General features: G+C 71.9%; 137 protein-coding genes, 2 tRNA genes and 2 pseudogenes (1 of these 141 only partly in view). 119 read left to right on the forward strand and 22 right to left on the reverse strand.

Annotation, left to right across the window (positions count from 1 at the left end):
• Positions 1-114: pseudogene (locus tag HHL19_RS16125) on the forward strand (IS5/IS1182 family transposase); the annotation flags it as partial.
• Positions 115-771: 657 nt separating this feature from the next.
• On the opposite strand, the gene HHL19_RS16130 reads toward HHL19_RS16125, so the two are convergent.
• Complete coding sequence (locus tag HHL19_RS16130) at positions 772-1,242, reverse strand: helix-turn-helix transcriptional regulator (protein WP_169090143.1); 471 nt, start codon at positions 1,240-1,242, stop codon at positions 772-774.
• A 202-nt stretch (positions 1,243-1,444) separates the two neighbouring features.
• Between HHL19_RS16130 and HHL19_RS16135 the strand changes: the two genes are divergently transcribed.
• The 22 genes from HHL19_RS16135 (at position 1,445) to HHL19_RS16235 (ending at position 12,013) form a co-directional block, all read left to right on the forward strand.
• The gene (locus HHL19_RS16135) at positions 1,445-1,690 is read left to right on the forward strand and encodes a helix-turn-helix transcriptional regulator (protein WP_169090145.1); all 246 of its coding nucleotides are present in this window, start codon (positions 1,445-1,447) and stop codon (positions 1,688-1,690) included.
• Entirely contained in the window at positions 1,687-1,869 is a 183-nt protein-coding gene (locus HHL19_RS16140) for a hypothetical protein (protein WP_169090147.1), read from the forward strand. The genes HHL19_RS16135 and HHL19_RS16140 overlap by 4 nt, the downstream gene beginning before the upstream one ends.
• A gap of 450 nt (positions 1,870-2,319) precedes the next feature.
• Positions 2,320-2,523: a hypothetical protein gene (locus HHL19_RS16145; RefSeq protein ID WP_169090149.1), complete on the forward strand. Its 204-nt coding sequence runs from the start codon at positions 2,320-2,322 to the stop codon at positions 2,521-2,523.
• The gene (locus HHL19_RS16150) at positions 2,520-2,912 is read left to right on the forward strand and encodes a response regulator transcription factor (protein WP_169090151.1); all 393 of its coding nucleotides are present in this window, start codon (positions 2,520-2,522) and stop codon (positions 2,910-2,912) included. The genes HHL19_RS16145 and HHL19_RS16150 overlap by 4 nt, the downstream gene beginning before the upstream one ends.
• Positions 2,913-2,916: 4 nt before the next feature.
• Positions 2,917-3,243 (forward strand): hypothetical protein, encoded by a 327-nt coding sequence (locus HHL19_RS16155; protein ID WP_169090153.1) that lies wholly within the window; start codon positions 2,917-2,919, stop codon positions 3,241-3,243.
• Positions 3,240-3,464, forward strand: a complete 225-nt coding sequence (locus HHL19_RS16160) for a hypothetical protein (protein WP_169090155.1) — start codon at positions 3,240-3,242, stop codon at positions 3,462-3,464. Before HHL19_RS16155 ends, HHL19_RS16160 begins: the two co-directional genes overlap by 4 nt.
• 143 nt (positions 3,465-3,607) lie before the next feature.
• Entirely contained in the window at positions 3,608-4,123 is a 516-nt protein-coding gene (locus tag HHL19_RS16165) for a RusA family crossover junction endodeoxyribonuclease (protein ID WP_169090157.1), read from the forward strand.
• Positions 4,120-4,632, forward strand: a complete 513-nt coding sequence (locus HHL19_RS16170; protein ID WP_169090159.1) for a hypothetical protein — start codon at positions 4,120-4,122, stop codon at positions 4,630-4,632. The genes HHL19_RS16165 and HHL19_RS16170 overlap by 4 nt, the downstream gene beginning before the upstream one ends.
• A 42-nt stretch (positions 4,633-4,674) precedes the next feature.
• Positions 4,675-5,973 (forward strand): hypothetical protein, encoded by a 1,299-nt coding sequence (locus tag HHL19_RS16175; protein WP_169090161.1) that lies wholly within the window; start codon positions 4,675-4,677, stop codon positions 5,971-5,973.
• Positions 5,970-6,305 carry a hypothetical protein gene (locus tag HHL19_RS16180; protein ID WP_169090163.1) on the forward strand — a complete coding sequence of 112 codons (336 nt, stop codon included), beginning with the start codon at positions 5,970-5,972 and terminating at the stop codon, positions 6,303-6,305. Before HHL19_RS16175 ends, HHL19_RS16180 begins: the two co-directional genes overlap by 4 nt.
• Before the next feature lie 15 nt (positions 6,306-6,320).
• Positions 6,321-6,812, forward strand: a complete 492-nt coding sequence (locus HHL19_RS16185) for a hypothetical protein (protein WP_169090165.1) — start codon at positions 6,321-6,323, stop codon at positions 6,810-6,812.
• The gene (locus tag HHL19_RS16190; protein WP_169090167.1) at positions 6,809-7,543 is read left to right on the forward strand and encodes a hypothetical protein; all 735 of its coding nucleotides are present in this window, start codon (positions 6,809-6,811) and stop codon (positions 7,541-7,543) included. The genes HHL19_RS16185 and HHL19_RS16190 overlap by 4 nt, the downstream gene beginning before the upstream one ends.
• Positions 7,540-7,971: a hypothetical protein gene (locus HHL19_RS16195; RefSeq protein ID WP_169090169.1), complete on the forward strand. Its 432-nt coding sequence runs from the start codon at positions 7,540-7,542 to the stop codon at positions 7,969-7,971. Before HHL19_RS16190 ends, HHL19_RS16195 begins: the two co-directional genes overlap by 4 nt.
• The gene (locus HHL19_RS16200; RefSeq protein ID WP_169090171.1) at positions 7,968-8,267 is read left to right on the forward strand and encodes a hypothetical protein; all 300 of its coding nucleotides are present in this window, start codon (positions 7,968-7,970) and stop codon (positions 8,265-8,267) included. The genes HHL19_RS16195 and HHL19_RS16200 overlap by 4 nt, the downstream gene beginning before the upstream one ends.
• Positions 8,264-8,389, forward strand: a complete 126-nt coding sequence (locus tag HHL19_RS38115; protein ID WP_277349269.1) for a hypothetical protein — start codon at positions 8,264-8,266, stop codon at positions 8,387-8,389. Before HHL19_RS16200 ends, HHL19_RS38115 begins: the two co-directional genes overlap by 4 nt.
• Positions 8,386-8,793, forward strand: coding sequence for a hypothetical protein (locus HHL19_RS16205; RefSeq protein WP_169090173.1), 408 nt, complete (start codon positions 8,386-8,388; stop codon positions 8,791-8,793). Before HHL19_RS38115 ends, HHL19_RS16205 begins: the two co-directional genes overlap by 4 nt.
• A 30-nt stretch (positions 8,794-8,823) precedes the next feature.
• The gene (locus HHL19_RS16210; protein ID WP_169090175.1) at positions 8,824-9,603 is read left to right on the forward strand and encodes a VWA domain-containing protein; all 780 of its coding nucleotides are present in this window, start codon (positions 8,824-8,826) and stop codon (positions 9,601-9,603) included.
• 63 nt (positions 9,604-9,666) lie between these two features.
• The gene (locus tag HHL19_RS16215; RefSeq protein ID WP_169090177.1) at positions 9,667-10,029 is read left to right on the forward strand and encodes an HU family DNA-binding protein; all 363 of its coding nucleotides are present in this window, start codon (positions 9,667-9,669) and stop codon (positions 10,027-10,029) included.
• Entirely contained in the window at positions 10,026-10,664 is a 639-nt protein-coding gene (locus tag HHL19_RS16220) for a WhiB family transcriptional regulator (protein ID WP_169090179.1), read from the forward strand. Before HHL19_RS16215 ends, HHL19_RS16220 begins: the two co-directional genes overlap by 4 nt.
• A gap of 43 nt (positions 10,665-10,707) precedes the next feature.
• Positions 10,708-11,508, forward strand: a complete 801-nt coding sequence (locus HHL19_RS16225) for a hypothetical protein (protein WP_169090181.1) — start codon at positions 10,708-10,710, stop codon at positions 11,506-11,508.
• Positions 11,505-11,777, forward strand: a complete 273-nt coding sequence (locus HHL19_RS16230; RefSeq protein WP_169090183.1) for a hypothetical protein — start codon at positions 11,505-11,507, stop codon at positions 11,775-11,777. Before HHL19_RS16225 ends, HHL19_RS16230 begins: the two co-directional genes overlap by 4 nt.
• Positions 11,774-12,013: a hypothetical protein gene (locus HHL19_RS16235; protein WP_169090185.1), complete on the forward strand. Its 240-nt coding sequence runs from the start codon at positions 11,774-11,776 to the stop codon at positions 12,011-12,013. The genes HHL19_RS16230 and HHL19_RS16235 overlap by 4 nt, the downstream gene beginning before the upstream one ends.
• Positions 12,014-12,087: 74 nt before the next feature.
• Here HHL19_RS16235 and HHL19_RS16240 read toward each other — a convergent pair whose 3' ends face one another.
• A complete protein-coding gene (locus HHL19_RS16240) occupies positions 12,088-12,348 on the reverse strand; it encodes a hypothetical protein (RefSeq protein ID WP_169090187.1) in 261 nt (86 codons plus the stop codon).
• Between the two features lie 214 nt (positions 12,349-12,562).
• Here HHL19_RS16240 and HHL19_RS16245 point away from each other — a divergent pair.
• The 21 genes from HHL19_RS16245 (at position 12,563) to HHL19_RS16345 (ending at position 22,632) form a co-directional block, all read left to right on the forward strand.
• Positions 12,563-12,637: transfer RNA gene (locus HHL19_RS16245), tRNA-Ile, on the forward strand.
• A gap of 24 nt (positions 12,638-12,661) precedes the next feature.
• Positions 12,662-13,024: a hypothetical protein gene (locus HHL19_RS16250; RefSeq protein ID WP_169090189.1), complete on the forward strand. Its 363-nt coding sequence runs from the start codon at positions 12,662-12,664 to the stop codon at positions 13,022-13,024.
• Positions 13,021-13,740: a hypothetical protein gene (locus HHL19_RS16255; protein ID WP_169090191.1), complete on the forward strand. Its 720-nt coding sequence runs from the start codon at positions 13,021-13,023 to the stop codon at positions 13,738-13,740. The genes HHL19_RS16250 and HHL19_RS16255 overlap by 4 nt, the downstream gene beginning before the upstream one ends.
• Positions 13,737-14,096 (forward strand): hypothetical protein, encoded by a 360-nt coding sequence (locus HHL19_RS16260; RefSeq protein ID WP_169090193.1) that lies wholly within the window; start codon positions 13,737-13,739, stop codon positions 14,094-14,096. The genes HHL19_RS16255 and HHL19_RS16260 overlap by 4 nt, the downstream gene beginning before the upstream one ends.
• Complete coding sequence (locus HHL19_RS16265; RefSeq protein WP_169090195.1) at positions 14,093-15,295, forward strand: hypothetical protein; 1,203 nt, start codon at positions 14,093-14,095, stop codon at positions 15,293-15,295. Before HHL19_RS16260 ends, HHL19_RS16265 begins: the two co-directional genes overlap by 4 nt.
• Before the next feature lie 52 nt (positions 15,296-15,347).
• Positions 15,348-15,830, forward strand: a complete 483-nt coding sequence (locus tag HHL19_RS16270) for a hypothetical protein (RefSeq protein WP_206325910.1) — start codon at positions 15,348-15,350, stop codon at positions 15,828-15,830.
• Positions 15,830-16,417: a hypothetical protein gene (locus tag HHL19_RS37270; protein WP_240981642.1), complete on the forward strand. Its 588-nt coding sequence runs from the start codon at positions 15,830-15,832 to the stop codon at positions 16,415-16,417. Before HHL19_RS16270 ends, HHL19_RS37270 begins: the two co-directional genes overlap by 1 nt.
• 63 nt (positions 16,418-16,480) lie before the next feature.
• Positions 16,481-16,927: a hypothetical protein gene (locus HHL19_RS16280; RefSeq protein WP_169090197.1), complete on the forward strand. Its 447-nt coding sequence runs from the start codon at positions 16,481-16,483 to the stop codon at positions 16,925-16,927.
• The gene (locus HHL19_RS16285) at positions 16,924-17,283 is read left to right on the forward strand and encodes a hypothetical protein (RefSeq protein ID WP_169090198.1); all 360 of its coding nucleotides are present in this window, start codon (positions 16,924-16,926) and stop codon (positions 17,281-17,283) included. The genes HHL19_RS16280 and HHL19_RS16285 overlap by 4 nt, the downstream gene beginning before the upstream one ends.
• A gap of 46 nt (positions 17,284-17,329) precedes the next feature.
• Positions 17,330-18,181: a hypothetical protein gene (locus HHL19_RS16290; protein ID WP_169090135.1), complete on the forward strand. Its 852-nt coding sequence runs from the start codon at positions 17,330-17,332 to the stop codon at positions 18,179-18,181.
• 123 nt (positions 18,182-18,304) lie between these two features.
• Positions 18,305-18,460, forward strand: a complete 156-nt coding sequence (locus HHL19_RS16295; RefSeq protein ID WP_169090200.1) for a hypothetical protein — start codon at positions 18,305-18,307, stop codon at positions 18,458-18,460.
• Positions 18,461-18,512: 52 nt separating this feature from the next.
• Complete coding sequence (locus HHL19_RS16300; protein ID WP_169090203.1) at positions 18,513-19,145, forward strand: hypothetical protein; 633 nt, start codon at positions 18,513-18,515, stop codon at positions 19,143-19,145.
• Positions 19,142-19,411 carry a DUF6085 family protein gene (locus HHL19_RS16305; RefSeq protein WP_169090205.1) on the forward strand — a complete coding sequence of 90 codons (270 nt, stop codon included), beginning with the start codon at positions 19,142-19,144 and terminating at the stop codon, positions 19,409-19,411. Before HHL19_RS16300 ends, HHL19_RS16305 begins: the two co-directional genes overlap by 4 nt.
• Positions 19,408-19,710 carry a hypothetical protein gene (locus tag HHL19_RS16310; protein WP_169090207.1) on the forward strand — a complete coding sequence of 101 codons (303 nt, stop codon included), beginning with the start codon at positions 19,408-19,410 and terminating at the stop codon, positions 19,708-19,710. Before HHL19_RS16305 ends, HHL19_RS16310 begins: the two co-directional genes overlap by 4 nt.
• Positions 19,707-20,198, forward strand: coding sequence for a hypothetical protein (locus HHL19_RS37275; protein ID WP_169090209.1), 492 nt, complete (start codon positions 19,707-19,709; stop codon positions 20,196-20,198). The genes HHL19_RS16310 and HHL19_RS37275 overlap by 4 nt, the downstream gene beginning before the upstream one ends.
• Positions 20,195-20,560 carry an HIT domain-containing protein gene (locus tag HHL19_RS37280; RefSeq protein ID WP_169090211.1) on the forward strand — a complete coding sequence of 122 codons (366 nt, stop codon included), beginning with the start codon at positions 20,195-20,197 and terminating at the stop codon, positions 20,558-20,560. Before HHL19_RS37275 ends, HHL19_RS37280 begins: the two co-directional genes overlap by 4 nt.
• 37 nt (positions 20,561-20,597) lie before the next feature.
• A complete protein-coding gene (locus tag HHL19_RS16325) occupies positions 20,598-20,954 on the forward strand; it encodes a hypothetical protein (protein ID WP_169090213.1) in 357 nt (118 codons plus the stop codon).
• A 37-nt stretch (positions 20,955-20,991) separates the two neighbouring features.
• Positions 20,992-21,249, forward strand: coding sequence for a hypothetical protein (locus HHL19_RS16330; RefSeq protein ID WP_169090215.1), 258 nt, complete (start codon positions 20,992-20,994; stop codon positions 21,247-21,249).
• Positions 21,250-21,258: 9 nt separating this feature from the next.
• Positions 21,259-21,609, forward strand: coding sequence for a hypothetical protein (locus HHL19_RS16335; RefSeq protein ID WP_169090217.1), 351 nt, complete (start codon positions 21,259-21,261; stop codon positions 21,607-21,609).
• Positions 21,606-22,070, forward strand: coding sequence for a hypothetical protein (locus tag HHL19_RS16340; RefSeq protein WP_169090219.1), 465 nt, complete (start codon positions 21,606-21,608; stop codon positions 22,068-22,070). Before HHL19_RS16335 ends, HHL19_RS16340 begins: the two co-directional genes overlap by 4 nt.
• Positions 22,071-22,167: 97 nt before the next feature.
• Positions 22,168-22,632, forward strand: a complete 465-nt coding sequence (locus HHL19_RS16345; RefSeq protein ID WP_169090221.1) for a hypothetical protein — start codon at positions 22,168-22,170, stop codon at positions 22,630-22,632.
• A 143-nt stretch (positions 22,633-22,775) separates the two neighbouring features.
• On the opposite strand, the gene HHL19_RS16350 is transcribed toward HHL19_RS16345, so the two are convergent.
• Complete coding sequence (locus tag HHL19_RS16350) at positions 22,776-23,009, reverse strand: hypothetical protein (RefSeq protein WP_169090223.1); 234 nt, start codon at positions 23,007-23,009, stop codon at positions 22,776-22,778.
• A gap of 129 nt (positions 23,010-23,138) precedes the next feature.
• Here HHL19_RS16350 and HHL19_RS16355 point away from each other — a divergent pair, with 129 nt between their 5' ends.
• From HHL19_RS16355 to HHL19_RS16365, 3 genes are all read left to right on the forward strand, one after another.
• The gene (locus HHL19_RS16355) at positions 23,139-23,360 is read left to right on the forward strand and encodes a hypothetical protein (protein ID WP_169090225.1); all 222 of its coding nucleotides are present in this window, start codon (positions 23,139-23,141) and stop codon (positions 23,358-23,360) included.
• Positions 23,361-23,565: 205 nt separating this feature from the next.
• Positions 23,566-24,111: a hypothetical protein gene (locus HHL19_RS16360; RefSeq protein WP_169090227.1), complete on the forward strand. Its 546-nt coding sequence runs from the start codon at positions 23,566-23,568 to the stop codon at positions 24,109-24,111.
• 77 nt (positions 24,112-24,188) lie between these two features.
• Positions 24,189-24,380 carry a hypothetical protein gene (locus tag HHL19_RS16365; protein WP_169090229.1) on the forward strand — a complete coding sequence of 64 codons (192 nt, stop codon included), beginning with the start codon at positions 24,189-24,191 and terminating at the stop codon, positions 24,378-24,380.
• 633 nt (positions 24,381-25,013) lie between these two features.
• On the opposite strand, the gene istB is transcribed toward HHL19_RS16365, so the two are convergent.
• The 3 genes from istB to HHL19_RS16380 all read right to left on the reverse strand — a co-directional run bounded on the left by istB (position 25,014) and on the right by HHL19_RS16380 (position 27,600).
• Positions 25,014-25,823: an IS21-like element helper ATPase IstB gene (istB, locus tag HHL19_RS16370; RefSeq protein WP_346768582.1), complete on the reverse strand. Its 810-nt coding sequence runs from the start codon at positions 25,821-25,823 to the stop codon at positions 25,014-25,016.
• A complete protein-coding gene (locus HHL19_RS16375) occupies positions 25,820-27,181 on the reverse strand; it encodes a DDE-type integrase/transposase/recombinase (RefSeq protein WP_169090231.1) in 1,362 nt (453 codons plus the stop codon). The genes istB and HHL19_RS16375 overlap by 4 nt, the downstream gene beginning before the upstream one ends.
• Positions 27,182-27,324: 143 nt before the next feature.
• Complete coding sequence (locus HHL19_RS16380) at positions 27,325-27,600, reverse strand: hypothetical protein (protein ID WP_169090233.1); 276 nt, start codon at positions 27,598-27,600, stop codon at positions 27,325-27,327.
• A 158-nt stretch (positions 27,601-27,758) separates the two neighbouring features.
• Here HHL19_RS16380 and HHL19_RS16385 point away from each other — a divergent pair, with 158 nt between their 5' ends.
• From HHL19_RS16385 to HHL19_RS16420, 8 genes are all read left to right on the forward strand, one after another.
• Positions 27,759-28,211: a hypothetical protein gene (locus tag HHL19_RS16385; protein WP_169090234.1), complete on the forward strand. Its 453-nt coding sequence runs from the start codon at positions 27,759-27,761 to the stop codon at positions 28,209-28,211.
• Positions 28,208-29,497, forward strand: a complete 1,290-nt coding sequence (locus tag HHL19_RS16390) for a DUF2637 domain-containing protein (RefSeq protein ID WP_169090236.1) — start codon at positions 28,208-28,210, stop codon at positions 29,495-29,497. Before HHL19_RS16385 ends, HHL19_RS16390 begins: the two co-directional genes overlap by 4 nt.
• Before the next feature lie 80 nt (positions 29,498-29,577).
• Entirely contained in the window at positions 29,578-30,270 is a 693-nt protein-coding gene (locus HHL19_RS16395; RefSeq protein ID WP_169090238.1) for a hypothetical protein, read from the forward strand.
• A 7-nt stretch (positions 30,271-30,277) separates the two neighbouring features.
• Complete coding sequence (locus HHL19_RS16400; protein WP_169090240.1) at positions 30,278-30,745, forward strand: DUF6221 family protein; 468 nt, start codon at positions 30,278-30,280, stop codon at positions 30,743-30,745.
• A gap of 10 nt (positions 30,746-30,755) precedes the next feature.
• Positions 30,756-31,103, forward strand: a complete 348-nt coding sequence (locus HHL19_RS37285) for a hypothetical protein (RefSeq protein ID WP_240981643.1) — start codon at positions 30,756-30,758, stop codon at positions 31,101-31,103.
• Between the two features lie 154 nt (positions 31,104-31,257).
• Positions 31,258-31,632: a hypothetical protein gene (locus HHL19_RS16410; RefSeq protein WP_169090242.1), complete on the forward strand. Its 375-nt coding sequence runs from the start codon at positions 31,258-31,260 to the stop codon at positions 31,630-31,632.
• Positions 31,633-31,784: 152 nt separating this feature from the next.
• A complete protein-coding gene (locus HHL19_RS16415) occupies positions 31,785-32,180 on the forward strand; it encodes a hypothetical protein (RefSeq protein WP_169090244.1) in 396 nt (131 codons plus the stop codon).
• Positions 32,181-32,827: 647 nt separating this feature from the next.
• Positions 32,828-33,199, forward strand: coding sequence for a hypothetical protein (locus tag HHL19_RS16420; protein ID WP_169090245.1), 372 nt, complete (start codon positions 32,828-32,830; stop codon positions 33,197-33,199).
• A 538-nt stretch (positions 33,200-33,737) separates the two neighbouring features.
• Here the strand turns inward: HHL19_RS16420 and HHL19_RS16425 are convergent.
• The 5 genes from HHL19_RS16425 to HHL19_RS16445 all read right to left on the reverse strand — a co-directional run bounded on the left by HHL19_RS16425 (position 33,738) and on the right by HHL19_RS16445 (position 37,658).
• Positions 33,738-34,757: a protein-L-isoaspartate(D-aspartate) O-methyltransferase gene (locus HHL19_RS16425; RefSeq protein WP_169090247.1), complete on the reverse strand. Its 1,020-nt coding sequence runs from the start codon at positions 34,755-34,757 to the stop codon at positions 33,738-33,740.
• An 82-nt stretch (positions 34,758-34,839) separates the two neighbouring features.
• Positions 34,840-35,262 carry a lasso peptide biosynthesis B2 protein gene (locus tag HHL19_RS16430; protein ID WP_240981644.1) on the reverse strand — a complete coding sequence of 141 codons (423 nt, stop codon included), beginning with the start codon at positions 35,260-35,262 and terminating at the stop codon, positions 34,840-34,842.
• Positions 35,259-35,558, reverse strand: coding sequence for a PqqD family peptide modification chaperone (locus HHL19_RS16435; RefSeq protein WP_169090249.1), 300 nt, complete (start codon positions 35,556-35,558; stop codon positions 35,259-35,261). The genes HHL19_RS16430 and HHL19_RS16435 overlap by 4 nt, the downstream gene beginning before the upstream one ends.
• Positions 35,536-37,371, reverse strand: a complete 1,836-nt coding sequence (locus tag HHL19_RS16440; RefSeq protein WP_169090251.1) for an albusnodin/ikarugamycin family macrolactam cyclase — start codon at positions 37,369-37,371, stop codon at positions 35,536-35,538. Before HHL19_RS16440 ends, HHL19_RS16435 begins: the two co-directional genes overlap by 23 nt.
• A 146-nt stretch (positions 37,372-37,517) precedes the next feature.
• Positions 37,518-37,658 (reverse strand): lasso RiPP family leader peptide-containing protein, encoded by a 141-nt coding sequence (locus HHL19_RS16445; protein WP_169090253.1) that lies wholly within the window; start codon positions 37,656-37,658, stop codon positions 37,518-37,520.
• 150 nt (positions 37,659-37,808) lie between these two features.
• On the opposite strand from HHL19_RS16445, the gene HHL19_RS16450 reads away from it, so the two are divergent.
• The 3 genes from HHL19_RS16450 (at position 37,809) to HHL19_RS16460 (ending at position 41,147) form a co-directional block, all read left to right on the forward strand.
• Positions 37,809-39,089: a helix-turn-helix transcriptional regulator gene (locus HHL19_RS16450; protein WP_206325911.1), complete on the forward strand. Its 1,281-nt coding sequence runs from the start codon at positions 37,809-37,811 to the stop codon at positions 39,087-39,089.
• Positions 39,090-39,309: 220 nt separating this feature from the next.
• A tRNA-Ser gene (locus HHL19_RS16455) sits at positions 39,310-39,381 on the forward strand.
• A gap of 101 nt (positions 39,382-39,482) precedes the next feature.
• Positions 39,483-41,147: a TROVE domain-containing protein gene (locus HHL19_RS16460; protein ID WP_169090256.1), complete on the forward strand. Its 1,665-nt coding sequence runs from the start codon at positions 39,483-39,485 to the stop codon at positions 41,145-41,147.
• Positions 41,148-41,377: 230 nt separating this feature from the next.
• Here the strand turns inward: HHL19_RS16460 and HHL19_RS16465 are convergent, their stop codons facing one another.
• A complete protein-coding gene (locus HHL19_RS16465) occupies positions 41,378-41,911 on the reverse strand; it encodes a hypothetical protein (RefSeq protein WP_169090258.1) in 534 nt (177 codons plus the stop codon).
• 120 nt (positions 41,912-42,031) lie between these two features.
• On the opposite strand from HHL19_RS16465, the gene HHL19_RS16470 reads away from it, so the two are divergent.
• From HHL19_RS16470 to HHL19_RS16485, 4 genes are all read left to right on the forward strand, one after another.
• Entirely contained in the window at positions 42,032-42,862 is an 831-nt protein-coding gene (locus HHL19_RS16470; RefSeq protein WP_169090259.1) for a hypothetical protein, read from the forward strand.
• Entirely contained in the window at positions 42,859-43,296 is a 438-nt protein-coding gene (locus HHL19_RS16475) for a DUF6221 family protein (protein ID WP_169090261.1), read from the forward strand. Before HHL19_RS16470 ends, HHL19_RS16475 begins: the two co-directional genes overlap by 4 nt.
• Before the next feature lie 84 nt (positions 43,297-43,380).
• Positions 43,381-43,692: a divalent cation tolerance protein CutA gene (cutA, locus tag HHL19_RS16480; protein ID WP_169090263.1), complete on the forward strand. Its 312-nt coding sequence runs from the start codon at positions 43,381-43,383 to the stop codon at positions 43,690-43,692.
• 82 nt (positions 43,693-43,774) lie between these two features.
• On the forward strand, positions 43,775-44,437 hold the full coding sequence (locus HHL19_RS16485; RefSeq protein ID WP_169090265.1) for an HAD family hydrolase: 663 nt from the start codon (positions 43,775-43,777) through the stop codon (positions 44,435-44,437).
• Here HHL19_RS16485 and HHL19_RS16490 read toward each other — a convergent pair.
• Positions 44,418-45,635 (reverse strand): helix-turn-helix transcriptional regulator, encoded by a 1,218-nt coding sequence (locus HHL19_RS16490; RefSeq protein ID WP_169090267.1) that lies wholly within the window; start codon positions 45,633-45,635, stop codon positions 44,418-44,420. The genes HHL19_RS16485 and HHL19_RS16490 overlap by 20 nt on opposite strands.
• 184 nt (positions 45,636-45,819) lie before the next feature.
• On the opposite strand from HHL19_RS16490, the gene HHL19_RS16495 reads away from it, so the two are divergent.
• The 30 genes from HHL19_RS16495 (at position 45,820) to HHL19_RS16640 (ending at position 65,952) form a co-directional block, all read left to right on the forward strand.
• The gene (locus tag HHL19_RS16495; RefSeq protein ID WP_169090269.1) at positions 45,820-46,224 is read left to right on the forward strand and encodes a hypothetical protein; all 405 of its coding nucleotides are present in this window, start codon (positions 45,820-45,822) and stop codon (positions 46,222-46,224) included.
• A gap of 38 nt (positions 46,225-46,262) precedes the next feature.
• Positions 46,263-46,781, forward strand: coding sequence for a hypothetical protein (locus HHL19_RS16500; protein ID WP_169090271.1), 519 nt, complete (start codon positions 46,263-46,265; stop codon positions 46,779-46,781).
• A complete protein-coding gene (locus HHL19_RS16505) occupies positions 46,774-47,202 on the forward strand; it encodes an ATP-binding protein (RefSeq protein WP_169090273.1) in 429 nt (142 codons plus the stop codon). The genes HHL19_RS16500 and HHL19_RS16505 overlap by 8 nt, the downstream gene beginning before the upstream one ends.
• Before the next feature lie 252 nt (positions 47,203-47,454).
• The gene (locus HHL19_RS16510; RefSeq protein ID WP_169090275.1) at positions 47,455-48,135 is read left to right on the forward strand and encodes a hypothetical protein; all 681 of its coding nucleotides are present in this window, start codon (positions 47,455-47,457) and stop codon (positions 48,133-48,135) included.
• Entirely contained in the window at positions 48,132-48,683 is a 552-nt protein-coding gene (locus HHL19_RS16515) for a hypothetical protein (RefSeq protein ID WP_169090277.1), read from the forward strand. The genes HHL19_RS16510 and HHL19_RS16515 overlap by 4 nt, the downstream gene beginning before the upstream one ends.
• Before the next feature lie 495 nt (positions 48,684-49,178).
• Entirely contained in the window at positions 49,179-49,421 is a 243-nt protein-coding gene (locus tag HHL19_RS16520; RefSeq protein WP_169090279.1) for a helix-turn-helix domain-containing protein, read from the forward strand.
• 190 nt (positions 49,422-49,611) lie between these two features.
• Positions 49,612-50,319 carry a hypothetical protein gene (locus tag HHL19_RS16525; protein ID WP_169090281.1) on the forward strand — a complete coding sequence of 236 codons (708 nt, stop codon included), beginning with the start codon at positions 49,612-49,614 and terminating at the stop codon, positions 50,317-50,319.
• The gene (locus HHL19_RS16530; RefSeq protein ID WP_169090283.1) at positions 50,316-50,765 is read left to right on the forward strand and encodes a hypothetical protein; all 450 of its coding nucleotides are present in this window, start codon (positions 50,316-50,318) and stop codon (positions 50,763-50,765) included. The genes HHL19_RS16525 and HHL19_RS16530 overlap by 4 nt, the downstream gene beginning before the upstream one ends.
• Positions 50,762-51,355, forward strand: coding sequence for a class I SAM-dependent methyltransferase (locus HHL19_RS16535; RefSeq protein ID WP_169090285.1), 594 nt, complete (start codon positions 50,762-50,764; stop codon positions 51,353-51,355). Before HHL19_RS16530 ends, HHL19_RS16535 begins: the two co-directional genes overlap by 4 nt.
• Complete coding sequence (locus HHL19_RS16540) at positions 51,352-51,600, forward strand: hypothetical protein (protein ID WP_169090287.1); 249 nt, start codon at positions 51,352-51,354, stop codon at positions 51,598-51,600. The genes HHL19_RS16535 and HHL19_RS16540 overlap by 4 nt, the downstream gene beginning before the upstream one ends.
• A complete protein-coding gene (locus HHL19_RS16545) occupies positions 51,597-51,776 on the forward strand; it encodes a hypothetical protein (protein WP_169090289.1) in 180 nt (59 codons plus the stop codon). The genes HHL19_RS16540 and HHL19_RS16545 overlap by 4 nt, the downstream gene beginning before the upstream one ends.
• Before the next feature lie 2 nt (positions 51,777-51,778).
• Positions 51,779-52,669, forward strand: a complete 891-nt coding sequence (locus HHL19_RS16550) for an NAD-dependent epimerase/dehydratase family protein (protein WP_169090290.1) — start codon at positions 51,779-51,781, stop codon at positions 52,667-52,669.
• A gap of 20 nt (positions 52,670-52,689) precedes the next feature.
• A complete protein-coding gene (locus tag HHL19_RS16555) occupies positions 52,690-53,742 on the forward strand; it encodes a hypothetical protein (protein ID WP_169090292.1) in 1,053 nt (350 codons plus the stop codon).
• Positions 53,743-53,758: 16 nt separating this feature from the next.
• A complete protein-coding gene (locus tag HHL19_RS16560; protein WP_169090294.1) occupies positions 53,759-54,019 on the forward strand; it encodes a hypothetical protein in 261 nt (86 codons plus the stop codon).
• Between the two features lie 17 nt (positions 54,020-54,036).
• Positions 54,037-54,372 carry a hypothetical protein gene (locus tag HHL19_RS16565; RefSeq protein ID WP_169090296.1) on the forward strand — a complete coding sequence of 112 codons (336 nt, stop codon included), beginning with the start codon at positions 54,037-54,039 and terminating at the stop codon, positions 54,370-54,372.
• A gap of 12 nt (positions 54,373-54,384) precedes the next feature.
• Complete coding sequence (locus tag HHL19_RS16570; RefSeq protein ID WP_169090298.1) at positions 54,385-54,687, forward strand: hypothetical protein; 303 nt, start codon at positions 54,385-54,387, stop codon at positions 54,685-54,687.
• Positions 54,688-54,690: 3 nt separating this feature from the next.
• On the forward strand, positions 54,691-54,885 hold the full coding sequence (locus tag HHL19_RS16575; RefSeq protein WP_169090300.1) for a hypothetical protein: 195 nt from the start codon (positions 54,691-54,693) through the stop codon (positions 54,883-54,885).
• Positions 54,886-54,893: 8 nt separating this feature from the next.
• On the forward strand, positions 54,894-55,151 hold the full coding sequence (locus HHL19_RS16580; protein ID WP_169090302.1) for a hypothetical protein: 258 nt from the start codon (positions 54,894-54,896) through the stop codon (positions 55,149-55,151).
• Positions 55,151-55,465: an HNH endonuclease signature motif containing protein gene (locus tag HHL19_RS16585; protein WP_169090304.1), complete on the forward strand. Its 315-nt coding sequence runs from the start codon at positions 55,151-55,153 to the stop codon at positions 55,463-55,465. Before HHL19_RS16580 ends, HHL19_RS16585 begins: the two co-directional genes overlap by 1 nt.
• A 654-nt stretch (positions 55,466-56,119) precedes the next feature.
• The gene (locus HHL19_RS16590) at positions 56,120-56,731 is read left to right on the forward strand and encodes a DNA primase (RefSeq protein ID WP_169090306.1); all 612 of its coding nucleotides are present in this window, start codon (positions 56,120-56,122) and stop codon (positions 56,729-56,731) included.
• A 38-nt stretch (positions 56,732-56,769) separates the two neighbouring features.
• The gene (locus tag HHL19_RS16595; protein WP_240981645.1) at positions 56,770-57,231 is read left to right on the forward strand and encodes a hypothetical protein; all 462 of its coding nucleotides are present in this window, start codon (positions 56,770-56,772) and stop codon (positions 57,229-57,231) included.
• Positions 57,232-57,256: 25 nt separating this feature from the next.
• The gene (locus HHL19_RS16600; protein WP_169090308.1) at positions 57,257-58,906 is read left to right on the forward strand and encodes a terminase large subunit; all 1,650 of its coding nucleotides are present in this window, start codon (positions 57,257-57,259) and stop codon (positions 58,904-58,906) included.
• 12 nt (positions 58,907-58,918) lie between these two features.
• On the forward strand, positions 58,919-60,313 hold the full coding sequence (locus HHL19_RS16605) for a phage portal protein (RefSeq protein ID WP_169090310.1): 1,395 nt from the start codon (positions 58,919-58,921) through the stop codon (positions 60,311-60,313).
• Positions 60,313-61,122 carry a hypothetical protein gene (locus HHL19_RS16610; protein WP_169090311.1) on the forward strand — a complete coding sequence of 270 codons (810 nt, stop codon included), beginning with the start codon at positions 60,313-60,315 and terminating at the stop codon, positions 61,120-61,122. The genes HHL19_RS16605 and HHL19_RS16610 overlap by 1 nt, the downstream gene beginning before the upstream one ends.
• Before the next feature lie 130 nt (positions 61,123-61,252).
• Positions 61,253-61,885: a hypothetical protein gene (locus HHL19_RS16615; protein WP_169090313.1), complete on the forward strand. Its 633-nt coding sequence runs from the start codon at positions 61,253-61,255 to the stop codon at positions 61,883-61,885.
• Positions 61,886-61,951: 66 nt separating this feature from the next.
• On the forward strand, positions 61,952-62,902 hold the full coding sequence (locus HHL19_RS16620) for a phage major capsid protein (RefSeq protein ID WP_169090315.1): 951 nt from the start codon (positions 61,952-61,954) through the stop codon (positions 62,900-62,902).
• A 61-nt stretch (positions 62,903-62,963) separates the two neighbouring features.
• On the forward strand, positions 62,964-63,986 hold the full coding sequence (locus tag HHL19_RS16625; RefSeq protein WP_169090317.1) for a glycosyltransferase family 4 protein: 1,023 nt from the start codon (positions 62,964-62,966) through the stop codon (positions 63,984-63,986).
• Positions 63,970-64,593 (forward strand): hypothetical protein, encoded by a 624-nt coding sequence (locus tag HHL19_RS16630; protein WP_169090319.1) that lies wholly within the window; start codon positions 63,970-63,972, stop codon positions 64,591-64,593. Before HHL19_RS16625 ends, HHL19_RS16630 begins: the two co-directional genes overlap by 17 nt.
• Positions 64,590-65,606 carry a glycosyltransferase family 4 protein gene (locus tag HHL19_RS16635; RefSeq protein WP_346768583.1) on the forward strand — a complete coding sequence of 339 codons (1,017 nt, stop codon included), beginning with the start codon at positions 64,590-64,592 and terminating at the stop codon, positions 65,604-65,606. Before HHL19_RS16630 ends, HHL19_RS16635 begins: the two co-directional genes overlap by 4 nt.
• The gene (locus HHL19_RS16640; RefSeq protein WP_169090321.1) at positions 65,584-65,952 is read left to right on the forward strand and encodes a hypothetical protein; all 369 of its coding nucleotides are present in this window, start codon (positions 65,584-65,586) and stop codon (positions 65,950-65,952) included. Before HHL19_RS16635 ends, HHL19_RS16640 begins: the two co-directional genes overlap by 23 nt.
• On the opposite strand, the gene HHL19_RS16645 is transcribed toward HHL19_RS16640, so the two are convergent.
• Positions 65,942-66,289 (reverse strand): DUF4429 domain-containing protein, encoded by a 348-nt coding sequence (locus HHL19_RS16645; protein WP_169090323.1) that lies wholly within the window; start codon positions 66,287-66,289, stop codon positions 65,942-65,944. The genes HHL19_RS16640 and HHL19_RS16645 overlap by 11 nt on opposite strands.
• A gap of 38 nt (positions 66,290-66,327) precedes the next feature.
• On the opposite strand from HHL19_RS16645, the gene HHL19_RS16650 reads away from it, so the two are divergent.
• From HHL19_RS16650 to HHL19_RS16735, 17 genes are all read left to right on the forward strand, one after another.
• Positions 66,328-66,657, forward strand: coding sequence for an HK97 gp10 family phage protein (locus tag HHL19_RS16650; RefSeq protein ID WP_169090325.1), 330 nt, complete (start codon positions 66,328-66,330; stop codon positions 66,655-66,657).
• Positions 66,657-67,046 (forward strand): hypothetical protein, encoded by a 390-nt coding sequence (locus HHL19_RS16655; protein WP_169090327.1) that lies wholly within the window; start codon positions 66,657-66,659, stop codon positions 67,044-67,046. The genes HHL19_RS16650 and HHL19_RS16655 overlap by 1 nt, the downstream gene beginning before the upstream one ends.
• A gap of 81 nt (positions 67,047-67,127) precedes the next feature.
• Positions 67,128-67,712 (forward strand): phage tail protein, encoded by a 585-nt coding sequence (locus HHL19_RS16660; RefSeq protein WP_169090329.1) that lies wholly within the window; start codon positions 67,128-67,130, stop codon positions 67,710-67,712.
• 100 nt (positions 67,713-67,812) lie between these two features.
• A complete protein-coding gene (locus HHL19_RS16665) occupies positions 67,813-68,235 on the forward strand; it encodes a hypothetical protein (protein ID WP_206325912.1) in 423 nt (140 codons plus the stop codon).
• A gap of 65 nt (positions 68,236-68,300) precedes the next feature.
• Positions 68,301-68,648, forward strand: a complete 348-nt coding sequence (locus tag HHL19_RS16670; protein ID WP_169090331.1) for a hypothetical protein — start codon at positions 68,301-68,303, stop codon at positions 68,646-68,648.
• A gap of 210 nt (positions 68,649-68,858) precedes the next feature.
• On the forward strand, positions 68,859-73,553 hold the full coding sequence (locus HHL19_RS16675) for a hypothetical protein (RefSeq protein ID WP_206325913.1): 4,695 nt from the start codon (positions 68,859-68,861) through the stop codon (positions 73,551-73,553).
• On the forward strand, positions 73,553-75,781 hold the full coding sequence (locus HHL19_RS16680; RefSeq protein WP_169090335.1) for a hypothetical protein: 2,229 nt from the start codon (positions 73,553-73,555) through the stop codon (positions 75,779-75,781). Before HHL19_RS16675 ends, HHL19_RS16680 begins: the two co-directional genes overlap by 1 nt.
• A gap of 6 nt (positions 75,782-75,787) precedes the next feature.
• Positions 75,788-76,882, forward strand: coding sequence for a DUF5047 domain-containing protein (locus HHL19_RS16685; protein WP_169090337.1), 1,095 nt, complete (start codon positions 75,788-75,790; stop codon positions 76,880-76,882).
• The gene (locus HHL19_RS16690) at positions 76,879-77,484 is read left to right on the forward strand and encodes a hypothetical protein (protein WP_169090137.1); all 606 of its coding nucleotides are present in this window, start codon (positions 76,879-76,881) and stop codon (positions 77,482-77,484) included. The genes HHL19_RS16685 and HHL19_RS16690 overlap by 4 nt, the downstream gene beginning before the upstream one ends.
• 10 nt (positions 77,485-77,494) lie before the next feature.
• The gene (locus tag HHL19_RS16695) at positions 77,495-78,136 is read left to right on the forward strand and encodes a hypothetical protein (protein ID WP_169090339.1); all 642 of its coding nucleotides are present in this window, start codon (positions 77,495-77,497) and stop codon (positions 78,134-78,136) included.
• Between the two features lie 78 nt (positions 78,137-78,214).
• Positions 78,215-78,397 carry a hypothetical protein gene (locus tag HHL19_RS16700; RefSeq protein WP_169090341.1) on the forward strand — a complete coding sequence of 61 codons (183 nt, stop codon included), beginning with the start codon at positions 78,215-78,217 and terminating at the stop codon, positions 78,395-78,397.
• Positions 78,397-79,305, forward strand: a complete 909-nt coding sequence (locus tag HHL19_RS16705; protein WP_169090343.1) for an N-acetylmuramoyl-L-alanine amidase — start codon at positions 78,397-78,399, stop codon at positions 79,303-79,305. The genes HHL19_RS16700 and HHL19_RS16705 overlap by 1 nt, the downstream gene beginning before the upstream one ends.
• A gap of 13 nt (positions 79,306-79,318) precedes the next feature.
• On the forward strand, positions 79,319-79,678 hold the full coding sequence (locus HHL19_RS16710) for a hypothetical protein (protein WP_169090345.1): 360 nt from the start codon (positions 79,319-79,321) through the stop codon (positions 79,676-79,678).
• Between the two features lie 30 nt (positions 79,679-79,708).
• A complete protein-coding gene (locus HHL19_RS16715; protein WP_169090349.1) occupies positions 79,709-79,975 on the forward strand; it encodes a hypothetical protein in 267 nt (88 codons plus the stop codon).
• A 697-nt stretch (positions 79,976-80,672) separates the two neighbouring features.
• Positions 80,673-80,816: a hypothetical protein gene (locus HHL19_RS16725; protein ID WP_169090353.1), complete on the forward strand. Its 144-nt coding sequence runs from the start codon at positions 80,673-80,675 to the stop codon at positions 80,814-80,816.
• 458 nt (positions 80,817-81,274) lie between these two features.
• Positions 81,275-81,922, forward strand: coding sequence for an HAD family hydrolase (locus HHL19_RS16730; protein ID WP_169091119.1), 648 nt, complete (start codon positions 81,275-81,277; stop codon positions 81,920-81,922).
• Between the two features lie 78 nt (positions 81,923-82,000).
• Complete coding sequence (locus HHL19_RS16735) at positions 82,001-83,170, forward strand: helix-turn-helix transcriptional regulator (RefSeq protein WP_169090355.1); 1,170 nt, start codon at positions 82,001-82,003, stop codon at positions 83,168-83,170.
• Positions 83,171-83,330: 160 nt separating this feature from the next.
• On the opposite strand, the gene HHL19_RS16740 is transcribed toward HHL19_RS16735, so the two are convergent.
• A complete protein-coding gene (locus HHL19_RS16740; RefSeq protein WP_169090357.1) occupies positions 83,331-83,588 on the reverse strand; it encodes a helix-turn-helix transcriptional regulator in 258 nt (85 codons plus the stop codon).
• A 217-nt stretch (positions 83,589-83,805) separates the two neighbouring features.
• A pseudogene (locus tag HHL19_RS16745) lies at positions 83,806-84,588 on the reverse strand (AMP-binding protein); the annotation flags it as partial.
• 423 nt (positions 84,589-85,011) lie between these two features.
• Between HHL19_RS16745 and HHL19_RS16750 the strand changes: the two are divergent.
• The 3 genes from HHL19_RS16750 (at position 85,012) to HHL19_RS16760 (ending at position 87,671) form a co-directional block, all read left to right on the forward strand.
• Positions 85,012-86,232 carry a cytochrome P450 gene (locus HHL19_RS16750; protein WP_346768442.1) on the forward strand — a complete coding sequence of 407 codons (1,221 nt, stop codon included), beginning with the start codon at positions 85,012-85,014 and terminating at the stop codon, positions 86,230-86,232.
• 31 nt (positions 86,233-86,263) lie between these two features.
• Positions 86,264-86,803, forward strand: coding sequence for a cupin domain-containing protein (locus HHL19_RS16755; protein ID WP_169091123.1), 540 nt, complete (start codon positions 86,264-86,266; stop codon positions 86,801-86,803).
• Positions 86,804-86,879: 76 nt separating this feature from the next.
• A complete protein-coding gene (locus tag HHL19_RS16760) occupies positions 86,880-87,671 on the forward strand; it encodes a GNAT family N-acetyltransferase (RefSeq protein ID WP_169090359.1) in 792 nt (263 codons plus the stop codon).
• Between the two features lie 76 nt (positions 87,672-87,747).
• Here the strand turns inward: HHL19_RS16760 and HHL19_RS16765 are convergent, their stop codons facing one another.
• Positions 87,748-89,274, reverse strand: coding sequence for an MFS transporter (locus tag HHL19_RS16765; RefSeq protein ID WP_169090361.1), 1,527 nt, complete (start codon positions 89,272-89,274; stop codon positions 87,748-87,750).
• Positions 89,275-89,494: 220 nt separating this feature from the next.
• Between HHL19_RS16765 and HHL19_RS37290 the strand changes: the two genes are divergently transcribed.
• A complete protein-coding gene (locus HHL19_RS37290; protein WP_240981646.1) occupies positions 89,495-93,079 on the forward strand; it encodes a BTAD domain-containing putative transcriptional regulator in 3,585 nt (1,194 codons plus the stop codon).
• 224 nt (positions 93,080-93,303) lie between these two features.
• On the opposite strand, the gene HHL19_RS16775 is transcribed toward HHL19_RS37290, so the two are convergent.
• Complete coding sequence (locus HHL19_RS16775; RefSeq protein WP_169090363.1) at positions 93,304-93,888, reverse strand: DinB family protein; 585 nt, start codon at positions 93,886-93,888, stop codon at positions 93,304-93,306.
• Positions 93,889-93,923: 35 nt separating this feature from the next.
• Positions 93,924-95,222 (reverse strand): MFS transporter, encoded by a 1,299-nt coding sequence (locus tag HHL19_RS16780; protein ID WP_169090365.1) that lies wholly within the window; start codon positions 95,220-95,222, stop codon positions 93,924-93,926.
• Positions 95,223-95,311: 89 nt separating this feature from the next.
• On the opposite strand from HHL19_RS16780, the gene HHL19_RS16785 reads away from it, so the two are divergent.
• Positions 95,312-96,289: a winged helix-turn-helix domain-containing protein gene (locus tag HHL19_RS16785; RefSeq protein ID WP_169090367.1), complete on the forward strand. Its 978-nt coding sequence runs from the start codon at positions 95,312-95,314 to the stop codon at positions 96,287-96,289.
• Positions 96,290-96,417: 128 nt separating this feature from the next.
• Here HHL19_RS16785 and HHL19_RS16790 read toward each other — a convergent pair whose 3' ends face one another.
• The gene (locus HHL19_RS16790) at positions 96,418-97,236 is read right to left on the reverse strand and encodes a pentapeptide repeat-containing protein (protein ID WP_169090369.1); all 819 of its coding nucleotides are present in this window, start codon (positions 97,234-97,236) and stop codon (positions 96,418-96,420) included.
• 136 nt (positions 97,237-97,372) lie between these two features.
• Between HHL19_RS16790 and HHL19_RS16795 the strand changes: the two genes are divergently transcribed.
• Complete coding sequence (locus HHL19_RS16795) at positions 97,373-98,554, forward strand: alpha/beta fold hydrolase (RefSeq protein WP_169090370.1); 1,182 nt, start codon at positions 97,373-97,375, stop codon at positions 98,552-98,554.
• Between the two features lie 53 nt (positions 98,555-98,607).
• Here the strand turns inward: HHL19_RS16795 and HHL19_RS16800 are convergent, their stop codons facing one another.
• Positions 98,608-100,239, reverse strand: coding sequence for an acyl-CoA synthetase (locus HHL19_RS16800; protein ID WP_169090372.1), 1,632 nt, complete (start codon positions 100,237-100,239; stop codon positions 98,608-98,610).
• Between the two features lie 165 nt (positions 100,240-100,404).
• On the opposite strand from HHL19_RS16800, the gene HHL19_RS16805 reads away from it, so the two are divergent.
• From HHL19_RS16805 to HHL19_RS16820, 4 genes are all read left to right on the forward strand, one after another.
• Entirely contained in the window at positions 100,405-101,205 is an 801-nt protein-coding gene (locus tag HHL19_RS16805) for a crotonase/enoyl-CoA hydratase family protein (RefSeq protein ID WP_169090374.1), read from the forward strand.
• Between the two features lie 930 nt (positions 101,206-102,135).
• Positions 102,136-103,116, forward strand: a complete 981-nt coding sequence (locus HHL19_RS16810) for an OB-fold nucleic acid binding domain-containing protein (RefSeq protein ID WP_169090376.1) — start codon at positions 102,136-102,138, stop codon at positions 103,114-103,116.
• A complete protein-coding gene (locus HHL19_RS16815) occupies positions 103,113-104,246 on the forward strand; it encodes a thiolase domain-containing protein (protein ID WP_169090378.1) in 1,134 nt (377 codons plus the stop codon). Before HHL19_RS16810 ends, HHL19_RS16815 begins: the two co-directional genes overlap by 4 nt.
• Positions 104,243-105,409, forward strand: coding sequence for a thiolase domain-containing protein (locus tag HHL19_RS16820; protein WP_169090380.1), 1,167 nt, complete (start codon positions 104,243-104,245; stop codon positions 105,407-105,409). The genes HHL19_RS16815 and HHL19_RS16820 overlap by 4 nt, the downstream gene beginning before the upstream one ends.
• A gap of 61 nt (positions 105,410-105,470) precedes the next feature.
• Here the strand turns inward: HHL19_RS16820 and HHL19_RS16825 are convergent, their stop codons facing one another.
• A protein-coding gene (locus HHL19_RS16825) for an alpha-N-acetylglucosaminidase (protein WP_169090382.1) crosses the window boundary here: on the reverse strand, positions 105,471-107,562 show its 3' portion. It continues 176 nt past the right edge of the window; only the last 2,092 of its 2,268 coding nucleotides appear in the window; its start codon lies off the right edge, out of view; the stop codon is at positions 105,471-105,473.

Consider the following 107,562-nt stretch of genomic DNA (forward strand, 5'->3'; position numbering starts at 1 on the left):
CACCAGTTCAAACGACTCCGCACCCGCTACGAGCGACGCGCCGATCTCCACCAGGGCCTGCTCGAACTGGCCTGCAGCCTCGTATGTCTCCGCCGCCTCCGAACCGCATTCTGAAACGATCAGTAAGCCGGGGGAGTCGGCGTCACCTGCCTTGGCGGGGCGGGCCGGTGTGATCCCTCGGTGGAAGGACTGGGACAGCCAGATGTGCGTGGGCTGTGAGGTTCCCGTTGCCGCTCCTGTGGCGGACGGCATCGGAGGCGTCTGCGTGGGGGGAGGAGACTCTCCGGCCAATCGCGGTGCGAGCGCCGCAGCGATGACTGCTGCGAGGGTCGCCGCCCCTGCCGCTGTTGCTATGAGCGGATGGTGACGGACGATCTGACGGAGGACGGAAAGCGGCGTGATGGAGATGCCGTCGTACATGTCGAGATCCCGGAACGTGCGGCCCGCGGACGGCTGACCGGCCGGATTGGGCTTCGCCGGGAGGCCGATGGCCTCCAGGATCGTGTGTGTATCTCGTTCGACGCGGAGCTGTGTGAGCTGCCAGCTGATGGTACGTAGCTGCCGGAAGAGCAGACCAGCACAGAGTGCAGCCGCGGCGAGCAAGGTGGAGAGAAGAACGATCACCCTCGGCCCCTTTGCTGACCACATGACTCAAATTGCACTGTGCATGGATCAGTAGCGTGCCGGTAGTTCAGGGCTGTACTAGGCGCATATTCCAGTTCCGTGACGAAAGTGTGACCATGTGTTCGATTGCGTGGAGGTGAGGAAGTGTCAGCTGGGTGACGCGTTCTCGTTCTTCGCCTGGCGCTCGATCTGCTCCGCGAGGGTGTGGAGGAGAAGTGCCTTCTCTCGTGTGCTGCGCGGCTGGGCGTCCAGCACGTTGAGGATGGCCTTCTGTTGCCAGTCCTCGAGCCCGGCGAAGGTGGCTGTACTGGGAGGTGCCGGCTGCGGCGCGGCGGTGGTCTCGATCTCGCGCAGGATGTCGGCCGCATCGCTGCGTCCGGCTGCTTCGAGGCGGTCGGGCGTGATCCCCAGGGCGTGCGCCATCTGGGCGAGGGTGGGGGCCTTCGCGACGACCTCGGAGGCGGTGTCCTTGCGGTAGGCGGCCTCGATCTGGCGCCAGCGGGAACCGGAGAACCGCACGGTCATCCGTGCGGCGGCGGATTCAGGGCTCAGGCCGGCCGCCTCCCGCGCCAGGCGGAGGAGTGTGGCCTCGGGCGGCGGATTCGGCGTCGCCGTCATCAGGGCCTTCCTTCCGTGCTGTCTCGGTCTTGAACTTTCTTGAACTGTAGCGAACCCCATGGGGTTCGGGGCTAGGGGACCCCACACGATCTACACATCCGGACGCGACTGGTACGAGACTCCTGCGCCAAAGTGAAAGCAAGTCGAAGAAAGTGGCGAGTGGTACTTGTACTGTCCGTCGGAGTCTCGTACTGTCTTTCACATGAACCCCCAGATAGACCCCAAGCGCCTGGCGCGGAGGCGAGTCGAGGCGGGGCTGAGCATGACCGACCTCGGCCAGCGAGCTGGGGTGAGCAAGCAGCACGTCTCGATGGTCGAGCGCGGCCGCGCGAACTTCTCCCCGCGCAACATGGCCAAGATCGCAACCGCCCTGGACTGCACCATCGCCGACCTGCTCGCGGATGCCGAGCCCGAAGTGGCTCCCCAGCCGGAGACCCCGTCGCGATGACCAGGGAAGAGCGGCACCGCATCCTCAGTACCGAAGAGATCGCCGATGCCCGCCGGCAGGCCCGCAAGGCCATCGACGAGGTCGGCATCCCGCCCGAGCTGATCGACCGCCTCCGCCCCGTGCTCGCCCCCGTCGCCGAAGCACTCGCCGACAGGCACCGCGCCCCCGAGGCCGCGTGATGGCCGCGCGCATCACCGGCGCCACCCAGCGCTGGATCTGCGAAGCCTGCCACCACCGCAACCCCGTCTGGCGCCTTGCCTGCCGCCGGTGCCGAACCGACCGCCCCACCAGCTAGGGCCCCGCCGGATCGCGCCGGCCGCCCGAGCACACCCCGCACCAGCAAGAAAGCGGACCAATGCCGGACAGCACCCCACCCCCGCACGACCCGGACGCCTGTGACGCCTGCCGCATGACCTGCACCCACCCGGCCTACCGCCGAACGCGCCGCGCTCTCAACCACACCCCCTTCCCGCGCCCGCGCCCGGCCACCCCATGAGCAGGCCGAAGAAGGACACCCCGCGGGACGAGTCCACTCCGGCCAGGCCATCCGCGCGCGCCGCCAGGGTTGAGCGAATTCGGCTGCTCATCGCCCGCCAGCGCGCTGCCCAGCCCCCCACCGGCGGTACCGCATGACCACAGGCCCGTCGCACCTCCAGATCGTCCTGATCGCCCTCGGGTTCCACGCCGCCGGCTCGCTCCTGCTCATCAAGCTCACCGACGCCGAGAGCCTCAACCCCCTTCCGCACATCCGGGCCGCCATCTTCGGCCGGCTCCTGACCATCACCACCTTCCCCACCATCTCCACCCAGCCGCCCGACAGGAGGAGCCAGTGACCACCCGCCCTACCCCCACCGCCGCGCCCATGCCCAGGGCACGCCTCGACGGGATCCGCCGCGCGGTCGAGGCCGGCGTCACTGGCGCCGAAGGCGCAGCCCTGCGTGAACTCCTGGCCGAGGTCGACCGCATGACCCCGTTCATGCCGCCGCCCAACCGGCCGTGCCTGCTGTCCCAGATCGAGCTAGACATCGTGCTCGGCATGGCGCGCGGCGAAACCTGCCCGATGACCGCCGAGCGCACGGGGCGCACGGTCAACACGGTCAAGACCCACCGTCTCCGGATCCACCGGCGGCTCGGTCTGCACACCGGTACGCACGTGGTCGGCATCGCCCTGGCGAACGGCTGGATCACCCCGCACGACGTTCTGCGGGCGAAGGAGCGCTGACCAGGTGGACACCTCCCAGTACAAGGGCATCGTCGATGAGTCAGACGACTTCGCCGTCCACCTTGAGGTCCTCGCGGGCCTGATGCCCGTCGGCACGTCCGTCTGGCACAGGTCCGGCCGACAGGGCACCGTCATCACGGACCACGTCCCGCACATCCCCGGCGTGCACAGTGGGAAGCCGAGCCACGTCGCCTTCGCCGACGAGACGCTCACCGACGCCCTCGTGTGCGTCAGCTGGGACAACGAGCTGGGCCTCCGCTGGATCTGCTGGGCGCGCCTCGACGACATCTCGAAGAAGCCCCCTGTGGTCCTCGGTGGGAGCAGGCGATGAGCCGCCCCGAGGCGCGGGGTGCCGGAAGGCGTCGACCGACCTCCGCCGAGCACGTCCTCGGGCAGATCGCGCGCGGTGAAGTCCGCGTCGGCCCCAAGGCGGCCCGCGAGATCGCCGCACAGCACCAGGCCGCCTACGGGGACGCAGTCTGGGGCCCGGCCCCGGGCCAGCCTTCCGCCGACGCCGAATGCGGCCCCGACCAGTCGACGGCCTCCCGATGACCACCCGCCCGGCGTCAACGCCAGCCGCGCCCGACGTCGTTCCTCCGGGCGCGGCAGCCAAGGCGGAAGAGGGGTCTCTCCTTGCCCCCGCTGACTCCGCCTGCGCCGGGCGGGTTCCCCTCCACTTCCACTCGAAGGACCCCATGCACCCGCCTGCCCTCAGCCTCACCGTCCGCGGGCTCCCCGGCCCCCAGGGCTCCAAGAGCCACAAGGGCCGCGGCCGGATGATCGAGTCCTCCGCCAAGGTCGCCCCGTGGCGCGAGGCCGTACGGCACGCCGCCGTCCTCGCCGTCGAAGCCACCCCCGGCTGGCAGCGCCTCGACGGCCCCCTCCGCCTGGACGTCGTCTTCTTCTTCGACCGGCCCAAGACCCACTTCGGCACCGGCCGCAACGCCGACGTGCTGAAAGCGTCCGCGCCGGCCACACCGATCGCGGCGCCCGACCTGTCGAAGCTGGTCCGCTCCACCGAGGACGCCATCACCGACTCCGGCGCCTGGCACGACGACTCCCGCGTCGCCGTCGTCACCGCCGCCAAGCGCTGGGTCCACGACCCCTACGACCCCTTCGGCGTCCTCGACAGCCCCGGAGCGCTCGACACCCCCGGCGCCCTCATCCGCATCTGGCACCTCGCCACCCCGCACCAGGAGACGACCCCGTGACCACCCTCCGCCTCGAGCCCAAGGTCGGCACCGGCGCCCAGGAGGCCCTCGAGCCCCACGTCCGGCCCCTGTACGACCTGCCCGCCGGCCGCCGCCTGTTCATCGGCGAGCTCGTCCACACCGAGCGCACCCAGCCCGCCCCCGGCTCCGACAAGGAGCCCGTGGTCAAGGTCCGCATCAGTTCGCTCGAGATCCCGAACGAGGAGCAGGAGGAGCACGTCCGCGAGGCGCTGCGCTTCCTGTACCTGCAGCGCACCGCCCGCGGAACCCTCGACGACGACGGCCAGCTCGAGCTCGACGAGCAGACCATCCGGCTCACCGGCGGGGTCCTCGCCTACATCGAGACCGCCCGCCTCGAGGCCGGCGTCCGGCACTGGGCCTCGTACGCCCGCCGCGCCTCCCAGGCCACCGAGCTCAGCGCGACCGAGGCCCGGCAGGAACTCAAGAACGTCGCCGACGCCCTCGCCGCCCTTCACGGCGACACCCGCAAGCCCAGCACCCGAAGCTGACCGACCCCGCCCCGCCGCACCCACAGAACGGAGGTGACCACCATGTCCAGGCCCCAGCGAGTCCGCGTCCCCTGGCGGGTCGTCACCTCCTCGCTGTACGCGGACAGCGCCGTCACCGTGTACGTCAAGGTCGGCGCCCTCGCGCAGCGCCCTGAGGGCTGCACGGCGTCCGTCCGCTACCTCTCCGGCCTTCTCGGCATCGCCCGCTCCACCGTCGAACGAGCCCTCACCCAGCTGATGCGCCCCGCCCCGGACGACGAAGTCGTCGAGCTCACCTCCTACCGGCGCACACACCCTGGAGGCACCGGCACAACCGCCGTCCGCCGCGTCCGCCAGCAGTCCCGGACCGAGCTCGGCGCCTGGGTGCCCAGCCGCGCGGCGGAGGCGCTGTCGCCGCGCCAGCTGCGCGCCTACCTGGCTCTGTCGTACGCCGTCGCCACCAAGCACCACATCACCCTGGCCGAGATCGGCGAGGTGCTCCGGCACCGCACCGGGAAGAAGGCCGGCGAGGCGCTCAACACTCGCTCCGTCCGCAAGGTCCTCAACTCCCTTGAGGACCTGGGCTGGATCACCATCGACCGCCGTGCAGGCCTCCACGGCCGCCACATCTACTCCGTCCACGAGGAGCCCGTGCAGCTCTGCCTGGAGGCAGACGGTGCTGACTCTGAAGAGGGATCGGGTGGCGATCTTGGTGAGGGATCCCTCGCGACTGAGGAAGACCTGAGGACTGACTCACCTGACGACGAGGCCGCTGGGGAGATCCGCCGTAGGCGAGAGCAGGTAGTAGCGCGTGGCCCTGTGGAAAACCCGGCCGTCGAGACCACCGGCGCCACCGGCAAGCAGGCCTACGCGGGACCTGGCCTGACTCTCGCTCCGCGGATCTGGCGAGTCCTCGAACCGGTCCACCACCTCCTCGGCGACATGACCACCTACGTGATCCGGCGCGCCGCCCGGGAGATCGGCAGCCAGCTGGATCGAGGGGTCGCCCCCGCTCAGCTGCACGCCCGACTGCAGCACCGCGTCGCCTGCACCGAGGAGATCCGCAACCCTGGAGGCTGGCTCCTCGGCGCCGGCCTCACCCACCGAGGCTGCGGACGCGCCACCTGCGAGTCGGGCACGGACTGGACCACCGGCGACCGCTGCCGCGAATGCCTCGCAGACGCCGCCCGTCAGACCGAGACACCCCCCAGAACCAAGCCGGTCCCGCGGCCGCCCAAACCCGCAGCCCGCCGCTCCTGGCATGAATGCGACGACTGCGGACGCCCCTCCCCACAGCCCATTCCGAGCGGCCGCTGCCGCGACTGCCGACCGAACCACGACACCGCCGGGAGACTCACATGAGCAGCGCCACCGGCCACACCGTCCCGGTCCCCGCCCGACGCGAGCTCGCCGCCCTGGCAACCGTCACCCGGCCCGACTGGAACCCCCCGGACATCCACGAGGCCCTCGTCGCCGCCCACATCTCTCAGGTCACCTGGGGCCAGGTCCTCACCGAGATGGGCCGCCTCATGGCCGACCCGGAAGCCCGCCCCAGCGACCTCGCCACCACCGGCCCCGACGCCTGGCGCCGACGACGGCCACCCCCGCCACCGGAGACCGCACACCGTGGCGCAGCGGCCGCCCGAGCCGCTCTTCACACCGACCACGACACCACCCCCGACGCCACCCACTGACCGAAGGAGGCAGCGATGGACGCCACCCCCGACACCGCGGACTACGAGCAGATCCGTGCCGGCCTGCCGGTGGCGAGCCCGGACGCCCACGACCTCGACTCGCCCGAGCTCGAGGTCGCCTTCGCCCAGCTCGCCATCGACCACCCCGAGGCCGTCACGCCCGGCCTCGACACCGACGCCCCCGCAGAGCCCGGTCTCAAGACCCCCGCCCGCGCGCGCCGGCGGATCGCCACCCTCCTCGACCGGCTCGTCGACCAGACGATCGCCGAAGTCCGCATCACCCCCGCGCGCGTCGGCACCAGGACCTTGATGTGCGTCATGCTCCTCAGCCCGGCGCGCACGGAGATCCCCGTCCCTCACGGCGGCTCCGCCAAGATCAGCAAGGCACTCCGAACCGCTCTCCCCAAGGCCGACTGGACCGTCGCCCAGAACTACAACCCGGCCACCGGCGAGCTCACCCGCCACCTCTTCGCCATCCCCGCCTGCCTCCAGGGCGGCGCCCGATGACCCGGCGCCCCTTCGTCTACCACTCCCAGATCGCTGCCAAGGCCCGCACTGCCCCGGGCCAGTGGGTCTACGCCCAGACATACGCCACCGGCTGCTCCGCCTCCTCCATGGCCCGCAAGGTCCGCGCCGGCGACGAGGGCGGAGGTCTCGCCTACCGGCCCGCCGGTCACTACGACGCCCGCATCGACACGGTCGACACCGGCGTCGCCGTCTGGGTCCGCTACCTCCCCGGCACCCCCGCCGCCCTCGCCGCCGGACTCCGCTGGCTCTTCGACACGGAACAGCCCGACACCGCGATCGTCACCCACCTCGGGATGTCCATCCCGGGCGCCGGGAACCGCTGGTACGGCCTGTGCCCGTCCGGCGCTGACGGCCAGGTCGTCATCTCCACGAACGTCGCCCGCGTCACCTGGGCGCGGGCCGACGGTGACACCTATGCCGCCAACCCCATCGCGTACGGCGAGGTCGCATGGCTCAAGGGCTTCCTGGGGCACCTTGGGCACACCGTCACCGCAACCTGGAACGGTTACCCCGGCACCAGCGGCAGTCTCGCCCTGGCCGAGGCACCCCACCCCAGCCTCACCGCAGCCGTCGACCGCTACCGCGCCGGCTGCCCGGCACACCCTACGGCCGGCGTTTTCTGCGACTGCGAGGCCTGGAAGCAGGGCATCGCCGCCGCCGTCCGGCCCTCTTACACGGCAACCAAGCCCCGTACGGGGGTGGGCGCATGACGTACCGCGACCAGGGAGCCAAGGCGCTCGCCGACGCGGCGACCGAACTGGAGGCCGCCTGCCCCGACCATGGGGACGCCGAGGAGGCCTGGATGGTGTGCCACTGCGAGGCCGCCGGTGAGCTCCGCCGCAAGGCGGAGCTGGCCGAAGCCGCCCGTACGACCGGGCTGCGGAAGGGCTGGCGCTCGGCGGCCACGCGTATCGGCGTCAGCGACAGTGAGTACGTCGAGCGGTGTGACCGCGGCGAGAAGTGGTGCACCGGATGCCGTGCCTGGCACCCCCGCGCAGACTTCGCCGCCGACCGCGGACGCGGCGACGGCCTGCAGCCCAGCTGCCGGATCTACGCCAACAGGATCCGACGCGACAGGCACACCGCGAAGAAGCAGGCCGTGCTCGCCCCGCCCGCCTCCGACAGGAGCCTCCGATGACGAACGAGCAAACCGGGACCTGCGACATCAACCCCGTCGGATACACCTCGAAGGCGCACCCGCCGCAGCAGGCACAGACCGCCGAGATCCTGCGGCTGCGGGCCCAGGTGGCGGCGTTGGAGTCCCGGCTCGCCTACCTGCAGCAGGCGAACGAGGCCTCCTACCGCAACGACCAGGCCCTCACGGGTGGTCCCGTCCTCGACCCCGGACTGCCCTTCGGCTCCGAACTCCGGCGCCTCGGCACCCTTCTGCCCGCGTCCACCCGCGTCGTGATCTGGCGGATGGGGCGCATGTGACCAGCTACCAGATCACCGCCGGCCTCATCGGCCTGGCCATGGCCGTCATGGCGACCTGGCCCTCCTTGTCGCCCAAGAGCTGCCATCACGCCCGGATCACCGCGAAGGACACCGACTCATGAACCTCACCCCCTGGCGCGGCACCGGCACCCACCGCGCCCCCACCCGGGCCGAACTCGCCGCGGAGAACGCGCGCCTCCAGGCCCGCGAGGCTGCCGCCGACGACTTCTTCGCCCTTCTCCTTGCAGACCGCGACATCCTCGACCAGGCCCTTGAGATTGCCACCGCCCGCTACCTCGAGGCGGAGACCGTCGTCGGCTGCCAGGGCCGGCAGATCGCGGCGCTCGAGGCCCAGGCCGCCGAACTCACCGCACAGCTCGCCACCGCCCGCAGCGTGAGCCTGCCCGCTGGCCACCGATCCGTCGACCTCGGCGACGAGCCGACCGAGCCCGTCGGCATCAACGTCGTCCCCCTCCGCGAAGCCCTCAGCCCCCTTACCGGCTTGCCGGCCGCCGCACCGTCCTGACCCCCTCCCACGCACCGACCGGAGACCACCATGCTGAACCCCTTCAAGAAGAAGACCACCCCGGCCGCCGACGCCGCCCAGGGCGAGCCCAGCCACCGCCCCCTCGACCTCGGCAGCCACACCTCCCTCGCCAAGACCGCGCGGGTGTCGCTGCAGAAGGCCGGCCTCGACGGCCTGCGCGCCTGCGTCTACCTCGTCCTCGACCGCTCCTACTCCATGAACGGCTACTACAGCAGCGGCGCCGTCCAGTACCTCGCCGAGCAGGCCCTCGGCCTCGCCGTGAACCTCGACGACGACGGCGTCGTGCCGGTCGTCTTCTTCGACGACAAGAGCTACCCCGTCACCGAGGTCGCCGTCGCCAACCGCACCGGAGTGATCGACCGGGAGCACCGGGGCCTGGGCGGCGAGCGCACCATGGGCGGCACCCGCTACGAGAAGGCCATCGGCACGGTCGTCGACCACTACCGTGCCTACCAGGGCAGCGGCGGCACCGACCCGGCCGTCGTCATCTTTCAGACCGACGGCCACCCGCAGGGCCCCGCCGCCGCAACGACCGCCCTCGCGGCCGCGAGCAAGCTCCCGATCTTCTGGAGCTTCGTCTCCTTCGGCCCAGGCCCCGTCGACTATCTCCGCCAGCTCGACACCATGACCGGCCGCGCCGTCGACAACGCCTCCTACTGGCACGCCGGCTTCGACCCGCAGCGGCAGGTCAGCACGGACACCACGTACGACCAGGCCCTCTACAACCACCTCGTCGCCGAGATCCCGGCCTGGCTCACCGCCGCCCGCGCCGCCGGCGTCATCGCCTGACTACAGCCGCAGCACGGCACGGGCCACCCCGGCCCGTGCCCCAACCCCCGCAGGAGGAGACCCGTGACACGTCGCATCATCGGCCCCGTCACGGCCGCCAGCATCGAGCAGCTGCTCAGCGCAGAGCTCGACCTGAACCCCGTCGACGCCGGACGGGCCGTCCACCTCGTCTTCCAGGCCATCACCACGGCCGTCGCCGCCGGACACAGCGCCGCCATCCCCGGCTTCGGCGTCTTCGCCGCCCACGAGACCACGGAGCCCACCCTCGGCGCGGTCGCGGGCCCCGAGGACCGGCCGGTCACCCTTCCGCCCCACCAGCAGATCCTCTTCTGGCCGGACGACCGGCTCAACCAGATCGTCCGCGTCCGCGACCTCCTCGGCAGCATCCGCACCTCCGCAGCCGAGACCACGGGGAGCACGGCATGACGACCCCGTACGCCCGCACCGCCCCCGACACCCTCGACGCACCCCTCGCCTGGCTCGACGAGGGACTGTGCCGCCTCTTCCCGGACGAGTTCGCCTCGCTCGCGACCGCCCCCAGGGCGAAGCGGATCTGCCTGACCTGCCCCGTGCTCAGCCAGTGCCGGTCGTGGATCCGCAGGGTGGAGTCCGGCAACAGCGCCAGCCAGCGGGAGAACGTCGTCGGCGGCCTTAGCCCGGACGAGCGGGCCACCCTCGACCCCGTCCTCATCCAGCGGGCGAAGGAACGCGCCGCGCGCGCTGCAGCCTCCCAGGCGACGAAGGCGAAGAACGGGCCTGCCGCCTGGACCGGACCGCGGGTGAAGGCGCCCGTCAAGCGCCCGCAGTGCGGCACATACACGGGATACCGCCTGCACGAGCGGAATGGCGAGATCTACGACGAGGCGTGCCTCGCGGCCAACGCCGAGCGGCTGGCCCGTCGGCGGGCCGAGAAGAAGCTGCCGGAGGTCCGCCGGCACTGGGAGCAGGGCATGACGGACGCCGAGATCGCAGCCGCCCTGCGCTGCCGCCGCGGCACCGTCCGCAAGGTCCGGGAAGTCGGCGGCCTGCAGGAGAACCTGCCGCCCCGCAGCAGTACCTGACACCACCCCGCACACCCACGAACCACCCGGCGAGGAGGCCCTGATGTCCGACCGTCCCCACGGCTACGCCCGGTACAAGCTCGACGGCTGCCACTGCTACACCTGCGCCTGGGCCGTCTCCGAGTACAACCGTCAGCGAGAGGCCGCGATCAAGGCCGGAACGTGGCAGCCGTACGTCCCGGCGGCCCCTGTACGTGAGCACATCTGCCGCCTCCAGGAATGCGGCATGGGGCTCCGTACGATCGCCGCAGCGGCCGGTGTCGGCCGGAATCGGCTCCAGAGCATCCTCACCGGCCGGCCCGAGCGCGGCACCGGCCCCCAGGAGAAGGTGCGGCCCCACCTCGCGGTTGCCGTCCTACAGGTGGAGCCGACGCTGGACATGCTTGCACCGGCGGCCCTCGTCACCTCCGCCGGTACCCACCGGCGCCTCCAGGCGCTCGGGGCGGCCGGCTGGCCGACATCTCGCCTCGCGGACCGCATGGGCTGGACAGGCACCAACCTGGCGGTCCTCCTGGAGTCCGGGCGAGTCATGGTGCGGACCGCGCGCGCCGTCCGTGACCTGTACGACCAGCTGTGGAACGTCGACCCCGTCAGTCAGGGCGTCGCCGCCCACATCGCCGCCCGCACCCAGGCGCGCGCCGCTGACCGCCGCTGGGCGCCGGTCGGGGCCTGGGACGACGACACGATCGACGACCCCTCCACCCACCCGGACTGGACCGGCGCCTGCGGCACCGCCGAAGGCTTCCCCAGGCACCGACGCATGGGCCACCGGCCGTGCCGACCCTGCCGCGCCGCCTACCGCGAGGCCCACCAGACCAACCCTCCGATCAAGGAAGCCGCATGACCTTCACCATGAGTCCGCCCCTGGCGCTCGCCCTCCTCCTGGCCGTCACGGTCAGCGTCGCGTTCCTGGCCGGCCGTCTCCCCAACCACCAGGCATACGGGCTGTACGCGATCGCCGTCGGCTTCGACGCGCTCCACTCCGTCCTCTACGGAAGGCACAGCTGGGCCCTCGCGAGCACCCTGCTCGCGAGCGCGCTCACCGTCGCGTGGTGGCGCGGCGGCGGCCGACTCACCATCCGCCGCGACCTGCGACGGGAGCCGCGCCGATGACCACCAACCTGACAGCCACCGGGATTGTCCTGCTCATCGTCGCGGGCAACCTGCTGACGGTCTTCGCTCTGCTCCTGGCCGCCGCGGTGACCTTCACGATCCACAAGCTCGTCGAACGCCTTGTGGACGCCCACGAGGAGTGGAAGCGGCGGCGGTTCCAGCGCCGCGACCTCGAGACCTGTCGGGCCATCGACGCGCTCGGCGCCAGCGGTCATCAGCAAGGCGACGTCCGATGACCGCCCCCACTCCTCCCGGCAACGGCGCGCGGGCTCAGGGGCGCCACGGTGGGGGAGCGGCAGTGCTGGCCGGGTCAGCCGTCGGCTTCGGACTTGCGGACCACCGGGGGCCGGCGCAGCTTGATGCCGGCAGCGCGGGCGAGCCGACGGAAGTACTCGTCGCTCATGCCCGTGAGGCGGGCCAGGTCGCCGACGGTGGCGCCGGCGTCGCGCATCTCGCGGATCGCCATGGCGCGCAGCGGCTCCTTGAGCTCCTCCTCGGCTTCGAGGAGCGCCTTCTTCTGCCGGAAGAGGGCGGCGGCGTCCTCGGTTGGGGTGTAGCTACTGCGGGCCATGCCGCACATGGTCGCACGGCGACTCGGCCACTGCGTAGACCAACCCGTAGGCCAATGCCTCCCGAGAGGGCACCCCGGGGGCACGGATAGACACCCCCATAGGCCAACATGTTGGTCTATGATGAGTGGTGTAGCTCGAACTCCGTCTCCCCATACGGCAGTCGGAGCCCGCGACCGGGTGGCCCGGACCTCCCCTCCCCAGGCCACCCCCCCCACCTGCGTAGCTCAGCGGCAGAGCACCGGTCTTATAAGCCGAGGGTCGCGGGTTCGAATCCCGCCGCAGGTACCAGCACTCCCAGAGGAAGGAATCACCATGACCGCCACCACCCTCCCCACCACCCCGCAGGCCGTCGCCTCCGCCATCCTCAGCGCCGTCGAGAGCAACCCCCACGCCTTCGACATGGGCACCTGGTACTCGCCCACCGGTACGTCCCTGGACCTGGCCCCCGACGCCCCCATCCCCGCCGGCATCACCCTCGACGTCGCCAGCTGGGCCGCCCGCGTCACCGGATGGACCGTCACCACCGGCGGCCACGCCACCAAGGGCGGTACCACCCAGCACGTCAGCAGCATCTGCCGCGCCGCCCTCGGCATCACGGAGCAGTCGCCCGCCCTTTTCTGGCTCTCCGACGACCACGCCCTCACCGCCCTGCGCAACCTCGCGGACCGGCGATGACGACCCGCACCGCATTCGGCAGCCCCACCCCCAGGCCGATACCGCGGCCCACGCCGGGCCCGCCGCCCGCACCGCCCGACCCCCTCGCGAGCGCCTTCGCCCGCGCGATCACCCGCGACTGCCACCTCACCGCCGCAGAAGCCGAAGCGTGGCAGCAGTCCCGCGCCGAGTCGAAGACGCCGAAGGACACCACCCGCCCGTTCGACGCCTACCTCCCGCTCCTCCGCCGCTTCCACTGGCGCATCGAGACCAGTGGAGACCACCGCCTCGAGGCCGTGCACCGCTCCGGAGCCCGGATCATGCTCACCACCCGACGCGACCGGTACGGCGTCCGCCGCTACGTCCTCCTCCCGCCCGGAGAGAAGAGCCCGCGCTGGCACCAGGTCAGCTCCGAAGCCGTCACCGAGTTCATCCGGGTCCGCCGCCTCCCGCGCGGCACAGCCGCGCGCATCCCGCACACCGTCTGCCACTGCAAGAAGCGCAGGTACGTCAGCGAGTACACCGCCCTCCAGTACCTCGTCGAAGCCAAGCTCCTGCGACACCTCCACCGAGACCGCAAGCGCCGCGAATGCCGGGCCTACCGCTGCCCCACCGACCCCCGCGTCTGGCACCTCACCAGCTGGGCCACCGGACCCGACTCCCCGGCGCCCGCACCGCCCGCGCCCAAGGACAACGCCCAGACCGCAGACGCGACCCGAGGGGGTGTCACCCGATGAGGCCCCTCAGCCCTTGCGACTGCCCCCACTGCACGCCCCAGGCGCCCGTTCCCGCGGCCCCCGCCGACGAACTGGAGCCGACCTCGCTCCCGAGCCGCCCCCAGCTCTTCCGCGTCCACTACCCCGACGGCCGCACCCAGGACGCCACCCTCCACCCCGACGGCCGGCTCTCCACCAACGTCGCCGGCCAGACCCACTGGTCCCCGCTCACCCTCGACGACATGCGTCGCGCGAACTGGGCGCCGCCCGCCCGCATCGAGTGGAACCCGGAGCCGACCACACCGCCCGCCTCCAGCCCGGCAGCCGTCCACCCGCCTTCCCCCGCAACCTTCGACGACGAGGAGCACACCTCATGACCACGCCCATGACCCCGCAGGACGCCCTCCTCCGGCTCCAGCAGTACGGCAAGCGCACGTCGACGTGGTCGACCGCGACGTACAACGACGGCACGGAGAAGGCCCTCCACCAGATCGCCACCGCCCTCGGCGCTGAGGCGGTCAGCCTCGGCCTCCAGGTCGACCGTCTCAACGCCGAAGGCGCCCAGCTGCGCGACCGCCTCGCCGAGCTCGAGGCCCTGGAGCTGGGAGCCGTCGACGGACGCGTCTCGGCGGCCTGCGGCACCCCGGGGCACCCGACGTGGCTCCGGTCGCCGGACGACACCCGCGGCTGCCCCTGGTGCCGGGTCACCGACCTCGAGACCGAGCGGCACACCACCAACGCGGCGTTGAGCGACGCCGCCGAAGCGCTCCGCCGCGACCGCGACCGCATCGCCGAGTTGGAGGCCAGCCCGCCCTTCGCCGACAACACGGGCGAGCCCGTGCTCGCCGCGTTCGCCCAGGCCGTCCACAGCGAGTCCCTGGACTACGCCGTCAAGTACGGGCACCTCCGCCGCTCCGACGGAACCACCCCCAGCGCAGAGACCGCCCGCATCGCCGAGCTTCAGTACGAGATCGTCCAGCTCCTCGACAATGCCGGGACCGTCACCTGGACCGACGTCCTGAAGATGATGACCTCCTCCATCCAGGCCGAGGCCGATCCCGCACAGCTCCGTGGCCACCTGCTCCGCACCGCGGTCCTCTGCGCCAGCTGGACCCGCGACATCAGCCAGCGCCACGATTCCGCCCTTCCCCACGACCCGTACATCACCGCCGTCGTCGACGCCCTCACCACCGCCGGTCTGGAACCCACCACCCACTGGACGTCCGACCTGGAGCTTGACCCGTACGACGACGGTCCGCACGCCGGCTGCACCACCATGCTCAACGCCTACCTTGACTGGAACGGCACCGAGAACGCCGCACACGAGCACGGCTTCGCCCTTCTCTGGGACCACCCCGCCGAGCAGTGGCAGTGGGCCCCGCGCGCCGAGAACGGCCACCTCGACAGCGCACCCGAGTTCCTCCCGAAGCTCGGCCGCTACGCCCACCCCGACGCCGTCGTCGCCACCGTCCGCGCCCTCACCGCCGGCGAGCCCCTGCCCGAGGGCCACGCCCCCTACTGGCACGAGGCCGACGCCGTGAAGACCGCCGTCGCTGCCTGGGCCGCCGAGTCCTGACCCGCCGCCAGGAGCACCAGACACCAATCCGGCCACCTCGAAGGAGCCCCACATGACCGCCCCGCTCTACCTCCAGACCCCCGGCCTCCGCCGGTTCACCACCGCCGTGGACATCGAGCGCCAGGCGCAGCTCGCGAAGTGGGGCGAGCAGAAGCACCCCGACGGCACCGGGAGCGCCGTCCAGGCGGCCGAGGCCGACAAGGCACGCGCGGGATGCCAGGACGCCTTCGCCCGTGGGAAGGGCACGTGGATGCACGTCCTCGTCGAGGAGGTCTTCGAGGCCCTCGCCGAGGACGACCTCGTGAAGCTGCGCACCGAGCTGGTCCAGGTCGCCGCGGTCGCCGCCGCGTGGATCCGGGACATCGACACTCGCCCGCACCCCATGCTCTGCGCCCACTGCGGCAAGCCGATCCCGACCGACACCGGCCTGAACACCTGGCACGGCCCGGCCCCGCAACCGGGCCAGCCGGAGTGCACCGTCCCGCGCTACCACCTCGGCGTCGACTACCCCGAGTGCCGCAAGGCCGGCGCCTGATGCCGATCCGCCCCGAGAACCGCCACCGCTACCCGCCGAACTGGCCCGACATCAGCCATAGCATCCGAACCGAGCGCGCCGCCGGCCGCTGTGAATGCCTCGGCGAGTGCGGGCGCGGCACCCACTCCGGCCGCTGCCCGAACCGCAACGGCACCCCGGCGTACGGCACCGGCTCGAAGGTCGTCCTCACCGTCGCTCACCTCGACCACACCCCCGAGAACTGCGACCCGGCCAACCTGCGCGCCTTCTGCCAGGCATGCCACCTGCACTACGACCGCGAGCACCACCGCCAGACCGCCGCAGCGACCCGCCGAGCCGCGGTCGAGGCCGCCGGCCAGCTCACCCTCGACCACCAGGACCACGAGATGCCCGAGACCCGCCTCACCTGCATCAGCCCCGAAGCCGCTGCGGCCGTCGTCGCCGAAGCCACCCGCCCTGGGGACACCGCCCACACCGTGCGCCAGGACGGCGCCCAGGTCGTCATCGGCTACCACGACAAGCGGTGGCCCCTCGACGTCGCCGACTGGGCCGGCGAGCACGGCCACGCCCACGATGACGACGCTGCCCGCGTCATCGCCCAGCTCTGAGCACGCAGCAGGGCCGCCCGCAATCGACATGCGGGCGGCCCCACCACCACCAGGAGCAGCACCATGACCGCCCCGCCGGCACCCCATATCACCGCCACAGCCGCGACCTGGATCCGCGATCACGTCCTCGCCCCGAAGGACATCCCCCCGGCATGGCCCGAGTGCCCGTGCCAAGGCGTCTCCAACGCCTGCGAGCACGGCAAGCACCACGACTGCGGCCATGACCAGTGGGTGGCCTGGTGGGGCAGAGAACCCGAAACCATCATCGGCGCCGGCTTCGGCCCCTTCCCCTGCCGCGGCTCCTTCGGCCTCGACTCCGGCCAGGCCACCGTCTACCTCGCCGACCGGGAGTGCTGGACCCGCTGCAACTGCCACTGCCACCAAGCGGTGCCGGAGCCGACGCCGAGCAACTCGGCCTGTTCGCCTGACGACGACAGCGGCCCCGCTCGCCCGCAATGCGAGCGGGGCCACCTCCAGCATCCCAGCAACTGCCAGGAGCAGCAGCCATGACCGACCACATCGCCCCCGACCGCGCCGCAGAGATCCGCCGCGCAGCCGCCCGGCACGCCGCCGGGATGCTCGCCGTCTCCCTCGCCGAGTGGGCACCCCGCGAGTACGCCCCGGCCGACGCCCGCACCGTCGCCGAGGAGGAACTCCTCCGCGAGGAGATCAGCCAGATCGCAGACGAGCTGAAGGTCCGCGCGGTCATCGGTACCTACCAGCGCTGCGCAGCCTGCGGGCACCCCCGGCGGGTCACGGCGGTCGGACTCATCGGTCACCACCCCGGCACGGACGAGACCGGATCCTCCACCGGCGGAGCGTGCGCTGGTGCCGGCCGCCGCCCCGACCTCTCCGTCCGACCGTAACCGCCTGCAGTCCACTGAGCCGGATCCCATCCACCAGGAGCTCGCCATGGCCTACTTCAATCCGAAGATCGAGATCAAGCGCATCGTGAACGCCGCACTCGACGAAGCGCTCCCCGCCTGGGAGGCGCGCTACGAGCCCGGCAACGTCTCCGACTATCTCATCGGCTACGCCAACACTGAGGCCGCCGCCAAGGGCGCCGCCCTCGCCTGGCTCCAGTCCCAGAGCGACGCGAATCCGACCACTCTGGAGTGGGTGGAGCAGCCCACCGGCGACCAGCACGACCACTGGTACGGCCTGATCCAGAACGCCGACGGCGGGATGGCCCTGGACCTCGGCATCAACGTCCGCCACCGTCTGCCTGCTACGGTCCGGAACGCCGCCCCCCAGAACCCCAACGCACACCGCCCGCCCTGCATCGACGGCGACCATTGCGGCGAGAGCGCCCACTGCCCGCCCATCACGACAGCACCCAGCCTCGACTCTGCGCTGCCGCTCCCTGACATCCAGTTCGGACGCCCCTTCGTTCTCGTTCGCGACGTCGACGTGTCCGGCGTCTCCGGCACCGGCATCGTCGCTAACGGCATCGAGTTCCCCGACGGACATGCCGCCATCCACTGGACCGGCAGCAGGTGGCCGACCACCACTCCTCACTCGTGCATGGAGTCCGTCACGGACATCCACAGCCACGAGGGAGCCACCCGCGTGGTCTGGGAGCCGACCGCCATCCCGCAGGCCGAGTACAGCAGCGTGTGGCCCGAGCTCATCGGCTGGGTGCAGGCCGCGCAGGAGGACGGCGAGCAGATCACCCCCGAGGAGCTGCTCGCGTACCTGAGCGAGCTGAAGCGCCGCGCGATGGAGCCCGTCCGCCGCTGGATGGAGGAGCAGCGCCGCGCCTGACCCCCACTGCCATCGGGCGGGCCACCGAGCCGGCCCCATCACCAGGAGCGCCGCATGAGTCACCGGTGCCCGTCCAACTGTCACCGTTGCCCCGACCTTGACGACGACGTCATGCCCGGGTGCATGGGAACCGCTTCCAACCAGGGCAGCTCGGCAACGGCGCGGCTCCTCACCTGGTGCACCTGCTCCGCCAACCGGACGCTCCCTGCCGAGGACAGCACCGCCGCTCGCATCGCCGCCCTCGAAGTCCGCATCGCCGAACTGGAGGCCCGCCTGTGACCACCGTTCGGCGTCTTGTCACGACCCACACCCAACTCCGAGGAGCAGCACCGTGACCGAGCCCATCAACGATCACTTCACCGAGGCCGCCATCCGCTGCGGCGCCTACCTCGACGCCGACGCCGACGCCGTCCTCCAGGTCCTCGGCGAACCGTTGCCCGAGAGGAAAGAGTTCGCCGACCCGACGACCGCCGACGACCCCACCCCGCTCCGCTGGGGCCTCGGCGACGTCCTCCACGGCGACGACGACAGCGTCACCGTCTGCTTCTCCGGGCCAGACCGGGAGCCGTATGCGCTGCACCTGGACCCCGCACGGCGCGACGCCCTCCGCGACGACCTCACGCCGCCCGGAGATGAGCAGCCGGAGGCCTGCCGCCTCGTCGAGACCAGCGGCACCACTGTCCTCGTCCGAGGCTCCGGCGACTGGACCGACGAGGACCAGGGCTACATGGCCGAGATCGTCGCTGCCGCCAAGCGGAAGTACGAGGCCGAGCACCCCGCTGTCGGGCAGCCGGCCGAAGCACACGGCGCGGACCGCACCGCCGTCCTCAACGAGGCCATCGAGGCCGTCCTCGGCCGCGTAGAGGCTTACGGGGGCATGGGGCAGGACGCCGTTGACCGCAACCGCAAACGGTCCGCCATCGTCGGCATGCTCCGCCGCATGGCCGTGGAGGGCGAGCGATGACCCAGCCCACCCCGAACCCCACCATCCAAGGCCAGTGCCCCGCCTGCCGAGGCACCAGTCTCTTCCTCGGTACCGGCGGCCACGTCACCTGCGCCCGCATCGACTGCCCCAACCCGTGCGCCGCCGACGACCTCCTCCACTCCCCGGCCGGCCCCCTCATCACCGGCACCCTCAAGCAGCTCACTACAGCGACCGCCACTCTCACCGCCTGCCTCGACGAGCACGTCCAAGCCATGCGGCAGGCCGTAGACAGGAGCACCCGATGACCACCCAGCCCTTCAACGTCAACACCGCTCGTGCCCAGCGCCAGGAGGCCCACGGCCGCACCTGGTCCTTCGAGTTGGACGGCGACACCTTCAGCCTCCCAACGGAACTCTCCCGCACGACGGCCAAGGCGCTCCGCAAGCTCGACGACAACGACGTGGACGGCCTGCTCGCGCTCCTCTTGGGCCCCGAGCAGTTCGCCCGCTTCGAGGAGCACGAGGTCACCATGCAGGACCTCGCCGCCATCTTGGAGGCGTACGGCAAGAAGACCGGGCTCGGTCTCGACGAGGGCGCCCGATGACCCAGCACGACAGCGCCACCTACCTGCCGCCCGCGAAGTACACCCGCAGCGACAACGCCCAGTGCTGCCCCCACGCCACCCCCGTCGCCCCCGGCTCCTGCCCGTACTGCTGGGAACTGCACCAGGCCGCCTGCGCCCCGTGCTGGGGCAAGCACATGGCAGCGATACGCCAGCCTTCGCCGACTGCCGAGCTGCGGTCTGCTGCCCAGACCCTCCGCCGGCATGCCGACGAAGCCCAGGCCGCCGTCGACACCAACCCCTACTGGCAGTCCACCCTCGTCGACCGCTCTGACTGGTACACCCACGGTGTCCGCGGCGGCCTCGGCGGCCCGTCCGGAGAGCTCGCCGCCCTCATGCATCCCGGCACCGGCCACGTCCTCGCCCAGTGGCTCGACGCCGAGGCCGGACACCTCGACCACGATGGCCACCCCGCCCTCCACGAGCACGCCCTCGCTGTCGCCCGCGCCATCAACCGGAGCCAGCCGTGAACCAGCCCACCTGCCCGTTCTGCGAGATCGTCGCCGGCCGTGCCCCCGCCACCATCGTTCAAGAGTGGGACGACGCCCTCGCCATCGTCCCCCTGAGCCCCGTCGTCGACGGCCACACCCTCGTCATTCCCCGCGACCACGTCACCGACTTCGGCACCGACCCCGAAATCTCCGCACTGACGATGCTCCGCGCCGCTGAGCTCGCCCAGGGGACACGGCCGATGAACCTCATCACCAGCCGCGGCCGCGAGGCCACACAGTCGGTGTTCCATCTCCACCTGCACCTCGTACCCCGCGTGGAGAACGACGGCCTGGCACTGCCCTGGTACAGCGGCAAGGGCGGACGAACCGCCCATCGATGACCGTTCCCAGCAACCCCCGCCCCCGCAAGGAGAGCATGTGATTCACCCCGGCCAGACGTACCGCTCCGCCGACCCCCGCGACAGCATCCGCATCCGCATCAAGGCCTACAACGCCGGCGAGAACCGTGCCCTCGTCGTCGACGCCACCACCGGCAAGCGGCCCCGGCCCATGCTCGTCACCGCCCTCCACGCCACCGCCACCACCAAGGCTGGCAAGCCCCGGCGCACCGGCTACATCCTCGAGACGGCGGAGACCGAGGCCGCCGAGGAGGAAGAAGCGCTCCGCGCCCTTCACGCCCCGCAGCGTCACTGGCTCGCCGACCACGGGCGCAGCGCCGCTCGCGCCCAGATTCCCGGGCCCCGCGCGCTCCAGAACGTTCTCAAGACCCTGTGATCGAGTCCCGTCACCAGCCCCAACCACAAGGAGCCCCGTGACCCGACGCATCTACGCCAGCGACGTCGGCACCTACCTGGACCGCGGCGGCCACACCACCTCCGAAGGCCCGAAGTGGACCGCCGGCTACCGAGTCCGGCAGGACAGCCCGCGCACCGTCCGCGTCCACCACGACGGCCCCGACGAGCTCGACTTCCTCGACCAGTACGCCCGGACCCTCCAGGCCCGCGGCTACTTCGTGTACGTCACGCGCCCGGCCCGCCGCCGGCCCCACCTCCGCATCACCCACCCCTGAGGAGAACCGATGACCACCCGCAGTTTCACCATCGCCGAGCTGACCGCGCTCGGAGTCCCGCCGGACAGCCCGAAGGACATCGAGTACAGCGACATCCTCCAGGCCGACGAACCCGGCATGATCCTGAAGTACACGCAGCAGCGCACGTGCGTCTTCGAGGCCCCGGACGACGGCATCACGTACGCGGTGAAGTACGAGGCGCCCATCGACACCGGCGACTACGAGGTCGGCGACGGCATGCCCGACAACCACGGCTGGCGCGGTGAGGTCGAGGCCGTCGAGGTCGAGCACCGTCCGGTCACCGTCTACCAGTGGGTCCCCGTGGACCAGGACGACACGGAGACGGACACCGCGCTGTGACCGACAAACTCATCCCGAGCGGGGCGCCCGGCCGCGAGGCTGGCGCCCGCGCGGCGACCCCGGCTCCCGCAGCGTACGACGAACACTGGCAGGGGTACGAGGTCACTGCCGACGCCACCCACCGCTACCTCTGGCTCTGGCACGGCTACAACATCCGCGCCATCGCCGTCCCCAAGACGCCCGACGGCGAATGGTCCTACGACTACGGCTGGTGCTACCCCCGCGACCCCGACCTCGTCACGGCCGCCCTCGCCGCCTGGGACCCCGACACGCAGGACGAACCCGTCGGCTGGCACAAGCGCCCCACAGCGTCCACCCGCCGCGCCCCGCACCGAGACCGCGACCCCGTCTACAACCGGCCCCGGTGCCAGCACGGCTGCTACATCGCCGACGGCTGCCGCACCACGAACTGCCCCGACAGCATCGCCCCCGGAACACCCAGACCAGCCGATGTGACCTGACGCACCCCCGACTTGGGCCTGCGGACCAGACCGCTCCGCAGGCCGCCAATACCGTCCAGACGACCGTCTCCACCGCACTGTTTGAAGGAGTTCCTCGATGAACAGCACCACCGCCGGCATCCGCTTCGCGGCCGCCTATGCCGTCCTCACCGCCGCCCACGAGGTCGGCGACTACTGGGCCCAGCGAGACGAGGACGCCGTGGCCAAGGGCCGGCCCGGAAGAGAAGGCCGCGCCGCATGCATCCGGCACGTTGCCTCGTACACCGCCGTCCAAGCCCTCGCCCTGGCCGCTGCGGACAAGGGCCTCGCCCTCGGCCTGACCTGGCGCCGGGCCGCCGCCGGACTCGCTGTCTCCGCCCTCACTCACTACGCGGCCGATCGCTGCGCCGGCCACTGGGCCGAGACCGGACCCGATGCCCCCGCGCTCGTCCGCGCCGCACACGGGACGGGACACACCGGCTGGCTCACCCGTGCGCCGGAGGCCGGCCCGTTGATGGACCAGTCCTGGCACAAGGGCTGGATCGCCGTAGCTGCGATGATCGTGGCTGGACGCCGGAGCTGATGAGCTCGGCTCCCGCCGCGAGGATTCGGAAGAGACAGGGCGTGGCAGGCGGGCCGGGCGCCGCAGGGAGGACGCATCCTTGTGCCGGGCAGGAGACGACCCCCGCTCCGAACGGATCCGAACGGGGGTCGTAGAGGTGCTGGCTACTCCGTCGACGCTGACTCGGCCCGCTTGGTTTCGGCGTTCCGCTGCATGATCTGCCGGATTTGCTCGCGTGACCATCCGGTCCGTCGGGCGACATCGGCCTGGGCGCCGCGCTCCTCATTCCCCTCCAGTACGGCCACCACCTCAGTGATGAGTTCAGCGCGCGCCCTGTCGAGTGCTGCCTCGGCACGCCGGTAGCGCCGGGCGGCTGCGTCAAGGGCGGTGGTGTCCATGGCGGCCATCATGCCACGCAACCAGCCAACCGAATAGGCCAACCCCCTTGACAATAGCCAAGTTCATTGGCCAATCTTGTTGACATCAGGGGGTGCCATCGGCGCCCTACTCCCACCGAAAGGCTCCCCATGAACGCCACCACCATCACCGCCGGCACCCGAATTCGCGTCCGCCGCTACAACGGCGAAGGCAAGCTCCACTTCGTCAAGGAGGGGCGCGTTCTGGAGGCAGACGGCCGCTTCCTCCACTTCCACGACGACGAGACCGGCTACCGCGTCTGGCTCGACGCCAATCCCCTGGCCATCGGCGAGACCATGAAGGGCTGGACGCAGGCCTACGAGGTGATCTAGCACCTCGCCGCCCCGCCGAATGGCGGGGCCCTGACGTCACTCCCCCCGCCCCGCAGAGGCAAGCCCATCCGGTGTCCCCAGCACCCGGGCACGCGGTTCGAATCCGCGGCGGGGCACTCCACCCCTCACGCAAGCGGCCCCGGCCGGAGTTCGCAGCTCCACAGGCCGGGGCCATCCAACCCCTGACGTCACCAGGAGCAGGCTTATGGATGAGCGTACCCAATCCCGTGTTCCCGCAGAACTGCGGCGTAGCGACCTTGCCGCCCAGGTTCGGGCCGCCCTCGGCGTCCCGGGGCAGGCGGGCCCCCAGCGCTCGCTCGGTGAGACCAACCGCCAGGTCCGCCTGTGGTCCGTCCTCGAGCTCGACGCCGCCTTTCAGCAGGTCGGCGGTCTCGTCACTGCCACCCCGCTCGACGCCCCGCCCGGGCGCACCTGGCTGAAGGTCAACCTCACGGCCTACATTCCCGGCCTCGGCCCGGTTCGAGCGTTCGCTCCGTGGGAGCCCGCCGCCGAGCGCTATGGGTTCGAACTCCGCGCCGTTCGTATTGCTGAGGGGGCCGAGATCGCCGCGGCTCGAGTCGCCGAGCTCCACCGCGAGGCGGCCGCCGACTACGCCGAAGCCGGGCGCCAGCGCGCCGACACCCTCACCGTCTGGACGGCCAACTGCGGCCTCGGGGCGGTGAGCGTGCCGACGGGCTACAACTACCCGCCGAGGCCCCTTCCGCCGACGCTGCCCCGCACCCGCGCCTGAACCCCACCCTTCCACCGGTCCGGCCGGAGTTCGCAGCTCCCGCCGGCCCCACCCTGACGTCACCAGGAGAAGGAACCATGGCCCAGCCCACCCCGGACGCCACCGCAGACCGGCACGTCCGCCACGCCCTCACCCGCCTCAAGGTCGCCAGCACCGACCGCCGGCGCCTCATCGAGGCCGCCGCCACCGAGTACCTCTCCCAGGTCCACCGGCACCGCCTCCCCGCCGGCTACTCCCAGCCGATCGCCGACGATGATGAGGATCTCTGAAAACGGCCAAGGGCGCTCTTCCCTCCGCTTCGTTGCGGCTTGAAACGAGTGGGGAATGTGGGGAGCGAAGAGCGCGTGTGAGGGCCCGGCGACCGAAGGTCGCCGGGCCCTGTTGATCGGTGACGGTCAGGCGAAGTTGTTGCCCGCGGTGCTCACGGAGTCCGCCGCAGAGAGGTGATCTCAGGGACTCTGCTGGCGATGGTGGGACGGGCCGCTTCCGGGGTGGCCAGCAGGGCGACGATGGTGACGGGCTGATCGCAGTGCGGGCAGTTCCGGACAGCGGTAGGGGTCAGGGCCTGCTCCAGCTGTCCGGTGCTGGCTGCGACCGTCGGAGCCTGCCGGGGCTGCTGTCCGCCAAGCCGGATCGCCCGCTGTTCGTCGCGTTCCTGGTTGCGCTGCCTCTCCGCGTCGCGGCGGCAGTTGGGCGAGCAGTAGATCTGCCGAAGGCGAGGGTTGGCGGTGAAGACGCCCTGGCAGACAGGGCAAGTGTGGACTGCAGGGGGTGAGGGCGGGAGCCGGTGGGCTGCGGACTTGCAGCGGGGAGAACAGTAGATCTGTCGAGGATGTGGCACGAACTCGCCCTGGCGGACAGGGCAGTTGGCCGACAAGGGGGTGAGTGAGGTCGTGACGTTGTCAGGAGACACGGGCGTTCACTCCCTTGCGGATGGTGTCGGCCTGGGTCTGGTGATTGCGGAGCCGGTAGGAGGGGCCGTCGATGCCGGCGACGGCTGCCCGGTGCAGGAGCCGGTCGAGCATGGCGGCAGCGACGGTGGCGTCGCCGAAGGCTCCGGCCCAGTCGGCGATGCCGACGTTGGTCGTCAGGATCGTGCTCGACTTCAGATACCTCTGGTTGATCACCTGGAACAGCGCGGAGGCACCGTCCTCGGGAAGCGGGAGGTAGCCGAGCTCGTCGATGATCAAAAGCTTCGGACCTGCGAAGAAGCGCATGCAGGTCTTCCAGCGTCCTTCGAGGGCGGCCTTGTGGCACTTGGCCGCGAGCTCGGCGGCGGTGGTGAAGTAGACGCGGTGTCCGGCGTCGACCGCGGCCCGGCCGAGGGCGACGGACAGCATGGTCTTGCCGACGCCGGGAGGCCCGACGAACAGGACGTTGGAGGCGTCGTCGAGGAAGCGCAGGGTGGCCAGGTCGCGGATGAGTTTCTCGTCGACACCGGGCTGGGCGGCGAAGTCGAAGTCGTTCAGCGTCCAGGGTTCGGGCAGGCAGGCGAACCGGAGACGAGCCGCGAGCCGACGGGCCTCAGTCGCCTCGACTTCGATCTCCAGGAGCCGTTCCAGTGCGGCGGTCAGCGACATTCGCTCGGTCCGGGCCTGGTCCAGCACTCGGTTGAGTGCTTCGGCGGCGTCGTTGAGTTTGAGGTAGGAAAGGTGGCCTCGCAGCTGCTGGAAGCGGCGTGCTTCGCTCATCTGCATCGGGGACGTACTCACTCCGTGTTCTCCTCCTTCGGTGAGGGAACGGTCCGCAGCCGGTCGGCCACGGCGGCATAGTGGGACAGGTCGATCACGACCCGTTCGGCCGGATCACCAGCGGCGGCCTGCTGACCGCGCAACCGCTCGGCCTCGGCCCGCGCGGCCTCAGAAGGAGGCCTGCGGACCTTGTTCTTGCAGGGAGCCCGGTCCGAGAACGAGGCCAGGACCTCTCGCTCAAGCGCGAGGACATGCCCGGCGTCCCGCACCGTCTGACCGGATCCGCGCGGCGCCCGGCGGTGGCGGGCAACCACGGCCCGCCCGGCAGTGGCGATGTCGAGATGGTTCTCGCCGAGCCGGTGCAGGACCCTGACCTGGGTGCCGGCGAGTCCCGGCGGGACGGAATACAGATTCCCGTCGAAGGACACCAGGCACTGCGGGCTCACGGTCCGCTCAACCTCCAGCTCGGCCGGGAACGGCCGGACCGGGACGTCGAGCAACATTTCGGCGGCAGCGAGTTCACCGACGGTGACCTTGATCCCGTCCACCGACCGGCGGCGTTCATCCATGCGGACTGCGAGCTTGTCGATGCCGGACTGGGCCTGGACGACGGTCAGCGCGTCGGGAACCGTGCGCCACCAGCGTTGGGCTGCCGAATGGTTGGCCTTCTCGACAACGCCCTTCCGGTTGCCTCGACGGGGCGGACAGATGTCGACTCCGACGCCGTAGTACTTCGCGACCGCGGCGAAAGACGCGGTGACCTGCCCGCTGGAGGGGTAACAGACAGTGGCCATCCGGTCGAAGCGCCACCGCCTCGCGGTCCCGCCCAGCTTGCGGACCACCTGATCGAGGGCCTGGACCAGGTGCGGGAAGTCCTCGGACTCCGCCAGCACCGCCCGCCACCGGCCCGAATGCGCGAGCGCCCCGACCAGCAGGTGAGCGTGCTCGCCCACTCCCCACGACTCGGGCGCGTCCGGAAGCTCCAGCCAGTCGAACTGGATCTCCTCGCCCGGCGGATGTGCGATCACCGCGACGTTCCGGCCCGTCGCGGCATGACATGGTTCGCAGTGCGGGCGGACCTGGTAGCGGCGAAGAGCGCGGGTGAACGTTGAGTAGCCGCCTTCATAGCCCAAGTCCCTGACCTCGTCGAACAGGGTCGAGGCCCACAGATGTGGATCGTCCGCGAGCCGCTGCCGGCAGTACTGCAGGAACGGCACGAAGGCATCCGGGCTCTGACGGCGCTGGCCAGGGACCTGGTCGCCATTCAGATAGGCACGGATCGTCTTGCGGTCACGACCCAGATGCCGCGCGATCGCCGAGATCGTCCAACCCTGACGACGCAGAGCATGAGCATCCACGTCTTCCTCCCGCGTGAGCATCCAGGCCCCCGAACAGGCCGAACTTGCGCACGCAGGCTCTCCACGACACACCGATACCAGTTCGACACGCCGGGCAGGACCACACGAAAGACGGGGAGATCAACTGAGCAGGTTTGGCCGCAGAGGGAGCAGAGCCAGGGGAGTTAGCCGCGGGTCAGCATGACCACGGAAATAGGCACCGCCACCATCCCGCAGATCGCCAGGAACCCGCCTACGAATCGCACGAAACCCTCAGACACAGCACGGGCTTCCGCCTGCTGCCGGGAAGCCCGCTCCAGGCCGTTCACGATGAGGGAACGAATCCCTGCAGCCCCTCGCTTCGTGGCAAAGGCTCCCCCCACGAAGATGACCGCCAGCCCCCAGATCAACAGGAACACAGCACCCGCGGCGGGGCCGCTCTGACCGGCGAGAAGCAGCATGCCCGAATCCTTCACGGCCAGGACCACACCGGTCAACAGCTGCGAGCCACAGAGGGCGGGGAACAACGGCGAGCACGCCTGAGGAGAGCCTGAGCGCAGGGTGGGGAAATTCAAGTATCGCCATCAACGACCGCCAGAACCGCGCCGACGCCTTCCACATGCGCCGCGGCGACCAGCTCGCCCAGCTCCTCGGCCTCGCCGCCCGCCCCGACGACCCGCACCTGCCCGTCGTCGCCCAGGCCGTCCTCACCGAGCTCGACGCGCCCGTCCGCCAGCTCACCGAGTACGCCACCCTCACCGGCCAGCCCGAAGCCGTCGCCCTCCTCCACCTCGCCACCACGCTCACCACCGACTCCGGCGACGGAGACGACATCACCGTCGGCCTCCAGTGGATCGCCCGTCGTCTTGAGACCGTCCGCCCCCACGGCGAGATGACCCCCGCGGCCCGCCGCGCCCTCGCCGACCGCGCCGGGATCGACCGGCACGGCTTCGGCAACCCGGCCTCCCACGCCCTCACCGAAGCCCTCCTCCAGCACCTGCCCACCCCCACCGCCGGCATCAACCGCGCGGACTACGCCGCCACCATCCCCACCATCGGAGCCGCACGATGAACAACCGCGCCTGGACCGCCTCCCGGGTGGTCGTCTCCGTCGCCGCGCTCATCACCGCCGGCTGGTCCCTCTACGCCGTCAGCCGCCACTACGGCGCCCCCATCCTCATCGCCGGCGCCTCCGTCGCCGTCTTCGACGGCATCGCCTACGGCTGCCAGTACCTCGCCACCGTCGCCTCCACCGCCGGCCGCTCCGGCTTCGGCGCCCGCCTCGCCGCCCTCTTCATGGTCGGCGTCTCCGTCGCCCTCAACATCAAGCACGCCCAGCTCATCGCCGGCGGCCCCACCGCCGCACTCCTCTTCGCCGTCCCCAGCATCGGCCTCCTCGCCATCGCCGAACTCGACTGGGCCGGCGGCCGCGCCGACGCCCGCACCGCCCGCGGTGAGCAGCCCTACCGCCTGCCCGCATACGGCGGCTGGGCCTGGCTCCTCGCCCCCCGCACCGCCGCCCAGTCCGTCCGCACCGCCGCACTCGCCCACATCCAGCACACCCACACGAACGACCAGCCCCTCCTGTCCGGACAGTCCGGACCGAGTCCGGACACCGCCCTCACTAAAACCGGCACCGACGCCGTCCGCGAGTACTTCGCCATGGTCAACCCGATCGACGCGATCCACGTCGCGCACAACTCCCAGCCCGCCCTCTCCTCGGCCGAACTCGCCTCCCTCCTCGTCAGCTACGGCGTCCCCGTCGACCAGGTCCAGGTCGACATCGTCCTCGGCCGCCGCGGCCCCGCCGGCAACGTCGAGCGGAGCGGCGCCCTGCCGGCCCCTGGCCCCCAGCCGGAACTCGTCGCCGCCCAGTCCGGACCGTCCGGACTCGCCCCGGACCCGCTCCGCGTCGCCCTTGCTCAGCTCCAGGACCGCTTCGCCGCCATGGACCCCGGCGAGGTCATCCGGATCATCGACAAACTGCAGCCCGCCCTCAGCTCCCAGCGCCTCGCCGACCTCCTGGCCGACTACGGCCTGAACGTCACCCGGCCTGCAGTCGACCTCGCCCTCCGCCGACCCCAGGCCGAACTTCTCGCCGTGCTGTCCGGACAGTCCGGATCCGGTCCTGCCGCAGCCACCGCCACCACCGCCGTCGAGGCCCTGATCGAGTACGGCGTCCGGGACGTCGACCTCGCCATCCCCGCCGTCTGCGCCCACCTCGGGCCGGCCGTCCGCGAGGACACCGTCCGCCGGCTCTTCGACCGCAAGGTCAAACCGATCCGAGAGGCCGAGACCGCACAGACCACGGAGGCCGCCGAAGCTGACAGCATCGGCAAGGGCGGCGGCTACAACTAGCCGTCCCCACACCCTCCTCGCCCGACCCACCGGCGGCCGCCCCCACACCGCGGCCGCCCCCACCCAGGAAGGACCTCGCCATGAGGATCCGCACCGGACACGCCAGCCGCGAAGGCACGCGCGAGGACAACGCCGACGCCGCCACCGTTCACCAGCTGTCGACCGGCGCCATCGGCGCGGCCGTCATCGACGGCATTGGCCACGGTCCCCGCACCTCCGACACTGCCCCGCTCCTCGCCGCCGTGGCCGCCCGCACCACCGCCCACCGCGGCCCCCTCGCCGGCCTCCTCACCGCCGGCCTCCTCATCTCCGACCCCGGCTACGACGACAACGAGGCCAACGCCGTCGGCGTCGCCGCCGCCCTCGAGCCCCTCGACGCGCTCTTCCGCATCGCCTGGGTCGGCGACTGCCGCGCCTACGGCTGGAGCCACGAGGCCGGCCTGCGCAACTACACCACCGACCACACCGTCGGCGAGCAGCTGCGCCGCAACGGCGCCCCGTGGGACCTGGCTGCGGATCACGACAACTGGATTCGGACCTCCCTCGGCGACGCGACGGTCGCCAGCGTGTACGAGGTCCTGATCCCGGACGGGCTCGTCATCCTCACCTCCGACGGCGTCCACGACTACGTCGAGCACGGACACCTCGAGGACCTGGTCCGCGAGCACGCGACCGACCCGCAGGCCCTCGCCGACGTCCTCGTCTCCGCCGGCGAGTGGGGCACCGGCGGGTACCGGGACGACGCCACCGCTGTCGTCCTTCGGCGGGGATGATGGCCTCATGGAAGCCCTGATCGCGTTCCTCCAGGCCCGCCTCGACGAGGACGCCGCAGCCGCCCACGCTGCCACTCCCGGCCCCTGGTGGTACCACCCTGGCAAGCAGTGGCTGGAGGGCGAGTCGTTCGAGAGCTACGACCTGACCAAAGGGCTGGAGTTCGTCGGCTACGGCGGCCCCCACCCGTTCACCGGCGCCGTGGCCGGCACAGGGCCCGCCGACCACCCCCAGAGCATGGCCGACGCAGCACACATCGCCCGGCACGACCCCGCGCGAGCGCTTCGCGGCGCGGAGGCGCTCCGCAGCCTGCTGCACGCCTACGAGCACCCCGAGACCAGCCCCGAGCTGCCGGACTCCGTGAACACGCTGACCACGGCCATCCAGCGACAGGTGCTTGAGAAGGCCCTCCGCCTCCTGGCCATCGCGTACAACGACCACCCCGACTACCGGCCCGAGTGGGCCCCCACCACCTGAGGAGAGCACGATGAGCGAGCGCGTGAACGTGAAGGTCCTGCTGCTGATCGGCCGCGAAGCCGAGATCGTCGCCGACGCGGACGACGCGACCACCCCGGAGCGGTACCCCGCGGTCGAGATCGCCGCCGCGGTGAGCCTTCCCGAGGGCCAGCTGCCGGGGACCCGGCTGACGGCCCGGGTCGGGGCCGGCCACCGGCTCTTCGACTGGCGCCTGGCGAGCGACCAGCGGCCGACGGCCGGCGGCCGCACGCCCACGCCGATCGTCGAGCTCACCGCGCCCGCGAGCGGAGCGCTGGGGGAGCGGATCACGGACCACCTCGGTACGGCCCACCGGCTGCTCGGCGAAAGCCCGGCGTAGGCAGCGACACGACGACGGCCCCAACACGCTTCAGAGTTGGGGCCGTCTCTCAGACCGTAAGTGTTGCAATTCGGGGCAGTTGGGTGCATGCTGGAGTCACAAGGAACCGGGCCGCGAACCCGGGACCACCACCCACCACAGAAAGGCGGACCTCATGTCCGACCAGCGCGACGAGATCCTGGCGCACATCGCCCACGACCTCTCCCTCACCTACTCGAAGCTGGCCATGGCCTGCGGCAACCTCCCCGTCCCGGTCGCCATCCCCACCGGGTCGGTCAGCAACGTCGAGGCTATCCCTGCCGTGCGCCGCGTCGCGGAGCTCGCCGAGGACGTCACGATGCCGGTCGACCAGCAGGCGCAGCTCTTCGCCAGCTGCTGCTTCTGGCTCGGGGCCATGGACATCTACGGGCTGCTCTTCGCCAGCTTCCACGACGTCCGGGCCCACTCGGCGCTCGCCAACCTGATCATGGCGAACGAGAGCCTGGAGGACCTCCTCGCCTGGCTTCGGGCCCACACCGAGATGAAGTAACCCCCACGGCCCCCGGCAGCCAGCCGGGGGCCTTCCCGTGCCCCCAGAATGTAGACGGACCGGCAGGGCCAGGCCGAAGCCCAGACGCCCGCTCGCGCGGACGCTCGCGAAACCCTGCCGGTCCCACCCAGCCCCAGAGAGGCCAGGCCACCATGGTAAACACGCCACCCGCCAGCGAGACGCTCAGCGAGATCGCCGCCCGCCACGGCCGCTCCGAGAAGACGATCCGCAACACCTGGGCCCGACACCCCGACTGGCCGGCCGCGGTCGGCAAGCGCGGCAGGGCGTACGTGTACGACCCCGCCGCCGTCGACCAGGTCGTCGCCGACCACTTCGCCCGCCCGGCCGCCGACCTCGAGCCCCGCCGCCTCTACACCACTGCCGAGATCGCCACCGCCACCGGCCTCAAGGCCGTCACGATCCGCGCCGAAGTCTCCAAGGGCCGATGGCCGGCCGCCGACGACACCGCCGGCCGAGTACACCGCTGGTACGGCTCCACCGTCCTCAAGGCCCTCCAGGACCGACGCGGCTACCGCTCCACCGACTGAGCGGCGAAACCTGTCCAGCCCGCCCGCCCTCGACAGCGAGCGCCGGAACTCGACATCGCCGCCGAGTAGCCGCCATCGACGCGCAGCCGGCCGATCCCTGGGGGATGTCCGGCGTGCCGTGACCGCCGTCGACCTGGCGACCGACGGCCTCCGCAGCGGACGTCGACCGCCCGGCGAAGGGGGGCGCAGCTCGGCCCCGACCGGGCCGTCTCGGGGCGCGCCTGGGTGGACGCGCGCGGGGCCGGGGGTGGGGGAGCAGCTCGCCGGGGGCGCGGGCCGGTGGGCCGCTGCGGGAGGGGCGCCCTCCGGGCCCTGGCGGGCCCTGCGGGTGATCCCCGGGCGCCCTTCGGGCGCGTTCACCGGGGATCAGTCCGCGCAAGCGCGGACCGCTCTGGCCTGCGCCTTCGGCGCGCACCGGCCAGAGTTCCGGCCCCTGCGCCTTCGGCGCGCACCGGGGCCTCCACCCCTCCCTTCCGGCCCACCGGCCCGCGCCCCCGGCGGCGAACTCGTCGTGAAATGAACGGAGTTGACCAATCCCGAGTGTTGCAAAACGGGGCAGTTAAGAGGAGAATGGAAACCGAGGGCAGCAAGGGGCCGCAAACCCTAAGCCCTCACCAGCCAGCAACACTCAACAGGAAGAAGACACCATGTCCGACCAGTACGACGAGGACATCCAGAAGGTCGGGGCCGCCCTGATCGCCACCTACGACATCCTCGTCCGGGTCTGCCTCCGCCTCCCGATCCCCGTCACCCTCCCGACCGGCCCGCTCCTCGACTCCGCCGAGCTGATCCCGGCCGTCGCCCGCGTGGTCGACCTCATGGAGGAGATGCCCGCATCGACGGACCTGAAGCTGTCCGTCTTCACCGCCAGTCTCAACTGGCTCGCGGCCGGGAAGCTGTTCAGCCGCTACCTGGACCACCCCGAGGACACCACGGCCAAGCCGGAGATCGAACTGATCCTCTGCGGAGCCGCTGAAGCCCTCGCCAACGCGGCGGCACTCCTGCACACGGAGGACTGACCGAACGGCCCCCCGGCACCCAGCCGGGGGGCCACCCGCGCGCCGAAAGGACGGCCCTACGGGCCGGGCCGCCCCTATGTGGCCTGCGGCCACGGGCGACCGAAATGGAAAGGCGGCCCCCTATGTGCCCTTCGGGCACGGGCCACCTGCCCGCCCTGCCGGGCGGGGGCGCTCCGCGCCCGGCCCCCTCAAGGCGCTTCGCGCCGGGGCCGCCCCTGCGGGGCCAAGGAGCGCGCTCCGCGCGCACCCGGGACGGGCCTACGGCCCGCCCCGGATCCCCTCCCCTCGGACTCGCCGGGCCGCAGCGCGCAGCAGTCTCCAGGGGCACGTGGAGGGCTCTGCGCTCTCGCTACGATGAAAGTGTTGGCCTCCCTGGGGAGGCTGGCTGGTGACCGGTGGGGTTTTGCGAGCGCCTGCTCTGCCAGGCGTCTGGGCTTCGGCCTGGCCCCACCGGTCTTGCTGTCTGGAGTGCGAGCGAAGCGGCGCTCCGCAGCGTCCAGGCGGCATCACGACCACGGCGTGTCTGCAGCCGAGTCGGCTACGCCAGACGCAGGCGCCACCCGGGCTCCGGACCGTCGAAAACGGGGACGAGCGTGGCCGAGTAGCTCTCCACCGCCGGCCGGGCGGCCTCCTCCCAAGCGCCCAGCCACCTGCGCAGCACCGCGAGGGAAGCAGAGCCGGGGGCATCGGCGAAGATCGTGCCGTTCTCCTCGATCACGGCGGCCGACGTCGGCGTGCTGTGCCCGATGGCCCACCGGCCGCCGCGCACTGCGCCCACGGTCAGTTGCGGGTCCGCCTGAGCCGCGACGAACGCCTGGAATGACGCCCACGGCAGGGCACCGCCCGCGTACGTCCCTGTGTGCGCCCCCGGGTCCTGCAGCCGCTCCAGCGTGGCCCGGGCCCCACTGCGCAACCGGTCGTCCCGGTCCCGCCAGCCGATCGAGATCCACGCCGGCGCGGGCACCCGGGTCTCCCAGTCGACCCACCGGCCCGGCGCGTCCAGGTCCTGCTTCGGCGAGGTGGTGGCGTCGACGTACTCGCCGTGGAAGACCTCCTCCACCACCGGCTTCCCGCCGCTCACCCGGACCTTCACCACCGCGGTCATGTGCGGCAGCTCGGCGACCGGCAGAGGCGTCACGATGACCGCCTCGTCCGTGCTCTGCGCGACCCACTCGGCCGGCAGGAGCGGGGGAGTGCACCACGCCACCGTGCGGTGGAACGGCGCGTGCGCGGCACGGGCCGGGTCGTCGGCGAGGTAGCAGCGGACGTGGAAGTCCGCCTGCTGGTGGTGGATGAGGTTCGCCCACGAGACGAGGTAGGGGTCGATGTCCAGGCTCGTGACGCTGCCCGTGCCCCCGACGAGCTGCGCCAGCAGCGCACCGGAGTACCCGGACCCGGTGCCGTGCTCGATGACCTTCATCCCGGGCTGCACGTCCAGGGAGGTCAGCTCGCGGTGGATGACCCGCGGAGCGGAGCGGTGCGGGGTTTCGCCGCGCCCGTCGTGGTGGGTGTAGTGGCGCTCGGGGACGGTGTCGGCGGCCTCGGCGACGACGGTCATAGCACTCCTTCAGGTGACACAGGGTGGGCACTTGCTTGCGATAACTGCTCCGGGCGGGTGATGGACACGGCCGCCCGGAAGGTCAGATCTTGAGGGCCGGCAGGTGGTGCCAGCCCCCCGCCGTGTACTCGCCGACGGGTCCGTGGCCAGGGAGCTCCACCCAGGCGTGGTACTCCACCGGCGGGGGAACGAACCGGGCCCCGACGCACCAGTCGAGCCGGCCGCCGAGGAGAGCCACCGCGAGGACGGCGCTGAGGGACGTCTCGAGGCATGCGGCCCGCCCGGGCCACCAGCGAGCCGCATGCCTCACAGCTTCCACGACTGCCTCCGCCCGAGCCGGCGCCACCGGCCGTCGGCCGAGCCAGCGCGCGATGCGCACCGCGCGCGCCGTGCGCCGGAACGGGAACCGCAGCAGTACCAGCGCCGCCGCGAACCCGACCACGGCGGCCGCGCGCTCGACGGTAGACCCGGTACGGGAGGTCGAGTACGCCTCCATGCTGCTCATCGCGACCACCACCGGCGCTGTGCGGGCTCGGGCGCACCGTCGTGGGCAAGGCCGAGGCGGACCAGGGAGCCCGCCACCTCGCCGACATCCGCAGCGGCCCGCTCCCGGCCGATGCTGTACCGCGCGGCGTACCGTTCCACTGCCTGCTCACGGCCCGGCCCGGCCAGGAGCAGGAGCACGGCGGCCGAGCTGGTGGGGGAGAGGTACTGCCATCGGCCGGTGTGCTCGTCCAGGATCGCGCCGCCCTCATCCGTCAGCACCGGGTGCGCGTGCTCACACAGCTGCCACACGGTCACCGGCCTCCTCCCACCAGCCGATCGCCGCGGCGTCGAGCTGTCGCAGCCACACCTCGGCCGCGATCGCCGAGTGGATCGCGCCCTGTGGCGCCGGCTGCCCGGCGACCGCTCGCGCGAGCGCCTCGGCCACGGGCTGCTCGGTCAGCAGGCCCATCGTGGCGAGCCGCGACGACGGCCCGAGCAACTCCCGCATCCGGACGGCGGTCGCCTGGATCCCCGCGTACGCGACCCCGTTGAAGCCTCCCTTCGTCCGCCGCTCCAGGACGAACGACGGCACAGGCCCCGCCTTGAACGCGGCCCCGAGCAGCGGCTTGAACTCGTAGGGCACCCCGCGCTGCTGAGCGGGGACCGCCAGGCAGGCCCTCATCACCTCGGAGTCCAGGTACGGGGCCGCGATGTCGACGCCGTGACCATGCCTGGCGAGCGCCCGCAGCCCAGCAGTGTCCGCGCCGACACGGGCGAGATCCTGGCGCTCGGTCCACACCGCCAGCTGGTCCGGAGCGTCATCAACCTCGGCCGCAGCGTCGTCGAGGAGCGATGCGAGCATCAGCCGCGCCCCGCGGGTCATCCAGTCTGCGGTGGCCAGCAACGGTGTCCACGCCACCGGCCGCTGCGCCTGGGGAACCCACGGCCGCGGGTCGGCGCGGAGCTCGCGGGCGACGGCAAGCCACCCCCCGGGCAGGTCCAAGCGGCTGGCCGGCAGCGCGCGGCGGAACGTCTCGATCCCGGACGTCCTGCGCAGGCGCGCGTGCCCCTGGGCGTGAGACCACGCGCGTCGGCCCTTTCGCTGCCGGAGCAAGTCGGCGATGTATTCGGCGCCCGCCGACAGTACTCCGTCCCCGCCGACGCCTGTCAGATGGGCGCCGCCCGGCCCGTTCATCTCCACGACCGCGTCCAGCACCGCCCGCTTGATGGGCGCGGTCACGACGTACGCGGACGGGGCGTCCGTCACCGGCAGGTGCGTCAAGTCATCGAGGCCCGCGTAGTACACCGTGCCCGCGTTCCCGGGCGCGATGCGGTGCCGGATGCTGTCGACCGTCATGGCGGTGCGGGCCGCGTACGTGAGGTCGTCGTCACGCAGCCGCTCGTCCGCGAAGGTGACAGCCGCGACCGGGCCTCGCTCGGCCGCCAGGCATGCGAGCGTCGTCGAGTCCAGACCGGCGAGATCCGCACTCACCGACCGGCCGTCGGCGCGCAGGGCCACAGCCGCGCGCAGCGCTGCCTGCACCCGTGCCGCTCCCGTACGCAGGTCCACCGGCTCGTATGCCACCGGCTCGTATCGCACGACCCGTGCCCCGGAGGGCGTCAGCTCCAGCAGCGATCCGGTGGGCACCCGCTGTACCCCGCGGAACAACGAGCGCCGGCCGGTCACGTCGGGCTGCCCGAACGCCAGATGCGCGGCGAGCGCGGTCGTATCGACTGGTGCTCCGTCCAGCGAAGCGAGAGGGATTGCCGCGGTCGACCACCAGGTGCCGCCCGTCTCCGGCCGGAAGTACACCGGATGCTGCCCGGACAGGTCCCCGATGATCACGGTCGACTCCCCGTGCCGGGCGACCACCGTGTACGAGCCGGGCCAGCGGGTCAGCTCTGCCCACCGGCCGGCCACGACATGCCGCAGGCCGGCCAGGAGGTGCTCCTCGTCGGCCGCGCATTCACCGACGACCGCCACCGCTGCAGCGTCGACGGATGTGGACAGGACTCGGTCATGCGGCCATTCGGCCGTCCACACGTGCTGAAACCCCGTGACCGGCCGGCCCGCCGCCGGCCTCTGGACGGGGGAGTGGCCACCGGACCACCCCGCGCTCCACCTCATCTGATGCCTCCCGAACGTCTGAACTGCATGTAGAAGAGCGAAGACGCCGGTCCTGCCGTCCTGCCGGGACGGGGCAGGACGGCAGGACCGGCGCCTCCAGAGGCGGGGCAGCCGACGACAGCTGCCCGCCCCGCCGCGCGGTGAGATCAGTGCTTGTACTGGGTGTCGTCCGCGGTGTCGAAGGACTGCGTGCCGAGGGTGACCTCGGCGACGGTGCCCACGGCGATGACCACGGGGGCCTCGTAGGCGGGGGTGACGATCTCGACCTCGGTGATCTGCTGGGCCATGACGGCTTCCCTTCGTCAGTGCCCGGCACCTCTGCGGCGCCGGGGCGATGACGATTAGTGAACTCGTGTCTGCGGAGCGCCAACAGCTGCCACAATGTCCCCCAGCTGTAGTCCAGTTGTAGCCCAGCTCGGGACAGGATCGTCGAGACGATGACCACTGGGGACCGCATCCGCACAGCGCGCGAGAAGCGCGGCTGGAGCCAGATCCGCCTCGCAAAGGAGTTATCCACCGCACGCTGGGGCGTCGAGGACTACCTCGGCCGGCAGCAGGTCTACCGATGGGAGAAAGGCGGCCGCGCCCCCAAGGACTGGCGCCCGTTCATCGAGCAAGTCCTCGACATCAGCCTGGAGATCAACCCGACCGCCACCATTCAGACACCCGATCTCGATACGGTGGCCTCAGTCATGCAGCTGGGAGGCACTGACGTGGACCGACGGACCCTACTCGTAGCCACGGCCGCCGCCAGCCTGGCCGCGCTCGACCTCACCGACGCCGAAGCCGTCACCCGCCGCGTCAGCAAGCCCGGCCCGGTCGCAGTGGGCGCCGGCGATGTCTCCGCGGTACGGATCATGACCACCACCTTGGGCGACGCGGCCTCCGAACTCGGTGGCGGACACGCCCGCCACCTCGCCGTCCGCTACCTCACCGTCGACGTCAAACGCCTCCTCGACGGCCGCTACACCGACAAGACCGGCCGCGACCTGTTCGCCGCCGCCTCCGAGCTCGTCCACCTCATCGGCTGGATGGCCCGCGACGAAGGCGACTACGGCCTCAGCCAGCGCTACAACGTCCACGCCTACAAACTCGCCGCCGAAGCCGGCGAGAACGAACTCGCCGCCACCGCCCTGCGCGCCCTCGCCGACCAAGCCATCGACCTCGGCCACATCCCCACCGCCGTACGCCTCGCCGAAGCCTGCGAGCAACGAGGCCGCAAGCTCGACAACCCGAAGGCGCTGGCCTACTACCGCAACACCCTCGCCCGCGCCCTGGCCGCCGACCGCGACGACACCGCCGCCGCCCGCCTGCTCACCTCCGCGCAGACCGCCATCGAACGCGCCCCCGCCCGGCCCGGCCAATCCTGGGCCAGCCACTACAGCCACGGCCGATGGGCCCACGAGTCCGGCATGATCCACGCCCGCATGGGCGACTGGTCCGCCGCAGAGGAACACCTCCGCCTCGCCCTCGACATCCACGGCCTCGACCGAAAACGCACCCGCGCGATCGTCCTCGCCGACCTCGGGCACGTGCAGGTGCGCCGCGGCAACACCCAGGAAGCCCTCACCACCTGGGACGAGTTCCTCGACATCGCCGACGGCATCCAGTCCGTCCGCATCACCGACGGCCTCACCAACATCGCTGCCCGCCTCTCCTCCCTACCTCCCTCCGGAAGCCAGCAGGAGCTGCTCGAACGCGTCAGCGCCCGCCTGTAACGCATCGGGCCGCGCGAGTACGAGGCGGCTCTTCACATTGATCCGTCCGCACCCCATGAGAATCTCCAAAGGAAGTAACCCAGTTGTACGGCGGCACCGGTCGTGCCTACCGTGATGCCCACGACGTAAGCACCTCCCGGTGCGCAGGCCGCGGTTACTTCTCTTGGAATGAAAATGTGCCGCTGCCGACCTTGATCTCGGGAGGCGTGAGCTTCGGGGTGCCCGGTGCGCAGGCCGGGGTTACTTCCCACTGCTAATGGGGTGGTCGCGGGTTCGAATCCCGCCGAGGGCCTTGGCCCTCGTAGCTCAGCGGCCAGAGCACCTTGTACCCCAGCCGACCTTGATCTCGGGCACCCCGCGCTCATCCTCCCCTCCCTGCAGAGGGGTTGCACCATGTCCCGCTTCAACACCCGCGCCGCCCGCCCCCGCGCCACCTCGCCCGTGACCACCACCGGGGAGCACACGGCCACCTACGAGGCCGCCACCGGGTACCTCCGCGACAGTAAGAGCGAGCTCTACCTCCTCGCCGTCCACAACCGCGTCGCGACCGACACCTTCTACGAGACCGGCACCACCCGCGACGACCGCTACCGCCAGCTCGTCCGCGAACTCGCTGTCCTCGACCCGGCCTGGACCGCCAGCTTCCTCGCCTGGCTCCGCACCCACGGCAACATGCGCACCGCCGCGATCGTCGGCGCCGCCGAGTTCGTTCACGCCCGCCTCCACGCCTCCAAGACCGCCGCCCTCCGCCCGGGCCCCATCGCCGTGGACATCGCGCCGCACTCCGACCGCGCCGTCATCGCCTCGGTCCTCCAGCGCCCCGACGAGCCCGGCGAACTGCTCGGCTACTGGACCACCCACTACGGCCGACGCCTGCCCCAGCCGCTCAAGCGCGGCATCGCCGACGCCACCCAGCGCCTCTACACCGAGCGCGCCCTCCTCAAGTACGACACCGACTCCCACGGCTACCGCTTCGGCGACGTCCTCGAGCTCGTTCACGCCGCGCCCGCCGCGAACAGGCCCTGGCAGGGCGACCTCTTCAAGCACGCCATCGACCGCCGCCACAACCGAGCTGAGGACGTCCCCGCCCAGCTCGCCACCATCCGCGCGCGCAACGACCTCCACCGCGTCCCCGTCCAGGAGCGCCGCGCCCTCCTCGCCGGCGGCGCTGACCGGCTCGCGGCCGCGGGCATGACCTGGGAGTCGCTCGCCGGCTGGCTCCAGGGCCCCCTCGACGCCGCAGCCTGGGAGGCCGTCATCCCGAGCATGGGCCTCATGGCCCTCGCCCGGAACCTGCGCAACTTCGACGAGGCTGGCGTCTCCGACGCCGTCGCCCAAGCCGTCGCGGCGCGGCTCGCCGATCCCGACGAGGTCCGCCGCTCCCGCATGTTCCCCTTCCGGGTCTGGGCCGCCTACAAGGCCGCCCCCAACCTGCGCTGGGCCCACCCCCTCGAGCAGGCCCTCAACCACTCCCTCGCGAACGTCCCCGCTCTCAGCGGGCACACCCTGATCCTCGTCGACCGCTCGCCCAGCATGTTCCCCGGCTTCTACTACTCCACGGCGAACACCTCCGACATCTCACTCGCCGAGCAGGCCGCCATCTTCGGTGCCGCGCTCGCGCTGCGCGCCGAGAACCCCACCCTGGTGGAGTTCGGCGGCACCTCCCGGGAGATCACCCCGAAGAAGGGCGGCAGCGCCCTGCCCCTGGTCGAACAGTTCGGCAGCATAGACGGCACCGACATCCCCTCCGCCGTGAAGAAGCACTTCTCCGGCCACGACCGCGTTATCGTCGTCACCGACGAGCAGACCCGCCCTGGCTGGCTCCCGTCCAACATGATCAGCTACCAGGGCATGCCGGAGACCCGGATCGACGACCTCATCCCGGCCAGCGTCCCCGTGTACATGTGGAACATGGCCGGCTACCGGCCCGGAGCCACGCCCGCCGGTGGCCGCAACCGGCACACCCTCGGAGGTCTCAGCGACGCCGCCTTCAGCCTTATCCCGCTCCTCGACGCCGGCCGCGACGCCCGCTGGCCCTGGGAACAGGCCGACGCGTAGCCGCTGGTGGAGCGGGAGGCCCATTCCGTGAGTACGCCGTATGGATGAACAGGGCTAGGCGGGAAGCGCGTTGGCGGCCACCATGACGGATGTCCCACTCGTCATGGGCACCGCGGACGACCGTCTGTCGCTGGGAAACCGCGACACCCGCCAGGGGCGGCGTAAGCCGGTCGACGCAGAGAGGACCTCGACCCCCAGTCGAGGTCCTCGCCCGTTTTCCAGGCCACCGGCTACTTGCCGCGCACCCACTTCCATCTCGCCGACCACCAGCCCACGCGGTACAGCTGCCACCACCGAGGCGCGTACCACAGATCCTCCCGGCACCGGTCCGTGAACGCCCTGTGTGCTTCCAGCGCCTTCTCCAGCGCAGCGCCGAAGGCGTGTTCATCGAAGGAAGGCCCCGTGTCCATCAGATTGGACGTCGCCGACATGAGGTCGTCGGCCGCGGCGAGGGGCCCGGGGTTGGCCACCAGCCGGACCTCCAGGTACGCGGACAGCAACTCTGTCTGCCGCTCCTGCGTCATGGCGAGCAGAGTGCGCATGCGCCCCTGCCCCATGAACGTGGAGGCGAACTTCTTCTCCATCCGCAAGGCCTGTGCGAACGATGCCGCGTCGGCATGCGCATGCGAGTACCGCGCGTACACACCCCGCCGCTCTTCACGCCCACCGAGACGTGGCGCCAGACGGGCGGGGGACTTCTTCAGGAGCGCACTGGCTATGGCGCGAGTGCCGGCCGAAGCCGCAGCGCTGGTGGGATCAATCATGACCAGATCTAACCAGTGCCGCGAAGAGTCACGGGCCCGAACGGACGAGCGTCAACCAGGCAGACTGGAGACATACCCCGCCGCCCCGGCCCCGGACCCCTACGCACCGAGGAGCCCGCTGTGCACACCGCCCCCGACGTCAGCGACTACGAGTGGCCCACCTGCACCAACCCCCGCTGCGGCCGCGCCCTGTGGCCCGAGGAAGCGCACCGTCACGTCTGCCGCCCCTGCGAGCAGACCGTGAACCGGCTCCTTGGTGAACTCCCCGCGCTCTTCGTGCGCCTGTCCACCACCTCAGCCCTCCTGCGCCGCGTCGGCAACCGCAGCGCCGCCGCCAGCGGCCGCGACACCCCGCCGATCCCTGGCCGCCTCGAGGTTCTCGACCTCACCGGCCCCGGAGGCGCCGCTGCCCGGCTCCAGGCCATCGAAGACTCGTGGCGAGCCGCCCTCGGCCGGCGCATCGGCACCTGGGCTGGCTCCCCGGCCCAAGCCCTCCCCGTCCACGTCACCTTCCTCCGCATCAACCTGGAGTGGGCCTGCGAGCAGTACGCCGCCGTCGACCAGGACCTCGAGGTCATCCGCCGACTCCACCGCGACTGCACCACCGCCGTCTCCGGGACCCCGCGCCCCGCCCACGTCGGGATCGGCACCTGTCCCGCCCGCGACGCCGATGGCGCTCTGTGCGGCGAAGATCTCTCCGCGACCACTGCCCACCACCGCATCCACTGCCCCCGCTGCGGCGCCCGCTGGGACGGCCTCGCCGACTGGCGCACCCTCCGTCGCGCTCAGGAGGCAGCAGCAGCTTCCACCGCGCTGATGGACGAGGAGCCGACCGAGTTCGCCAGCCAGACTCTGGAGAAGGCCACCGCCTACACAGCGGACGATGACGACGTTGAGACTGGCGAGCTCCCCGTCTACGCGTACAGCGGAGGAGCGTGGGTGCAGCGATGACCCAGCAGACAAGGACGCCCACCGGCCCGACGCCCGCCCCCGTGCAGCTGCGCCTGGACGTCGGCGAGTTCCTCCTCGCGCGTCTCTTGGAGGCCCGGGAGCTCGCCCAAGCGGCCAGCCCCGGTACGTGGAGGTCCAACGAGGAGCACGACGAGGTCCTCGCCGTCGACGACGTCACCGTCGCGGACGGCTTCGCGCTCAGCGGGCGTCAGCTACGCGCCACCGTCGACCACATCGCGCACCACCATCCCGTCAGGGTTCTCGCCGACATCGCCGCCAAGGAGGAGCTCGTCCGGGAGTACCTCCTCGCAGCCCGCGACCCCGCCTGCCGAACGGATCCGGCGTTCCATCTCCAGGTGCACATCCTGCGCATGGTGGTCACCGCCCTCGCCCGTGCCTACGACGACCACCCGGACTACCGGTCCGGGTGGTGACCCGCCTTCAGTGGGCCGGGAGAGCTGGCCTGGAGACGATCTAGCGACCCGCGGCCCCCTGGATACGCTCCTGCCCGTGACTACATGCAGGTCTCCACTGCTACGGAGACCGAAGAGCAGGCCATCGAGCTGGCCAGCGACGCAGTGAGGAACCGACTCGCCGTTGGCGCGCAGATCACCAAGGTCAAGTCCGTCTTCTGGCACCACGGCGAGTACGGCACCGGCGAGGAGCGGCAGATTCGTCTCAAGACGACGGCGGACCGGTACCCGGAACTGGAGGCGTACCTCCTGGAAGCGTACCCGTGGGACAACCCCGAGGTCTGCGCGGTCCCGATCGTGGCCAGCGCTGAGCGGTGGAAGCAGCGGATCGACACCGTGGTCGAGGAGCAGCGCTAGGACTGGCGGTCGCTCGCCATGGCGCATATCGGCCACGTGGCTTCCCCTGACATGCAGTGATCTGAATTTGTACGATCGCTGCATGATTCGTGCAGTGGTGTTTGACGTCGGTGAGTGCCTGGTGGACGAGACCAGGGAGTACGGCACGTGGGCCGACTGGCTCGGGGTGCCACGGCACACCTTCGCGGCCATGTTCGGCGCCGTGATCGCCCAAGGGCGCGACTACCGGGACGTCTTCCAGGAGTTCCAGCCGGGCTTCGACCTCTACGAGCAGCGCGAGGCCCGCGCCGCCGCCGGTCAGCCCGAGCACTTCGGCGAGGAAGACCTCTACCCGGACGTCCGGCCCGCGCTCGCGCAGCTCCGCGCCGACGGCCTGTGGCTCGGCATCGCCGGCAACCAGACCACCCGGGCGGGGAAGATCCTTCGCGAGCTGTTCACCGAGGACGTCGACTTCATCGGCACCTCCGACGACTGGGGCGCGTCCAAGCCCGACGTCGAGTTCTTCCGGCGGGTCGCCGAGGTCGTGCCCTTCGAGAACTCGGAGATCCTTTATGTCGGCGACCGAGTCGACAACGACCTTCGCCCGGCCGTGAAGGCCGGGATGGAGTCGGCCCTCGTCCGCCGCGGCCCCTGGGCGACCATCCAGTGGAACACCGAGGAAGCCGAAAAGCTCCCGACCTTCCGGGTCGAGAGCCTTGCGGAACTGTCCGGCAACATCATCCAGTTCAACGGCCGAGGGCGCTGACGGTCGTTTCCCAGCCGTACAGCCGGTCATCGAGGTCGCGGACACAGCGCTCGTGCTGCCACGGTGCGAGCGCGCGGCGCACGTCGCGGACGCGGTCCATGCCCGTGCTGTACCAGGTGCGGCGGAGCTGCTCGAGGGCGGCGACGGCGTACTCGCACGCCTTCTCCGGGTTGCGGTCGGCGGCCTCGACAGCAGCCAGGTCGCCGAAGATCACCGTGCGCTGCTTGTCCTCGCTCGGCTCCAGACCGTCAAGGACCCCGAGCAGCGTTTCGCGTGCCTGAGGCAGGTGGCCGGCTGTGAGCTGCGTGTGCCCCTTGAAAGCGGCGAGGCGGACCGGGCTGAACCAGTCCATCCACTCCGGCGAAGGGATATCGGGGCCGGCGGTGAGGACCTCCTCGGCGTGCCCGAGGAGGGAGAGCGCCGTCTGGGTGTGGCCGCATCGGGTCTCGCATTCGGCCTCGACGGCGTCGAGCCACGCGAGGAAGGCTGCGGAAGCTTCCCCGCGCCGGGCGTACGTCCGGGCGGCTGTCATCCGCTCCACCGCGGCCTGCCGGTCGCCGGCCCACCCGGGGATGAAGGCGGAGTGCGCGAGGATCGCGGCGCCGAGGAGCTGATCGTCGGCCTGGCTGGCGGCCTGGAGGGCACGGGTCCATGTCTCCTTGGCCGTGTCCGGCTCCTGGCTGTCGAAGAACTGGATTCGCCCTGCGAGGAGGAAGGACTCCGCGAGCGCGGCCGCGACCGTCCGCCGGGCGATGCCGGCTGTTTCGGGGAGCAGGGCGCAGCCGAGGGCAGTGTGGGCGGCGATCGCCGGGTGGAGGGTCGCGGGGGCGACGGTCCAGTAGAGGCGGCGGTGCCGCCGGGTGACCTCAGCGAAGTCCTCACCGGCAGTGGCCGGCTGGAGGGTAACGCCGGGCACGGGCACGGTAACCATGCCCCTGGTCCGCGGCAGCTCCCGCGGCTGGCCGTCCCGCTGTGCGCGGATGCCGTCCGGCGGAGTGAAGCCGAGGTCTTCCATGTTCTGGCCGAGGAGGCTCGTCAGCGCGCGCCGGACCGCGTCCCGGGGCCATGGCGGGTTCGCCGATTCCCAGCGCCGGACCTGCCGGACGGCCACGCCGACGGCGTCGGCGAGGGCTTCCTGGGTGCCGTAGCCTGCCGCGATCCGGGCCGCGCGAAGCAGCACGTTGCCGTCGTTCTCCACGTCTCTCACCTCCGTATGCGATGTGCAGCACCAGTGTGGAGAAGAGTCCTGTGGAACGCCAGAAATCCCCCCAACGGATGAGAGAAAGTCCGGTATTTGGTCAGGAGAGACCTCTCAAAGACCTCGTAGGTGTCGGACCTGAGGACCAAGGTTGTGCCATCGACCCAACAGATGAGGGAACGTGATGGCTGACCCGGAGCTACTGACCACGAGTAAGACCGAAAGTGAACCGAAGACCGTCGGCGCGGAGTGGGACGCCATCCAGGTCCCGCGCAGCGTTGGCCTCGTTGCCCTGAACATTCTCGGCGCGCGCAGCGGCGCCGTCATCGAGGACGAGACGGCCCTCTACTGGCTGCTCCCCGCCGGCTCGACGGAAGGATGGAGCACTCGCGGTACGAAGGCGCTCCCCACGGGAACGACGCTGGACGTGCCGGTCGCCCGCTGCACCACCGGGCCCGGACCGCACTGGCGGATCTGCCCCGGCGAGGACCGGCTCCTCACCTCCGTGGACGCCCTTCGGGCGGCTGTGGTCGACGCATCCGGACTGGCCGGAGGGCAGCCCTCCCCGAGTGGGACCGCCGCGCGATGACGGGCTTCCCCCACGGACCGGTTGAGGCAGCGCCCGGCGTGCTCGTCCACTCGCGCAGCGACCGCGAGGCCGGCGCCGAGACCTGGTTGATCCTGGCCGCGCACGACAAACGTCAGGCCCAGCGGGAGTGGGCGGAGTACGGTGTCGCGCTTCTGCGCTGCGGCAAGACGTTCACTGCCATCCGTGTCCCCGCCGAGATCGTTCACGCCGTGGCCGGTACCTCGGACCGGGACGAGGTGGCGTCCTACCTGGCGACGGCCCTCGACCGCGGGCCCTGTTTCTTCGACGGCAACAGCCAGTCGTACTACGCCCTCGCCCCGCGCAGTGCCGCAGGACGTTGGAGCGTGCCCGGCACGGAGGCCCTGGGCGGCGACTTCTTCCTCGGTGTCCCGGCGACCACGATCACGGCGCCCGACCCGCGGTGCGCGGCCTGGTGGGTCGTGCCGATGGAAGGGCCGGCCGCGCTGTGCGACGTGGGCATCGTGCGGTGGCTGGTAGAGCGGGGCAGGATGCGGCTCGCGGAGGTCCGGGCGTTGGAGGCGAGCGAGGATGCTTGACGCCCCCGCCCGCCGGCCGGAGTTCTTCCTCACTGCAGACGAGCCGTCCCAGTCCCGCACGCTGCGGTGCGACCCGATGTCGGTCGCCGTCGCGCGGCGCCTGGTCGTCGCCGTCCTCGGCCGATGGGAGCTTTCGGAGGACCTGGCGGAGAGGGCCGAGCTCGTCGTCTCCGAGCTGGCCACCAACGCGATCGTGCACGCCCGTACGTGCGGCGCCCCGATCCGGGTCGCCATCACGCGCGGCGAGGACGACCACATCCAGGTCGCCGTGACCGATCTGGACCGGCGTCCGCTGGGCCCAGCGCGGACGGACCCGTACGCCGAGGGCGGCCGCGGCCTGGACCTCGTCGCCGCGCTCTCCGTGCGCTGGGGCTGCGAGCGTCGGCGCTGGGGTAAGCGCGTGTGGGCCGAGCTCGCTTAGCCGAACTCACCTAGATGTCCTGGCCGCGTCGACGGCGGTGGCCGGCCAGGAAAGGGGCCCTCCCCGCGAGCCCGGAGGGGGTGGTGCGTGACCGACGCCGACCGGCACGCACCCCGGCCACTGGCCCGTCCACGACGGGCCGGTGGCCGGCCCGCCCCACTAATGCCCTCCGCCAGGACGTTCCTGGCGCAGGTCCCCCGTGCCACGCTGTGGCCCTGGCGGAGGGCTCCCTACTCCTCACCGGGATACGCCTTGCGTCTTCACACCCTGCCCGTACACCGCGGCTTACGCGTGCCGCACGTCGTCCGCTGGACCGGCGAGGAGGACATCAGCCCCGCCGTCGTCAACGCCGGCGGCGTCCTGCGGTACGTGGACCCGATCGTCGATGCCGCGTGCCGGTGGCAGGGCACTCTGTGGCGACGGCACGCTCGCGCCCAGGGCAAGGGGACGCCGATCTTCGAGGCGCTGCATCCCGTCCGGCAGCGCCGGGCGATGTGGGAGCAGTTATGCCAAGTGTGCGACGGCCCGACCCTCGCGGAGGCCGCCCGTCATGGCGGGGCGCTGTACCTCGTCGGCGCGAGCGACGACTCGGGCACGGTGGAGCCGATCCAGGAGGGGGAGCGTACGGAGAATCCGCCGGTCCACATCGCGTGCGCCTGGGAGTCCGTGGGGCACTGCCGCTACCTCTTGGAGGGCTACACCGCCGCCCGGGTCGCCCGGCCCGTGCAATGGGGCATCGGCGGCGTCCTCCACATGCCCTCCGGCAGGGCGGTGGTCCCGCTGCCTCAGAGGGTCGAGCTGGCCCACGGCACACGGGAGCTGCGGTGGATGCTCGCCGAGCGGGCCGTCGCCCAGCTGCGCGGGGTGACCCCCATCGACCTAGTCGCCGAGGCCGAGCGCGCCGGCCTCCTCGCCGAGGGGGGCCGACGATGACCGGGCCCGTCCGGTCGTACCTGCCGCAGACGCCGTACGCCGTGCTAACTGTGGACGAGACGTGGTGCGCGATGACGGTGCCGCTGGACTGGGCCGGGCTCATGGCTGCCGCCCTCGGCGACGAGGCCGGCCCCATTTTCGCCGACGCTGGCCTGAACCTCGCGACGGTCTTCCTGCCGTCCGGCGCGGGCGAGGACTGGCCGGACCTGAGCGGCGCTGCGGTCCAGTGGCACCGGGCCGGAGCGTCGCTCCTCGTTCCTGGCCCGGAGGGCTGTGCCTCCATGTCGTGGCTCCGCTGGCCTCTCGACGACGTCCCCGTCTTCACCGACCCCAGCGACCTCCGGACGATCCTGGAGCGGCTCCTCGGCCCGTTGGAGACGGCCAGCGCCCTCGGACCGATCGCCGTGTGCAGTATCTGCAACGCGCCGTCTCGCGACGTCAAGGTGATCGCCTGGGGTGAGCAGATGAGCGGGCCCGGGTGGTCGAAGTACGCCTGCGCGCTCTGCCGAGACGTCCCCGATCTCCGCGATGCCCTGGAGGACCTGTGAGCGAGGGTGCGCGGCGAGCGATCTACCTCGCGTGGCTGATCGGCCTGGCCGCGCTCATCGTCTGGGGGGTGGCCCGGTGACCTTGTTGAGGCTAGCGTCACTTCATCGGCGCAGCACGAGCGCGCTACGCACAGGGAGGGGAACAGCCATGGCCGACAGCGGATGGGGATACGGCGACGTGGGATGGGGCATCACCAGCGACCCGAACTGGAACCGTAGGCCCGATATCGGCTGGGGCTGAGCCGCCCCAAGCAGCATGCCGCGGCCCGTCTACTCCGTTCACAGGGGTAGGCGGGCCGCGGCATGCGATCGATGGCCTTTCCGCAGTGAAACTCACGGCCACGAGGCTCCAGTAGCACGAAGTACTTAACGCGACGAGGCCGAGATTGACTTTCTGACCTGCAGCGAAGTCACTATGGATCAAGGTGCCTGCACTGCGTCTCCCGGAGGCCCGCCTGACCAGCGGGCCTTGATCATGTCCTGGAGGTGCGCACCGTGGCCTCGTCTCCCGCCCGCGTTACCGCGCAGGACGCCGCCTACTGGGCCGGCCGCTCGGTCGGAACGATCTGGCGATGGGCCTCAGAGGGCCGGATCACCGTCTACGGCCAGGGCAAGAACGCCCGGTACGACGTCATGGAGATCGAGCCGGCCCGCCGAGACCCCGACACCCGCGAACTGATCGAACCCGCACCAGCGCCACCGGTCACAGGCCGCCGTCGGATCCTCGACGCAGCCTGACCCCACAGACCCCTGCGCGAACGGTGCACGCGCAGGCCGGCCGGAGCGTACGCGCTCTCGGCCCGTGTCCGCCCGGCTCTGGGCAGCAGCCGGGCGGACACACCCCACCGCTCCCCGCCGCCTGCATCCACACGCCCGCGCGGCGGGGCCCACCCTCACCTGCCCGACCCGCTGCCCCGGAGGTCACGCCATGCCCGCACCCCGCACCCGCGACGACCTCCTCGTCATCGTCCCCACCCGCAGCCGCCCCGACAGCGTCCCCCAGCTGCTCACCGCCTGGCGAGAGACCGGCGCCACTGCCGACCTGCTCTTCGCGATCGACGAGGACGACCCCCGCCGCGACGACTACCTCGCCCACAAGGGCGCGCAGTTCACCGTCGGCCCCCGCCTCCGCCTCGTCGGCACCCTCAACGACGTCGCCGTCGGCCAGGCCCCCCGCTACCGGTACCTCGCCTTCATGGGCGACGACCACCGCCCCCGCCCCGCTGACCGCCCCTGGGACGCCCGAATCCGCGAATGCCTCTCCGGCGGCCCCGGCATCGTCTACGGCAACGACCTTCTCCAGGGCGAGAACATGCCGACCGCCGTCGCAATGACCTCCGACATCGTCACCGCCCTCGGCTACATGGCCCCGCCCAGCATGATCCACCTCTGCGTCGACCTCGTCTGGAAGGACTGGGGGACCGGCATGGGCCGCATCACCTACCTCCCCGACATGATCATCGAGCACCTCCACCCCGCCAACGGGAAGGCCGAGCTCGACCCGGGCTACGAGGAGTGCAACAGCACCGCGATGGTCGACCACGACAACGCCGCCTATCACGCCTACCGCGACGGCGGCGGCCTCAATACCGACCTCACCCGCCTCCGCGCGCTCCTCGAGGACGGACCCCGATGACAGCGCAGCCCCGCCCCAGGTTCTTCACGCTTCAGCTCGCCGACGGCCGCAGCTGGTCCGGCATCCAGTTTCCCTCCGGCCACGTCGCTGTGAACCATCCCGACGAGCCGCTGGCCTTCACGATCGCCATCAGCCTCGACGGCCTTCTCGACGGCGCCAGCAGCGACCCTGCCCTCGTCGACGCCCGCGTCGTCATGGGCAACGACGACCACGCCCTCTACGAGAGCGCCGAACGCGACGTCCTCGCCGTCCAAGCGCTCATCGAGCACTGGAGCACCGTCGCCCCGCCCACCCACGCCCGCCGCGACCTCGAAGCGGCCCTCGCCGGTGCCCGCGCCGGCCACGTCGAGCCGAGCTGGCACTGCCCCACCTGCGGCACCGGCGGCCCCCGCACCGAACGCCACTACCACCCCCGCTGCTGTACCCCCGAAAGCGAGGAAGCGTGAGCGCCGCCAACATCATCACCGCCTGGGACCAGGCCGACCCGGCCGCCATCCACCCCAGCCGCGACCTCGGCGAAGACGCCTACGACGCCTCCGGCCGCGCCCAGGCCAACCACCTCGCCACCGTCATCCCCGACGGTGCCCGCGTCCTCGACTTCGGCGCCGGCGACGGCCGCGTCACCCTCCCCCTCGCCGAACTCGGCTACCAGGTCACCGCCGCCGACTCCTCCCCGCGGATGCTCGCCCGGCTCACCACCCGCGCGCCCGGCATCACCACCGTCCACACCGACGGCACCGACCTCCTCGCCAAGGTCGGCCGCAAGCAGGACGCCGCCGTCTGCCTCGCCGTCCTCATCCACCACGCCCGCGCCACCGGCGCCGCCCTCGTCACCCAGCTCCGCGACACCGTGAAGACCGGCGGCCTCCTCATCCTCGACTGGCCCACCTCGGACCACCCCGAGGAAGCCCGCAGCTGGCTCGAGGTCACCACCTGGGACCCGGCCGAGCAGGACGCCCTCTGCGCCCGCCTCGGCCTCAAGGCCCTCGACACCGACCTCCCCTGGTCCGTCTACCGTGCGGTCAAACCCACATGACCACACCCCCCGGCGACACCCCGGCCCGCTCCCGGCTCCGCCCTGCCGAGCCGCGCCCCACCCGCTGGTACGAGTACAGCCACACCGCGACCGGCCCGGAGTACTGGCTCCGCTACCTCATCGGCGAGCCCCACGACTTCGCATACGCCGTCCCCCGCCGGATCGCCTGCCGCATCCTGCGCCGCCACAACGCCACCTGCGCCGGTCGCCTCGACCACCAGCACCTGAGGAGGCGCACCTCGTGAAGGTCCTCCTCCGCCGGCTGTTCCGCGTGCGCCCCGGCACGGGAGGTCGCCTTCCCCGCTACACGCCCGCCCCCGACAGCCGCCCGCTGCTGCTCTCGCCCGGCCACCGCATCGTCGACCCCGGTAAAGCCGAAGCCCTCGGGCTGACCGCCGACGCCGAACGCCTCAGGAGGTAGCGATGCGCGTGCTCATCACCGGCGCCGCCGGCTTCATCGGCCGCCACCTCCACCGCCGGCTCCTCGACGCCGGCCACGAGGTCCTCGGCATCGACCTCACCCCGACCCCGCTGGCCCACGGCCGCGACGCCCTGGAGCTCTTCCGCCGCCCCGCACCGCCCCGCAGCGAATTCGACCTCGCGATCCACTGCGCCGCGATCGTCGGCGGCCGCGCCAGCATCGACGGCAGCCCCCTCGCCGTCGCCACCAACCTCGGCCTCGACGCCTGGTACATGCGCTGGCTCACCCGCGCCCGCGTCCCCCGCGCCGTGTACTTCTCCTCCTCGGCCGCCTACCCCGTCGCCCTCCAGCAGCCCGGCCCCCTCCGCCGGCTCACCGAGACCGACATCGACTTCGAGCGCCCCGGCCGCCCCGACGCCACCTACGGCCTCGCCAAGCTCGCCGGCGAGCAGCTCTGCGCCTACGCCGAAGCCGAAGGCACCCGCCTCACGGTCCTGCGCCCCTTCTCCGGCTACGGCGCCGACCAGGACCCGGCCTACCCCTTCCCGGCCTTCATCCGCCGGGCGAAGCAGCAGCAAGACCCGTTTGAGATCTGGGGCGACGGCAGCAGCACCCGCGACTGGATCCACGTCGACGACGTCGTCGACGCCACCCTCGCCGCCGTCGCCGAAGGCGTACAGGGGCCGGTGAACCTCGGCACCGGGCGGGCAACCTCCTTCGACGAGCTCGCCGCCCTGGTCACGGAGGAGCACGGCTACCGACCCGAGTTCAAGCACCTGCCCGCCGCACCTCAGGGCGTGCACCACCGCGTCGCCGACACCGCCCGGCTCCGCGACTTCTACGAGCCCCGCATCACCCTCGAAGAGGGCATCGCCCGCGCCCTCTCCGCCTGACCCAGCAGGAGCACCGCACCGTGTACCTCCACACCGTCGACTACCGCCCCGACACCCCCACCAGCCGCCGCGCCCTCTACAACCGAGGCCACTTCCTCGGCTACATCCCCAGGCCGCTCCTGACCTGCCGTCTCCTCGGGCACCGGCCCGTCGTCGACGGCACCACCGGCTTCCGCGCCGACGACCCCGGCTCCCGTTGGGTCTGCTGCGACCGCTGCGGCGTACGCCCCGAGCCCCAGGGCAACCTCGACCCCGCCCACTGGAACATCGGCGACCGCTACACCGGCCCATGGCTCAGCGAAGAACCGCCACCCCTCAGCCGCGCCGAGATCGAGGCCATCGCCCGCGCGGGCAAGCCCTTCACGCGCCCGCCGGAGCCCGGCCCCTGGCCCACGAACCCCACCGGCGAAGTCGGAGCCCAGCTCATCATCGGCCGCTCATTCCCGGGGTGGGGTATCAGCTTCAAGCTCGGCAACTGCGGCAGCGAGCACACCCTCGCCGCGCACATTCGGCTCCACCCCTTCGGCGCCCTGTACCTCCACACCGAGCGCTTCGGGACCTGGCTCCAGCGCCGCCTCAACCCTCGCGGCTACCAGTCTCGCGTCACCGAGCTCCGCCTCGGCGACGGCCGCCTCGAGTGGGCCCTGTGGGCGCGCCGCGACAGCTCCGACATCGACCCCTGGTGGATGCGCGGCAGCGTCACCCTCGACCCGCGCGACCGAATTCTCGGCCACCGCCGCTACAGCTACGAGAAGGTCGGCGACCCCACCACCGTCACCGTCCGCCTTCCGCACGGCGACGAGCACACCGTCACCCTCCAGCTCGAACGCTGCGACTACGGCCGCACCCGCCGGCGCCGCTTCCACTCCTGGTCCGTCGACTGGAACACCCGCCCCGGCATCCCGACCAAGCCCGGCGACCGCGGCCGGATCCTCGGCAGCGGTGTCGAAGCCACCACGGCCGCCGTCACCGCCGGCACCTGGCCCGCAGAAGCCGCCGCCCGCATCGCCCTCCAGATCAGCGAGGACCGCGCCCGCTACGGCTACCGCCCCACCAGCGAACCCGCCGAGTAGGCAGGAGCACCCAGCCGTGGCCCACCCCATCCACCGGTACGAGATCCCCGTCGACGACCGATGGCACACCATCGCCGGCTGCGGCACGCTCCTCCACGTTGACTGCCGCAACCCCAACCTCGTCGAGTTCTGGGCATGGGCACGCGACGACCAGCCCGCCCGCGAGTTCCGCGTCTACGGCACCGGCCAGCTCATCCCCGACGAAGGCACCACCCACCGAGGAACCGCCATCGCACCCGGCGGCCAGCTCGTCTGGCACCTCATCGAACGCCGCTGACCCGAAAGGCACGCACCATGCCCCGCCTCCAGATCCTCGAACTCCCCGAAGGCGCCGACGACGACCGCCCCCCGTTCGCCCTCGTCATCGACCAGGCCGACGAAGCGCTCATCGGCTCACTCCTGTGTACGAAGCGAGAAGACCCCGACTTCGACCTCGCCAGCCGAATCGGCGCCCGAACCGTCCTCGTCTTCGAAGAGACCATGGAAATCCCCGCCAACGACCTCCCCGTCGACGAGCACGGCCTCCCGCTCACCATCCACATCGAAGCCGACACCACCGTCTTCCACGAGCAGGTGGAGGCCGCAGCCCGATGGGCAGCGGACCGACTCCGCACCCACCCCCAGCTCTAGGAGGCGTCCCCCATGGCCCGCCTCCAGATCCTTCCGCTGCCCAACCCCACCGGCGACATCCCCGGCGCCCAGCCCTTCGCCCTCGTCCTCGACCAGGTGCAGAAAGACCTCCCCCCGGAGCAACGCGAGCAGCTCGCCAACGACGCGGAGACCTTCCGCTACCGCTGCGCCGCCGCAGCCATCCTCGTCACCACCCAGAGCATCGACATCCCCACCGGGCCCACCGAGCCCCCGCCCAGCGACCCCCGGATGGTCACCGACCACCTGCCCTTCGAACTCCAGCCCAGCCGGAACCAAGACACCACCGGGGGCTGAGCGATGCCCGCCTACCTCATCCAGCACCCCGCCGAGCAACGCCGCGAGGACATCCTCCTCGAGGACCCGCACCTCACCCTCAGCTTCCAGGGGGACTGGGCCGTCTTCACCGACGCCGACGGCATCTGCCTCGCCCTCCCCAGCGGCAAAGGCGCACACATCCAACGCGTCGACCCCAAGGACCTGGCACCCGAGTAGGAGGACCCATGGCCGCCGGCCGCGAGACCACCCCCCAGGACGCCGCCGCCACCCAGCGCCTCATGGCCTACTGGACCGAAGGACCCGGCGCCGCCAAGATCCAATGGGGCGTACCCGGAGACTTCGACCGCTGCGTCACCCAGCTCTCCAAGCACGTCGGCCCCGGCATCGTGAAGGGTCTCTGCTCCAACCTCCACCTGCGCGCCACCGGTGCCCGCCCCGGCCACGCCGTCAGCGAGCAAGCCGCCCACCGAGGAGACAGCTGATGCCCAGTCAGGGACGACGCAGCTCACCTCTCCCCAAGGGATGGGAAAGCCGCACCAGGCCGCGCATCCTCCGCCGCGACAAGCACATCTGCCAGTGGCCCATGGAGCTCGGGCCCAACGGGATCTGCAGCGAGCCGGCTAACCAGGTCGACCACAAGATCCCCACCCACCTCGGCGGCCCCGAGACCGACGACAACTACTGGGCCCTGTGCGAGTGGCACCACAACCGCAAAACCGCCCACGAAGCCAGCGCCGTCGCCCACGCCCGCCCACCCCGCGCCCGCCCCACCGAGCCCCACCCCGGACTCCTGTAACCACACCACCCACCACCACAACGCCCCAGCCCCACCAGAACCACGCCGCGCTGACCAGCACCACCACACGCCACACTCCCACAGCTGCGCCCCACGGGCTTGCTCTGCGGCCGGCCTGGCTGCCCCGCCCGGCCGGCCCCCGCGCGGGGCGGCCCGCGCCGCGAGGCCCCGCCGCCGGGCCGGGCGCGGCCCAGGGTCCGGGCCGCTCCGGGGCGCGGCGCGGGCGGGCCGGGCGCCGGGCGCCGGCCGCCCCGCCCGGCAGGGCCCGCCTGGGCAGGAGGGGAGCCGTGGGCGGGCCTGCTGGCCCTGGCTGGCCGAGGGGCAAGCGGCCAGGGGTGAGGGGCGCCGGGCCCGGGCCGCTGGCGCCGTGGGTAGGGGCAGGGGGTATGCGATCCAGCGCGCCCCTCGGCGGCCGGCCCAAGCTGATCGCTAGTACCCCTGGGGGGTATCCCCTCCGACTTCAAGATCCAGGGATCGGGCACGTTAGCTTCTCGCGGTGCGCGTAACTCTGGGGAAGCGATGATCATGGACTGACCTGCGGTGATCTCGGAGGGTGATTCAGGGGGCGGCCGGCGATCCGGAGGGGGAGTTACTGGGGAAGTGAATTCGCAGGTCAGGGCGCATATTGGCGTTACAGAATGGTAGACTCTCTCCATGCGAACCCCCCGATGCGAGCAGTGCGACCAGCACCTCGGAGCCCGGCACGCGGCCAACGCGCGCTACTGCTCCGGCCGCTGCCGCACCGCCGCCTGCCGGGATCGCAAGCGCACCAACGTCGACCCGATCCCCGACGCCCTCACCCGCCGCCGGCAGTGGGTCCGCCACACCGCCAACAAGGTCCCGCTCGTCGCAGCCCCCGCCGGCCGCCGGCCGCGCGCCGCATCCTCGACCGACCCCGCCACCTGGCGCTCCCACCAGGAAGCGACCGAGTCAACGGTCGGCGTCGGCCGCGGATTCGTCCTCTCGGAGACCGACGACCTCGTCTGCATCGACCTCGACCACGCCATCACCGACGGCACGCTGCTCCCGTGGGCCCGCCAGATCCTCGACCAGCTCCCGCCGACCTACGTCGAGGTCTCCCCGTCCGGCACCGGACTGCACATCTGGGGCCACGGCACCGTAGGCCGCGGCCGCCGGATCCGCCGCGGCGACCGCTGCATCGAGCTGTACGACCGCGAGCGGTACGTCACCATCACCGGCCGCCCCTGGGCCGGCGCACCGTCCGTCCTCGGAGACCTCACCGAGGTGCTGTCCACCCTGGCGTAGCCGCACCGGCGCCGCCCACTCCGGAAGGAGGTGGCGGCATGGCCGGACGAGGCATGGCGCCCAAGGCCACCCGATCCCGCGCCCGCGACACCAAGGCCCGCGACTCCGAGATGACCCGGATCGAGGAGGACGGCGAACTCCGAGGGCCCGACCTCGCCGACGGCATCCTGCCCGACGGCGAAGAGTGGAACGAGCAAACCCGGGCGTGGTGGGACACCTGGCGCCGCTCCCCGCAGGCGCAGACCTTCACCCAGACCGACTGGGACTTCCTGGTCGACACCGCCCTGCTGCACCACATCTTCTGGACCAAGGGCCGCTGGGAGTACGCCAGCGAGCTCCGCCTGAGGGCCGCCAAATTCGGCGCAACCCCCGAGGACCGGATGAGGCTCAAGCTCAAGGTCGAGGCACCCGGCGCACCCCCGGCAGCCGCGCCCGGGCCCACAGCGATCCACGCGCGCCGGAAGAGTCTGCGGATCGTGAACGAAGACACCGCCGGCTGACATAGACGACGGCCGGGGGTGAACGATGCCCTGGCGCGGACCGTCGTACGAGGGGGAGTTCCCGAGCCTCGGCCACCAGCTCGTCGAGCACATCGAGGGGTACCTCTGCCACGGGCCGGGCGACATCGTGGGCCAGCCCATCGAGCTGGACGACGAGTTCTACGCCTTCGTGGTAAAGGCGTACCGGCTCCACCCGGAGACGGGGCGGCGTGTCTACAACCGGGCCTTCCTGTCCCGTGCGAAGGGCAGGGCCAAGTCGGAGCTCGCCGGCATGCTCGTCTGCGCGGAAGCCCTCTTCCCGGTCCGCTTCGACGGGTGGGACGCGAACGGGGAGCCGGTCGGCCGGCCGATGCAGTCGCCGATCATCCGCTGCATGGCCACCGAGGAGGGCCAGGCCGGTAACACGTACGACAACGTCAGCACGATGATGGAGTACGTCGCCGAGCACCACGGCGACACCTACCCGGGCATCGACATCGGCAAGACGACGGCCTCGTCGAGCCGGGTGGTCCTCCATCAGCAGCGGGGCGAGATCATCCCGTCCACCGCGTCCGCCCTGTCGAAGGACGGCGGCCGCGAGACCTTCGCCGTCTTCGACGAGACGCACCTGTACGTCCTGCCGGTGCTCCACTCGATGCACACGACGATCCGACGCAACCTCCGCAAGCGGCCGGCTGCCGAGGGATGGGCGCTCGAGACCAGCACGATGTACGAGCCGGGGCAGAACTCGGTCGCCGAGGCCACCCACGCCTACTACAAGGCCATCCGGGACGGCCGGATTCGCGACGCCGAAGCCGCCGCGCTCCTCTTCGACCACAAGCAGGCGCCCGACGGCACCGACCTCGCCGACCGCGGCGAGCTCCTTGCCGGCCTGCGCGCCGCGTACGGGCCGGCCGCGGAGTGGATGGACCTTGACGGCATCATCTCCGACATCTGGGACCCCCAGTCGTCGCCGTCGGATTCCCGCCGCTTCTGGCTGAACCAGCCGGTCGCGGCCGAGGACGCGCTCCTGGATCCGGGGGACTGGGCGAAGTGCTCGTCCGAGGACCGGCTGCAGCCCGGCGACACCATCGTCATCGGGTTCGACGGCGGCAAGACGGACGACGCGACAGCGATCATTGCTCTTCGCGTCGCCGACCGGCTCGCGCAGCCGCTCGGGATCTGGGAGCGGCCCGAGGGCCCTCTCGGCAAGAACTGGGAGGTCGACCGGATCGCCGTCGGCGAGCTCGTCGAGCACGCCTTCGGGACGTACGACGTCGTCGGCTTCTTTGCCGACGTCAAGTTGTGGGAGTCGTACATCGACACCTGGTCGGAGAAATACGCCGATCGGCTCCTGGTGAAGGCGACCCCGAAGTCGCCGGTCGGCTACGACATGCGCGGCCACCAGCAGGAGCTCACCAAGGCCACCGAGGCCCTCGTCCAGGCGATCGAGGACCAGCAGATCAGGCACACCGACCACGCCGCGCTGAACCGGCACGTGGGGAACTGCCGCCGGCGCCCCAACCGATGGGGCGTCAGCTTCGGAAAGGAAAGTCGCGAGAGCCCGAAGAAGGTCGACGGCTTCGCGGCCATGCAGCTCGCCGACATGGCGCGCCGGGCCCTCCTCGCCTCGCCGGAGTGGGCCAAGCGGAAGAAGAAGCGCACGAGGACAGGACGCGTCCATGGATTCGCGTAAGGGGGTGTCCCGGTGCTCTCCAACGACCAGGCCCTGAAGGTCGGGCGACAGCTGCTGGAGCTTCGAGAGGCGGAGCAGCCTCGGCTGGAGAAGATCGCCGCGTACATGCGGGGCGAGCACGATTCGGTGTACGTGCCGAACGGCGCGCGAGCGGAGTACCGGTGGCTGATCGACCGGGCGAAGCAGAACGTCCTGCCGTTGGTGGTGTCGGTGGTTTCCCAGAACCTGTACGTCGACGGCTACCGGTCGACGGGGTCGGACGAGAACGCGGCTTCCTGGAAGGTGTGGCAGGCCAACCGGATGGACGCGCGCCAGCACGGGATCCACCGGTCGGTGCTTACCTACGGCGCGGCGTACAACGTCGTGATGCCGGGCCGGCCGGTGCCACTGATCACGCCGAGTTCGCCGCGGCGGATGACGGCGCTGTACGAGGACCCGATCAACGACGAGTGGCCGCGGTACGGCATCGAAGTGCGGCAGGTGGTGACTCCGAAGGGCCCGGCGCGGCAGGTCTTCATGTACGACGACGACGCCCGGTACCCGATGGTCGCGAAGAAGGACGGCAGCGGGCTCCAGATGGACGGGGCGCGCCAGGTGATGAAGCACGGCCTGGGCGTGTGTCCGATCGTCCGGTACGTCAACATGATCGACCTAGACGGCGACGGGGTGATCGGCGAGGTCGAGCCGCTGATCACGGCTCAGGACCAGCTGAACATGACCACGTTCAACCTGCTGATGGCGCAGCAGTACGCGGCGTTCCGTCAGCGATGGGTCACGGGCATGGTGCCGCAGGCCGACGAGGAGGGGAACCCGACCGCACCGTTCCGGTCGCGGGTCGACAGCCTGTTCGTCGCCGAGGACAGCGAGACGAAGTTCGGAGAGTTCGGGCAGACCGACCTCAAGGGCTACCTGGAGTCCCGGGAGGCCACGAACCGGCACATGGCCACCGTTTCCCAGATCCCGCCGTACCACCTGCTCGGGCAGGTCGCGAACCTGTCCGCCGAGGCCCTCGCGGCCGCGCGCGACGGCCTCGACGGGAAGATCGACGAGCACGAGAGCGTGCTCGGGGAGTCTCACGAGCAGACCATGCGGCTCGTCGGGCTCGCCTCCGGCGACACCGCGGCGTGGGAGGACGTCTCCGCGCAGGTCGTCTGGCGTGACACCTCCGCCCGCTCCCTCGCCCAGACCGTCGACGCGCTCGGCAAGCTCGCTACCATGCTCGGCGTCCCGCCGCAGGAGCTGTGGGAGAAGATCCCCGGCGTCACGCAGACCGACGTCGCGCGCTGGAGGGCCGCCCTCGCTGAAGGCGACGCCTTCACCCGGCTCGCCGCCGACATCGAACGGCAGATGGACGTCCCCGACACGGCCATCGAGCCCGACCCGGCGCCGGAACCGGCGGCCGCCTGATGGCGCAGAGCGCGGCGCGCCTCGCGCTCCCGTACCGCCGCCGCCAGGCCCAGCTGTCCGCCCGGCTCGTCCGGCAGCTGGCCGGCGCCTGGCGAGACCTCGTCGACCGCAGGAACGTGGACGCGGCCTGGCCCGCGCTGCGCAGCGTCCTGGCCCCGCTGATCGTCCAGGCCCGGGACGAGTCTGCCGCCCTCGCGCGGGCCGTGTTCCTCGAGGCCCGCGAGGCCGCCGGGGCGCCCGGCCGGTTCGTCCCCGAACCGGCTCCGGCGCTGGACCGGGACCGGCTCGAGCGGACCCTCGACATCACCGGGCCAGCGGAGTTCAAGAGGGCCATCGCCCGCGGCCGCACCGAGCAGCAGGCCGCCGACGCGGCCGCCGTACGGATCGCGGCCTCCGGGCAGTACCTCGCGCAGGAGGGCGGCCGGCAGCTGATGCAGCAGGCCATCGCTGACGACGTCACCGTCACCGGGTGGGCCCGCGTCACCGACGGCGACCCCTGCGCCTGGTGCGCGATGCTCGCCTCGCGCGGTCCCGTCTACAAGTCGGCGCAGACCGCCGGCCGCGCCCAGAACTCGAACTTCGAAGGCCCCGGCCAGTTCAAGTACCACGACATGTGCGGCTGCACCGCCTGGCCGAGCTTCACCTACGACGAGCCGTTCGTCGGCATCGCCGAGGACCTGTACACGGCCTGGCGCGAGCAGACCCGCGGCCACGGCGGCCGCGAGGCCGTCAACGCCTGGCGCCGCTGGTGGGAGGCCGAAGGACGCGCGGCATACACCTCGCCCCGCGAGAGCGAACCCACCCCCTGAACCCGGCCGGCCTTATGTGACTGGTCGTCAGCAACACCCGGGCGCGCGCCGACACGGAGCGCGCCCTTCGTCATGTCCCCCTAAGCGCCGGCCGACAGGGCGGTGCGCGTCCCGACACGGGAGCACCTTTATGTCCACCCCCGCCCAGCCCGCTGCGGAGCCGACAGGCGCCGCCCCCGCCGTGCCGACCCCGGCTGACGTCGCCGCCCTCCACCAGCCCGCCCCGGCCCCCGCACCGGTGACCCCGGACGCCGCGCCCGCGGCCGCCGGCGGAACCGGCGGCGAGGAGCCGAAGGACTGGGAAGCCGAGGCGGCGAAATGGAAGGCCCTGGCCCGCCAGCACGAGGGCAAGCACCTTTCGGCTCTCGGCCTCAAGTCGAAGTCCGAGCTGGACGACCTGCGCGCCGCCGCCCAGAAATGGGCCGACGCTGAGGACGCCCAGAAGACGGAGATCCAGCGGGCCACCGAGCAGGCCCAGACCGTGCAGAAGCAACTGGAACAGGAACGCGCGCAGAACGCCCGCCTCCTGGCCGCCGCCGCGCACGGCATCCCGCCCGAGCTCATCGACCTCCTCGGCGCCGGCAGCGCCGAGGAGATCAACGCCCGGGCCGAGGCCCTCGCCTCGCAGCTCAAGCCGGCCGCCGCGCCGGCGGCGCGCCCGGTCGAGTCCCTCACCCCCGGCGCCACCCCCGCCTCGAACGGCGGCGATGCCACCCCTGATCAGTGGATCCGCCGCCTCGCCGGCCGCAACGCCACCCCGTAACCCTCTGCAGCACCGGCATCTCCCCGGCACGGGGCCCGGCGCGCTGCACATCCGAAGGGAGTCCCCGTGCCCACGTACAACAGCCTCATCTCTCGCGACGCCAGCAACGACCCGCTGGTCCCGACCCCCGTCAGCGCCGAGATCATCCAGGAGCTGCCGGCGCAGTCCGCGATCCTGCAGCGCGCCGCGCGGGTGCCGATGTCGGCGAAGTCCCAGCGGCAGCCCGTGCTCGACGTCATGCCGCTCGCGTACTTCGTCGGCGGGGACACCGGCCTCAAGCAGACCTCGGCGCAGGACTGGAAGAACGTCGACCTGGTCGCCGAGGAGATCGCCGCGATCGTCCCGATCCCCGAGGCGTACCTCGACGACGCCCAGATGCCGATCTGGGGCCAGGTCAAGCCGCGGCTGACCGAGGCGATCGGCGCCCTCCTCGACGGCGCCTGCCTCTTCGGCATCAACAAGCCGTCGACCTGGTCGCCGTCGGTGTACTCCTCCGCCGTCGCCGCCGGCAACGCCACGATCGCGGGCACCGGCGACGACTTCGCGCAGGACGTCACCGTGGTCGCCGAGAAGGTCGCCCAGGACGGCTTCGCCGTGAACGGCTTCGTCTCCCGGGCCGGTCTGACGTGGAAGCTCAACGGTCTCCGGTCCACCGACGGTCACCCGATCTACCAGCCGAACCTCCAGGGCGCGCCGGGCGGCACGCTGTACGGCTACCCGATGTCGGAGCTCACCAACGGCGGCTTCGACACCAGCGAGGCCGAGCTCCTGATGGGCGACTGGCGCAAGGCCATCATCGGCGTCCGCCAGGACATCAGCTTCAAGATGTTCACCGAGGGCGTCATCTCCGACGACGACGGCAAGGTCATCCTCAACCTGATGCAGCAGGACAGCGTGGCCATGCGCGTCGTGGCGCGTTTCGCGTTCGCCACGGCCAACCCGGCGACCCGCCTCAACACCAACAGCGCGACGAGGTCGCCGTTCGGTGTCGTCCAGGCGACCACCGCCGCGAGCTGACGCGTTCTCCGCCGGGCCCCCGTCCGGGCCCGGCGGAGGTTCGCCCGAAGGAGCACCGTCCTTGCGAGTCCTCGCGATGCTGCATGCCTACCCGCCCGCCCACAACGCGGGCGCCGAGTGGGCCGCCCACTCCCTGCTGCGGGAGCTTGCCGCCCGCGGCCACCAGGTCGACGTCCTGCTCTCGCAGGCCGCGGCCGCCGACGCCCCGTACGACCTCGACGGCGTCGCCGTCCACCCCTACCGGGGCAAGGGCGACCCGTCACCCTGGCTGTGCGGTGACGGCCGCGCCGACGCCATCGTCACCCACCTGGAGAACACCGCGCGCGCGTCGATCCTCGGTGAGCTGAACCGGATCCCGGTGGTGCACCTGCTCCACAACACCTACGAGAAGTCGAAGGCGTGGCTGGCCAAGGGCCGTCCGGCGCTCGTCGTCCACAACACGGACTGGATGCGGGCCGACGTCGAGGCGTGGTGGCAGATCCACCGCAGCAGCTACCCGATACCCTCCAGCATCACCGTCCGGCCGCCGGTCGCCGTCGCCGACTACGAGGCCACCCGCGGCGGCTGCATCACCCTCATCAACCTCACCGCCGAGAAGGGCGCCCACACTTTCTACCGGCTCGCCGAGGCCATGCCGAAGCGCAAGTTCCTCGGCGTCATCGGCGGCTACGGCAAGCAGATCGTCCGCGACGACCTCCCCAACGTCGAGATCGCCCCGCACACCCCCGGACACCGCATGCGCGACGAGGTGTACGGGCGCACCCGCGTCCTTTTGACCCCGTCCGACTACGAGTCGTACGGCCGCGTCGCCGTCGAGGCGATGTGCTCCGGGATCCCCGTCATCGCCCACCCCACCCCCGGGCTGAGGGAGTCCCTTGGTGAGGCCGGCACCTTCTGCGACCGCGACGACACCGGCGCCTGGGCGGCGGCCATCCGCCGCATCACCAGCCCCAGGATCTACCCCGGCATGGCGAAGGCCGCCCGCGCCCGCGCCGAAGCACTCGACCCCAGCACCGATCTCGACACCTGGTGCACCAGCATGGAGGAGGTGGCGCGACGTGGCCGCCTTGGCCGACACGACTGACCTCGAGGCCCGCCTCGGCCGGCCGCTCATGACCGCAGAAGCCGCGCGGGCCGCTGCGCTCCTCGATGACGCGTCCGCCGAGATCCGTACCTTCACCGGGCTGTCCTTCTCCCGGGTCGACGATGCCGAGGTGGTCCTGCGGGCCCAGCTCGGCGAGATCCGGCTGCCGCAGCGGCCGGTCATCGGCGTGAAGTCGGTGACCGCGATCGGTGCCGGCGGCGCGCCCGACGTGGCCGTTGTCGGCTGGCAGTGGGACGGCCTCGACATCATCCGCGTCGCCTCCTGCAGCCCGTCCATCAACCTGCCCGAGGCGTGGTACGACGAGGACGTCGACGCGTACCCGGGGACCTATCGGGTGGTGTACAGCTACGGCGACGCCGAGGCGCCCGCGATCATCGTCACGGTTGCGTGCCGGATGGTGCTGCGTACGCTGACGGCGCCCACGATGGCCGGCGGCGTCGTCGGCGAGACGATCGGCCCGTACACGTACCGGACGGACGGCTCCGGCGCCGGCACTGCGGTGACGATGACGGACGAGGACCGCAAGATGCTGGTCCTCGGCGGCTTCCGGCAGACGGTCCGGACGAGCATTGCGAGGTACCGGTGATCGGGCACCTGCGGGTCGTCGCCCGCGTGCACGCTTACCCGCCCCACCACAACGCGGGCGCGGAGTGGATGCTCCACGAGATGCTTCGCGCCCTGGTCGTCCGCGGCCACCGCGCGGAGGTGTGGCTGTCCCAGTGGCCCGGCAGCAGCGAGCCGTACGAGGTGGACGGCGTCCACGTGGTGCCCCCGCAGCCGGGCCGCGCGTACGAGATGACTGCCCGACGGGCCGGCGTCCTGATCAGCCACCTGGAGAACGTGCCGGACGCAGCCTCGCTGGCCCGCGGCTACGGCATCCCGCACATCGTGATCTGCCACAACACCTTCGACCTCACGTGGCAGCCGCTCGTCACCGGGTCGACGACCGCGGCCGTGGTCAACTCCGAGTGGATGCGGGCTGTCGCCGAGGAGAAGTTCACCGGCGCGGCGGCGTTCCGGCCCGGGCAGCTGCTCGTGGTCCGGCCACCGGTCCACCCCGAGGCCTACGCGACCCGTCCCGGCGACGCCATCACCCTCATCAACTGCACCTCCACCAAGGGCGTCGGCGTGCTCGCCGAGCTCGCGCTGCGCATGCCGAACCGCCGGTTCCTCGCGGTCCTCGGCGGGTACGGCGAGCAGCAGCCGCCCGCGGACCTGCCCAACGTCGAGGTCGTCGAGCACCTCGACGGGCACCGGATGCGGGACGAGGTGTACGGGCGCACCAGGGTGCTGCTGATGCCGTCGGACTACGAGTCGTGGGGGAGAGCAGGGGTCGAGGCGATGGCCTCCGGGATCCCGGTCATCGCCCACCCCACGCCGGGGCTGCGGGAGTCCCTCGGCCAGGCTGGCATCTTCTGCGACCGCGACGACATCGACGCCTGGGCGAAGGCGATCGAGGGCCTCGACGAGCCGGGCGTTTACCGGGCGGCCGGACGGCGGTCGAAGGCCCGGTCGAAGGCCCTGGACCCGGCGGGGGACCTGGACGGCTGGTGCCGAATGGTCGAGGAGGTGGGGCGTGCGCGCGCTTCCGTACGGTGAGACCGTCACCATCCTGCGGCCCGGGCCGCCGACCCAGGACATCTACGGTAACGACGTTCCGGGCCCGGACACGGAGATCCTGGTCGCCGGATGTGCGCTCGAGCCGGTTGACGGCACGGGCGCCGGTGCGAACGAGATCACCGACGGCCGCGACACGGTCATCTCCGGCATGCTGGTGTCCTTCCCGTACGGCACGGAGGTGCGTGCGACGGACCGGGCCCGCATCGGCACCGACGTGTACGAGGTGTACGGCGAGAGCGAGCCCGGCTACGGGCAGGGCTACCGGTCTCCGTTCACCGGGTCGCAGGGCCCGGTCGTCGTCCGCATGACCCTGATCACGGGGTAGTGGCCCCGCGCGCCCGCTCGACGGCCGCCAGCAGCTTCTCCGCGACTGCGTTGTGCTTCCGGCGGATCGACAGCGAGTACGGATCGGACTGCGGCGGCCGGCCGCCCACCAGCGGCCCCCGCACCTCCGCCGCCGGCAGCGTCCCCGGGACCACGAGCTGTACGTATCCGTGGAAGGCCCAGGTCGCCGGCTTCATCCGTGTGCTGGTGACGTCCGCCGCCCGGATCCGGGTCTCGCGGGCCGTCTGGCCGACCTCCTTCTTCGTGATCGTCACCCACTCCCCGTCGAAATCGATCCGACCCAGGACGCCGGGCACGGTGATCGCGATTTCCCCCATTTACCCCTCCTCATACCGGAATTGAGGTGGCTGATCCTATGGCAGCCCGCGTCCGTCCGTCCTACACAGGCATCGGAAAGCTTCTGCGGTCCGAGATGATCCGCCGCGAGATGGTCCGGCGCGCCGAGCTCATCAAGGCGACTGCGGAGTCCATCGCGCCGGTCGGTGGCCCGGGCGACCCGCACAGGGGCCTGTACCAGCGGTCCTTCGGCGTGACGTCGACGTCACGCGGCGGCCGGCGCCGCGACCGCGCCGTCGCCTACGTCACCAACGCGGCGCCGTACGCCCGCTGGGTCGAGTACGGCACCGAACGGGTGCCCGCCTACCACGTCCTGCTGCGGGCGGCGTCCACGTCCGGAGGCGGCTGATGGCCGTCTGGCCCGACCTGGAGGTCGAGCTCGTCGCCTACCTCACCGCCCGCCGGGCGGTGCGGGTGCTCACCGAGCTTCCGGCGAACCTCGGAGACATCCTCCCGGTCGTCCAGGTGCAGCGGCTGCCCGGCGGCGGCGATGACGGCTTCCGCCTCGACCGGGCCCTGGTCGGCGTCGACGTCTACGCGGCCACCCGCGGCGACGCCTCCACCCTCGCCGAACTCGTCCGCGACGACCTCATCAACCACTTGCCCGGCACCGCGACCGCACGCGCCGTCTTCGGCCGCGTTGCCACCGTGTCCGCGCCCTCCTGGCGTCCGTACGAGAACCCGGGCCTGCGTAGGTCCGGTGCCACGTACGAGGTGTTCTTCCACGCGGTGCCCTGACCGGCAGCGTGCCGCGCCCCGCGCCATCACCCATCCCCACCGACCCCGCGCCGCGGGGTCTTCGCATGTCTGGAGACCACGATGGTCAACATCACCAGGGCGGCGGACCTCATGGAGGTCGGCGCCAACGGAGGCGGCTGGGCAGCCCCGCTCGGCACCGCGTCCCCCGGCGACCCGCTCGTCCAGCCGCTCGCCCCCTGGGCGCCGCTCGGCGGTATCTCGGAGGACGGCCTCACCCAGGGCTTCGACGAGGAGTCCCAGGAGTACACCCCCTGGGGCTACACCTCGCCGATCCGCACCACCATCACCAAGTCGCTGCGTACCTTCAAGATCACGGTGTGGGAGACAGGCCGGGTCATAGTCCGGTCCCTGCAGTACCGCCTCCCGCTCGTCGACCTCGAGCCGGTCGCCGGCCTGACCTCCTTCGCGGAGACCGCGTCCCCGCTCCCGGACCGCCGGACCTTCTGGTTCCTCGTGATGGACGGCGCAACGAACCTGGGCTTCTACGTGCCCGAGGGAGAGATCAGCGACAGGGCCGACGTCGTCCACAAGCAAGACCAGATGGCCGGCTTCGAATGGACCATCACCGCCTACCCGGACACCGCGGGCAACACGGTCTACCACGCCGACCGCGTCCCGGAGACCCCGGTCTACACCGGGTCCTGATCGGGTGGGCGGGCCCACAAGGGGTCTGGCGCGGGCCGGGCCCGCCCACCTTCCTCACCATCCACACCACGCGCCGCACACTGAACTGGAGGCCCGCGCCATGGGCGACACCACTCGTACCACCACGAGCCGGCGGACGACCGCCCGCCGCACTGACACCACCGACCGGCGTCCCGCCGACGACCACCTCGACGAGACCGAGACGGACACCGTCTCCGCCGACGAGGCCCAGGAGGCCGAGGCCACCGGCCGGCACGTCACCGCGACGCTGTGCGGCGAGGACGTCCGCGTCATCCCGCCGGCGGCCTGGCGGCAGTCGTGGCAGAGGCTCCTCAACCAGGGCCAGATCGATGCCTTCGCCGCGATCGTCCTCCATGAGGACGACTACGAGCTCTACCTCGAACTCGACCCGACAAACGAGGAGTTCGGCGACATGATCGGCGAAGCGGCCGAGCGGGCCGGTGAGAGCCTGGGGAAATCGCGTGGACCCGCGACGTCGTCGCGACGCACGCGGAGGAGGTAGAGGCCGACCTCGCGCACTGGTACCCGCGCGACGCCGACCAGCTCGACGCCTACTGGCGCGGCGAGATGACCACACGCCGTCTTCGCGTCCTCATCCAGGGCCTCCCCCTGGAGTCCGGGACCAAGACCGCGATGCGCAACGCGCTCTCGGCGGAAGAGCTCGCCCGCCAGGCCGAGCAAGGCGAGCCCGAGAAGGGAAGCTGGTCCCAGACCGAACTCCTCCTCGCCACCGTCCATGACGCAGTCCGCAGGGTCGAACACGTCCTGATCTGCGCCAACAGCGAGAAGGGAAAGCGGCCCCCCGCGCCCGAGCCGATGCGCCGCCCCGGTGTCGCACCGAAGAAGCGCGCCGCTGCGAAGCTCGACGAAGCCGGCGCCGAACGCCTCTTCCACATGCTCAACCCCGGGGGCTGACCCCGGACAGTTCACACCCCTTGACGGCCCGACGGGTCGCACACACAGGAGAGGGGGTCTCCTGTGGCGATCACCGTCGGGTCCGTCGAGGTCGACATCGTCCCGAGCGCGCAGGGATTCCAGCAGCGCCTTCGGGCCGCCCTCGTCCCGCCGGCCAACCAGATCGGCCAGCAGGTCGGCCAGATCATCGGTCAGCGGATCTCCCTCCAGGTGGCCGACTCGGTCCAGGACGGCATCACCGCGGGTGGCCGCCAGGCCCGCCCGGCCGCCGCCCGCCAGGGATCCGACACCGCCGGCGCCTTCGCCCGCTCCATGCGCGCACGCCTGGAGCGGGCGTACCGCTCCATGCCGCGGCTCGACGTCCGCATCGACGACACCGGTGTCGACGCAGACCTCGCGCGCCTGCGGGCCCGGATGGAGACCCTGTCCAACCGGCGGATCGGCATCGACGTCGACACGGCGGCGGCCGCCGCCGAGATCGCCGACATCGAGGAGCGACTTCGCCGGATCGGCTCCGCCCACCCCGACGTCTCGGTCCGCGCCGACACCGCGGCCGCACGGGCCGCGCTCGCCGAGATCCGCCAGGAGATCGACCGCGTCAGCGTCGACCCTGCCCGCATCCGGGTCGAGACCGACGGGACCTTCGGCCAGCGGCTGCGCGCCGCTGTCCAGGCCGCCGAGGCGGCGCTCCCGAACATCAACATCGAGGCGGACAGCACGGCCGCCGAGGTCCAGATCGCGCGCCTGCGGGCCCAGCTCACGGCGCTGCGGGACGTCCGCGTCGGTGTCGACATCGACGCCACCACCGCCTCCACACAGATCGCCGCGATCCAGGCCCAGCTGCAGGCCCTGTCCGCGTCCGACGCCGACGTCGCCGTCCGCGTCGACGCCGGCGCCGCCACCGCACAGCTCGCCGCCGTCCAGGCCATGGTGTCCGCGCTCGACGGACGCGAGATCGACATCCGTGTCGACACCAGCGGTGCCACCTCCGCCCTCCTCCAGCTGGGCGTCGGCATCGGCGGCGTCGCCGCGCTACCCGCCATCCCGGCCATCGCGGCCGGTATCGGCGCGATCGCCTCGGCCGCCTTCGTCGCGGCCGGAGCAGTCGCCGCGCTCGGCGCCGTCGCGGTGCCCGCCTTCATCGGCATCGCCAAGGCGCTCCAAGCCGAGAAGGCAGCCCAGGACGCCGCGACCAACGCCTCCCTGCGCGGCGGACAGGCTGCCGCGCAGGCCGCGAGCCAGGCCCAGGCCCGCGCCCTACAGATGGCCGGCGCGCAGCAAGCCCTCGCCACCGCCGAACGCAATGGGGCCAGGCAGATCGCCCAGGCACAGAACCAGGTCCGCCAGGCCCGCCGCGCCGTCACCGACGCCACCAAGCAGGCAGCCGAACAGCAGACCCGCGCCCTGCGCGCCATCGCGGACGCCGAGGACGCCCTCGTTCGCGCGCAGGAAGACGCCATCCGCGTACAGAAAGACCTCACCCGCGCGCAGCAGGACCTCACCCGCGCGCAGGAAGACCTCACCCGCGCCCGCAAGGAAGCGGCCGACCAGCTCGAGGACATGCAGACCCGGCTCGCTGGGGCCGAACTCTCCCAGCGCGACGCGACCCTCTCTGTCAAGGAGGCCGAGCTCGAGCTCCAGCAGGTCAAGAACAAGGGCAGCAAGGCCACCGAACTCGAGGTCGCCCGTGCCCAGCTCGCCTACGACCAGGCTGTCCAGCGGCTGAAGGACCAGACGGCCGAAACCGAGGAGCTGCGGCAGAAGACCGCGGACGCAGCCAAGGCCGGCGTCGAAGGATCCGACACCGTCCGTGACGCGCAGGAGCGCCTCATGGACCAGCAGGAGCGGATCGCGGAACAGCGGGATCGCCTTGCGCAGGCCCAGGAGGACGTCCAGGACAAGACGGAGGCCGTCGCCGAGGCCCAGCAGGCTGCGGCGCGCGCCCAGGTCGACTCCGCAGAGCAGGTGGCCCGGGCGCAGGAGCGGGTCGGGGAGGCAACGGAGAACGTCGCCGTCGCCCAGCAGGCTGCGGCGGACGCAGTCGCCTCGGCGCAGCGGCAGATCCAGTCGGCGTCCATCCAGACGGCCGGCAGCGTGGACCAGGCCGCCATCGCCCAGGCCAAGTACCGGCAGGCGCTGGCGGATCTTACCCCCGCGGCCCGAGACACGATGGACTCCTTCGTGTCACTGAAGGACGCCTTCGGCGAGTGGTCGAAGAGCCTGCAGCCGGCAGTCATGCCCATCTTCACGAGGGCGCTCGACGGTCTGAAGAACTCCCTTCCCGGGCTCACGCCGATCGTGCTCGCGGCGGCGGAGGGCATTGAACGCCTCCAGGACCGTGCCTCACGCGGCTTCGACAGCCCGTGGTGGAAATCGTTCAAGGCGGACTTCACCGACGCTGTGATCCCGGCGATCGAAGGGCTGGGCGCCGCGTTCGGGAACACTTTCGTGGGCATGGCCGGCGTCCTGCAGGCCTTCTTCCCGCACATGGACAGCATCTCCTCGCGGATGCAGTCCATCACCGACCGGTTCGCGAGCTGGGGCACCAGCCTCAAGGGCTCGCCCGCGTTCGAGCGCTTCCTGCAGTACGCCTCGCAGACAGGACCGACGGTCGCCGAGGCGATGGGAGACATCGGGGGCGGGCTCCTGTCCGTGGCCCAGGCCCTCAAGCCGCTTTCCGAGCCCCTCCTGCAGACCATCGGCACGCTCTTCCGCCTGCTGGGAGAGATCGCCGAGACACTGCCGTGGCTGATCCAGACCTTCTACGCCTGGTGGATCATCACGAGGCTCTTCACCCTCGCGATGATCGCGTTCAACCTTGCACTCGCGGCGAACCCGATCACGCTCATTGTGCTCGCAGTTCTCGGACTGGTCGCAGCAATTGTCTACTGCTACCAGGAATTCCAGTGGTTCCGCGACATCGTCACGGCCGTCTGGCAGGGAATTCAGGCAGCCGCGATCTGGGCGTGGCAGAACGTACTCAAGCCGGTTTTCGACGGAATCGTACTCGCCCTCAAGACCGTCGGGGAATGGGCTGTTTGGCTGTGGGAAGTGATTCTCAAGCCGACATGGGACGCCATCGTTCTCGCAGCGCAGATCCTCATCACCGGAATCCTCACTCTCCTCGTCTTGCCGTTCGTATTGGCTTTCCAGCTCATAGCGACCTGGGCGACGTGGCTGTGGGAATCGATCCTCGAGCCGGTCTTCACGTCGATCGCTGACAAGGCGCGCTGGCTGTGGGAGGTTGTCCTCAAGCCGACCTGGGCGGCGATCAAGGCGGGCCTCAAGGGCCTGGGCGAACTGGCGGTCTGGGTCTGGAAGTACATGATCCAACCGGTCTTCACCATGATCGCGGACAAGGCACGCTGGCTCTGGATCAACATTCTCAAGCCGACCTGGGAAGCGACCAGGACCGGCCTGAGGGGCCTCGGCGACATCGTCATGTGGGTCTGGAAGAACGTCATTTCCCCAGTTTTCGGATGGATCGCCGACAAGGGCCGCTGGCTGTGGACCAAGGCCTTGAAGCCCGCCTTCGACGGGATGAAGGAGGGAATCAAGGCGGTAGGTAAATCCTTCGAATCCGCCAGGGACTTCATTGCCAAGGCCTGGGGCAAGATCGCGGACATTGCGAAGAAGCCGGTGGCCTTCGTAGTCGACAAGATCTACAACGGGGCGATCGTGCCCACCTGGAATCTGATCGCCGGTGCATTCGGCGCCCCCAAGATCAGCAAGATGGAACTCAAGGGCTGGGCCACAGGTGGAGTCCTACCCGGCTACACCCCCGGCCGCGACGTCCACACCTTCCTCTCCCCGACCGGCGGTGGCCTCGAACTCTCCGGAGGAGAGGCCATCATGCGCCCCGAATGGACCCGCGCCGTGGGCTCCGGATTCGTCAACTCCATGAACCAGATCGCACGTTCACGCGGCACCAACGGGGTCAAGGAAGCACTCGCCCCCGTCTTCGGAGGCAACCCCGACACCCCGACCGAGCCCCAGCGCTTCGCGAGCGGCGGCATCTTCTCCTGGATCGGCAACACCGCAGCCGGCGTCGGATCCGCGGCTTGGAGCAAGGTCAAGGGCGTCGCCGACTGGATCACGGACAGCATCGGCGACAGCGCCCGCGCAGGCCTCAACACGGTTGTCGACCCCCTGCTGGCGTCCTTCCCCGGCGCCGACACCTCCTTCGGCCGCATGATCCGCCGCATTCCCCGCCGGATCGTCGACTCGATCTTCGGCTACTCCGACGAGGCAGACAAGCGCGGAGCAGACACCATCGGCGGCCCCCGCATCCAAGCCGCCCTCAACTGGGCACGCACCCAGAACGGCCTGCCGTACCAGTGGGGCGGCAACGGGAACCCCTCCTGGGACTGCTCCGGATTCCTGTCCGCCATCGAATCCGTGATCCGCGGCGAAGCCCCCCACCGGCGATGGTCCACGATGGCCTTCAACGGGAAGACCGCCCCACCGGGATGGGTCCGCGGCGCCAACAGTCCCTTCACTATCGGGATCACCAACAGCGGCGTCGGCCACACCGCCGGCACCCTCGGCGGCGTCAACGTGGAGTCCCGCGGCGGCGACGGCGTGATCGTCGGTCCCCGCGCCCGCGGCAGCAACAGCATGCTGTTCACCGACGTGTACGGCTTCATGCCGGCCGCGTCCTACGACAGCGGCGGTTACCTCCAGCCCGGCATGAACTTGGCTTTCAACGGCACCGGCCGCCCGGAACCGGTCCTGACGGTCGGCCAGTTCGACGCCCTCGCGCGCTCAGCACAGGGGCCCGGGCTCGGCGACCTCGAGCTCAACGTGTACATCGGCGACCAGCCAGTACGCGACATCGCCCGCGCCGAGGTCCGCACCGCCACCGGCGAGCTCATCCAGGTCCTCAACGCGGGAGGTGGACGCTGATGGCCATCCCGGGCAACTTCCTGTCGCTCGCGACATCGACTCTCGAGCCGAATGTGACCGGCTGGACGCCGCTGCTCAACTGCACGATCAGCAGGGCGACCGGCGGCACCGCATCCGACGGCTGCCTGCAGGTGAGGTCGGTCGCCGGCGGCGAGATGCGATGCCGGACATCCGCCAACTACGCGGTCCTCCCCGGTGTGGAGTATCTCGTCCTGGCGGACGCCTCCGGCGCCACCGTCCCCGAACGCATCGGGATCCGCTGGCTCACCTCGGCCTCCACCGAGATCAGCATCACCTGGTCGCTCACCACCGCGACGGCGTCCGCGGCGTGGCACCGCATTGCTGTCGCCGGCTACGCCCCGGTGGACGCCGCCTTCGCCCAAGTCGTCGTCAGCTCCACACCGGCCGCCGGCGCTGTGAACAGCCTCTTCGACAACTTGTACTTGGGGCTGCCCCAGAGGACGACGGGCAACCTGCTGTCCGCGAACGCCGAGACCCACGAGAGGGCCGCGAACTGGGAGTACACCGCCGGCACCAACAGCACCATCACGCGGGCCGTCCCCATGGTGAACTGGCCGGCCACGTTCTACCTGGCCGGCGGACACGTCGCCGCGATGACCGTGACCGCGAACGGAGACGCGGACTTCCGCTGCACCGAGACACCGGTCGTCACCCCGGGCACCGAGTACGAGGCGTACGGCTACCTGCAGCCTCCGACGTCCGGGACCGCCGCCTGGATCGAACTCCGCTTCTTCGACGGGGTGGGCGCGCAGATCCAGGCCACTCGCGCCGTGCTTTCAGCACCGGGCACGGGCTGGTACCGGCAGCGGGTCTCCGCCATCGCCCCGACCGGCGCCGAGACAGCCGGACTCGCGTTCGGACTGGCGGGCGCCACAGCCGGACAGATCATGCGCCTGGACACCGTCGTGATCCTGGCTGCCTCCCGGCCCCAAGCAGGCAGCATTGTCCCCCTCAGCGACGCCGACTTCGAGTTCGGAATCGGCTCGTGGACGACAGTGTCGGGTGCCGCCACGCTCAGCCGCACAACCCCCTGGGGTACAGCCGCCCGCCGAGGCTCCTACTCCATGACGGTGAGCTCGGCCACGGCCACCGCCTCTGTCATCCGGACCGGCCAGTACACCCTCGCGACGACCGACACCCACCGCGCGGTGATCGAGGTACTCGTAGGTGCCGGGGGATGGACCGTGGCCACCGGGGTCCGCTTTTACGACGACGTCGGCACCGAGATCTCCTCCAGCTCCTCGTCGACGATTCCGATCCCTGGGGCGGGCTGGTGGTTCATCGCGTCCACCTCGGACCCGCCCCCCAACGCGGTGAAGGTCGCCCTCGAGTACACCGTCACCGCGACGGCTCCCTCGTCCACGCTGCGCGTCGACCAGGTCAGCTACTTCCCGGCGCTGCCGCTCTTCGAAGCGAACCCGAAGGAGGAGACCGCCTCGGTCGATCTCGTTGTCCGCGAACTCGAGGTCGGCAATGAGTTGAGCCTGTGGCGTACGACACCAACCGGGGAACGCACCTTTGTCCGCGGTCCTGACGGCCTCATCGACCGGACGCTCATCACGGACACCCAGTTCCTCGTCCAGGACTACGAAGCGCCACTCGGCGTCCTGATCAGCTATACCCACGAGACGTACGAGGTCGGAACTACCGCACCGGACCGCTTCAGCGTTCAGACCGCGACGATTCCGGCCGGCGACCCCAACTTCAGCTGGCTGAAGGATCCGAGCTCACCCCAGCGGAACCTGCGCGTCCTGACCGAGAAGGCACCGGACTGGCAGCGGAGCGTCGTACAGGGCGAGCACCGTGTCCGTGGCCGACGCAACTCCATCATCTTCAGCGACGTCCGAGGAGGGCTGGAAGGCGAACTCCGGATCTGGACCCGGTCCGATGACGAGCGCAAGAGTCTGCACTGGCTCCTCGACCCGGGCCGGATCCTGCTGTGGCAGGCCGTACCCGGCATGGGCATCGACGACGTATACGTGGCCGTAGGGCAAGTGGTCGAAGGCCGCACCGTACCGCAGGCCCAGGAACTCTGGAGGTCCTGGACGCTGCCCCTACGACAGGTCGACATGCCTGCAGCACTCGGTGTCGCCGGGTCGGCAGACCGCACATGGCAGGACATCCTCTCCGAGCACGCCACCTGGGGCGACGTCCTCGCCCGCTTCGAGACATGGGAAGACGTCTTCCTCAACCGGCCGAAGGGGTGACCGCGTGTGTACCCCGTAAGCGACCGGTTCCTGTCTGCTCTGGTGGAATCCCACACGCCGGTCACCGAAGTGGTTCTCTACCGAACAGACGACGTTGTCGAGCACCTGGAGCACACCGGCGGATCCGTCACCGTTGACCGATCCTCAGCGGTCCGCCGAACCTGCACGGTCACCCTGGCCGACCCCAGCCTCATCCCACGTACGGACACCGAGCGGCTCAGCGTCTACGGAGCCCGCCTCAGAATCTCCCGCGGCGTCGACTTCGGAGACGGAAGCCAGGAGCTGGTACCCCTGGGTATCTTCCGGGTGGACGAGATCGGCGGAGACATCGACGAGGGGCCGGTAACTCTCAACGGCAAGTCCCTCGAAGCAGCCGTCGCTGACGACAAGTTCCGGACGCCATGGAGGGCAACGGGCACCGCAGTCAGCGCCGTCACCGCCTTGATCCACCGGACGCTCCCCGACGCGGCCATCGATAGCAGCGCCGCAGCCGACGCCGCCATCGGGCCCCGCACTTGGGACATCGAGGGAGACCCGTGGCAGGCGATCACTGAAATCGCGGCCGCCATCGGCTGCGACGTCTCCACCGACCCCGACGGGGTTTTCGTCATCGCCCCACTGCCTGATCTCTTGAGCGTCACCCCGGTGTGGACGATCGCTGCGGGGGACGGTGGTGCGCTCGTGCAGGCCGAGCGCACCGTGACCGCGGACGGAGTGTTCAACGGCGTGCTGGCCCGAGGCGAGAACGTCGAAGCGGCGGCGGCGCCGGTCAGCGCGCTCGTTGTCGACGACGATCCGGGGTCGCCCACCTATTGGTCCGGGCCATTCGGCCACCGGCCAACCTTCTATTCCTCATCGACCCTCACCACCACAGGCGCCTGCACAGCCGCCGCAACGCTGAAGCTGCGGGCCGCTAAGGCGCCCAACTCGTCGGCGAACATCTCCTCCCTGCCCAATCCCGCACTCGCCCCCGGCGACGTGATCCGTGTGGTCTATGCGGACGGCACAGCCGAGCTGCACCAGATCGCTTCCTTCCCCGTCCCGCTGGACGTTACCGGCGACATGACCTTGCAGACCATCAGTGGAAAGGAGGGCGCGTGAGTTCACTGACCCGGGACCTGGCCGCAGCACTACGGCGGTCAGCGGTCACCGCCGGCGCCGACGAGCCATCCGTGCGGGGCAGCGACTGGCGGCTCGCCACCGTGGCCACCGTGGGGACAAACGGCACGGTCACCACCGCCGACGGCATCATCGCCCGCCGCCTCCAGTCCTACACCGGCCCCGCCGTCGACGACCTGATCGTCATCACCCGCTCCTCGGCCGGCTCCTGGCTCGCCGCGGGCAAACTCGAAAGCGGCAACGACAGCTGGACCGCGCTGACACTCGCCGCAGGCTGGGCGCCGCAGGGCAACTACTACGTGCCCGCCTACCGGCTCTATAGCGACGGGACCGCTGGCCTGTCCGGCATGGCCGTCCTCTCCGGCGCACTCGCGAGCGGCACCGTGGTCACCACCCTGCCTACCGTCGCCCGGCCTGCGGCACAGGTCCGCTTCACCGCGCAGGTCGCAATCGGATTCTTCGGCGTGATGACGATCCTGACCAACGGCCAGGTCCAGCTCGGAGACTTCTCCGGCACGCTTTCGCCCACCGGCAACAAATGGGCCCAATTCGATGTCGCCGCGCGGTACCGGCGCCTGACCTGAGAGGACCCCGATGCCCACCGACAGCTCAGGCCAGTCGATCACCCTGCCCGCGCTCACCGACCCTCCCAACATCACTACACTCGCCGTGGCCATGCAGTCCATCCTCGACCGCGCCGTACCCCGCTTCGCGTCGGCCGCGGCCCGCGCGGCGACACTCACCTCGCCGGCCGAGGGCATGATGTCATGGCTCCAGGACGTCAACAGGCTCGACGTTTACACCGGCTCCGCATGGTCGCCGGTCCTCGCCGGAGGTGCCTGGCAGTCCTACAACCCCGCGTGGACCGCGTCCGTCGCGAACCCCACGCTGGGAAACGGGAGCATCGCCGGCGAGTACTCGCGGGTCGGAGACCAGGTCACCTTCAGTGCGAAGATCACCACGGGTAGCAGCACCACCTACGGATCCGGCCCCTGGTCGATCTCCCTACCGGTCCAGGCCGCCGTCACCGTCGACATGATCGGCAACGTGATGGTCGGCGACGCGACCGGGACGTCGCTGTACAGCATGGGCGCCGCCTACATTCCCGCCGGCGGCCAGACTGCCAGCCTCTACGCAGGCGGCCTCCATGATGGTGCGCTCATCAGCGCCACCTTCCCCCAAAGCTGGGCCGCCGGTGACCGCCTCTGGGTCTCCGGCACCTACCGGGCCCTGTAGCCCCCGTACGACACGGCAGCACCACCCGCCAGCCCCGAGCCGACCCGGCCGGGGTTCATTCATGCCCTGGAGACCCCCATGGCCAGAAGCGCCGAAGAGATTGCCCAGCAGTTCCACGAGGCCTACGAGGACCTCGCCCCGAGCCACGGCTACGAGACCCGCGAAGCGTCCCGGAAGCCGTGGCCAGAGGTCCCCGAGGCCAACCGGAGCCTCATGGTCGCCGTCATAGACCGACTCCTCTCCGAAGGAGTGATCAGCTGATGGCCGTACCGATGACTGCCGACCAGCTCGTCAAGACCCTCGCCGCCGAGGGCGTGCGCTTGGTCGAGCACCGCTCCTGGCGAACTCATAACCGTGACCACAAGGGCGCGTGGGGCCCCGTCCACGGCGTCTACATCCACCACACGGCCGGCGTCAGCCAGCACATGCCGGACATCTGTTACGACGGGTACGACAGCCTCCCGGGCCCCGTCTGCCACGGCATGCTCGCCAAGTCGGCGAAGCTCTACCTTGTCGGGCACGGACGCGCGAACCACGCTGGCGGAATCGCCCGCAACGCTTACGACGCCGCGGTCAACGAGGCGCCCGTCCACCCCCGGCCGGAATCCGACGAGCCGATCGACGGCAACGTCCACTTCTACGGCCTGGAGATCGAGAACAAGGGCGACGGCACCGACCCGTTTCCGGCAGACCAGTACGACCAGGCCGTCCGCTGGGCCTCAGCTCACTGCCGCTTCCACGGCTGGACAGCGGACAGCGTGATCGGCCACAAGGAAGCCACCCGCCGGAAGACCGACCCGGCATTCAGCATGACCAAGTTCCGGGCCGATGTCGCGGAGCGCCTCGCGCATCCTGCGTCCTGGTCGCCCAGTAACCCTACGGAGGACGACATGGCACTCACCCCCGACGACCTGAAGCGCATCGCGCACGCGGTCCAGAGCTACACCGGCACCGGCAAGCCGCACGACATCTACTGGTACCAGCTCGACACCAACACGCTCGCCCGGCAGGCCCGCGACGAGACCCGAGCCCTCACCGCCCGCTTCGACCGTCTGGAGCGGCAGCCCCTCACCGACGACCAGATCGCCTCCATCGCCGCCGCCGTGGCGAAGCACCCGGGCCTGGCCGACACCATCGCCGACAAGCTCGCCGCCCGCCTCGCCGGCTGAAGGAGCCCACACCATGACCGTCGACCTCAACCGCGCCTACTGGCTCGGTCTCGTCATCTCCGTCGTCCTCCCCGTACTCGTAGGCCTGGTGACCACCCGCGTAACCCACGCCGGCGTCAAGGCCACACTCCTGCTCGGGCTCACCGCGATCAACGGCTTCATCGTCGAGCTCGCCAATCCGCGCCCCGGATGGGACGCGGGCACCGCCGCCGTCCTCACCCTCGTGTCCTTCACCGTCGCCACGCTCAGCCACTTCGGCTTCTGGAAGCCCACCGGCGTCGCCAGCCGAGCCCAGGAGATGTTCACGCCCCGCAGCCCCGCCGCCCCCTCCTCTGTGGACACCACCACCCCGAACCCCCCGTTCGGGGCCTGACCTGCCCTCGACCCGCCACCAGGAGGGCCCATGGACGCCGCCCTGATAACCGCCATCGGCGCGATGCTGGCCGCGCCGGTAGCCGCGGCGGCGGCCATCTACGGCACCCGTGGTGCGAGCCGGGCGGCCCGGGAGGGCAGCGCATTGACCGGATACAGCACGCTGACGGACCAGCTGCAGGAGGAGCGCGACGACATGCGCGCTCAGCTCACCCAGCTCAGGACTGACCTCGCAGCTGAGCGAGCGGAGAGCGCGAGGCTGCGCCTCATCATCACCAGGATGGGAGGCACGCCGTGACCCGGACCGAACGGCTGCTGTACCGCCGACGAACCCTCCTCTGGATAGTGGCCGCACTCCTCTTCCTCGGCGGCGGCCTCGGGCTCGCCTTCCTCCAGATCGACCGGGCCTCGTCCCGCGCCGACCTCCTGGCGGCCCAGGCCACAGAGATCGCGGCCGAGGCCGACCTGCGAGGCGCAGCCGTGAGCGTCCTCGCCATAGACGTCCGCCAGCTCAGATCCCAGATTCAGGCCGACGGAGGGACCCCCCTCGCTCCCGACCCCGACCGGGCCGTAGACGACCTGCCGCAGCGCTCCGAGGTCCCGGTGCAGATCGTCGGCGAGCGCGGTCCCGCCGGCCCTCAGGGCCCCCGCGGGCCACAAGGCGACCCGGGCCAGTCCGTAACCGGACCCGCAGGATCGGCGGGACAGCCGGGGGCGAGCGGCCCACCGGGACCCGCAGGGGAGCCCGGGCCCGGCGGTACTCCCGGCCCTGCAGGACCAGTTGGCCCCTCGGGCCCTGCCGGACCCCCGGGTGCTGTGGGGCCCAGCGGGCAGACCTGCCCGACTGGCTACACCCTTCAGCCGCCACCCGGAGATCCGGACGGGCTGATGTGCCGTCGGTCCGCGCCCACCACCCCGCCCTCGGCGCCGTCACCCGCCCGCCATGGCTTCGTGACCACCAGCTTGCTTCTCACCGCCGCGTACCGGAGGCTCTGATGCCGACCGACCCCAGCCTCGACCAAGCCGGCGAGTTCATCGCTGAGGTACAGGCCGTCGTCGACGTGACCTCGACAGACGGCGCAACGCTCGTCGCGCTCGGCCTGCTCGACGAACTGCCGCAGCCCACCCCGAATCCGTGAGGCCACCGCCCCCTCCCGCTCCGGCGGGAGGGGGCCTTCACGCGTATTCGCCCTACGACACATCCGGCGGGGAGTGCTGATGTCAGACCCCGTCCATACCGTGGAGGCGTCCTTTGTACACGCGATCAGGCTGCTCGCCTGCTACTCGGACAGCAGCGCCCCGCCGGCGTGGAACCCAGGCGGGGCGTTGCGGCGAGCGGGTACGTTACGACGAGGCAGGGGTCCAGAGGACTTCGTCCCTGTCCAGCCGGCGCACCTCAAGCCAGCTGCTCGACGGGACGGCCTCGGTGCTCACGTACCAGTGGAGAGAGTGCGCGTTGTTCGAGCTCAGTGCTGCGGACTGGAGGGGCAACACTCTTCGCTACCAGTCCATTCCGTGGCCAGGCGGCCTCCCTGTAGCCGTGAGCATCAGCCAGCCGGTTCCCGCGACCGGCGTCGAGGGCCGTAGCGTTGCCCCCATGATCAGGACGGCTGTATTCGACGTAGGCGAGACCCTGGTACGAGATGACCGGTACTGGGCCGCGTGGGCGGACTGGCTCAAGATCCCCCGGCACACCCTCTCTGCCCTCGTCGGCGCCGTTGTCGCCCAGGGCCACGACAACGCGGAAGCGCTCCGACTGCTCTACCCCGACATCGACATCGCCGCCGAGTACCGGGCGCGCGAGGCCGCCGGCCAGGGGGAGCAGCTCGACGAGACCGACCTCTACCCGGACGTCCGGCCAACACTGGCCCGCCTCCGGACCCACGGCGTCCGCGTCGTGATCGCGGGCAACCAGACCTCCCGGGCAGGCGAACTGCTGCGTGCGATGGACTTGCCCGCAGACCTGATCGCCACATCCGCAGAGTGGGGGTGCGCGAAGCCCACGCGCGAGTTCTTCGAACGGGTGCTGGACGTAGCCGAGGCCGAGCCCCACGAGACTGTCTACGTCGGCGACCACCCAGCCAACGACATCGTGCCCGCCCGCGCGATCGGCTTGCGGACGGCGCACCTGCGCCGCGGCCCCTGGGGGTACCTCTGGGCCGACCGTGACAGCACCGCAGCCACCGCCGACTGGCGGATCGACTCGCTAGGTGAGCTCCTGGAGGTTGTCTACCTGACGAACTAGGGCTCGCTCACGGCGCAGTTGGGGTCCTCGCCAGGACAATGAGGGTACGGTGCGGGGCTACGACCCGATCGGAGCCATATGCGCGATTTGCCGCAGAGCGTCGGGAGTCGCATCGCTGCCACGCGCCGCGCCCGACACCTGACCCAGACCGCCCTCGCCGAGCGGGCCTACGTCTCCCTGGCGATGGTCAAGGCCTTGGAACGGGGGGCCCGCACGCCCAGCGACGCCACCCTGGAGGCCATCGCCACTGCACTCGACGTCGAGGCCTCCAACCTCCTCGGCGAGCACGCCGGCACGAGCCGCCGCATCCACGCGGCGCTGCCCCAGATCTCCGCGATACTCGCCGTCTACGACATCCCGCCAGGGCCACCGACCCGCCCACTCACCGAGCTGCGCGCCGCCGTCGCGGCCGCCGTCGACTTCCGGGTCGGCGCACAGTACGCCCGCATCGCCGAGCAGGCGCCCAACCTCCTCCAGGACACACTCGCGCATCTGCATGCAACGCCACGGCCCGACACGGCACGGCTGGTGGTCTCAGCCGCGCGCTCCGCCGACGCCGTCGCCTACAAGTGCGGCGCACTCGATCTCTCCGCCCGGCTCATCGACCTCATGCGCTGGGCGGCCGCCCAGGCCGAGAACCCTCTCGTCGACGCCACCGTCGCCTACGTCCGAGGCGAAACCTTCTTCGGAGCCAAGGCTCATGCCGCCGGGCTCCGCGCCCTCCAGGCCGCGATCGACGCCACCCCACCTCCGGACGGCACCGCTGCGGCGGCTGCCCGCGGAGCCCTACACATGCGCGCCGCCGTTATCGCCGGCCGCGCCGGCGACGCCGACAGCGCCCGCCGGCACCTCGACGAAGCCCGCGAGCACAGCCGGTCAGTGCCAGAGGGTGTCTACCAGGGCACCGCGTTCGGCCCGGACTCCGTCCGCGCGCATGAGGTCTCGCTCGCCGTCAGTCTCGGTGGCGACCACGTTCACCGCGCCCTGGACGTCACCCGCGGTTGGCAGCCCAGCAAGCGACTTCCGGCCGAACGCCGCTCCGGCGTCTTCATCGAACTCGCTCGGGCGCAGCTGTGGTCGGGCGCTCCCGATGCCGCGTTCGAGTCGCTGTCGGCCGCGCGGCAGATCGCACCCCTCCATACCCGAGAGCACCCGTGGGTGAAGGAGGACGTCTTGATGCTGCGCCGGCTGAAGCGGTCCGAGGCGGAGGGGATCACCCGCTTCGCGGAGTGGATCGGCGCGGTGTAGTCAACCTGCGCAGGGGATACAGCGTGTAGCCGTTGCGACCGCAATCCCTGAAGATGATGATCCAGGCGAGCAGGCTCCCGCTTCGTGAGGTAGGTGGTTGAGCCGACCGCCCCACAGACGCTCGCCTCGGTGATGGTCCGGAAGCCGTCGCCGGGGCGAGCTACTCCTCGACCGGCGCAGGCGGGGGGATGTCGACAAGCTCGGAGACGGTCAGGTTCAGGCCAGATGCGATGAGCAGCAGGGCGCTGTACGTGGGGTCCGCAGTGCCGGCCTCGATGCGCTGGTAGGTCCGTCGATCGAGTCCCGCGCGGCGGGCGAAGGCGTCTTGGGGGTAGTGGGCCTCTTGCCGAAGCCGGGCGATCCGGTGCGCCAGCGCCTGGCGGTAGACGTGGGCCCACTCGGGCAGGTTGCGGGGCACTCGACAACGCTGGGACCTGCATGTTCAGATGTCTGCGTCAAATATGACGCTAGATTCCGGTTGCCCGTCGGGCGGCCGGACACCTGCCTGTGCGGGGTTCCGGAAGAGCCTGGCGGGCGGGTGATTGGGCCCGGGTGCCCCGCAGGGTGCTGCGGCAGGTTCCCGGGCCCTTCCTCGATTCCGATCCTCGCCTCAATGTATGGCTTCTTTTGCATGTCTCATCCCAGATGTGGAGTCCGTCCTTGGTCTCCACGCACTCCTGCGCCACGCCCGGTCCCATCACCTCCGACAGGCCGTAGATGTCGACCGCGTCGATGGCGAACCGCTCCTCGATCTCCGCGCGCATCGCCTCCGTCCACGGCTCCGCCCCGAAGACTCCCACCTTCAGCGAGGTCGAGCGCGGATCCACGCCCTGGCGCTCGAACTCGTCGAGCAGCGTGAGCATGTAACTGGGCGTCACCATGATGACCTCGGGCTCGAAGTCCTGGATCAGCCGGACCTGACGGGCCGTCATCCCGCCGGAGGCCGGGATCACCGTGCAGCCCAGGCGCTCGGCGCCGTAGTGCGCGCCGAGGCCGCCGGTGAACAGGCCGTAGCCGTACGCCACATGGACCCGGTGGCCGGGGCGGGCGCCGGCCGCGCGCAGCGAGCGCGCCACCACCTCGGCCCACACGTCCAGGTCCCCCTCCGTGTAGCCGACCACCGTCGGCAGTCCGGTGGTGCCGCTGGAGGCGTGGATCCGGCGGATCCGCGACCGGTCGACGGCGAACATCTCGAAGGGGTAGTGGTCGCGCAGGTCCGCCTTGGTGGTGAAGGGGAAGCGGGCCAGGTCGGCGAGCGAGCGGCAGTCGTCCGGATGCACCCCTGCCGCGTCGAAGGCGCGCCGGTGGAAGTCCACGTGCGCGTACGCGTGCCGCAGCGTGCCCCGCAGCCGCTCCAGCTGGAGCGCCGCCAGCTCCTCGCGCCCGAGCCGTTCGCCGCCGTCCGGCAGTTCCTTCATGTGCCGCCACTCCTCGCGCGCTCGGCCGGCCGCCCGGCGCGCGCACCCACGCGAAAACGGACGACCGATCATTCGGTAGATACGTGTGGGGGCCAGTAAAACGTCCCCGGGGAGGGGTTTGGCAAGGGCCGGGCGCCACTTTCTCGGTACCACCGGGCGGCGTTCCTTCCGTACCGCCGGACGCCGTCCCTTCCGTACCGCCCGGCCGTCGGCGAGTGGGCGTGTCGTCGTCACCCCATGGGGTGGGTTCCTCCGGGCGTACGCATACGGGTCCGGGGCCCCGGGGACCCGTGGGACCAGCCGGGGCCCCGCGGCCCCGCACCCCCGCCGGCCGCGCCATGACCGGCGGGCCCGCCCGCGCGCCCGGACGAAAGCGACCGCCATGCCCGTACCGCACCCGCCCGCCCCCACCGGGGTGACGCCGTGACCACCACCGCCCCCGGCACCGCCGACACCCCCCAGGTGCACTTCTGGGCCGTGCCCGACCTCACCGGCCTCGACTTCGACCCGATGCTCGCCAGGCTCCTCCACGAGGACCCGGTCACCCGCGTCCGGCTCCCGCACGGCGAGGGCCACGCCTGGCTCGTCACCCGCTACGAGGACGTCAAGTTCGTCACCGTCGACCCCCGCTTCAGCCGACAGGCCGTCTGGGGCCGCCAGGTCACCCGCCTCGCCCCCCACTTCATCCCCATGGCCGACGCCGTCGGCTTCGCCGACCCGCCGGACCACACCCGGATGCGCCGCGTGGTCGCCCGCGCCTTCAGCGCCCGCGCGCTGCGCTCACTGCGCGACCACGCCCAGACCGTCATGGACGGCCTGCTCGACCGGATGGCGGAGCAGGGCCCGGCCGTCGACCTCATGGCGGCGCTCAACCGGCCCTTCCCGCTCGCCATGGTCAGCGAACTCATGGGCGTCCCCGACACCGACCACGCCCTCATGGCCCACTGGTCCGACACCATCATCTCGGCCGGCGCGGGACGCGAGGCCAGCGAGCGGGCCAAGGACGAGATGGGCCGGTACTTCACCGACCTCATCGCCGGCGAGCACGGCGCCGACAGCGACCAGCTCGCGGCGGTCCTCGCCGAGGCCGTCGCCGACTCCACCCTCACCGAGGAGGAGGCCGTCGGCCTCGCCGTCCTCATCCAGATCGGCGGTGCCCACGCCGTCCGCAACAACAGCGCCAACATGGTCTTCGCGCTCCTCACCCACCCCGAGCACCTGGCCAGACTCCGTGCCGAGCCCGAGCTGGTCCCGCAGGCCGTCGACGAGCTGCTCCGGTACATCCCGCACCGCAACGCCGTCGGCCTCTCCCGGATCGCCATGGAGGACGTCGAGGTCGGCGGGGTCCGCATCCCGGCCGGCGACCCCGTCTACGTCTCCTACCTGGCGGCCAACCGCGACCCGGAGGTCTTCGCCGAGCCCGACCGGCTCGACTTCGACCGCGCCTACAACCCGCACGTCGCCTTCGGCCACGGCCCGCACTACTGCCCCGGCGCCACCCTCGCCCGCATGGAGTCCGAGATCCTCCTCGGCTCCCTGTGGACGCGCTTCCCCGACCTGCGGCTCGCCGTCCCCGAGGAGGAGCTCCGCTGGCAGCGCGGCGCGCTCATCCGGGGCCCCGAGACCCTGCCCGTGACCTGGTGACGGAAGGGGCACCCCCGTGACTGCCACCGCCATCGGAGCCGCCGGCGGCCTCGTCGTACCGCCCGGACACGGCCGTACCCTCGCCACCGCCGCCCAGCACGTCACCTTCAAGGTGACCGGCGAGCACTCCCGTACGGCCTCCACGTTCGAGGTCGTCGTCCCGCCCGGCTTCGACGTCGGCGCCCACGCCCACGGCCGCAGCGAGGAGCTGTTCTACCTCCTCGACGGCGAACTCGACGTCCTCGCCTTCGAACCGCTCGTGCGCACCCGGGACAGCTGGCGGGAGTGGGAGTCCGCCTCGGGCCAGCGGGCGGTGCGGGCCACCCCCGGCACCCTCATCCTCGTGCCGCCCGGCTGCCCGCACGCCTTCGCCAACCCGACGGGCGCCCCGGCCCGGATGCTCTTCCAGGCGTCCCCGCCGCCCGACCACGAGCGCTACTTCGAGGAGCTGATGGAGATCCTCGCGGAGGCGGGCGAGGGCCGCGAGGTCGACCACGCCGCCATCGAACGGCTCCGCGTCCGGTACGACATCGACCAGATCACCCCGCTGCGGCACGAGGGAGGCGGCTGAACGGCCGGCCGGCGGCGTGGGGGCCGTACCCGAAAAGGCGTTGCCCGCCACCGGGCCGCGCCCTTGAATGGCCGCGATGAACCTCGCACACGACCTCCTCGCCCCTGACCTCCTCGCCCGGTACGACGCCCAGCTGCGGCGGGCGGCGCGGCCCGACGGGCCCGGCTGCCGGGTCGAACGCGTCGGCGCCGTCGTCCGCCAGACCGGACCCGCCCACGCCTGGAACGGCGTCCTCTGGTCCGGGCTCGACGCCGGGACCGCCGACGCGGCCATCGCCGCCCAGCTCGCCCACTACCGCGCGGAGGGCGTCCCCTTCGAGTGGAAGCTGTACGGCCACGACGGGCCCGCCGACCTCGGGGCACGGCTCCTGACCGCGGGCTTCGAGGCCGAGGAGCCGGAGACGCTGCTCGTCGCGGAGGCGTCCGCGCAGGGCGGCGCCGTGCCGCTGCCGGACGGCGTCGAACTCCGCGACGTCACCGACCCGGAGGGCGTACGCCAGGTGGTCGAGGTCTACGAACGGGCCTTCGGCACCGACAGCTCCGACCTCGGCCGCCGCCTCCTGGACCGGCTCGCCGCCGACCCCGGCACCGTCACCGCCGTCCTCGCCCTCGCCGACGGCGTCCCGGTCAGCGCGGCCCGCCTGGAGCTCTACCCCGGCACCGACTTCGCCGGCCTGTGGGGCGGCGGCACCGTCGAACAGTGGCGGGGCCGGGGCCTCTACCGCGCTCTCGTCGCCCACCGCGCCCGCGTCGCCGCCGTCCACGGCCACCGCTGGCTCCAGGTCGACGCGGCCCCCACCAGCCGCCCGATCCTCCAGCGCCTCGGCTTCGTCCCGCTCACCACGACCACCCCGTACGTGCACGCCTGAGACGCCCCCGGGACGGGACGGAACGCGACGGGACAGGACGGAACGGAACGCGACGGAACGCGACGGTGCGGTGCCGTCAGGACGCCTTGCGGAGGGCGGTCACCGCCAGCGCGGCGCAGCCGAGAGCGATCACCGCACAGACGGCGCCGACCGAGTTCAGACCGTTCGTGTACGCCTCGCGGGCCGCGCCGAGCACCCGGGCGGCCTGCTCCGCCGCCCCCGCCGGGAGGGCCTGCGCGGCGGCGACCGCAGTGTCCGCGCCGCCCAGGACGGCCTCCCTGAGCCGCGGCGACAGACCCTCGGGCGCCGTCACCGTGCCCTGGTAGACGGCGGTGCCGAGGCTGCCGAGCAGCGCCACGCCCAGCGCCGCGCCGAGGTCGCCGCAGACCGAGGAGAGCGCCGCCGCCGAACCGGCCCGCTCCGGCGGCGCCGAACCCACCACCAGGGCCGTACCCAGCGCCCCGATCGGACCGCCGCCGAAGAACGCCGCCACGAAACCGGCGACCAGCAGCGGCAGCCCGCCCACCGGCCCGGCGAGCACCAGCAGCCCGTACCCCACGGCCGCCACGAGGAGACCGCCGGCGACCACCAGGTACACCGGGAAGCGCCGGGCGAGCGTCGGCGCCAGCTGCGCCGCCACGATCGACGCGACCGCCGACGGCACCATCCACAGGCCCGCCTCCATCGGCGAGAGGCCCGCCACCAGCTGGAGGTAGCCGGTGATGAAGAGGTAGCCGCCGCCGGTGGCGATCATCGAGACCAGCAGGATCGCCAGCGCCGCCGTGAACCCCCGCCCCCGGAACAGCTCCAGGTCGAGCAGCGGATGCGCGAGCCGCCGCTGCCGCGCGACGAACGCCGCCCCGACGGCCGCGCCCGCCACGATCGTCAGCAGCGCGACGGCCGACCAGCCGTGCCGGGCCAGCTCCTTCAGCCCGTGGACCACCGGCAGCACCGCGCCCAGCGACAGCACCACGCTCACCAGGTCCAGCGGACCGCCGCCCGGCTCCTTGTACTCCGGCAGCAGCCGGGGCGCCGCGACCAGCAGCACCAGCATCACCGGCACCCCGATGAGGAAGACCGAACCCCACCAGAAGCGTTCGAGCAGCAGACCGCCGACCACCGGCCCCAGCGCCGTGCCCGCCATGAAGCACCCGGCCCACACGGCGATCGCCCGCCCCCGCTGCCCCGGGTCGTGGAACATGCTGTTGATCAGCGCCAGCGTCGACGGCATCAGCGTGGCCGCCGCGACACCGAGCAGCGCCCGCGCCGCGATCAGCGTCTCCGCGCTGTTCGCGTACGCCGCCAGCAGCGAGGTCAGCGCCACCGCCACGGCCCCCACGAGCAACAGCCTGCGCCGCCCGATCCGGTTCCCGAGCGCGCCCATCGTGATCAGGAAGCCGGCGATGAGGAACCCGTACACATCCATGATCCACAAGGACTGGGTGCCGGTCGGCCGCAGCGACTCCGCGAGGTGCGGCAGGGCCAGGAACAGCACGCTCTGGTCGAGCGAGATGAGCAGCGTGGGCAGAGCCAGCACGGCGAGCCCCGCCCACTCCCGGCGCCCCGCGAGCGGCGCGGCGCCCACCGGTGGGATGACGGACATGATCGTCCCTTCCTGCTGTGACGGTGACTTCGGGACGACTCTGCGGGGCGGCGCTCTCGGCTTCCTCTCGGCTTCCTCTCGGCTGCCTCTCGGTCCACTCCCGGTCCTCTCCCGGCCTTCTGCGGCCCTCTCGCGGCCCGGATCGGATCCGGACGCCTCCCGGAAGGCTCACAGCGGTCGCCCCGGCCCGCTGCCGGCGGGGTGATCTAGGGTGGCGGGCATGCGTTTCGGAGTGCTGGGGCCGCTGGCCGTGTGGACGGAGGACGGGACGGCGGTCGCGGTCCCCGAGGCCAAGGTCCGCGCCCTGCTCGCCTGCCTCCTGACGCACCGTGGGGAGCCGGTGCCCGTCGACCGGATCGTCGACGAGGTGTGGCCCGACGACCCGCCCGCCCGCCCCGCGAGCGCGCTCCAGAACAAGGTGTGGCGGCTGCGCAGGACCCTGGAGGCGGCCGAGCCCGGCGCCAAGGCCCTCCTCGTCTCCCGCCCGCCCGGCTACGTTCTCGAAGCGCCCCCGGGCAGCGTCGACGCCGACCGCTTCCGCGCCCTCGCCGAGCGGGCCCGCGCCACCGAGCACCCCGCGGCCCGCGCAGCCCTCCTCGGCGACGCGCTCGCCGAATGGCGCGGCCCCGTCCTCGCCGACTTCGCCGACGAGGACTTCGTCCGCGCCACCGCCGCCCGCCTGGAGGAGCAGCGGCTCACCGCCCTGGAGGAGCGCGCCGAGAGCCGCCTCGCCCTCGGCCTGCACGTCGAGGTCGCCGACGACCTGGGCGACGCCGTCGCCCTGCACCCGCTCCGGGAGCGGCTCCGCGCCGTCCACCTCCGCGCCCTCTACCTCTCCGGCCGGCAGAGCGAGGCCCTGACCGGATACGAGGAGGTACGCGCCCGGCTCGCGGACGAACTCGGCGTCGGCCCCGGGCCCGAACTCACCGCCCTGCACCGGGCGATCCTCACCCGGTCCGCCGACTTGGACCCCACGCCGAGGCCGCCGTCGACGCCGACGCCGACGCCGACGCCGACGCCGATACGGACGCCCGCATCCGCGCTCGCCCCCTCCTCCGTCCCCGCCGCGCTCACCGGCCTGATCGGCCGTGACGACGCCGTCGAGGAGCTCGGCGCGCTGCTCCGCACCCGACGGCTCGTCACCCTCACAGGCTCCGGCGGCGTCGGCAAGACCCGCCTCGCCCTCGCCGCGGCCGCCCGCGCGACGGACGCCTTCCCCGGCGGGGTACGGCTCGTGGAGCTGGCCGCCCTGGACCGCGCCGGCGGCGAACGGCGCCGGGCGACCGCGCTCGCGGAGGTGCGGGAGGCCGTCGGGCGCGCCGTCGGGGTCCGCGACGACGTGCCGCCCACCCCGGGCACCGACCCGCTGCCGCTCGTCGACCGGATCGCCCGCGCGGTCGGCGACGCCCCCGCCCTCCTCGTCCTCGACAACTGCGAACACGTCGTCGAGCCCGTCGCCGAACTCGCCGCCCGGCTCCTCGCCGCCGCGCCCGCCCTGCGGATCCTCGCCACCAGCCAGGTCCCGCTCGGCCTCACCGGCGAGCACCTCCGCGAGGTCCCGCCGCTGCCCCGCCCGGAGGCGGGGGAGCGCCTCGACCCGGCCGAGGCGGCACGCTTCGGCGCGGTGGAACTGTTCGTGGCCAGGGCGACCGCCGCCGCGCCCGGCTTCACCCTGGACGCGGCCACCGCCGACGCCGTCGCGGCGATCTGCCGCCGGCTCGACGGCATCCCGCTCGCCCTGGAGATGGCCGCCACCCGGGTCCGCGCCCTCGGCGTCCGCGAGGTCGCCGCACGCCTCGACGACCGCTTCCGGCTGCTCGCCGTCGGCTCCCGCGACGCCCCGGCCCGGCAGCGGACCCTCCGCTCGGTCCTCGACTGGAGCTGGGACCTCCTCGGCCCCGGCGAACGGACCGTCCTGCGCCGCCTCTCCGTCCACGCCGACGGCTGCGCCCTCGACGCCGCCGAGGAGGTCTGCGCCGCGGGACCCGGTCCGTCCGGACCAGACCGCCCCGACGGCCGCGACCCGAGCGAGGCCCTCGGTTCGATGGACGCTCTCGGTCCGGCGGACGCCCTTGGTCGGGCGGACGCCCTTGGTCCGATGGACGCTTTCGGTCGGGCGGACGCCCTCGGTCCGATGGACGCCCCCGGTTCGGCGGACTTCCTCGACCCGGCCAGCGCTCTGGACCCGGTCAGCCCCCTGGATGCGTCCCGCGCTCTTGACCCGGCCAGCCCCTTGGACCCGTCCCGCGCTCTTGACCCGACCAGCGCTCTGGACCCGGCCGACGTCCTCGACCATCTCGCCCGGCTCGTCGACGCCTCCCTGGTCGTCGCCGTGCCCGCCGGCGGCGACGGCGCCGTCCGCTACCGCCTCCTGGAATCGGTGGCCGCCTACGGGACGGAACGGCTCCGTGAGGCCGGGGAGGCGGAGTCCGTACGCGCCGCCCACCGCGCCCACTACCTGCGGCTCGCCGAGCGCGCCGAGCCGCTGCTGCGCGGCGCGGAGCAGGGGTACTGGCTCCGCCGCCTCGACGAGGAGACCGCCAACCTCCGCGGCGCCCTCGACTCCGCCGTCACCGCCGGGGAGGCCGAGACCGCGCTCCGGCTCGCCACCTCCCTCTGCTGGTATTGGCGGCTGCGCGGCCGGGGCGCCGAGGCCGAGCGCTCCCTCGCCGCCGCCCTCGCCGTGCCCGGTCCCGCGCCCGCCGGGCTCGTCGCCCGGGCCACGGCCTGGCTCGGCGGTGTCCGCCTCGCCTCGGGCGGCAGCGTCGACCCGGACGCCGACTACCGCTCCGCCCTCCACGCCTACGAGGACGTCCACGACCCGATGGAGGAGGCCCGCGCCGCCTGGTTCCTCGGCTCCCACCTCTACGGCATCGGGGACGCCACCGCGAGCGCCTGGCTCGTCGACGGCGCCCTCGCCCGCTTCGAGGAGCTGGGCGACGACTGGGGAGCGGCGGCGGCTCTCGCCACCCGCTCCTTCCACGCCAAACTCCGCGGCGACTTCGGGGCCTTGCTGCGCGACGGCGAGCGGAGCCTGGAGATCTTCCGCGGACTCGGCGACGAATGGGGCCAGTTGCAGGCCATGGTGCCGCTCCAGACGCGCGCCGGGATCGTCGGGGAGTACGCGTACGCCGGCGAACTCCACCGCGCCTGCCTGGACATCGCGCTCCGGCTCGGCCTGCGCCGCGAGGCCTCCTTCCAGCTCTCCGGCCTCGGCCGGATCGCACTGCTCACCCGGGAGTACGGCAAGGCGCGGGAGTACCACGAGCGGGCCAGGCGGCTCGCCGTCGAGCAGACCGACGGCTTCGGCGAGCAGTACGCGGAGATCGGCCTCGGCATGGGGGCCCGCAGGGAGGGCGACCTCGACGCCGCCGAGACCCACATGCGCAACGTCCTCGACACCCACCGCCGCATGGGCTACGAGCCTGGCATGCCCGCCCTGATCCTCGCCGAGCTGGGCTTCGCGGCCGAACTGCGCGGCGACGCGGAGCGCGCCCTGGAGCTCCAGCGCTCCGGTCTCGCCGCCGCCCGCGCGACCGGCGACCCGCGGGCGCTCGCCCTCGGCCTGGAGGGCCTCGCCGGCGCCGTCTCCCTCGCCGGCGACCCGGCCCGCGCGGCCCGCCTCCTCGGCGCTGCGGCCGCCGCCCGCGCCTCGGTCGGAGTCCCCCTCCCGGAGGGCGAGCACGACGACGTCCTACGCGTCACCGCCCGCGCCCGTGCGGCCCTGGGCCCGGAGACGTACGAGAGGGAGTACGCACACGGCGCCGAGACGGGCCCGGAGCCGGGCACGGACGGGCCGGCCTGACGGGGTCGGCCCGACCCGCTCGGCCCGACCCGCTCGGCCCGACCCGCTCGGCCCGACCCGCTCGGCCCGACCCGCTCGGTCCGAGCCGAGCGGCCCACCGCCCGTGCGCGTCAGCGAACGAGGCCCGGCCGCGAAGCGGCTGGAGGGGCGAGTCTCTCTTCCCCCGGCGGTCCGCTGCCGAGGACCTGGAGTTCACCGCGACCCGCGCGGCCTGGTGCGTCCGACTAGCCCTTGACCGACGCGGCCGTCCTCGCGGCCTGCTCGATCTTCGCGTGGTGGGCGGCGCGGGCTTCCCCGTCGATCCGCTGATCGTGTTCGGGGCGCAGCCCGGTCCGGCCGTCGAGGCCCTCGCGCAGGATGTCGGCGTGCCCGGCATGCCGGATGGTCTCGCCGAGGACGTGGACCATGACGGCGAACAGGTTCGTGTCGCGATGAGGCTCCGGCCACCACGGCACGTGGCCGGGGGCGTCGAGGGGAAGCGCGTCGATCGTCGCGTCCGAGTGTTCCCCCGTGCGCCGGTAGAACCCGGTGATCTGATCGCGGGTCTCGTCCTCGGCCGCCCACTGATCGCTGCCGTCGGAGTCCTGCCACCGGCACAGCGGTTCCGGGGAAGGGCGGTCGAAGACCTCGCCGAAGTACCTGGCCTCGACGGTGGCCACGTGTTTGACCAGGCCGAGGAGGTTGGTCCCGGTCGCCGTCAGTGGCCGGCGGGCGTCGTATTCGGACAAGCCGTCGAGTTTCCAGAGCAGCACCTCGCGGTCCCGCCGCAGTCTCCCGTGCAGGTTGCCCTTCGCGAATTCATCGATCATGCGGCATGAGCCTTCCATGAGGTGTTCGTGGTGTCTCAAGAGACCGTTGAGCGGTTCGGGACGGGGAACGGGGAACGGGGGGACGCGGGCGGGTGCCAGCTGAGAATCCAGCCGGCGGTCAGCACCGCCGCGCCGCCTGCCAGAGCGATGGCGCCGCCTGTTCCGATGGCTGCGGCCACCGTGCCGAAGCAGGCCGGCCCGACGCCCTGAAGCGTCATGCCGCCGGAGCCGAGCAGGCCGAAGGCCTGGCCCTGGCCGTCGTGCGGCAGGGCGTCCAGGAACGGCCGTTGCAGGCCGAGACCGTAGGCGAATCCGAAACCGCAGAGCAGCAGCAGACAGCACGAGACGCCCACTCCGGGCTCGGCGGCGAAGCCGACCAGCGGCAGTCCCATCAGCGCGGTCAGGGGAACCACCAGCCGCTCCCGGACGGGTGGCCGCAACAGCCGACCCACCAGCAGATCACCGACCAGCATGCCGACCGGCAGGCAGCCCATCAGCACCGCGTACCAGCCGGGCGCGAAGTGGCGTCCTCCCGCGTAGGCGACGATCAGGCCCTCCGCGCCCGCGACGAACGCGGGCGGCAGCCACTGGGCCAGCATCAGGCGGCGCACCGTGCGTCCGCGCAGCAGCAGGCCGGCGGAGTGGAGGCTTGCCCGGACGGTCCCGCCCTCGCCCCGAGCGCTACTCGACTTTCCCCGCTGGAGTCGGGGTGGCCGGGGTGGCCGGGGTGACCGGGGCAGCCGGATGCGGATGGCGAGTGCGCAGCCGAGGTAGAGGGCGGCGCTCAGCGCGAGCGCCCGGTGCGGGCCGAGTACCGCGACGGCCGCACCTCCCAGCGCCAGACCGGACAACTGGGCGCCGGAGCCCGCGATGTTGTTCAGGGAACGGCCGAGTACATAGGCGTCGCCCTCCAGGCACTGGGCGACCAACCGACTCGACGCGCCGCCGAACACCGGTGTGACGAGGGCGACCAGCGCCACGACAGCGAGGCTCGCCGCGACCGGCATCGGCACCAGGGCGAGCAGCAGGGCGGCGGCGCACTCCACGGTGTAGCCGCCGGCGATGAGCGTGCGGGGCGGCAGCCGGTCGGCCAGTGAGCCCAGGAGCAGTGAACCGAACAGCTGCGGGAGGAAGCCGATGCCGAAGGCGAGTGCGCTGAGCAGCGAGGAGCCGGTGGTCGCGAAGACCAGCACCGAGAACGTGGTGATCCGCAGCGAGTCCGCCGTGATCGCGACGGCGCGGGTCGAGAAGAGCAGCCGGAACCGCGGCTCGGCCAGCACCTCCCGGTAGGTGGCGCGGCGGCCGTCCTGCGCGGGTTCGGCGTTTGTGATCATGACGCCCACCCTGGTCGTACGACCGCGCCACTCACCATTGATTCGTCGCTGGACGAATCGGAGCAGACGTCCGTCGGTAGCATCGCGGGGTGCTCCGTTTCGAAATCTCCGTCGAGGACCTGCTGCGCAGCCGCTTCGCGCTGTCCCCCTCGCTGGACCTCTGCCTGCTGCTGCGTTCGCTCGCCGGCCGGGACCAGCCGCTGCCGCGAGCCTGGGCGGCCCGGCTCGAGCCGGCCTTCGAACGGCTTCGCCGCGAGACCGAACTGGACGCCGCCCTCGCCCTGCAGGCCCCGCAAGCCGGACCGAACTTCGTCGCCCCGCCCCCGCGCGGCCTCAGCCAGACCTGGGCGGACGACCTGGCCGCGATCCGGGCCACGCCGCTGGAAGCGGCCCGCAGCGAATTCGCCGCGACCGCGACCGGACCGTCCGCTCGCGATCCCCGCGTACGCGAAGTGCTGGACTCGCCGGACGCCGTCCCCAGGATCGCCGACGCGATGGACCGGGCGTGGCACGAGCTGCTTGCCGCGGACTGGCCGCAACTGCGCGCGACCTGTGAGCGCGATGTCGTGCACCGGGTGGGTGTGATCGGCGAACAGGGATGGGCGGCGACCATCGAGAGCCTGCACCCGGGCATCGCCTGGCAGGCCGGCGGCATCGAGATCGGCTTCCTCCGAGGCGGAACGGTCCGCCTCGGCGGCGAAGGGCTCCTGCTGATCCCTTCGGCGGTCGTCGGGCACATCGCCGCCCATATGGAAGACCCCTGGCCCAGGACCTTGGTCTATCGCGCCCGCGGCACCGCCGCCCTGTGGGACGAGCAGGAGACCGTCCCCGGACCGGACGCGCTGACCGCTCTGGTCGGCCGAGCCCGGGCCCGGCTCCTGCTGGCCCTTGACGCCCCGGCCAGTACCAGCCACCTCGCCCGAAGCCTCGCCATGGCACCCGGCGCGGTCGGAGACCACCTCGCCATCCTGCGGGCCGCGGGGCTGCTCGTCCGCGCCCGGTCCGGACGGTCGGTGCTCTACCGGCGCACCCCGCTCGGCGAGGCACTGGTCGCCGGTTCGGGCTGAGGGCGCAGGTCAGCGCTGTGGATGTGTCTTCCGGCGCGAGCTGATGTACGACGGGCTATGCGACGGGTCATGCGACGCGTTGTGCGACGGCTTGTGGGCCCGTCGGGGCCAGGAGTGACAGGAGCGGGTCAGGTCGCCGTCCAGTGGGACGGGCGGTCGAAGCCGTCCGGGAGGACGGTCCTCGCGTCGCCGCGTGCGGAGTTCAGTTGCGGCTGGGTGAGGAAGAGGGCGTCCGCGAGGACGGCCCCGGACAGGTCCGCGTCGCGCAGGTCGGCGCCGATCAGGTCCGCCAGGGTGAGGTCCGCGCCCGTCAGGTCGGCTGCGATCAGCAGCGCGCCGCGCAGGTCGGTGCCCCGCAGCTTCGCCCCGCGCAGCCGCTTGCCGATGAGGTCCGCGCCCCGCCGGCCGCGCGGCCGGCCGCCCGCCGTGGCGCGGACGAGCTCGCTGGTCCGCAGCAGCAGCGGATTGACCTCGGCCCGCACGGGGCCGACGTCCAGCTTCTCCAGCTCGGCGGCCGGCAGCGCGGTCAGTGCCTCGACCCGGCCGAGCGCCGTACGCAGCTCGCCGTGGACCCGGCGGGCGGCGGGCCGCTCCAGCGCCTCCGCGAGGTAGCGCAGCAGCTCGTGGAGCTGCCGCATCACCGGGAAGACCTCGTACATCTGCCGGGCGGTCTCCGGCGCCTCCCGCCAGGACACGCCGCCGAAGGTCACCTGGGAGACCCGCTGGCCGGCGCCGAAGCAGTCGTACACCGTGCACCCCTGGAAACCGCTCGGCCGCAGGCGGGTGTGGATCCCGCAGCGGAAGTCGTCCTGGAGGTTGCGGCACGGGTCGCCGGCGGACTTGTCGACGGCGAAGTCCGCCGACTTGGCGAACGGCAGCGCCACACAGCACAGACCGAAGCACTGCGCGCAGTCGCCGCGCAGGGCGGATTCCCGGGTGTCGGGCACGGTGGAACGGTTCCTTCACGACTCGGAGACGATCCGCCCACCGTATCGCGCCCCCGGTGCCCGGCCGGCGCCGTGGCCGTCACGCTCCCCGCGAAACCGCTGGCCCCCGCCGTCCCGCCCGACGAGGATCACGATCATGCCGACGTTCACACCGCACGACGGAGTCGCACTCGCCTACCGGGTCCGAGGTGAGGGCCCGGGACGGCCCCTGGTCTGCCTGATCGGCGACCCGGGCGACCCGGGCGGCCCAGGCGACCCGGGCGACCCGGAGGGGCTGACGAGGCTCGCCGGGCAGCGGCCCCTCGTCACGCTGCCCGCCCGCGACGCGGACGGACGTTCCCTTCCGGCCGGCGCCGTCGACGCTCTCCGCGTCCACCTCGGACAGGAGCGGATCGACCTCATCGGCCACCTGACGGGCGGGGAACTCGCCGTCCGGTACGCCGCCGTGCACCCCGACCGCGTCCGCTCCCTCGTCCTCGTCACCCCCGGCCCCGACCCGGATCCCGCCTTCTCCCCGGAGCGGGCCCGGCGGGCGCTCGGCGCGCTCACCGCGCCGGTCCTGTTCCTGGAGCGCGGCCCCGAGGACGCGGCCCCGGACGCCGTCGCCCGTGCGGTCGCCGCCTTCCTCGACCCCGCCGTCCGCACGGTCGTCGTCGACGGCGTGCGGCTCGCCTACCGGGTCGCGGGACCCGAGGGCGGCCTGCCGGTCGTCCTGGTGCACGGGCGCGGCGAGTCCTCCACGACCTGGGGTCCGGTCATGGCGGACCTGGCCGCCGACCATCGGGTGTACGCGGTGGACCTGCGCGGGCACGGGCTCAGCGACCGCCCGGGCGGTTACGGCTTCGATGTCTTCCGCGACGAGCTGGGCGGTTTCCTCAAGGCCCTCGGTCTCGCCGGCGCGACCGTCGTCGCCCACTCGATGGGCGCCGGCGCCGCGTGCCTCCTCGCCCAGCGCGAGCCCGCACTCGTCGGCCGCCTCGTCCTGGAGGAGCCGCCGGCCTTCGTGCCGCTCGACCCGCCGCGCCCGGTGGCGGACCGCCCCGAGGGCCGCCTCGCCTTCGACTGGGAGATCGTCCCCGCCACGGACGCCCAGCTCAACGCCCCGGAGCCGGCCTGGCGGGCCGGACTCCCCGCGATCACGGCCCCCACCCTGGTCCTGGCCGGCGGCCCGGCCAGCCACGTCCCGCAGGACCAACTGGCCGCGCTCGCCGAGGCCGTACCGGACGCGCGCCTGGTCACCATCGAGGCGGGACACCTCATCCACGAGGCCCGCCCGGCCGCCTTCCTCGCCGCGCTCAGGGAGTTCGGCACGGGCTGAGCACCGGGGAACCGGGGGCAGCGGGTCGGCGGGGTCGGCGGAGGCGGGAGGGTCTAGGCCCGCCCCTCAGCGTCCGCCTTCGTCGCGACCGCCTTCGCCCAGCGGTAGTCCGCCTTGCCGCTCGGCGAGCGCTGGACGCGGTCGGTGAGGACGAGCTGGCGGGGCACCTTGTAGCCGGCGAGGTGGCGGCGGCAGTGGTCCTGGACGGCCGCCAGGTCCAGCGGGGGAGTGCCCTCGCGCTGCTGGACGACGGCGGCCACGTGGCTGCCCCAGGTCGCGTCCGGGACGCCCGCGACCAGCGCGTCGTAGACGTCGGGGTGCGACTTGAGGGCCTGCTCGACCTCCTCCGGGTAGACCTTCTCGCCGCCGGTGTTGATGCACTGGGAGCCGCGGCCGAGGACGGTCACCACACCGTCCGCGTCGACCGTGGCCATGTCCCCGAGCAGGACCCAGCGCACGCCGTCCCGCTCGAAGAAGGTCTCCGCCGTCTTCGCGGGGTCGTTGTAGTAGCCGAGCGGCACGTGTCCGCGCTGGGCGAGGCGGCCGACCGCGCCGACGGCGACGGGGTCCAGGGTGACCTGGTCGACGACCTGCGTCCGCTCGTTGACGTGCAGCCGGAAGCCCTTCTCGGGGCCGGAGTCGTCGGTGGCCCGGCCGTTCGAACCGGACTCCGTGGAACCGAAGTTGTTGAGCAGCAGGACGTTCGGCATCAGCTCGCGCAGCTGCGCCCGTACGGTCTCCGACAGGATCGCGCCGGAGGAGGAGAGGCTGAACAGGGCGGACAGGTCGGTGCCCCGGAGCGGCCCGGCGAGCGCGTCGATCAGCGGGCGCAGCATCGCGTCGCCGACCAGGGAGATGCTGGACACCTTCTCCTTCTCCAGGGTCCGCAGCACCTCCTCGGGCACGTACTTGCGGTGCAGGACCACCCGCTGGCCGTAGTTGAAGGCGATGAAGGTGGTGAGCGTGGAGGTGCCGTGCATGAGGGGCGGCGCGGGGAAGAAGGTGAGGCCGGCGCCGCCGGCGGCGACCCGTTCGGCCAGTTCCTCGGGCCGCTTGACCGGCTCGCCGGACGGGTCGCCCCCGAAGAGGCCGGCGAAGAACAGGTCCTCCTGGCGCCACAGCACGCCCTTGGGCATGCCGGTGGTGCCGCCGGTGTAGATGATGAAGAGGTCGTCGCCGGAGCGGGCCGCGAAGCCGCGCCCGGGATCCGCGGCCGCCTCCGCCTCGTCGAGCGGTACGGAGTCGAGGACGGCGGCCCCCTCGGGCGGGGTCCCCACCCGCACGAGGTGCCGCAGCCGCTCGCACCGCGGCAGCGCCGCCGCCACGCGGTCGGTGAACTCGGCGTCGTACACCAGGGCGGTGAGGTCGGCGTCCCGGTAGAGGTAAACCAACTCTTCCTCGACGTACCGGTAGTTGACGTTCACCGGAACGATCCTCGCCTTCAGGCAGGCGAGGACGGTCTGGAGGTACTCGACGCCGTTGTACAGGTGGAGCCCGAGGTGCTCACCGGGGCGGACGCCCGCGTCGAGGAGGTGGTGGGCCAGCCGGTTGGCCGCCGCGTCGAGTTCGGCGTAGGTGAGCCGGCGCTCGGCGCCGGTGCCCGGGTGGTCGACGTAGACCAGCGCCTCGCGCTCCGGCACCACGTCCACGACCGATTCGAACAGGTCGGCAAGGTTGTACTCCACCGTTCCTCCTGACCCCGGCGCGTTCGGACTCGGGCGGTCATTAGAGCGCCGCCGGCACGAGGTGGGAAGAGGGTGCGCCAAAGAATCTGACTGGGTGTCAGAAAACTATTGAACTGCCTTCGACACTCCTGCAACCTGTTCCAGAACAGGAGACGGGAGATGCCCATGGCCGGCACCGAACACCTCACCGTGCGGCGCGAAGGCGCCACGCTCGTCCTCACCCTGAACCGCCCCGAGGCGAAGAACGCCCTGTCGCTGCCGATGCTCGTCGGCCTGTACGACGGCTGGCTGGAGGCCGACGCGGACGACGCCGTACGGTCGATCGTCCTCACCGGCGCGGGCGGCGCCTTCTGCGCCGGCATGGACCTCAAGGCCCTCGCCGGCCAGGGCATGGCCGGCGACGCCTACCGCGACCGGATGCGGGCCGACCCCGACCTGCACTGGAAGGCGATGCTCCGCCACCACCGACCGCGCAAGCCCGTCATCGCCGCGGTCGAAGGCGCGTGCGTGGCCGGCGGTACGGAGATCCTCCAGGGCACGGACGTCCGGGTCGCCGGCGCCTCCGCCACCTTCGGCCTCTTCGAGGTCCGCCGCGGGCTCTTCCCCATTGGCGGCTCCACCGTCCGCCTGCCCCGCCAGATCCCCCGCACCCACGCCCTCGAAATGCTCCTCACCGGCCGTCCCTACGCGGCCGACGAGGCCGCCCGCATCGGCCTGATCGGCCGGGTCGTCCCCGACGGTCAGGCCCTCGACACCGCGCTCGACCTGGCGGAACGCATCAATGCGTGCGGCCCGCTGGCCGTCGAGGCGGTGAAGGCCTCCGTCTACGAGACGGCCGAACTCACGGAGACGGAGGGCCTGGCGGCGGAGCTGAAACGAGGCTGGCCGATCTTCGACACGGCCGACGCGAAGGAAGGCGCCCGAGCCTTCACGGAGAAACGCCCCCCGCACTACCGCCGAGAGTGACCCGAACCGGTGCCGCGCCCCCGCCGCCGCGCCTCGATCGCCGGCGAGGCCGGGTGGCAGCTTCGCCGCCCGAACGGCGACGCTCCCGGAACCGGGGCTGCGCCCCGCCCCCTCCTGCGCCTCAAGCGCCGGCGGGGCTGGACGCGACCCCAGCGCCTCGGACGGAGGCGGGGCGAGATCGGGGCTCCGCCCCGGACCCCGCGCCTCAATCGCCGGCGGGGCTGGATAGGGCCCCGGCGCCTCGAACGGCTGTTGGGCGAAGTCGGGGCTCCGTCCCCGTAACCGGCGCCGCCCCTCGAACGGTGGCGGTCCCGGAACCGGGGCTCCGCCCCGGACCCCGCGCCTCAAACGCCGGCGGGGCTGGAAATGGCTCGGCTTGGTCTCTAGCCCCCCGAGCCTCGGATGTCCGGGGGCTGGAGTTGGCTCGGGTCGGTCGCCAGTCCGAGATCCCGAGCCTCGGACGCCCGGGGGGCTGGAATTGGTTCGGGCCGGCCTCCGGCCCGGACCCCGTGCTTCGAACGTTGGCGGGGGTGGTATTGACCGGCCCGAACCCCAGCTCCCGAACCCGTGTTTCAAACGGTCGGCGGGGTTGGACTCGGGTGCCGCCCCAGCTTTCGTACCTCGTACGGGCTGAAGTCGGGGCCCGCCCCGGGCACCGGTCTCGTGGTCCAGCCCGTCCGGCGTTTGAGGACACGGCCGCAGGCCGTTCGGGGGTCCGGGGGCGGAGCCCCTGGTTCCGGGAAGGGGCGGGGTGGGGGAGAGGCCCCGCGCAGCGGCCCGACGCCTGCACCGCCCCGCACCTGCACCGCCCCGCACCACCCTGCACACCTTCTTCCCGTTCGCCCCACCCGGCCCCGGCCCCGGCCCCAGCCCCAGCGCCGCCCCTGCCCCCTCCCCTCCCGGCCCACCCACTCCCAGAAAGGTCCGCCCATGACCCTCTCCCCTCCACCCCCCTCCCCCCTACGCGCCCCCCTCGTCGTCGAGTTCCCGTTCACGCGGTCCCTCGGGCCCGTCCAGGCCGCGTTCCTCACCGGGCTGCGCGAGCGCACCGTGCTCGGGGTGCGTACCGAGGCGGGTGGGGTGCTCGTGCCGCCCGTCGAGTACGACCCGGTGAGCGCGGTGGAGTTGCGGGAGCTCGTCGAGGTGGAGCCGACCGGGACCGTCACCACCTGGGCGTGGAATCACGAGCCGCGGCCCGGGCAGCCGCTCTGTACCCCCTTCGCCTGGGTCCTCGTGCGGCTCGACGGCGCCGACACCGCGCTTCTGCACGCCCTCGAGGCCCCCGGCCCCGAGGCCGTGCACACCGGCATGCGGGTGCGGATCCGCTGGGCCGCCGAGCGAACCGGCGCCATCACGGACATCGCCTGCTTCGAGGCGTACGAAGGGGGTGAGGGGGAGGTGGCCGGGAGGCAACCCACCTCGCACAGCGGGGAGTTCGGGGAGAGGGGTGCCGTCAGGCGTATCATCGCTCCCGCCCGCCTCGACTACACCTACACCCCGGGCCGCGCCCAGACCCGCTATCTCCACGCGCTCGCCGAGCGCCGCACCGTCGGCGAGCGCTGCCCCGTCTGCGCCAAGGTGTACGTCCCGCCCCGCGGCGCCTGCCCGACCTGTGGTGTCGCGACCACCGATCAGGTGGAGGTCGGTCCCCGCGGCACCGTCACCACCTTCTGCATCGTCAACATCAAGGCGAAGAGCCTGGACATCGAAGTCCCTTATGTCTACGCCCACATCGCCCTCGACGGCGCCGGCCTCGCCCTGCACGGGCGGATCGGCGGGATCCCGTACGACCAGGTCCGGATGGGGCTGCGGGTGGAGCCCGTGTGGAGCGAGGACGGGCGGTATCCCGACCACTACCGGCCCACCGGCGAGCCCGACGCCGACTACGACACGTACAAGGAGCTGCTGTGACGCCGGACCGAGAGGTGGCGATCGTCGCGTTCGCCCAGAGCGACCACCGGCGGCACACGGACGACCTCTCCGAGGTCGAGATGGTGATGCCGGTGCTGCACGAGGTGCGGCGGCAGACCGGACTGAAGGCCGCCGACATCGGCTTCACCTGCTCCGGCTCCTCCGACTACCTGGCCGGCCGGGCCTTCTCCTTCACCATGGCCCTCGACGGCGTCGGCGCCTGGCCGCCGATCTCCGAGTCGCACGTCGAGGCGGACGGTGCCTGGGCCCTTTACGAGGCGTGGGTGAAGCTGCTGACCGGCGAGGCCGACACCGCGCTCGTGTACGCCTACGGGAAGTCCTCGCCCGGGTCCGTCCGGGATGTGCTGAGCCGACAGCTCGACCCGTACTACGTGGCGCCGCTCTGGCCCGACTCCGTCGCCCTCGCCGCGCTCCAGGCGCAGGCCCTCGTCGACGCCGGGTACACCGACGAGCCCGCGCTGGCCGCGATCGCAGCCCGCAGCCGGGAGGACGCGCGGGCGAACCCGCACGCCCAGCTGCCGGGCGCCCGCCCGCAGGGCGAGTACGTCGTCCGGCCGCTGCGGACGGGCGACTGCCCGCCGGTGGGGGACGGCGCCGCCGCCGTGGTCCTCGCCGTCGGCGACCGGGCCCGCGAGCTGTGCGCGCGGCCCGCCTGGATCCGCGGCATGGACCACCGCATCGAGGCGCACTCCCTCGGCGTCCGCGACCTCACGGACTCGCCGTCCACCCGCCTCGCCGCCGAACGCGCCGGCGTCTTCGACCGGCCCGTCGACACCGCCGAACTCCACGCGCCCTTCACCTCGCAGGAGGTCGTCCTGCGCAGGGCGCTCGGTCTCGACGCGAGCACGAACGTGAACGTGAACACGAACGTGAGCGTCAACACGAACGCCGACACGAGCGCCGGCACGAGCGCCGACGGGAACGTGCACGTCAGTCCCTCCGGGGGTGCGCTCGCCGCCAACCCCGTCATGGCCGCGGGGCTCATCCGGCTCGGCGAGGCCGCCGCCCGCATCCACCGCGGGGAGTCCGACCGCGCCCTCGCCCACGCCACCTCCGGGCCCTGCCTCCAGCAGAACCTGGTCGCCGTCCTGGAAGGGGACCCCCGATGAGCAAGGAACCCGTCGCGATCGTCGGCGTCGGCCAGACCAAGCACGCCGCCGCCCGGCACGACGTCTCCCTCGCGGGACTCGTCCGCGAGGCCGCCGTCCGCGCCCTCGCCGACGCCGAGCTGACCTGGGCCGACATCGACGCCGTCGTCATCGGGAAGGCGCCCGACTTCTTCGAGGGCGTCATGATGCCGGAGCTGTACCTCGCCGACGCCCTCGGCGCCGTCGGCAAGCCGATGCTCCGCGTCCACACCGCGGGGTCCGTCGGCGGCTCCACCGCCCTCGTCGCCGCGAACCTGGTCGCCGCCCGCGTCCACCGGACCGTCCTCACCCTCGCCTTCGAGAAGCAGTCCGAGTCCAACGCCATGTGGGGGCTCTCCCTGCCGGTGCCCTTCCAGCAGCCCCTCCTCGCCGGCGCGGGCGGATTCTTCGCCCCGCACGTGCGCGCCTACATGCGGCGTACCGGCGCCCCCGACGCGATCGGCTCCCTCGTCGCGTACAAGGACCGCCGCAACGCGTTGAAGAACCCTTACGCCCACCTCCACGAGCACGACCTCACCCTGGAGAAGGTGCAGGCCGCGCCCATGCTGTGGGACCCGATCCGCTACTCGGAGACCTGCCCGTCCTCCGACGGCGCCTGCGCCATGGTCCTCACCGACCGGGCGGGCGCGGACCGGGCGCCGCGCCCCGCCGCCTGGGTGCACGGCGGGGCCATGCGCAGCGAGCCGACCCTCTTCGCCGGCAAGGACTTCGTCTCGCCGCGGGCGGGCCGCGACTGCGCCGCCGACGTCTACCGGCAGGCGGGGATCACCGACCCGCGCCGGCAGATCGACGCCGTCGAGATGTACGTGCCGTTCTCCTGGTACGAGCCGATGTGGCTGGAGAACCTCGGCTTCGCCGCCGAGGGCGAGGGGTGGAAGCTCACCGAGGCCGGTGTCACCGAACTCGACGGTGATCTGCCCGTGAATCCCTCCGGGGGCGTGCTCTCCACCAATCCGATCGGCGCCTCCGGGATGATCCGGTTCGCCGAGGCCGCCCTCCAGGTACGGGGGGAGGCCGGCGAGCACCAGGTGGACGGCGCCCGCCGGGCCCTCGGCCACGCCTACGGTGGCGGCGCCCAGTTCTTCTCGATGTGGCTGGTGGGCGCCGAACCGCCGGCCGGCTGAGCCCGGCCGGCGGTTCGGCCGGTGGTGCCGGTGGTGCCTGTTGTGCCGGTGGTCCGGGCGGTCAGGCGCGCAGGGCGTCCCGTACCCGGGTCGCCAGGGCCACCGGGTCGCCCTTCGGGGTCACCGGGTAGGAGTCGCGCCGCAGGTTCCAGGCGTTCTCCCAGGAGAACCAGTCGATCGCGGCCGGCGCCCGCCCGGTGACCAGCGCGGTGTCGAGGGAGTCCAGGTAGGCCGACCAGCGGGGCGCGTAGAAGCCCGAGACGAGGCCCGACCACTCGCGGTTGGCGTAGTCGTGCAGTCCGGCCTCGCTGCCCGCCCGGTGGCCCCAGGTCGTGATCAGCGAGCGGGCGTCGAACTCCAGGACGGCCCGCTCCGTGTCCGAGCGGGCCCACGAGCGGGCGTTCTCCAGCCACGGACCGAGCAGGAACCGCCGGTCGGTGGCGAGGACCGCGTCCAGCAGCGTCATGGACGCCCGCCACTCGGCCGCCCGCGCCCGGAACGCGGCCAGGTCCTTCGCCTCGTACGCGGCCTTGATCCTGGGCAGCAGCACCCGGCTGCGGTTGGTGAGCGCCTGCCGGGCGGTGTCGACCAGGTCGAAGCGGTACGCGTCGGTGGTCCGCAGCTCCGGCGCCACCTGCAGCAGCTCGGTCAGCGCCCGCTCGACGGTCGCCGCGTCGTACCGCATCGCCTTCGGGCCCCAGGAGGCCGAGGTCCGCACGGTGAGGCTCGGACGGGCGGTGAAGAGGCTGTCCTGGGACTCGCTCCAGCCGTTCGCCTTCGTGCCGTACGGGCCCTGCCGCAGCCACTCCCAGGCCTTGGCCGCGTGCGGGTCGGGGGCGCCGTAGCGGCGGGCCGCGTAGCGGGCGAACCAGTCGGCGTGGTCCACCGGGGCGTCCCGCCAGGCCAGTTCGGTGAAGAGGGAGAAGGCCACCGGGTTGGCGGCGGTCGCCTCGGGGAGGAAGGCGATCCCCTTCAGCGCGCTGCCGCGCTTCGTCCGCCACGCCTCGAACCGGTCCGTCCACACCGAGGTGTTGGCGCCGATCGTGGTGTGCCCGCCGAAGTTGGGGATGGTGCCGTAGGCGTACGGCGTCCCGGACCAGGCGGTCTCGCGGTCCAGGCCGTCGTACCGGTCGGAGAGCCCGTCCACCACGAGCAGGCGCGAGGTGTCGACGCCGGCCAGCAGCTCGGCCTTGGGGTTGCGCTGCCAGCCGAGCAGCACCCAGGTCGCGCCCCGGCGGGAGTCGTCCAGGGACTCCAGGACCTTCGCGGCGGCCTCGCCGACCGGTACGTCACCGGCGTTCCCGCCCTCGTGCAGCAGGTCCATCTTGTACATCGTGCTGGTGCCGAGCAGCCGCGCCTGGTGCCGGTAGAACGCCGAGGCGACGCGCGCGAAGAGCGGACCGCGCGGGTCGAGCCAGTCGGGCCGCGCGAAGCCGATCCAGCGGCCCTGCGGCACCACCCGGCCCGTCGGGTTGCGCTCCGTGAAGCCCGGCGGCACCGTCCCGAAGTACCCCGGGAGCACCGGCGTCATGCCCAGCTCCCGCAGCCGGTTCACGATCCGCTTGCCGAGCGCCGCCCGGCGGGCGATCAGCTGTTCGGTCACCGGGCCGCCGAAGGAGGCCATGTTCTGCATCAGCCACCACGGCTGGTGCGCGGGGCCCGGGATCCACTCCCGCAGCTCGGCGTCCGTGTACCCGAACTCCTGGAAGGCCGCGTGGTACGCCGCCTCCGCGCCCATCTGGACGAAGACCTCGTTGACCCCGTGGAGGGCGAGGAGGTCGATCTGCCGTTCGTACGCGTCCCAGCCCCGGTACGCCCCCGAGTAGCCGTCGTCCGTGTCGTTGAGGGCGAAGCGGTGCGGCACCGACGCCGACCGGGTGATCGTGCCGCCGGGGCCCGGCAGCCGGTCCGGCAGCGCGGAGACGCTGTCCCCGGGTGCGCCGAGGTCGACGCCCGCCGTGTAGGAGAGGTACCAGTGCACCCCGCGCAGCAGCACCGCGGGCGTGGTGCCCGTGACGACGATCCGCCCCGTCGATCCCGAGACGGTGAAGCGGTCGCCGGAGGCGGACCGGGGGGTCAGGGCCAGTTCGAACTGGCGCGCGTGCTTCGGCAGCAGCCGCACCAGGGCCGCCCGCGCCGCGCTCACCGTGAAC

The sequence above is a fragment of the Streptomyces sp. R302 genome, from assembly GCF_012927245.1.
Lineage (GTDB): Bacteria > Actinomycetota > Actinomycetes > Streptomycetales > Streptomycetaceae > Streptomyces.

Coding starts and splice junctions, on each gene's coding strand:
- HHL19_RS16600 (WP_169090308.1), top strand. CDS start 57,257: ATGCCCTGGCGCGGACCGTCGTACGAGGGGGAGTTCCCGAGCCTCGGC.
- HHL19_RS16310 (WP_169090207.1), top strand. CDS start 19,408: ATGACCACCCAGCCCTTCAACGTCAACACCGCTCGTGCCCAGCGCCAG.
- HHL19_RS16775 (WP_169090363.1), bottom strand. CDS start 93,888: ATGATCGATGAATTCGCGAAGGGCAACCTGCACGGGAGACTGCGGCGG.
- HHL19_RS16365 (WP_169090229.1), top strand. CDS start 24,189: ATGGCCCAGCCCACCCCGGACGCCACCGCAGACCGGCACGTCCGCCAC.
- HHL19_RS16465 (WP_169090258.1), bottom strand. CDS start 41,911: ATGATTGATCCCACCAGCGCTGCGGCTTCGGCCGGCACTCGCGCCATA.
- HHL19_RS16820 (WP_169090380.1), top strand. CDS start 104,243: ATGAGCAAGGAACCCGTCGCGATCGTCGGCGTCGGCCAGACCAAGCAC.
- HHL19_RS16175 (WP_169090161.1), top strand. CDS start 4,675: ATGTCCAGGCCCCAGCGAGTCCGCGTCCCCTGGCGGGTCGTCACCTCC.
- HHL19_RS16415 (WP_169090244.1), top strand. CDS start 31,785: ATGGTAAACACGCCACCCGCCAGCGAGACGCTCAGCGAGATCGCCGCC.
- HHL19_RS16220 (WP_169090179.1), top strand. CDS start 10,026: ATGACGACCCCGTACGCCCGCACCGCCCCCGACACCCTCGACGCACCC.
- HHL19_RS16345 (WP_169090221.1), top strand. CDS start 22,168: ATGAACAGCACCACCGCCGGCATCCGCTTCGCGGCCGCCTATGCCGTC.
- HHL19_RS16645 (WP_169090323.1), bottom strand. CDS start 66,289: ATGGGGGAAATCGCGATCACCGTGCCCGGCGTCCTGGGTCGGATCGAT.
- HHL19_RS16565 (WP_169090296.1), top strand. CDS start 54,037: ATGCCCCGCCTCCAGATCCTCGAACTCCCCGAAGGCGCCGACGACGAC.
- HHL19_RS16235 (WP_169090185.1), top strand. CDS start 11,774: ATGACCACCAACCTGACAGCCACCGGGATTGTCCTGCTCATCGTCGCG.
- HHL19_RS16780 (WP_169090365.1), bottom strand. CDS start 95,222: ATGATCACAAACGCCGAACCCGCGCAGGACGGCCGCCGCGCCACCTAC.
- HHL19_RS16355 (WP_169090225.1), top strand. CDS start 23,139: ATGAACGCCACCACCATCACCGCCGGCACCCGAATTCGCGTCCGCCGC.
- HHL19_RS16180 (WP_169090163.1), top strand. CDS start 5,970: ATGAGCAGCGCCACCGGCCACACCGTCCCGGTCCCCGCCCGACGCGAG.
- HHL19_RS16700 (WP_169090341.1), top strand. CDS start 78,215: ATGGCCAGAAGCGCCGAAGAGATTGCCCAGCAGTTCCACGAGGCCTAC.
- HHL19_RS16505 (WP_169090273.1), top strand. CDS start 46,774: ATGCTTGACGCCCCCGCCCGCCGGCCGGAGTTCTTCCTCACTGCAGAC.
- HHL19_RS16695 (WP_169090339.1), top strand. CDS start 77,495: ATGCCCACCGACAGCTCAGGCCAGTCGATCACCCTGCCCGCGCTCACC.
- HHL19_RS16285 (WP_169090198.1), top strand. CDS start 16,924: ATGACCGACCACATCGCCCCCGACCGCGCCGCAGAGATCCGCCGCGCA.
- HHL19_RS16135 (WP_169090145.1), top strand. CDS start 1,445: ATGAACCCCCAGATAGACCCCAAGCGCCTGGCGCGGAGGCGAGTCGAG.
- HHL19_RS16810 (WP_169090376.1), top strand. CDS start 102,136: ATGACCCTCTCCCCTCCACCCCCCTCCCCCCTACGCGCCCCCCTCGTC.
- HHL19_RS16590 (WP_169090306.1), top strand. CDS start 56,120: ATGCGAACCCCCCGATGCGAGCAGTGCGACCAGCACCTCGGAGCCCGG.
- HHL19_RS16580 (WP_169090302.1), top strand. CDS start 54,894: ATGGCCGCCGGCCGCGAGACCACCCCCCAGGACGCCGCCGCCACCCAG.
- HHL19_RS16725 (WP_169090353.1), top strand. CDS start 80,673: ATGCCGACCGACCCCAGCCTCGACCAAGCCGGCGAGTTCATCGCTGAG.
- HHL19_RS16730 (WP_169091119.1), top strand. CDS start 81,275: ATGATCAGGACGGCTGTATTCGACGTAGGCGAGACCCTGGTACGAGAT.
- HHL19_RS37275 (WP_169090209.1), top strand. CDS start 19,707: ATGACCCAGCACGACAGCGCCACCTACCTGCCGCCCGCGAAGTACACC.
- HHL19_RS16570 (WP_169090298.1), top strand. CDS start 54,385: ATGGCCCGCCTCCAGATCCTTCCGCTGCCCAACCCCACCGGCGACATC.
- HHL19_RS16230 (WP_169090183.1), top strand. CDS start 11,505: ATGACCTTCACCATGAGTCCGCCCCTGGCGCTCGCCCTCCTCCTGGCC.
- HHL19_RS16710 (WP_169090345.1), top strand. CDS start 79,319: ATGACCGTCGACCTCAACCGCGCCTACTGGCTCGGTCTCGTCATCTCC.
- HHL19_RS16145 (WP_169090149.1), top strand. CDS start 2,320: ATGACCACAGGCCCGTCGCACCTCCAGATCGTCCTGATCGCCCTCGGG.
- HHL19_RS16130 (WP_169090143.1), bottom strand. CDS start 1,242: ATGACGGCGACGCCGAATCCGCCGCCCGAGGCCACACTCCTCCGCCTG.
- HHL19_RS16485 (WP_169090265.1), top strand. CDS start 43,775: ATGATTCGTGCAGTGGTGTTTGACGTCGGTGAGTGCCTGGTGGACGAG.
- HHL19_RS16295 (WP_169090200.1), top strand. CDS start 18,305: ATGGGAACCGCTTCCAACCAGGGCAGCTCGGCAACGGCGCGGCTCCTC.
- HHL19_RS16260 (WP_169090193.1), top strand. CDS start 13,737: ATGAGGCCCCTCAGCCCTTGCGACTGCCCCCACTGCACGCCCCAGGCG.
- cutA (WP_169090263.1), top strand. CDS start 43,381: ATGCAGGTCTCCACTGCTACGGAGACCGAAGAGCAGGCCATCGAGCTG.
- HHL19_RS16475 (WP_169090261.1), top strand. CDS start 42,859: ATGACCCAGCAGACAAGGACGCCCACCGGCCCGACGCCCGCCCCCGTG.
- HHL19_RS16190 (WP_169090167.1), top strand. CDS start 6,809: ATGACCCGGCGCCCCTTCGTCTACCACTCCCAGATCGCTGCCAAGGCC.
- HHL19_RS16385 (WP_169090234.1), top strand. CDS start 27,759: ATGCGCCGCGGCGACCAGCTCGCCCAGCTCCTCGGCCTCGCCGCCCGC.
- HHL19_RS16540 (WP_169090287.1), top strand. CDS start 51,352: ATGACCACACCCCCCGGCGACACCCCGGCCCGCTCCCGGCTCCGCCCT.
- HHL19_RS16210 (WP_169090175.1), top strand. CDS start 8,824: ATGCTGAACCCCTTCAAGAAGAAGACCACCCCGGCCGCCGACGCCGCC.
- HHL19_RS16430 (WP_240981644.1), bottom strand. CDS start 35,262: ATGAGCAGCATGGAGGCGTACTCGACCTCCCGTACCGGGTCTACCGTC.
- HHL19_RS16395 (WP_169090238.1), top strand. CDS start 29,578: ATGAGGATCCGCACCGGACACGCCAGCCGCGAAGGCACGCGCGAGGAC.
- HHL19_RS16440 (WP_169090251.1), bottom strand. CDS start 37,371: ATGAGGTGGAGCGCGGGGTGGTCCGGTGGCCACTCCCCCGTCCAGAGG.
- HHL19_RS16200 (WP_169090171.1), top strand. CDS start 7,968: ATGACGAACGAGCAAACCGGGACCTGCGACATCAACCCCGTCGGATAC.
- HHL19_RS16760 (WP_169090359.1), top strand. CDS start 86,880: ATGAACCTCGCACACGACCTCCTCGCCCCTGACCTCCTCGCCCGGTAC.
- HHL19_RS16410 (WP_169090242.1), top strand. CDS start 31,258: ATGTCCGACCAGCGCGACGAGATCCTGGCGCACATCGCCCACGACCTC.
- HHL19_RS16400 (WP_169090240.1), top strand. CDS start 30,278: ATGGAAGCCCTGATCGCGTTCCTCCAGGCCCGCCTCGACGAGGACGCC.
- HHL19_RS37285 (WP_240981643.1), top strand. CDS start 30,756: ATGAGCGAGCGCGTGAACGTGAAGGTCCTGCTGCTGATCGGCCGCGAA.
- HHL19_RS16225 (WP_169090181.1), top strand. CDS start 10,708: ATGTCCGACCGTCCCCACGGCTACGCCCGGTACAAGCTCGACGGCTGC.
- HHL19_RS16160 (WP_169090155.1), top strand. CDS start 3,240: ATGAGCCGCCCCGAGGCGCGGGGTGCCGGAAGGCGTCGACCGACCTCC.
- HHL19_RS16765 (WP_169090361.1), bottom strand. CDS start 89,274: ATGTCCGTCATCCCACCGGTGGGCGCCGCGCCGCTCGCGGGGCGCCGG.
- HHL19_RS16610 (WP_169090311.1), top strand. CDS start 60,313: ATGGCGCAGAGCGCGGCGCGCCTCGCGCTCCCGTACCGCCGCCGCCAG.
- HHL19_RS16280 (WP_169090197.1), top strand. CDS start 16,481: ATGACCGCCCCGCCGGCACCCCATATCACCGCCACAGCCGCGACCTGG.
- HHL19_RS16420 (WP_169090245.1), top strand. CDS start 32,828: ATGTCCGACCAGTACGACGAGGACATCCAGAAGGTCGGGGCCGCCCTG.
- HHL19_RS16195 (WP_169090169.1), top strand. CDS start 7,540: ATGACGTACCGCGACCAGGGAGCCAAGGCGCTCGCCGACGCGGCGACC.
- HHL19_RS16805 (WP_169090374.1), top strand. CDS start 100,405: ATGGCCGGCACCGAACACCTCACCGTGCGGCGCGAAGGCGCCACGCTC.
- HHL19_RS16660 (WP_169090329.1), top strand. CDS start 67,128: ATGGTCAACATCACCAGGGCGGCGGACCTCATGGAGGTCGGCGCCAAC.
- HHL19_RS16205 (WP_169090173.1), top strand. CDS start 8,386: ATGAACCTCACCCCCTGGCGCGGCACCGGCACCCACCGCGCCCCCACC.
- HHL19_RS16460 (WP_169090256.1), top strand. CDS start 39,483: ATGTCCCGCTTCAACACCCGCGCCGCCCGCCCCCGCGCCACCTCGCCC.
- HHL19_RS16375 (WP_169090231.1), bottom strand. CDS start 27,181: ATGCTCACGCGGGAGGAAGACGTGGATGCTCATGCTCTGCGTCGTCAG.
- HHL19_RS16165 (WP_169090157.1), top strand. CDS start 3,608: ATGCACCCGCCTGCCCTCAGCCTCACCGTCCGCGGGCTCCCCGGCCCC.
- HHL19_RS16450 (WP_206325911.1), top strand. CDS start 37,809: ATGACCACTGGGGACCGCATCCGCACAGCGCGCGAGAAGCGCGGCTGG.
- HHL19_RS16515 (WP_169090277.1), top strand. CDS start 48,132: ATGACCGGGCCCGTCCGGTCGTACCTGCCGCAGACGCCGTACGCCGTG.
- HHL19_RS16255 (WP_169090191.1), top strand. CDS start 13,021: ATGACGACCCGCACCGCATTCGGCAGCCCCACCCCCAGGCCGATACCG.
- HHL19_RS16575 (WP_169090300.1), top strand. CDS start 54,691: ATGCCCGCCTACCTCATCCAGCACCCCGCCGAGCAACGCCGCGAGGAC.
- HHL19_RS16550 (WP_169090290.1), top strand. CDS start 51,779: ATGCGCGTGCTCATCACCGGCGCCGCCGGCTTCATCGGCCGCCACCTC.
- HHL19_RS37270 (WP_240981642.1), top strand. CDS start 15,830: ATGCCGATCCGCCCCGAGAACCGCCACCGCTACCCGCCGAACTGGCCC.
- HHL19_RS16250 (WP_169090189.1), top strand. CDS start 12,662: ATGACCGCCACCACCCTCCCCACCACCCCGCAGGCCGTCGCCTCCGCC.
- HHL19_RS16715 (WP_169090349.1), top strand. CDS start 79,709: ATGGACGCCGCCCTGATAACCGCCATCGGCGCGATGCTGGCCGCGCCG.
- HHL19_RS16735 (WP_169090355.1), top strand. CDS start 82,001: ATGCGCGATTTGCCGCAGAGCGTCGGGAGTCGCATCGCTGCCACGCGC.
- HHL19_RS16360 (WP_169090227.1), top strand. CDS start 23,566: ATGGATGAGCGTACCCAATCCCGTGTTCCCGCAGAACTGCGGCGTAGC.
- HHL19_RS16425 (WP_169090247.1), bottom strand. CDS start 34,757: ATGACCGTCGTCGCCGAGGCCGCCGACACCGTCCCCGAGCGCCACTAC.
- HHL19_RS16270 (WP_206325910.1), top strand. CDS start 15,348: ATGACCGCCCCGCTCTACCTCCAGACCCCCGGCCTCCGCCGGTTCACC.
- HHL19_RS16655 (WP_169090327.1), top strand. CDS start 66,657: ATGGCCGTCTGGCCCGACCTGGAGGTCGAGCTCGTCGCCTACCTCACC.
- HHL19_RS16390 (WP_169090236.1), top strand. CDS start 28,208: ATGAACAACCGCGCCTGGACCGCCTCCCGGGTGGTCGTCTCCGTCGCC.
- HHL19_RS16615 (WP_169090313.1), top strand. CDS start 61,253: ATGTCCACCCCCGCCCAGCCCGCTGCGGAGCCGACAGGCGCCGCCCCC.
- HHL19_RS16665 (WP_206325912.1), top strand. CDS start 67,813: ATGGGCGACACCACTCGTACCACCACGAGCCGGCGGACGACCGCCCGC.
- HHL19_RS16380 (WP_169090233.1), bottom strand. CDS start 27,600: ATGCTGCTTCTCGCCGGTCAGAGCGGCCCCGCCGCGGGTGCTGTGTTC.
- HHL19_RS16335 (WP_169090217.1), top strand. CDS start 21,259: ATGACCACCCGCAGTTTCACCATCGCCGAGCTGACCGCGCTCGGAGTC.
- HHL19_RS16495 (WP_169090269.1), top strand. CDS start 45,820: ATGGCTGACCCGGAGCTACTGACCACGAGTAAGACCGAAAGTGAACCG.
- HHL19_RS16305 (WP_169090205.1), top strand. CDS start 19,142: ATGACCCAGCCCACCCCGAACCCCACCATCCAAGGCCAGTGCCCCGCC.
- HHL19_RS16795 (WP_169090370.1), top strand. CDS start 97,373: ATGCCGACGTTCACACCGCACGACGGAGTCGCACTCGCCTACCGGGTC.
- HHL19_RS16290 (WP_169090135.1), top strand. CDS start 17,330: ATGGCCTACTTCAATCCGAAGATCGAGATCAAGCGCATCGTGAACGCC.
- HHL19_RS16185 (WP_169090165.1), top strand. CDS start 6,321: ATGGACGCCACCCCCGACACCGCGGACTACGAGCAGATCCGTGCCGGC.
- HHL19_RS16240 (WP_169090187.1), bottom strand. CDS start 12,348: ATGGCCCGCAGTAGCTACACCCCAACCGAGGACGCCGCCGCCCTCTTC.
- HHL19_RS16525 (WP_169090281.1), top strand. CDS start 49,612: ATGCCCGCACCCCGCACCCGCGACGACCTCCTCGTCATCGTCCCCACC.
- HHL19_RS37290 (WP_240981646.1), top strand. CDS start 89,495: ATGCGTTTCGGAGTGCTGGGGCCGCTGGCCGTGTGGACGGAGGACGGG.
- HHL19_RS16530 (WP_169090283.1), top strand. CDS start 50,316: ATGACAGCGCAGCCCCGCCCCAGGTTCTTCACGCTTCAGCTCGCCGAC.
- HHL19_RS16595 (WP_240981645.1), top strand. CDS start 56,770: ATGGCCGGACGAGGCATGGCGCCCAAGGCCACCCGATCCCGCGCCCGC.
- HHL19_RS16650 (WP_169090325.1), top strand. CDS start 66,328: ATGGCAGCCCGCGTCCGTCCGTCCTACACAGGCATCGGAAAGCTTCTG.
- HHL19_RS16670 (WP_169090331.1), top strand. CDS start 68,301: ATGACCACACGCCGTCTTCGCGTCCTCATCCAGGGCCTCCCCCTGGAG.
- HHL19_RS16705 (WP_169090343.1), top strand. CDS start 78,397: ATGGCCGTACCGATGACTGCCGACCAGCTCGTCAAGACCCTCGCCGCC.
- HHL19_RS16680 (WP_169090335.1), top strand. CDS start 73,553: ATGGCCATCCCGGGCAACTTCCTGTCGCTCGCGACATCGACTCTCGAG.
- HHL19_RS16585 (WP_169090304.1), top strand. CDS start 55,151: ATGCCCAGTCAGGGACGACGCAGCTCACCTCTCCCCAAGGGATGGGAA.
- HHL19_RS16445 (WP_169090253.1), bottom strand. CDS start 37,658: ATGGCCCAGCAGATCACCGAGGTCGAGATCGTCACCCCCGCCTACGAG.
- HHL19_RS16265 (WP_169090195.1), top strand. CDS start 14,093: ATGACCACGCCCATGACCCCGCAGGACGCCCTCCTCCGGCTCCAGCAG.
- HHL19_RS16350 (WP_169090223.1), bottom strand. CDS start 23,009: ATGGACACCACCGCCCTTGACGCAGCCGCCCGGCGCTACCGGCGTGCC.
- HHL19_RS16140 (WP_169090147.1), top strand. CDS start 1,687: ATGACCAGGGAAGAGCGGCACCGCATCCTCAGTACCGAAGAGATCGCC.